General features: G+C 73.8%; 104 protein-coding genes and 5 pseudogenes (2 of these 109 cut by a window edge). 55 read left to right on the top strand and 54 right to left on the bottom strand.

Annotated elements, in window-relative coordinates; genetic code table 11:
* On the bottom strand, positions 1-6 hold the start of the coding sequence (locus tag ACH4ZX_RS01625; RefSeq protein ID WP_398265766.1) for a hypothetical protein. The gene continues 471 nt to the left of window position 1, outside the view; the window shows 6 of its 477 coding nt (coding positions 1-6); its start codon is at positions 4-6; the stop codon falls past the left edge of the window.
* Between the two features lie 227 nt (positions 7-233).
* Here ACH4ZX_RS01625 and ACH4ZX_RS01620 point away from each other — a divergent pair, with 227 nt between their 5' ends.
* A complete protein-coding gene (locus tag ACH4ZX_RS01620) occupies positions 234-941 on the top strand; it encodes a DUF5701 family protein (RefSeq protein ID WP_398265763.1) in 708 nt (235 codons plus the stop codon).
* Positions 942-947: 6 nt separating this feature from the next.
* Here ACH4ZX_RS01620 and ACH4ZX_RS01615 read toward each other — a convergent pair whose 3' ends face one another.
* From ACH4ZX_RS01615 to ACH4ZX_RS01605, 3 genes are read right to left on the bottom strand one after another with little or no spacing between them, the layout of a single operon-like run.
* Entirely contained in the window at positions 948-1,400 is a 453-nt protein-coding gene (locus ACH4ZX_RS01615; protein WP_398265760.1) for an RpiB/LacA/LacB family sugar-phosphate isomerase, read from the bottom strand.
* 22 nt (positions 1,401-1,422) lie between these two features.
* A complete protein-coding gene (locus ACH4ZX_RS01610) occupies positions 1,423-2,664 on the bottom strand; it encodes an ROK family protein (protein ID WP_398265757.1) in 1,242 nt (413 codons plus the stop codon).
* Positions 2,665-2,700: 36 nt separating this feature from the next.
* A complete protein-coding gene (locus ACH4ZX_RS01605; protein ID WP_398265754.1) occupies positions 2,701-3,342 on the bottom strand; it encodes an alpha-ketoglutarate-dependent dioxygenase AlkB family protein in 642 nt (213 codons plus the stop codon).
* A gap of 158 nt (positions 3,343-3,500) precedes the next feature.
* Between ACH4ZX_RS01605 and ACH4ZX_RS01600 the strand changes: the two genes are divergently transcribed.
* Positions 3,501-4,634: a methyltransferase gene (locus ACH4ZX_RS01600; RefSeq protein WP_398265751.1), complete on the top strand. Its 1,134-nt coding sequence runs from the start codon at positions 3,501-3,503 to the stop codon at positions 4,632-4,634.
* Here ACH4ZX_RS01600 and ACH4ZX_RS01595 read toward each other — a convergent pair whose 3' ends face one another.
* Together ACH4ZX_RS01595 and ACH4ZX_RS01590 are read right to left on the bottom strand one after the other, a co-directional pair.
* Positions 4,635-5,489, bottom strand: a complete 855-nt coding sequence (locus ACH4ZX_RS01595; protein ID WP_398265748.1) for a ketose-bisphosphate aldolase — start codon at positions 5,487-5,489, stop codon at positions 4,635-4,637.
* Between the two features lie 193 nt (positions 5,490-5,682).
* Positions 5,683-6,564 carry an SIS domain-containing protein gene (locus tag ACH4ZX_RS01590; protein WP_398265745.1) on the bottom strand — a complete coding sequence of 294 codons (882 nt, stop codon included), beginning with the start codon at positions 6,562-6,564 and terminating at the stop codon, positions 5,683-5,685.
* A 130-nt stretch (positions 6,565-6,694) separates the two neighbouring features.
* Here ACH4ZX_RS01590 and ACH4ZX_RS01585 point away from each other — a divergent pair, with 130 nt between their 5' ends.
* From ACH4ZX_RS01585 to ACH4ZX_RS01570, 4 genes are all read left to right on the top strand, one after another.
* Positions 6,695-7,474, top strand: coding sequence for a DeoR/GlpR family DNA-binding transcription regulator (locus tag ACH4ZX_RS01585; protein WP_398265742.1), 780 nt, complete (start codon positions 6,695-6,697; stop codon positions 7,472-7,474).
* Positions 7,475-7,866: 392 nt separating this feature from the next.
* Positions 7,867-9,705 (top strand): glycoside hydrolase family 15 protein, encoded by a 1,839-nt coding sequence (locus ACH4ZX_RS01580; RefSeq protein WP_398265740.1) that lies wholly within the window; start codon positions 7,867-7,869, stop codon positions 9,703-9,705.
* A 157-nt stretch (positions 9,706-9,862) separates the two neighbouring features.
* A complete protein-coding gene (locus ACH4ZX_RS01575; protein ID WP_398265737.1) occupies positions 9,863-11,425 on the top strand; it encodes an amidohydrolase in 1,563 nt (520 codons plus the stop codon).
* Between the two features lie 534 nt (positions 11,426-11,959).
* Positions 11,960-12,265, top strand: a complete 306-nt coding sequence (locus tag ACH4ZX_RS01570) for a hypothetical protein (RefSeq protein ID WP_398265734.1) — start codon at positions 11,960-11,962, stop codon at positions 12,263-12,265.
* A gap of 247 nt (positions 12,266-12,512) precedes the next feature.
* On the opposite strand, the gene ACH4ZX_RS01565 is transcribed toward ACH4ZX_RS01570, so the two are convergent.
* The gene (locus ACH4ZX_RS01565) at positions 12,513-13,325 is read right to left on the bottom strand and encodes an SAM-dependent methyltransferase (RefSeq protein WP_398265731.1); all 813 of its coding nucleotides are present in this window, start codon (positions 13,323-13,325) and stop codon (positions 12,513-12,515) included.
* Positions 13,326-13,558: 233 nt separating this feature from the next.
* Between ACH4ZX_RS01565 and ACH4ZX_RS01560 the strand changes: the two genes are divergently transcribed.
* Positions 13,559-14,812 (top strand): PP2C family protein-serine/threonine phosphatase, encoded by a 1,254-nt coding sequence (locus tag ACH4ZX_RS01560; protein WP_398265729.1) that lies wholly within the window; start codon positions 13,559-13,561, stop codon positions 14,810-14,812.
* Positions 14,813-14,836: 24 nt separating this feature from the next.
* Here the strand turns inward: ACH4ZX_RS01560 and ACH4ZX_RS01555 are convergent, their stop codons facing one another.
* Positions 14,837-15,277: an ATP-binding protein gene (locus ACH4ZX_RS01555; protein ID WP_360754879.1), complete on the bottom strand. Its 441-nt coding sequence runs from the start codon at positions 15,275-15,277 to the stop codon at positions 14,837-14,839.
* A gap of 269 nt (positions 15,278-15,546) precedes the next feature.
* Here ACH4ZX_RS01555 and ACH4ZX_RS01550 point away from each other — a divergent pair, with 269 nt between their 5' ends.
* The 3 genes from ACH4ZX_RS01550 to ACH4ZX_RS01540 all read left to right on the top strand — a co-directional run bounded on the left by ACH4ZX_RS01550 (position 15,547) and on the right by ACH4ZX_RS01540 (position 17,562).
* A complete protein-coding gene (locus ACH4ZX_RS01550; RefSeq protein WP_398265725.1) occupies positions 15,547-16,425 on the top strand; it encodes a helix-turn-helix domain-containing protein in 879 nt (292 codons plus the stop codon).
* Positions 16,422-16,673 (top strand): DUF397 domain-containing protein, encoded by a 252-nt coding sequence (locus ACH4ZX_RS01545; protein ID WP_398265722.1) that lies wholly within the window; start codon positions 16,422-16,424, stop codon positions 16,671-16,673. Before ACH4ZX_RS01550 ends, ACH4ZX_RS01545 begins: the two co-directional genes overlap by 4 nt.
* Positions 16,674-16,755: 82 nt before the next feature.
* Positions 16,756-17,562 (top strand): SAM-dependent methyltransferase, encoded by an 807-nt coding sequence (locus ACH4ZX_RS01540; RefSeq protein ID WP_398265719.1) that lies wholly within the window; start codon positions 16,756-16,758, stop codon positions 17,560-17,562.
* Here the strand turns inward: ACH4ZX_RS01540 and ACH4ZX_RS01535 are convergent.
* Genes ACH4ZX_RS01535 through ACH4ZX_RS01525 form a run of 3 tightly spaced genes read right to left on the bottom strand, consistent with a single transcriptional unit; the run spans position 17,552 to position 20,369 of the window.
* The gene (locus ACH4ZX_RS01535) at positions 17,552-18,337 is read right to left on the bottom strand and encodes a cupin (protein WP_398265716.1); all 786 of its coding nucleotides are present in this window, start codon (positions 18,335-18,337) and stop codon (positions 17,552-17,554) included. The genes ACH4ZX_RS01540 and ACH4ZX_RS01535 overlap by 11 nt on opposite strands.
* Entirely contained in the window at positions 18,331-19,257 is a 927-nt protein-coding gene (locus ACH4ZX_RS01530; protein WP_398265713.1) for a PmoA family protein, read from the bottom strand. The genes ACH4ZX_RS01535 and ACH4ZX_RS01530 overlap by 7 nt, the downstream gene beginning before the upstream one ends.
* The gene (locus ACH4ZX_RS01525; RefSeq protein ID WP_398265710.1) at positions 19,254-20,369 is read right to left on the bottom strand and encodes a Gfo/Idh/MocA family protein; all 1,116 of its coding nucleotides are present in this window, start codon (positions 20,367-20,369) and stop codon (positions 19,254-19,256) included. Before ACH4ZX_RS01525 ends, ACH4ZX_RS01530 begins: the two co-directional genes overlap by 4 nt.
* A gap of 165 nt (positions 20,370-20,534) precedes the next feature.
* On the opposite strand from ACH4ZX_RS01525, the gene ACH4ZX_RS01520 reads away from it, so the two are divergent.
* Positions 20,535-22,361, top strand: coding sequence for a protein kinase (locus tag ACH4ZX_RS01520; RefSeq protein ID WP_398265707.1), 1,827 nt, complete (start codon positions 20,535-20,537; stop codon positions 22,359-22,361).
* 16 nt (positions 22,362-22,377) lie between these two features.
* Here the strand turns inward: ACH4ZX_RS01520 and ACH4ZX_RS01515 are convergent, their stop codons facing one another.
* Positions 22,378-23,997: a cellulase family glycosylhydrolase gene (locus ACH4ZX_RS01515; RefSeq protein ID WP_398266659.1), complete on the bottom strand. Its 1,620-nt coding sequence runs from the start codon at positions 23,995-23,997 to the stop codon at positions 22,378-22,380.
* A 357-nt stretch (positions 23,998-24,354) separates the two neighbouring features.
* Between ACH4ZX_RS01515 and ACH4ZX_RS01510 the strand changes: the two genes are divergently transcribed.
* The 10 genes from ACH4ZX_RS01510 to ACH4ZX_RS01465 all read left to right on the top strand — a co-directional run bounded on the left by ACH4ZX_RS01510 (position 24,355) and on the right by ACH4ZX_RS01465 (position 33,080).
* Positions 24,355-26,040 (top strand): FAD-dependent oxidoreductase, encoded by a 1,686-nt coding sequence (locus ACH4ZX_RS01510; protein WP_398265704.1) that lies wholly within the window; start codon positions 24,355-24,357, stop codon positions 26,038-26,040.
* Positions 26,041-26,190: 150 nt separating this feature from the next.
* The gene (locus tag ACH4ZX_RS01505; RefSeq protein WP_398265701.1) at positions 26,191-26,826 is read left to right on the top strand and encodes a hypothetical protein; all 636 of its coding nucleotides are present in this window, start codon (positions 26,191-26,193) and stop codon (positions 26,824-26,826) included.
* Positions 26,827-26,941: 115 nt separating this feature from the next.
* On the top strand, positions 26,942-27,679 hold the full coding sequence (locus ACH4ZX_RS01500) for a class F sortase (protein WP_398265698.1): 738 nt from the start codon (positions 26,942-26,944) through the stop codon (positions 27,677-27,679).
* Between the two features lie 138 nt (positions 27,680-27,817).
* Positions 27,818-28,939: a SchA/CurD-like domain-containing protein gene (locus ACH4ZX_RS01495; RefSeq protein WP_398265695.1), complete on the top strand. Its 1,122-nt coding sequence runs from the start codon at positions 27,818-27,820 to the stop codon at positions 28,937-28,939.
* A gap of 68 nt (positions 28,940-29,007) precedes the next feature.
* Positions 29,008-29,445, top strand: coding sequence for a cupin domain-containing protein (locus ACH4ZX_RS01490; protein WP_398265692.1), 438 nt, complete (start codon positions 29,008-29,010; stop codon positions 29,443-29,445).
* Positions 29,442-30,710, top strand: a complete 1,269-nt coding sequence (locus tag ACH4ZX_RS01485; RefSeq protein WP_360754916.1) for a beta-ketoacyl-[acyl-carrier-protein] synthase family protein — start codon at positions 29,442-29,444, stop codon at positions 30,708-30,710. The genes ACH4ZX_RS01490 and ACH4ZX_RS01485 overlap by 4 nt, the downstream gene beginning before the upstream one ends.
* Positions 30,707-31,960: a ketosynthase chain-length factor gene (locus ACH4ZX_RS01480; protein ID WP_398265688.1), complete on the top strand. Its 1,254-nt coding sequence runs from the start codon at positions 30,707-30,709 to the stop codon at positions 31,958-31,960. Before ACH4ZX_RS01485 ends, ACH4ZX_RS01480 begins: the two co-directional genes overlap by 4 nt.
* A gap of 29 nt (positions 31,961-31,989) precedes the next feature.
* Positions 31,990-32,247, top strand: a complete 258-nt coding sequence (locus ACH4ZX_RS01475) for an acyl carrier protein (RefSeq protein ID WP_360754922.1) — start codon at positions 31,990-31,992, stop codon at positions 32,245-32,247.
* A gap of 1 nt (position 32,248) precedes the next feature.
* Positions 32,249-32,728, top strand: a complete 480-nt coding sequence (locus ACH4ZX_RS01470; protein ID WP_398265685.1) for an SRPBCC family protein — start codon at positions 32,249-32,251, stop codon at positions 32,726-32,728.
* A 19-nt stretch (positions 32,729-32,747) separates the two neighbouring features.
* Entirely contained in the window at positions 32,748-33,080 is a 333-nt protein-coding gene (locus ACH4ZX_RS01465) for a TcmI family type II polyketide cyclase (protein ID WP_398265682.1), read from the top strand.
* 82 nt (positions 33,081-33,162) lie between these two features.
* On the opposite strand, the gene ACH4ZX_RS01460 is transcribed toward ACH4ZX_RS01465, so the two are convergent.
* Together ACH4ZX_RS01460 and ACH4ZX_RS01455 are read right to left on the bottom strand one after the other, a co-directional pair.
* The gene (locus tag ACH4ZX_RS01460) at positions 33,163-34,191 is read right to left on the bottom strand and encodes a methyltransferase (RefSeq protein WP_398265679.1); all 1,029 of its coding nucleotides are present in this window, start codon (positions 34,189-34,191) and stop codon (positions 33,163-33,165) included.
* 49 nt (positions 34,192-34,240) lie between these two features.
* Positions 34,241-35,383, bottom strand: coding sequence for a nitrous oxide reductase family maturation protein NosD (locus tag ACH4ZX_RS01455; RefSeq protein WP_398265676.1), 1,143 nt, complete (start codon positions 35,381-35,383; stop codon positions 34,241-34,243).
* Between the two features lie 146 nt (positions 35,384-35,529).
* On the opposite strand from ACH4ZX_RS01455, the gene ACH4ZX_RS01450 reads away from it, so the two are divergent.
* Positions 35,530-36,264 carry a maleylpyruvate isomerase family mycothiol-dependent enzyme gene (locus tag ACH4ZX_RS01450; RefSeq protein WP_398265673.1) on the top strand — a complete coding sequence of 245 codons (735 nt, stop codon included), beginning with the start codon at positions 35,530-35,532 and terminating at the stop codon, positions 36,262-36,264.
* A gap of 98 nt (positions 36,265-36,362) precedes the next feature.
* Positions 36,363-36,647, top strand: a complete 285-nt coding sequence (locus tag ACH4ZX_RS01445) for a DUF6332 family protein (RefSeq protein ID WP_398265670.1) — start codon at positions 36,363-36,365, stop codon at positions 36,645-36,647.
* On the opposite strand, the gene ACH4ZX_RS01440 is transcribed toward ACH4ZX_RS01445, so the two are convergent.
* From ACH4ZX_RS01440 to ACH4ZX_RS01430, 3 genes are all read right to left on the bottom strand, one after another.
* Positions 36,608-37,273: a response regulator gene (locus ACH4ZX_RS01440; RefSeq protein WP_398265667.1), complete on the bottom strand. Its 666-nt coding sequence runs from the start codon at positions 37,271-37,273 to the stop codon at positions 36,608-36,610. The two genes, ACH4ZX_RS01445 and ACH4ZX_RS01440, sit on opposite strands and share 40 nt — an antisense overlap.
* Positions 37,270-38,502 (bottom strand): sensor histidine kinase, encoded by a 1,233-nt coding sequence (locus ACH4ZX_RS01435; RefSeq protein ID WP_398265664.1) that lies wholly within the window; start codon positions 38,500-38,502, stop codon positions 37,270-37,272. Before ACH4ZX_RS01435 ends, ACH4ZX_RS01440 begins: the two co-directional genes overlap by 4 nt.
* 235 nt (positions 38,503-38,737) lie before the next feature.
* Positions 38,738-39,427, bottom strand: a complete 690-nt coding sequence (locus tag ACH4ZX_RS01430) for a TetR/AcrR family transcriptional regulator (RefSeq protein WP_398265661.1) — start codon at positions 39,425-39,427, stop codon at positions 38,738-38,740.
* Between the two features lie 165 nt (positions 39,428-39,592).
* On the opposite strand from ACH4ZX_RS01430, the gene ACH4ZX_RS01425 reads away from it, so the two are divergent.
* Positions 39,593-40,042, top strand: a complete 450-nt coding sequence (locus ACH4ZX_RS01425) for a nitroreductase family deazaflavin-dependent oxidoreductase (protein WP_398265658.1) — start codon at positions 39,593-39,595, stop codon at positions 40,040-40,042.
* Here ACH4ZX_RS01425 and ACH4ZX_RS01420 read toward each other — a convergent pair.
* Positions 40,032-41,264: a geranylgeranyl reductase family protein gene (locus tag ACH4ZX_RS01420; protein WP_398265655.1), complete on the bottom strand. Its 1,233-nt coding sequence runs from the start codon at positions 41,262-41,264 to the stop codon at positions 40,032-40,034. The genes ACH4ZX_RS01425 and ACH4ZX_RS01420 overlap by 11 nt on opposite strands.
* A 132-nt stretch (positions 41,265-41,396) precedes the next feature.
* On the opposite strand from ACH4ZX_RS01420, the gene ACH4ZX_RS01415 reads away from it, so the two are divergent.
* Together ACH4ZX_RS01415 and ACH4ZX_RS01410 are read left to right on the top strand one after the other, a co-directional pair.
* Positions 41,397-42,752, top strand: coding sequence for a dipeptidase (locus ACH4ZX_RS01415; RefSeq protein WP_398265653.1), 1,356 nt, complete (start codon positions 41,397-41,399; stop codon positions 42,750-42,752).
* Positions 42,753-42,814: 62 nt separating this feature from the next.
* Positions 42,815-43,349 (top strand): annotated as a pseudogene (locus tag ACH4ZX_RS01410) (MBL fold metallo-hydrolase); the annotation flags it as partial.
* Positions 43,350-43,460: 111 nt separating this feature from the next.
* On the opposite strand, the gene ACH4ZX_RS01405 reads toward ACH4ZX_RS01410, so the two are convergent.
* The 4 genes from ACH4ZX_RS01405 to ACH4ZX_RS01390 all read right to left on the bottom strand — a co-directional run bounded on the left by ACH4ZX_RS01405 (position 43,461) and on the right by ACH4ZX_RS01390 (position 47,197).
* The gene (locus ACH4ZX_RS01405; protein ID WP_398265650.1) at positions 43,461-44,501 is read right to left on the bottom strand and encodes an NUDIX domain-containing protein; all 1,041 of its coding nucleotides are present in this window, start codon (positions 44,499-44,501) and stop codon (positions 43,461-43,463) included.
* A gap of 143 nt (positions 44,502-44,644) precedes the next feature.
* The gene (locus tag ACH4ZX_RS01400; protein WP_398265647.1) at positions 44,645-44,839 is read right to left on the bottom strand and encodes a hypothetical protein; all 195 of its coding nucleotides are present in this window, start codon (positions 44,837-44,839) and stop codon (positions 44,645-44,647) included.
* A gap of 44 nt (positions 44,840-44,883) precedes the next feature.
* Complete coding sequence (locus tag ACH4ZX_RS01395) at positions 44,884-45,333, bottom strand: DUF6098 family protein (protein ID WP_398265644.1); 450 nt, start codon at positions 45,331-45,333, stop codon at positions 44,884-44,886.
* Positions 45,334-46,249: 916 nt separating this feature from the next.
* A complete protein-coding gene (locus ACH4ZX_RS01390) occupies positions 46,250-47,197 on the bottom strand; it encodes an ROK family protein (RefSeq protein ID WP_398265641.1) in 948 nt (315 codons plus the stop codon).
* A gap of 238 nt (positions 47,198-47,435) precedes the next feature.
* On the opposite strand from ACH4ZX_RS01390, the gene ACH4ZX_RS01385 reads away from it, so the two are divergent.
* Positions 47,436-48,485 (top strand): LacI family DNA-binding transcriptional regulator, encoded by a 1,050-nt coding sequence (locus ACH4ZX_RS01385; RefSeq protein WP_398265637.1) that lies wholly within the window; start codon positions 47,436-47,438, stop codon positions 48,483-48,485.
* A 13-nt stretch (positions 48,486-48,498) separates the two neighbouring features.
* Positions 48,499-49,255: pseudogene (locus ACH4ZX_RS01380) on the top strand (hypothetical protein).
* Positions 49,256-49,304: 49 nt separating this feature from the next.
* On the opposite strand, the gene ACH4ZX_RS01375 reads toward ACH4ZX_RS01380, so the two are convergent.
* From ACH4ZX_RS01375 to ACH4ZX_RS01350, 6 genes and pseudogenes are all read right to left on the bottom strand, one after another.
* Positions 49,305-50,627, bottom strand: coding sequence for a DUF6986 family protein (locus ACH4ZX_RS01375; protein WP_398265635.1), 1,323 nt, complete (start codon positions 50,625-50,627; stop codon positions 49,305-49,307).
* A gap of 200 nt (positions 50,628-50,827) precedes the next feature.
* Positions 50,828-51,790 (bottom strand): electron transfer flavoprotein subunit alpha/FixB family protein, encoded by a 963-nt coding sequence (locus ACH4ZX_RS01370; RefSeq protein WP_398265632.1) that lies wholly within the window; start codon positions 51,788-51,790, stop codon positions 50,828-50,830.
* Between the two features lie 51 nt (positions 51,791-51,841).
* Positions 51,842-52,630, bottom strand: a complete 789-nt coding sequence (locus tag ACH4ZX_RS01365; protein WP_398265629.1) for an electron transfer flavoprotein subunit beta/FixA family protein — start codon at positions 52,628-52,630, stop codon at positions 51,842-51,844.
* Positions 52,631-52,850: 220 nt separating this feature from the next.
* The gene (locus ACH4ZX_RS01360) at positions 52,851-53,360 is read right to left on the bottom strand and encodes a flavin reductase family protein (RefSeq protein WP_398265626.1); all 510 of its coding nucleotides are present in this window, start codon (positions 53,358-53,360) and stop codon (positions 52,851-52,853) included.
* A 44-nt stretch (positions 53,361-53,404) separates the two neighbouring features.
* The gene (locus ACH4ZX_RS01355) at positions 53,405-53,485 is read right to left on the bottom strand and encodes a putative leader peptide (RefSeq protein WP_398266656.1); all 81 of its coding nucleotides are present in this window, start codon (positions 53,483-53,485) and stop codon (positions 53,405-53,407) included.
* 78 nt (positions 53,486-53,563) lie between these two features.
* Positions 53,564-53,979 (bottom strand): annotated as a pseudogene (locus ACH4ZX_RS01350) (thioredoxin family protein).
* A gap of 363 nt (positions 53,980-54,342) precedes the next feature.
* On the opposite strand from ACH4ZX_RS01350, the gene ACH4ZX_RS01345 reads away from it, so the two are divergent.
* Positions 54,343-55,071 (top strand): lysophospholipid acyltransferase family protein, encoded by a 729-nt coding sequence (locus ACH4ZX_RS01345; protein WP_398265623.1) that lies wholly within the window; start codon positions 54,343-54,345, stop codon positions 55,069-55,071.
* An 11-nt stretch (positions 55,072-55,082) separates the two neighbouring features.
* On the opposite strand, the gene ACH4ZX_RS01340 is transcribed toward ACH4ZX_RS01345, so the two are convergent.
* From ACH4ZX_RS01340 to ACH4ZX_RS01320, 5 genes are all read right to left on the bottom strand, one after another.
* Positions 55,083-55,784: a B3/4 domain-containing protein gene (locus ACH4ZX_RS01340; RefSeq protein WP_398265621.1), complete on the bottom strand. Its 702-nt coding sequence runs from the start codon at positions 55,782-55,784 to the stop codon at positions 55,083-55,085.
* A gap of 19 nt (positions 55,785-55,803) precedes the next feature.
* Positions 55,804-56,397 (bottom strand): transglutaminase domain-containing protein, encoded by a 594-nt coding sequence (locus ACH4ZX_RS01335; RefSeq protein WP_398265618.1) that lies wholly within the window; start codon positions 56,395-56,397, stop codon positions 55,804-55,806.
* 78 nt (positions 56,398-56,475) lie between these two features.
* Entirely contained in the window at positions 56,476-57,546 is a 1,071-nt protein-coding gene (locus tag ACH4ZX_RS01330) for a threonine aldolase family protein (RefSeq protein ID WP_398265615.1), read from the bottom strand.
* Positions 57,543-58,289, bottom strand: coding sequence for an SDR family NAD(P)-dependent oxidoreductase (locus ACH4ZX_RS01325; protein ID WP_398265612.1), 747 nt, complete (start codon positions 58,287-58,289; stop codon positions 57,543-57,545). The genes ACH4ZX_RS01330 and ACH4ZX_RS01325 overlap by 4 nt, the downstream gene beginning before the upstream one ends.
* A gap of 143 nt (positions 58,290-58,432) precedes the next feature.
* Positions 58,433-59,830, bottom strand: a complete 1,398-nt coding sequence (locus ACH4ZX_RS01320) for a DUF6421 family protein (protein ID WP_398265608.1) — start codon at positions 59,828-59,830, stop codon at positions 58,433-58,435.
* A gap of 304 nt (positions 59,831-60,134) precedes the next feature.
* Between ACH4ZX_RS01320 and ACH4ZX_RS01315 the strand changes: the two genes are divergently transcribed.
* A complete protein-coding gene (locus tag ACH4ZX_RS01315) occupies positions 60,135-60,818 on the top strand; it encodes a glycerophosphodiester phosphodiesterase (protein ID WP_398265605.1) in 684 nt (227 codons plus the stop codon).
* 100 nt (positions 60,819-60,918) lie between these two features.
* Here the strand turns inward: ACH4ZX_RS01315 and ACH4ZX_RS01310 are convergent, their stop codons facing one another.
* Positions 60,919-61,473 carry a GNAT family N-acetyltransferase gene (locus ACH4ZX_RS01310; protein WP_398265602.1) on the bottom strand — a complete coding sequence of 185 codons (555 nt, stop codon included), beginning with the start codon at positions 61,471-61,473 and terminating at the stop codon, positions 60,919-60,921.
* Positions 61,474-61,543: 70 nt separating this feature from the next.
* Between ACH4ZX_RS01310 and ACH4ZX_RS01305 the strand changes: the two genes are divergently transcribed.
* On the top strand, positions 61,544-61,936 hold the full coding sequence (locus tag ACH4ZX_RS01305; protein ID WP_398265599.1) for a VOC family protein: 393 nt from the start codon (positions 61,544-61,546) through the stop codon (positions 61,934-61,936).
* Positions 61,937-62,016: 80 nt separating this feature from the next.
* Here the strand turns inward: ACH4ZX_RS01305 and ACH4ZX_RS01300 are convergent, their stop codons facing one another.
* A complete protein-coding gene (locus tag ACH4ZX_RS01300; RefSeq protein WP_398265596.1) occupies positions 62,017-62,556 on the bottom strand; it encodes a MarR family winged helix-turn-helix transcriptional regulator in 540 nt (179 codons plus the stop codon).
* Positions 62,553-64,238: an FUSC family protein gene (locus ACH4ZX_RS01295; RefSeq protein ID WP_398265593.1), complete on the bottom strand. Its 1,686-nt coding sequence runs from the start codon at positions 64,236-64,238 to the stop codon at positions 62,553-62,555. The genes ACH4ZX_RS01300 and ACH4ZX_RS01295 overlap by 4 nt, the downstream gene beginning before the upstream one ends.
* 161 nt (positions 64,239-64,399) lie before the next feature.
* Between ACH4ZX_RS01295 and ACH4ZX_RS01290 the strand changes: the two genes are divergently transcribed.
* The 4 genes from ACH4ZX_RS01290 (at position 64,400) to ACH4ZX_RS01275 (ending at position 67,416) form a co-directional block, all read left to right on the top strand.
* Positions 64,400-64,942, top strand: coding sequence for a DUF5134 domain-containing protein (locus tag ACH4ZX_RS01290; protein WP_398265590.1), 543 nt, complete (start codon positions 64,400-64,402; stop codon positions 64,940-64,942).
* Between the two features lie 198 nt (positions 64,943-65,140).
* A complete protein-coding gene (locus ACH4ZX_RS01285) occupies positions 65,141-65,812 on the top strand; it encodes a phosphatase PAP2 family protein (protein ID WP_398265587.1) in 672 nt (223 codons plus the stop codon).
* 38 nt (positions 65,813-65,850) lie between these two features.
* Positions 65,851-66,540 (top strand): HAD family hydrolase, encoded by a 690-nt coding sequence (locus ACH4ZX_RS01280; protein WP_398265584.1) that lies wholly within the window; start codon positions 65,851-65,853, stop codon positions 66,538-66,540.
* Between the two features lie 156 nt (positions 66,541-66,696).
* Positions 66,697-67,416 (top strand): TetR/AcrR family transcriptional regulator, encoded by a 720-nt coding sequence (locus ACH4ZX_RS01275; protein ID WP_398265581.1) that lies wholly within the window; start codon positions 66,697-66,699, stop codon positions 67,414-67,416.
* A 37-nt stretch (positions 67,417-67,453) separates the two neighbouring features.
* On the opposite strand, the gene ACH4ZX_RS01270 is transcribed toward ACH4ZX_RS01275, so the two are convergent.
* Positions 67,454-67,924: a DUF6214 family protein gene (locus ACH4ZX_RS01270; RefSeq protein ID WP_398265578.1), complete on the bottom strand. Its 471-nt coding sequence runs from the start codon at positions 67,922-67,924 to the stop codon at positions 67,454-67,456.
* Positions 67,925-68,280: 356 nt separating this feature from the next.
* Between ACH4ZX_RS01270 and ACH4ZX_RS01265 the strand changes: the two genes are divergently transcribed.
* Positions 68,281-69,720: a nucleobase:cation symporter-2 family protein gene (locus tag ACH4ZX_RS01265; RefSeq protein ID WP_398265575.1), complete on the top strand. Its 1,440-nt coding sequence runs from the start codon at positions 68,281-68,283 to the stop codon at positions 69,718-69,720.
* 98 nt (positions 69,721-69,818) lie between these two features.
* Here ACH4ZX_RS01265 and ACH4ZX_RS01260 read toward each other — a convergent pair whose 3' ends face one another.
* On the bottom strand, positions 69,819-74,123 hold the full coding sequence (locus ACH4ZX_RS01260; RefSeq protein ID WP_398265571.1) for an HAD-IC family P-type ATPase: 4,305 nt from the start codon (positions 74,121-74,123) through the stop codon (positions 69,819-69,821).
* 8 nt (positions 74,124-74,131) lie between these two features.
* Complete coding sequence (locus tag ACH4ZX_RS01255; RefSeq protein WP_398265568.1) at positions 74,132-74,896, bottom strand: hypothetical protein; 765 nt, start codon at positions 74,894-74,896, stop codon at positions 74,132-74,134.
* Between the two features lie 427 nt (positions 74,897-75,323).
* Here ACH4ZX_RS01255 and ACH4ZX_RS01250 point away from each other — a divergent pair, with 427 nt between their 5' ends.
* Positions 75,324-76,301 carry a polysaccharide lyase family 1 protein gene (locus ACH4ZX_RS01250; RefSeq protein ID WP_398265565.1) on the top strand — a complete coding sequence of 326 codons (978 nt, stop codon included), beginning with the start codon at positions 75,324-75,326 and terminating at the stop codon, positions 76,299-76,301.
* Between the two features lie 77 nt (positions 76,302-76,378).
* Positions 76,379-77,185 carry a pectate lyase gene (locus tag ACH4ZX_RS01245; protein ID WP_398265562.1) on the top strand — a complete coding sequence of 269 codons (807 nt, stop codon included), beginning with the start codon at positions 76,379-76,381 and terminating at the stop codon, positions 77,183-77,185.
* Between the two features lie 112 nt (positions 77,186-77,297).
* Here the strand turns inward: ACH4ZX_RS01245 and ACH4ZX_RS01240 are convergent, their stop codons facing one another.
* Complete coding sequence (locus ACH4ZX_RS01240; RefSeq protein ID WP_398265559.1) at positions 77,298-78,041, bottom strand: PaaX family transcriptional regulator C-terminal domain-containing protein; 744 nt, start codon at positions 78,039-78,041, stop codon at positions 77,298-77,300.
* A gap of 70 nt (positions 78,042-78,111) precedes the next feature.
* Here ACH4ZX_RS01240 and ACH4ZX_RS01235 point away from each other — a divergent pair, with 70 nt between their 5' ends.
* Entirely contained in the window at positions 78,112-79,779 is a 1,668-nt protein-coding gene (locus tag ACH4ZX_RS01235) for an acyl-CoA dehydrogenase family protein (RefSeq protein WP_398265556.1), read from the top strand.
* A 232-nt stretch (positions 79,780-80,011) separates the two neighbouring features.
* Here the strand turns inward: ACH4ZX_RS01235 and ACH4ZX_RS01230 are convergent, their stop codons facing one another.
* Complete coding sequence (locus ACH4ZX_RS01230) at positions 80,012-80,596, bottom strand: hypothetical protein (RefSeq protein WP_398265553.1); 585 nt, start codon at positions 80,594-80,596, stop codon at positions 80,012-80,014.
* Between the two features lie 271 nt (positions 80,597-80,867).
* Here ACH4ZX_RS01230 and ACH4ZX_RS01225 point away from each other — a divergent pair, with 271 nt between their 5' ends.
* From ACH4ZX_RS01225 to ACH4ZX_RS01210, 4 genes are all read left to right on the top strand, one after another.
* Positions 80,868-81,953 carry a WD40/YVTN/BNR-like repeat-containing protein gene (locus ACH4ZX_RS01225; protein ID WP_398265550.1) on the top strand — a complete coding sequence of 362 codons (1,086 nt, stop codon included), beginning with the start codon at positions 80,868-80,870 and terminating at the stop codon, positions 81,951-81,953.
* A gap of 73 nt (positions 81,954-82,026) precedes the next feature.
* On the top strand, positions 82,027-82,704 hold the full coding sequence (locus tag ACH4ZX_RS01220; RefSeq protein WP_398265547.1) for a uracil-DNA glycosylase: 678 nt from the start codon (positions 82,027-82,029) through the stop codon (positions 82,702-82,704).
* Positions 82,701-83,684, top strand: a complete 984-nt coding sequence (locus tag ACH4ZX_RS01215; RefSeq protein WP_398265544.1) for an N-acetylglucosamine kinase — start codon at positions 82,701-82,703, stop codon at positions 83,682-83,684. The genes ACH4ZX_RS01220 and ACH4ZX_RS01215 overlap by 4 nt, the downstream gene beginning before the upstream one ends.
* Positions 83,685-83,826: 142 nt before the next feature.
* Positions 83,827-84,750 carry a sirohydrochlorin chelatase gene (locus tag ACH4ZX_RS01210; RefSeq protein WP_398265541.1) on the top strand — a complete coding sequence of 308 codons (924 nt, stop codon included), beginning with the start codon at positions 83,827-83,829 and terminating at the stop codon, positions 84,748-84,750.
* A 340-nt stretch (positions 84,751-85,090) separates the two neighbouring features.
* Here the strand turns inward: ACH4ZX_RS01210 and ACH4ZX_RS01205 are convergent, their stop codons facing one another.
* Positions 85,091-86,119, bottom strand: coding sequence for a lactonase family protein (locus ACH4ZX_RS01205; RefSeq protein ID WP_398265538.1), 1,029 nt, complete (start codon positions 86,117-86,119; stop codon positions 85,091-85,093).
* A 93-nt stretch (positions 86,120-86,212) separates the two neighbouring features.
* Between ACH4ZX_RS01205 and ACH4ZX_RS01200 the strand changes: the two genes are divergently transcribed.
* The 3 genes and pseudogenes from ACH4ZX_RS01200 to ACH4ZX_RS01190 form a co-directional block, all read left to right on the top strand.
* Positions 86,213-86,908 (top strand): HAD family hydrolase, encoded by a 696-nt coding sequence (locus ACH4ZX_RS01200; RefSeq protein WP_398265535.1) that lies wholly within the window; start codon positions 86,213-86,215, stop codon positions 86,906-86,908.
* Between the two features lie 96 nt (positions 86,909-87,004).
* Positions 87,005-87,439: a biotin carboxylase N-terminal domain-containing protein gene (locus ACH4ZX_RS01195; RefSeq protein WP_398265532.1), complete on the top strand. Its 435-nt coding sequence runs from the start codon at positions 87,005-87,007 to the stop codon at positions 87,437-87,439.
* A pseudogene (locus ACH4ZX_RS01190) lies at positions 87,439-87,576 on the top strand (hypothetical protein); the annotation flags it as partial. The gene ACH4ZX_RS01195 and the pseudogene ACH4ZX_RS01190, both read left to right, overlap by 1 nt.
* Before the next feature lie 108 nt (positions 87,577-87,684).
* On the opposite strand, the gene ACH4ZX_RS01185 reads toward ACH4ZX_RS01190, so the two are convergent.
* Complete coding sequence (locus tag ACH4ZX_RS01185) at positions 87,685-88,458, bottom strand: LysR family substrate-binding domain-containing protein (RefSeq protein WP_398265529.1); 774 nt, start codon at positions 88,456-88,458, stop codon at positions 87,685-87,687.
* 59 nt (positions 88,459-88,517) lie between these two features.
* On the opposite strand from ACH4ZX_RS01185, the gene ACH4ZX_RS01180 reads away from it, so the two are divergent.
* The 3 genes from ACH4ZX_RS01180 to ACH4ZX_RS01170 all read left to right on the top strand — a co-directional run bounded on the left by ACH4ZX_RS01180 (position 88,518) and on the right by ACH4ZX_RS01170 (position 92,225).
* A complete protein-coding gene (locus tag ACH4ZX_RS01180) occupies positions 88,518-88,907 on the top strand; it encodes a DUF5997 family protein (protein ID WP_398265526.1) in 390 nt (129 codons plus the stop codon).
* Between the two features lie 391 nt (positions 88,908-89,298).
* Positions 89,299-91,086: an NlpC/P60 family protein gene (locus ACH4ZX_RS01175; RefSeq protein WP_398265523.1), complete on the top strand. Its 1,788-nt coding sequence runs from the start codon at positions 89,299-89,301 to the stop codon at positions 91,084-91,086.
* A 365-nt stretch (positions 91,087-91,451) separates the two neighbouring features.
* Positions 91,452-92,225, top strand: coding sequence for a LuxR C-terminal-related transcriptional regulator (locus tag ACH4ZX_RS01170; RefSeq protein ID WP_398266653.1), 774 nt, complete (start codon positions 91,452-91,454; stop codon positions 92,223-92,225).
* Positions 92,226-92,326: 101 nt separating this feature from the next.
* Here ACH4ZX_RS01170 and ACH4ZX_RS01165 read toward each other — a convergent pair whose 3' ends face one another.
* The 4 genes from ACH4ZX_RS01165 to ACH4ZX_RS01150 all read right to left on the bottom strand — a co-directional run bounded on the left by ACH4ZX_RS01165 (position 92,327) and on the right by ACH4ZX_RS01150 (position 95,951).
* The gene (locus tag ACH4ZX_RS01165) at positions 92,327-93,502 is read right to left on the bottom strand and encodes a GDSL-type esterase/lipase family protein (RefSeq protein ID WP_398266650.1); all 1,176 of its coding nucleotides are present in this window, start codon (positions 93,500-93,502) and stop codon (positions 92,327-92,329) included.
* 58 nt (positions 93,503-93,560) lie between these two features.
* Positions 93,561-94,133 carry a TetR/AcrR family transcriptional regulator gene (locus tag ACH4ZX_RS01160; protein WP_398265520.1) on the bottom strand — a complete coding sequence of 191 codons (573 nt, stop codon included), beginning with the start codon at positions 94,131-94,133 and terminating at the stop codon, positions 93,561-93,563.
* A 205-nt stretch (positions 94,134-94,338) separates the two neighbouring features.
* A complete protein-coding gene (locus tag ACH4ZX_RS01155; RefSeq protein WP_398265517.1) occupies positions 94,339-95,268 on the bottom strand; it encodes a carbohydrate kinase family protein in 930 nt (309 codons plus the stop codon).
* Positions 95,265-95,951: a class II aldolase/adducin family protein gene (locus ACH4ZX_RS01150; RefSeq protein ID WP_398265514.1), complete on the bottom strand. Its 687-nt coding sequence runs from the start codon at positions 95,949-95,951 to the stop codon at positions 95,265-95,267. The genes ACH4ZX_RS01155 and ACH4ZX_RS01150 overlap by 4 nt, the downstream gene beginning before the upstream one ends.
* A 60-nt stretch (positions 95,952-96,011) precedes the next feature.
* On the opposite strand from ACH4ZX_RS01150, the gene ACH4ZX_RS01145 reads away from it, so the two are divergent.
* The gene (locus tag ACH4ZX_RS01145) at positions 96,012-96,677 is read left to right on the top strand and encodes a TetR family transcriptional regulator (protein WP_398265511.1); all 666 of its coding nucleotides are present in this window, start codon (positions 96,012-96,014) and stop codon (positions 96,675-96,677) included.
* A gap of 255 nt (positions 96,678-96,932) precedes the next feature.
* Positions 96,933-97,553: a TetR/AcrR family transcriptional regulator gene (locus tag ACH4ZX_RS01140; RefSeq protein ID WP_398265508.1), complete on the top strand. Its 621-nt coding sequence runs from the start codon at positions 96,933-96,935 to the stop codon at positions 97,551-97,553.
* A gap of 45 nt (positions 97,554-97,598) precedes the next feature.
* On the opposite strand, the gene ACH4ZX_RS01135 is transcribed toward ACH4ZX_RS01140, so the two are convergent.
* Positions 97,599-98,216, bottom strand: a complete 618-nt coding sequence (locus ACH4ZX_RS01135; RefSeq protein ID WP_398265505.1) for a DUF6629 family protein — start codon at positions 98,214-98,216, stop codon at positions 97,599-97,601.
* A 375-nt stretch (positions 98,217-98,591) separates the two neighbouring features.
* On the opposite strand from ACH4ZX_RS01135, the gene ACH4ZX_RS01130 reads away from it, so the two are divergent.
* Both ACH4ZX_RS01130 and adh read left to right on the top strand, forming a co-directional pair.
* Complete coding sequence (locus ACH4ZX_RS01130; RefSeq protein WP_398265502.1) at positions 98,592-99,857, top strand: GAF domain-containing protein; 1,266 nt, start codon at positions 98,592-98,594, stop codon at positions 99,855-99,857.
* Positions 99,858-99,964: 107 nt separating this feature from the next.
* The gene (gene adh, locus ACH4ZX_RS01125; RefSeq protein WP_398265499.1) at positions 99,965-101,482 is read left to right on the top strand and encodes an aldehyde dehydrogenase; all 1,518 of its coding nucleotides are present in this window, start codon (positions 99,965-99,967) and stop codon (positions 101,480-101,482) included.
* A gap of 223 nt (positions 101,483-101,705) precedes the next feature.
* Here the strand turns inward: adh and ACH4ZX_RS01120 are convergent, their stop codons facing one another.
* Genes ACH4ZX_RS01120 through ACH4ZX_RS01100 form a run of 5 tightly spaced genes read right to left on the bottom strand, consistent with a single transcriptional unit; the run spans position 101,706 to position 106,006 of the window.
* Entirely contained in the window at positions 101,706-102,584 is an 879-nt protein-coding gene (locus ACH4ZX_RS01120; protein WP_398265496.1) for an amidohydrolase family protein, read from the bottom strand.
* On the bottom strand, positions 102,581-102,892 hold the full coding sequence (locus tag ACH4ZX_RS01115; protein WP_398265493.1) for an L-rhamnose mutarotase: 312 nt from the start codon (positions 102,890-102,892) through the stop codon (positions 102,581-102,583). Before ACH4ZX_RS01115 ends, ACH4ZX_RS01120 begins: the two co-directional genes overlap by 4 nt.
* A complete protein-coding gene (locus tag ACH4ZX_RS01110) occupies positions 102,889-103,917 on the bottom strand; it encodes an aldo/keto reductase (protein WP_398265490.1) in 1,029 nt (342 codons plus the stop codon). Before ACH4ZX_RS01110 ends, ACH4ZX_RS01115 begins: the two co-directional genes overlap by 4 nt.
* Positions 103,914-104,672, bottom strand: coding sequence for an SDR family NAD(P)-dependent oxidoreductase (locus ACH4ZX_RS01105; protein ID WP_398265487.1), 759 nt, complete (start codon positions 104,670-104,672; stop codon positions 103,914-103,916). Before ACH4ZX_RS01105 ends, ACH4ZX_RS01110 begins: the two co-directional genes overlap by 4 nt.
* Positions 104,669-106,006 (bottom strand): L-fuconate dehydratase, encoded by a 1,338-nt coding sequence (locus tag ACH4ZX_RS01100; RefSeq protein WP_398265484.1) that lies wholly within the window; start codon positions 106,004-106,006, stop codon positions 104,669-104,671. The genes ACH4ZX_RS01105 and ACH4ZX_RS01100 overlap by 4 nt, the downstream gene beginning before the upstream one ends.
* A gap of 367 nt (positions 106,007-106,373) precedes the next feature.
* Between ACH4ZX_RS01100 and ACH4ZX_RS01095 the strand changes: the two are divergent.
* Both ACH4ZX_RS01095 and ACH4ZX_RS01090 read left to right on the top strand, forming a co-directional pair.
* Positions 106,374-107,081, top strand: a pseudogene (locus ACH4ZX_RS01095) (ATP-binding cassette domain-containing protein); the annotation flags it as partial.
* 2 nt (positions 107,082-107,083) lie between these two features.
* A complete protein-coding gene (locus tag ACH4ZX_RS01090; protein ID WP_398265481.1) occupies positions 107,084-108,124 on the top strand; it encodes an ABC transporter permease in 1,041 nt (346 codons plus the stop codon).
* Between the two features lie 184 nt (positions 108,125-108,308).
* Here the strand turns inward: ACH4ZX_RS01090 and ACH4ZX_RS01085 are convergent, their stop codons facing one another.
* On the bottom strand, positions 108,309-109,276 hold the 3' portion of the coding sequence (locus tag ACH4ZX_RS01085; RefSeq protein WP_398265478.1) for a carbohydrate-binding module family 20 domain-containing protein. 733 nt of this gene lie beyond the right edge of the window; the window shows 968 of its 1,701 coding nt (coding positions 734-1,701); its start codon lies beyond the right edge, outside the window; its stop codon occupies positions 108,309-108,311.

Here is a 109,276-nt window from a genome sequence, read left to right as displayed (position 1 = left end):
CGTCATGTCGGCCTCCCTCACTGAAGGGGACACGCGGGCGGCGACCGGCGGTTGCGGACCGTTCGGCCCTGGACGCGGCGGCCCCGTGGACGTTACCTGTCAGTATGTACGGTTGTGCACCTGAGGGCCTGCGCTGAGTCACCGTCGCCGCACAGGGCGGAGGACACGCGGGAACGATCCGGCGGGCCGTTTCGTTGCCCGGACCCATCGACGTCGCGATCCCTGGGAGCATCGTGCCCGAAAACACGTCAGCCACGTCCGCCACGCCGGCCACGTCCGCCGCTTCCCCCGTTCTCCCGGCCCTCCCGGCCCTGAGCGCGCAGGCCGAACGACTGATCGAACTGGGGGTGCACCAGACGGCGGGGCTGTCCGCCGCCCGGCTCCGCGCCTTCGCCGCGGCGGCCGAGGCCGTCGCGGGCGCGGAGGGCGCCCTGCTCACCGTGCACCCGGACCGGGCCCCCGCCTCCGCCCTCGCGCCGCTGCTCCGCCATGACGGCAAACCGGGCTTCGTCGTGACGGACATGACGGATGTCGACCTCTTCGCCCCGCTCGACAGCGTCGTGCTGCCGGACTCCCCGCTCCACGTCCTCACCGGCCTGGACCGCGGCGACCACATGGCCGGCTGGAGTCCGGACGAGGCGCTGCCCGCCCTCACGAACAAGGCCCGCACCCCGTTACTGCTCACCGAGGGCATCCACTGGGTGCTGCAGCAGCCCGCCGTCCTGGAGCGCAACCACTGCTTCATGACCATCGGCTCCCGGCTGCGCAAGGCGGGCGGCGTCCTGGACGCCCGTACCCCGGCGATCTGGATCAGCAACGGCACCGGGCGGGACGGCCGCGAGCGCCGCGACGCGCCCAAGGTCGGCTGGTGCTGGGCGGGCAACCGGCACACCTGGCTGGGCTTCGCCTCGGCGGCGGACCGCCGGGGCGGGGACCGGTAGGTCGGCTCACCGCGGGCGGGACGAGGGGTCGGTGTCGAGGAGGGCCACGTTCGCGCGGTCCTCGGGGTCCTCGCTGGGCTCGGCGGCGAACCAGGCGTCGAGGATCTCCTTCAGCAGCGGCCCGGACGTCAGCCGCAGGCTCAGCGCCAGCACGTTCGCGTCGTTCCAGCGGCGGGCGCCGTCGGCCGTGCCGGCGTCCGTGCACAGGGCGGCCCGCACCCCCGGCACCTTGTTCGCGGCGATGGACGCGCCGGTGCCGGTCCAGCAGCACACGACCGCCTGGTCCGACGCCCCGGCGGCGACCTCGCGGGCCGCGGCCCGGGAGCACACGGCCCACTGCGGGTCGTCGCCGGCCTTCAGCGCCCCGTGGGTCACCACCTCGTGGCCGCGTTCGCGCAGCACGTCGACGAGGAGGCGGGCCACCGGCTCGTCCATGTCCGAGGAAACGGAGATGCGCATGGTGGGTCTGGCTCCTTCGGGCTCAGGCCGCCAGCGCGGCCAGGGGGTCGTCCAGGACCGGCTGCCACGCCAGCTCCGCGGCGCCGACCAGGCTGTTGTGGTCCAGGCCGCAGGCCAGGATCGGCACACCGCCGCTCTGGCCCCACAGGCTGCGTCCGGCGACCACCGCGCGCAGCCGGTCGGGGTCGGCGTCGAGGAGGGTGCGGTGCAGGCCGCCGAGGATGATGCGGTCCGGGTTGAGGATGTTGACCAGGCCCGCCAGGCCGAGGCCGAGGCGGTCGATGAGGGTCTCGGCGGCCGCGCGGACGGACGGGGTGTCGTAGTGGCCGCGGATCAGGTCGTGGGCCTGCTGCAGCAGGGACACCTCCGGGCCGGGGTCGAGGCCGGCGGCGGTGAGGAAGGCCAGCGGGTCGGCCTCGACGTCGAGACAGCCGCGGCTGCCGCAGTGGCAGGGGCGGCCCTCGGGGTTGACGGTGAGGTGGCCGACCTCCAGCGCCAGGCCCGAACTCCCGGTGTGCAGGCGGCCGTCCAGCACCAGCGCGCCGCCCACGCCGCGGTGCCCGGTGGCCACGCACAGCAGGTCCCGCGCGCCGCGGCCCGCCCCGTGCCGGTGCTCGGCGAGCGCGGCGAGGTTGACGTCGTTGCCCGCGAAGGCGGGTCCGGTGATCCCGGCCTCGCGCACCCGCTCCGCGAAGATCCGCCGCACCGGCGCGCCCACCGGCCAGGCGAGATGCAGCGGGTTCAGGGCGAGGCCCTCCGGCTCGGCGACCGCGGACGGCACGGCCAGTCCGGCGCCGACGCAGCGCAGACCGGTCTCCCGCAGCAGCCGCGCGCCGGCGTCGACGACCGAGCCGAGCACCTTCGCCGGGTCGGCGTCGACGGTCTCGCAGCCCGGCGCGGTGGCGACGATCCGGCCGCCGAGGCCGACCAGCGCGGCCCGGAACCCGTCGGCGTGCACCTGCGCGGCGAGGGCGACCGGCCCCTCCTCGGCGATCTCCAGCCGGTGCGAGGGCCTGCCCTGCGAACCGGCCGCCGCGCCGGGCCGGGCGTCGACCCGGATCAGCCCGAGCGCCTCCAGCTCGGCGGCGACCGCGCCGGCCGTCGCCCGCGTCACCCCGAGTTCGGCGGTGAGCACGGCCCGGGTGGGCGCCCGTCCGGTGTGCACGAGCTCCAACGCGGGGCCGAGCGCGCCGCGCCCCCGGTCCAGACGCGTCCTCGAGGTGGTCCCTTCCCCCGCCGGCCGGGGGTCCGCCTTGCCGCTCATGAGGGCGAGTCTCCCATGATCCGCGGGCGCGCCGGGCTACGGGCCGCCGACCCGGAGCGTGACGTTCAGCCGTCCGGTCAGCCCCAACTCCGGTGGCGCGGTGCCCGGATGGACCCGGGGCACGCCGTGATGGGCGAGCCGGGACGGGCCGCCGAAGACGAACAGGTCGCCGCTGCGCAGTTCGACGTCCGTCCAGGGCCTGGTGCGGGTCTCGGCGTTGCCGAAACGGAAGACGCAACTGTCGCCCAGGCTGAGGGAGACGACCGGCGCGTCGGACCTCTCGTCGCTGTCGCGGTGCATGCCCATGCGGGCGTCGGCGTCGTAGTAGTTGATCAGCGCGATGTCGTAGGGGGGCGCCGTCGTCCCCAGCGTGTCCGCGACGGCCCGGCGGGCCAGGTCGCCGAGCCAGGCCGGGAACGGCTTCACCGGGGCGCCGTCGCCGTCGACGGCCGTGGCGGCGTAGCCGTACGGGTACCAGTGCCGGCCGAGACAGACCTGGCGGGCGGACATCGTGCCGCCGCCGGGGGTGCGGACGGTGCGCAGGCCGGCGGGCGGGCGGGCCCACGCGCGGCACGCCCGCAGCAGCTCCCGCTGACCCTCCGCGTCCAGCCAGTCCGGCACGTGCACCGCGCCGGGCGCTACCTCGGTGCGGAACCGGGGGAACAGTCCGGCATCCATGTCTTCCATCGTGCCGCGTCCCGCCGCGTGAGCTCGCCGGCCGGGGCTGGGGCCGGGGCGGACCGGGGCCGGGCGGTCCGCGGGGACGCGGTGCCTCCCGGGCGACGCCGGACGACCCGCGCGGCAGGCCTTAGCCTTGGGGCACGATGAACGACCGGATGACCACGCCCTGGGGCGAGCTCGCGCTGACCCGTTTCCCGCACGACCCGCGCGAGAGGCTGCGTGCCTGGGACGCCGCCGACGCCTACCTGCTCCGGCATCTGGCCGCCGAGGAGGTGCCGCTGTCGGGCACCGTGGTGGTGGTCGGGGACCGGTGGGGCGCCCTGGTCACCGCCCTCGCGGCGCACCGGCCCGTGCAGATCACCGACTCCTTCCTGTCGCAGGAGGCGACCCGGGCGAACCTGGCCCGGGCCGGGGCCGAACCGGGGACCGTGGGGCTGCTGACCACCCAGGACCCGCCGCCCGAGCGGGTCGACGTGCTGCTGGTGCGGGTGCCCAAGAGCCTGGCGCTGCTCGAGGACCAGCTGCTGCGGCTGGCGCCCGCCGTGCACGCGGGCACGGTCGTCGTCGGCGCCGGGATGGTGAAGGAGATCCACACCTCGACGCTGCGGCTGTTCGAGCGGATCCTCGGCCCGACCCGCACCTCGCTCGCGGAGCAGAAGGCCCGCCTGATCTTCTGCGCGCCGGACCCGGCGCTTCCCCGGCCCGTCAACCCGTGGCCGTACAGCTACGCCCTGCCCGACGGAATCGGCCCGCTGTCGGGGCGCACCGTGGTCAACCACGCGGGGGTGTTCTGCGCCGACCGGCTCGACATCGGCACCCGTTTCTTCCTGCGGCACCTGCCGGCCGGGCACGGTGCCCGGCGGGTGGTGGACCTGGGCTGCGGCAACGGTGTCGTCGGCGCGGCGGTGGCGGCCGCCGATCCGGCGGCCGAGGTGCTGTTCGTGGACGAGTCGTTCCAGGCCGTCGCCTCGGCGGAGGCCACGTGGAAGGCCGGCGGGCTGCCGGGACACGCCGAGTTCCGGGTCGGGGACGGGCTGGCGGGGGTGCCGGACGGCAGCGTCGACCTGGTGCTCAACAACCCGCCGTTCCACTCGCACCAGGCGACGACCGACGCCACCGCGTGGCGGATGTTCACCGGCGCCCGGCGTGCGCTGCGGCCCGGTGGCGAGCTGTGGGTGGTCGGCAACCGGCACCTCGGGTACCACGTCAAGCTGCGGCGGCTGTTCGGCAACAGCGAACTCGTCGCCGGCGACCGGAAGTTCGTGGTGCTGAAGGCCGTGAAGAGGTGATCAGGCGCGGGCCAGCACGCCGGTGATCCGCTCCACCGTACGGGCCATCGCCTCGCGTCCCACGCTCAGGTAGGCGCGGGAGTCCGCCGCCTCGGGATGGGCGGCCAGGAACGTGCGGATGGCGCCCGTCATGGCGAGGTTGAGGGCGGTGCCGACGTTCACCTTGGCGATGCCGCCCGCGACGGCGGCGACGAGTTCGCCGTCCGGGAGCCCGGAGGAGCCGTGCAGCACGAGGGGCACGTCCAGGGTGGCTGACAGGCGTTCGAGGAGGTCGTGGTCGAGGGTGGCGGTACGCGTGGTCATCGCGTGCACGCTGCCGACCGCGACGGCGAGGGCGTCCACGCCGGAGCCGGCGACGAAGGCGCGGGCCTGGTCGGGGTCGGTGCGGGCGCCGGGGGCGTGGGCGTCCAGCGGCGGCCGGTCGTCCTTGCCCGCGACCTGCCCCAACTCGGCCTCGATCCACAGCCCTTGGGCGTGCGCCCAGCTCGCTGCCGCGCTGGTCGCGGCGAGGTTGTCCGGGTAGGGCAGGTGGGACGCGTCGTACATCACCGAGCTGAAGCCGGCGTCCGGCGCCTGCCGCAGCAGGCCGTCGCTCTGGACGTGGTCGAGGTGCAGGGCGACCGGGACGGCGGCGCGTTCGGCGGCGGCGACGGCGGCGCGGGCGAGCGGCAGCAGCCGCCCGTAGCGGAACTTTACGGCGTTCTCGCTGACCTGGAGGACGACGGGGGCCCGCGCGGACTCGGCGCCGGCGATGACGGCCTCGACGTGTTCCAGCGTGATGACGTTGAAGGAGGGGACGGCGGAGCGGGCCGCCGCGGCGCGGGCGACGAGCTCACCGGTGGTCACGAGGGGCACGGCCGGTCCTTTCCGGGACTCCGGGACCCCGGGACTCCGGGACTCCGGGACTCCGGGACTCCGGGACTCCGGGACTTCAGGGCTTCAGGGCTTCAGGGCTTCAGGGCTCAGGGCTCAGGGCTCAGGGCTCAGGGCACAGGGGGGTCAGTGCTCTGCGGCTCAGGGGGCGCAGGGGCTCAGGGGGCAAAGGGGCTCAGGGCGTGAGGATCACGGAGCGGGTGAGGTGGCGTGGGTTGTCCGGGTCGAGGCCGCGGGCGGCGGCCACGGCGACGGCGAGGCGCTGGACGCGGACCAGCCCGGCGAGCGGGTCGAGGCCGTCCGCCACCCACGTGCCGCCGGTGGCGCGGACCTGTCCGGCCAGCCCCTCGGGCGGGTCGCCGAGCATCCAGGTGGCGGTGGAGCGGGTGGTGATGCTGATGGGGCCGTGCCGGTACTCCATCGCCGGGTAGGCCTCGGTCCAGGCGAGCGCGGCCTCGCGCATCTTCAGCCCGGCCTCGTGGGCCAGGCCGACCGTCCAGCCCCGGCCCAGGAAGGTGAACTGCGCGCAGTCGACGAGCCCTTCGGGCAGCGGGGTGGCGAGCGCGGTGCGGGCGTCGGCGACGACGGCGTCGGTGTGCAGGCCGAGGTGGGCACGCAGCAGGGTCAGCGCGCTGGTCGCGAACCGGGTCTGGACGACGGAGCGTTCGTCGGCGAAGCCGAGCACGACGGTGTCGTCGGCGGCGTCCACGACGGGCGTGTCCGGGTCGGCGGTGACGGCGACGGTCCGGGTGCGCCCCTTCAGCCTGCCGAGCAGCTCCAGCACTTCGGTGGTGGTGCCGGAGCGGGTGAGGGCGACGACGCGGTCGTAGGACCGCCCGTGGGGGAACTCGGAGGCGGCGAAGGCGTCCGTCTCGCCCTGGCCTGCGGCCTCGCGCAGGGCCGCGGCCGCCTGCGCCATGAAGTACGAGGTGCCGCATCCGGTGAGCGCGACCCGCTCCCCCGGCGCCGGAAGCACGCCGGTGTGCCGTCCGGCCTCCGCGGCCGCGCGCGTCCAGCACTCGGGCTGGCTGGTCAGTTCGTCCTCGACGTACGTCATGGCGTCCCCTCCTCGTCACCGCGCTGTGATTTTTCCTGCAAGATACCCAGCCGTTTCGAGCAACTTCAAGCATATCGACGCGATCTCGTTGCGCTAGGGTCGCCGGGAGGCCGAGGGACGGAGGGTGCGGATGTCGCGGGACGCCCGCTGGAAGACGCTGCTGGAACTGCTCGTCGAACGCGGCCGGCTCGACGTGGAGGAGGCGGCCGCCGATCTGCGGGTGTCGGCCGCGACGATCCGGCGCGACTTCGACCAGCTCGCCGAGCAGCAGATGCTGGTGCGGACCCGGGGCGGCGCGGTCGTGCACGGGGTGTCGTACGAGCTGCCGCTGCGGTACAAGACGGCCCGGCACGCCTCCGAGAAGCAGCGCATCGCGAAGGCCGTCGCCGCTGTGGTCTCCCCCGGCGAGGCGGTGGGCCTCACCGGCGGCACGACCACCACCGAGGTGGCGCGCGCCCTGGCGGTGCGCGGCGATCTCGCCTCCGGTTCGCCCGCGCTCACCGTCGTCACGAACGCGCTGAACATCGCCAACGAGCTGGCGGTGCGCCCCCAGTTCAAGATCGTGGTGACCGGCGGGGTCGCGCGCCCGCAGTCGTACGAACTCGTCGGGCCGCTCGCCGACGGGGTGCTGGGGCAGATCACCCTCGATGTGGCGGTGCTCGGCGTGGTCGCCTTCGACGTCACCCACGGCGCCGCCGCGCACGACGAGGCGGAGGCCGCGGTCAACCGGCTGCTGTGCGAACGGGCCGAGCGGGTGGTGGTCGCGGCCGACTCCAGCAAGCTGGGCCGGCGCGCGTTCGCCCGCATCTGCGCGGCCGACGCGGTGGACACGCTGGTCACGGACACGGCGGCGAGCCCGGACGCGGTGCGGCGGTTCGAGGAGGCCGGAGTGCGGGTCGTCGCCGTCTGACCCGAGGCCGACCGGGCCTCGACGCACTCCGCGGTCGCGCCCGGGCGATCCCCACGGCCGCGCCTTCGCGAACCCCGCGCCCCCGCCTCCGCGAACCCACCGCCCTCGCCTCCGCGGACCCCGCGTCCTCGCCTCCGCGAACCCACCGCCCCCGCCTCCGCGAACCCACCGCCCCCGCCTCCGCGAACCCCGCGTCCTCGCCTCCGCAAACCCACCGCCCCCGCCTCCGCGAACCCCGCGTCCTCGCCTCCGCGAACCCACCGCCCCCGCCTCCGCGAACCCCGCGTCCTCGCCTCCGCGAACCCACCGCCCTCGCCTTCATGAACCCCGCGCTCGGGGCGGCGATCCGCCCTAAGCTGGAGCGGGGATCCGGTCGGGGCAGGGAGGCTGCGATGGGCGGTAGCGCGACCGACGAGGAGAGGCCGGGGTCCGCCCCGCGCTATCTGCCGATCGCGGAGCACGGTCTCATCGGTGATCTGCGCAGCGTGGCCCTGGTGGGCACGGACGGCACCATCGACTGGTACTGCTGTCCGTCCTTCGACGCGCCGAGCGTCTTCGCGTCGATCCTCGACGCCGAGCGCGGCGGCTGCTTCGAGCTGGCGGCGGCCGTGCCCGCGACGACGAAGCAGTTCTACTTCCCCGACACCAATGTCCTGATCACCCGCTTCTTCACCGAGGACGGTGTCGGCGAGGTGCAGGATTTCATGCCCATCAGCGGCGAGAAGGTCGAGGCCGACCGGCACCGGCTGATCCGGCGCGTGGTGTGCGTGCGCGGCTCGATCCCGTTCAGCGTCCGGGTCGCCCCGCGGTTCGAGTACGGCGCCCGGCCGCACACCCTGCGCATGATCAGCGGGGTGGCGCTGTTCCAGACCGACGCGCTGTCGCTCGCGCTGACCGCGACCGTGCCGATGGAGGCCGACGGCCCCGACGCGCGGGCCGACTTCAAGCTCGCCGAGGGCGAGTCGGCGGTGTTCGCGCTCGACCAGGTCGGCGGGGACGTGCAGCCGCGCGGGTGCGCGCGGCTCGAGGCCGAGGAGCAGTTCACCACCACGGTGGCGTACTGGCGGCGCTGGCTGTCCGCCTCCAAGTACCGGGGCCGCTGGCGGGAGATGGTGCACCGCTCCGCGCTCACCTTGAAGCTGCTCACCTACGCGCCCACCGGCGCGATGGTCGCCGCGCCGACCACGAGCCTGCCCGAGGAACTGGGCGGCGAGCGCAACTGGGACTACCGGTACATGTGGGTGCGCGACGCGGCGTTCTGCGTCTACGCGCTGCTGCGGCTCGGCTTCACCGGCGAGGCCGAGGCGTTCATGGACTTCGTGACCCGGCACGTCAGTCCCGGCGACGGCAAGCCGTCGGGCCCGCTGCAGATCATGTACGGCATCGACGGCCGCACCGACCTGCCCGAGGTCGAGCTCGACCACCTGGAGGGGCATCACGGGTCGGCGCCGGTGCGGGTCGGCAACGGCGCCGCCGAGCAGTTGCAGCTCGACATCTACGGCGCGCTCATCGACTCGATCTACCTCTACGACAAGTGGGCCAAGCCGGTCTCCAGCGACCAGTGGGACGACGTGTGCGCGCTGGTGGACTGGGTGTGCGAGCACTGGGACCAGCCCGACGAGGGGATCTGGGAGACCCGCGGCGGCCGGAAGAACTTCCTGTACTCGCGGCTGATGTGCTGGGTGGCGATCGAACGGGCCATCCGCATGGCCAACCGGCGCGGCCTGCCCGCCGACCTGCCGCGCTGGCGGCAGTGCCGGGACACCATCTACCGGCGGATCATGAGCCGGGGCTGGTCGGAGTCCCGGCAGGCCTTCGTGCAGCACGAGGACGGCGACGTGCTGGACGCGGCCGTGCTGATGATGCCGCTGACGAAGTTCATCGCCCCCACCGATCCCAAGTGGCTGTCCACGCTCGACGCCCTCACCCAAGACCTGGTGTCCGACTCGCTGGTCTACCGCTACGACCCGACGGCCAGCCCCGACGGGCTGCGCGGCGACGAGGGCACCTTCTCCATCTGCTCGTTCTGGTACGTCGAGGCCATGGTGCACGCCGGACGGATCGACGAGGCCCGCCTCGCCTTCGAGAAGATGCTGACCTACGCCAACCACCTCGGCCTGTACGCCGAGGAGATCAGCCACACCGGGGAGCAGCAGGGCAACTTCCCGCAGGCGTTCACCCATCTCTCGCTCATCAGCGCCGCCTTCAACCTGGACCGGGCCCTCGGCTGAGACCGGCGGCCGCCTGCGGCGGGGGCCGTGTCACCGGCCGGTCACCGGCGCGTAGCCTCGGAACCGGATCAGCCGGATCAGCCGGATCAGCCGGTGGGCAGGGCGGCATGTCGCGCGTCCCCGCCCGTGGCATGTCGCGCCGACGACGGGAGCCCTCATGACGAGCCTCGACGGGATGCCCGGTCTCCGGGCCGGTGAACCGGGCGACCCGCCCGCGGTGACGCTCGCCCGCGTGCGGATCGGGCCGGGCGGGCCGCTGGGCAGCGTGCGGGTCGCCGGCGGGAGGATCGTCGCCGTGGTGGCGGAGGACGGGCGCGGTGACGTCACGGAGGAGGCCGCGGGGAACTCCGCGGGGAAGGCCGCGGGGGACGTGGTGGTCGACCTGGGCGGGCGGACCGTCCTGCCCGGTCTGTGGGACGCCCACGTGCACATGGCCCAGTGGGCCGGCAACCGGCACCGGCTCGACCTGTCCGGCATCGGCTCGGCGCGGGCGGTGGCCGAGGCCGTACGGCGGCACGCGACCGGCCTGCCCGCCGGGGAGATGCTGACGGGCCACAGCTTCCGGGACGGGCTGTGGTCCGACACGCCGCACCGGTCGCTGCTCGACGCCGTGTGCCCGGACCGGCCGGTCGCGCTGGTCGGCGCGGACCTGCACGCCGCGTGGCTGAACTCGGCGGCACTGGCGCGGGTCGGACGGGGCGGCCATCCGACGGGCCTGCTGCGGGAGCACGAGTGCTTCGAGGTGCTCGACGCGCTGACCGAGGCGCCCGCGGAGGTGCTCGACCGGTGGGTGGCCGAGGCGTGCCGGGACGCGGCCGCGCGGGGCGTCACGGGCATCGTCGACTTCCACTTCGCCGACAACGTCACCGACTGGAGCCGGCGCGCCGCGGCGGCGCCGCTCGCGGTGCGGGTGCGGGCCGCCGTGTATCCGGCGCAATTGGAGGAGGTGATCGAGCGCGGGCTCCGCACCGGCGACGTCCTGCCGGGGACCGGCGGCATGGTCCGGGTCGGCCCGCTCAAGGTGTTCACGGACGGTTCCCTCAACACGCGCACCGCGCTGTGCCGCGACCCCTACCCGGGTCTCGAGGGCACTCCGGAGGCGTACGGGGTGCAGGAGACGCCGCGGGAGGAACTGGTCCGGCTGATGCGGCGGGCCGCCGCGCACGGCCTGGAACCCGCCGTCCACGCGATCGGCGACCGCGCCAACACGCTCGCCCTCGACGCGTTCGAGGCCGTCGGCTGCCGGGGCCGCGTCGAGCACGCCCAGTTGCTGACAGCGGCGGACGTGCCGCGATTCGCGGAGCTGGGCATCACGGCGAGCGTGCAGCCCGCGCACGCCCCCGACGACCGCGACGTCGCCGACCGGCACTGGGCCGGACGCACCGGGCGGGCCTTCGCCTACGCCGACCTGCTGGCGGCCGGCGTGCGGCTGGAGTTCGGCTCCGACGCCCCCGTCTCCCCCCTCGACCCGTGGCTGGGCATCGCGTCGGCCGTCAGCCGGACGGCCGACGAGCGGCCCGCCTGGCACCCGGAACAACGCCTGCCGGTTGGGGCGGCGCTCGCGGCGTCGGCGCTGGGCCGTTCCCGCCCCCGCGCCGGCGCCCCGGCCGACCTGGTGATCGTCGACGCGGACCCGCTGGAGGCGGACGCCCCCACGCTGCGCGAGATGCCGGTACACGCCACAATGGCCGCCGGCCGCTGGACACGCGGCCCCTTCTGAGAACACCCGCGAGGCACCCCGCGCGCGGGTGAGTACCACGTGCGCGTGTGAGACTCACGTGCGCGTGTGAGCACCACGTGCGCGTGAGCACCGCGTATGACGCGGCGCGAGACGCAACCCAACCCGACCGGTTCCCCCCGCTCGCGCCGGACCGCCACCCGCGCCCCGCCCCGCCCCGGTGCCGGGCCACCCCGATCCAGAACTCCGGCGCCAGGCTCCGCGGGCAACGGCCCGGTCGCGGCGCAGGTCGGTGGGGCACAGTGCCGCACGTTGTCAGGAGCACCCCGTCGGCATCAGGTCCGGGGAGCGGGCGCCGCGTCGGTCACGGCCGGCGGTGCCGGCCGGCGCGCGGCGCCGTAGCCACCGGCCGGCCCGACCGCCAGGGCCGGACGGCCCCCGCCTCACCCGGGTGGCCCCTCCGCGCACGGCACCGCCCGCGTTGCACTGGGAACGGAAGCGGCGCCGGCGACCGGGAGGCGGGGACATGGCAGGGACAACGCCGAAGACCGCCACCGCACGCTCGGAGTCAGTGTCATGATCGCCATAGCCGTTCTGCTGCAACTGCTCATCGTCGCCGGTGCGTTGTACGACACCGCCCGCCTGCTGAGCCCGGCCGCGGGCCACCACGCCGTGCGGGTACGACGGCACCGCGCCGCCCTGGAGGCGGCCGAGGGACGACTGGTGGGACAGCGGCTGCGCGGCCGGATCGACGCGGCCGCCTACCGGGAGAGGATGCGGTCCCTCGCCGAGGACCGGCCCCGCCCGGCCGTTGCGTGGCATCGGAGCCGGGAAGCGGGGCCCGGGTCCGGCGGCAAGGCGACAGAGACGTCCGGTCCCTGACTGCCACCCGCCGCGCGGGGTGTGCCCGCCCGCTGCCGGAGCGGCGCCTGCCCCAGGGAACAGCCGCCCGGAGGGAGACACGGTCACACGTGGGTCGTCCCCCGCGCCCTGACCGGCCCGGCCGCCCGCCGGTCCGCGCGCAGCCTGGTCCTCCGGCCCGGAGCCGGCGCCCCCTGCCCGGGCCCGGGACGCCGGCTCCGGTCGGCCACGCCGCCCCCGCCGTCGGCCCCCGTCCCGACCGCCCCCGTCAGCCGCTCTTGCGGCCCACCCCCGCGTACACCCAGTACTCCGACGGGTTGTCGGGGACGCGGTCGTGCGGGTCCGGGCGCCACACAGGGACGTGGACCAGGCCCGGGTCCACCAGGTCGAAGCCCGTGAAGAGGCCGAGGATCTCCTCGTGGGAGCGGGCGGTCACCGGCGACGTGGCCCTGGACCGGTACAGCCGGCCCACCGCGGCGGCCGTGTCCGGGCGGTCCTGGTTCGTGGCGTGGGACAGGGCCAGCCAGCTGTCGCCGGGCAGGGCGTCCCGGAAGCCGGCGACGATGCCGGCCGGGTCCTCCTCCGGCGTGATGAAGTGCAGGATCGCGACCATCAGCACCGCGACCGGCTGCTCGAAGTCGATCAGTTTGTGCAGCTGCGGGGAGGACAGGACCTCGTCCGGGCGCCGGATGTCGGCGTCGACGATGTCCGCGTCCGGATTGTCCGCGAGCAGCGACGCGCTGTGGGCGACGGCGACGGGGTCCTTGTCGACGTAGACCACCCGGGCGCCGGGGCTGGCCGCCTGCGCCACCTCGTGCACGTTGCCCTGGGTGGGGATGCCCGAGCCGAGGTCGATGAACTGCCGCACCCCGTTGCCTATCAGGAAGCGCACGGCCCGTCCGAGGAAGGCGCGGTTGGCCCGGGCGAGCATGCGGACCTGGGGGTCGATGGCCGTGAACGCCGCCACCGCCTCCCGGTCGATGGCGAAGTTGTGCTCTCCGCCGAGCATCGCGTCGTACATCCGGGCGACGCTCGCCTTGTCGGGATCGGCTCCCGGCGGCAGAGGTCCACTGTCGGTCACCAGAACATCCTTTCGGCACAAGGCACTTGACACCTCATCATATAGTTACCGACGACCCGCGGCGATATCGTTGTCGTCGCCGCGCGCCCCGGTCCCCCACCCGGAAAGGCACCACGACCCTGCGGAACGAACCGCGCAGCCGCACCGAGGACACCCCCACCGCACTGCCCTCTCCCCGTCGTTCGGCCTTCTCCCCCGCGGCCGACGTCATCGGCTCGGAACTCGACCTGCGGATGACCGGCAGCCACGTCGTGCACGCGCTGGCGCCGGGCTTCTGCGACGCCGCCTCCGTCTACCTGCTGGAGCGCTGGCGCCGCGAGGAGACCGCGTACGTCACCGCGGACCCGCCCCAGATAGAGGCGCGCCGCCTGGCCCTGCGGGTGGGCACGGACGCGCCGGAGGCGTGGGAGGGCGTGCTGCCGGTCGGCGAAGTGATCGTCTTCCCCCGCGAGACGCCGTACACCCGCGCGCTCGCCGACGGACAGGCCCAGCTGCACGACTCCGTCGACGCGCACACGGCCGAACGGCTCACCGCCTCCGGCCCCGGCGACATCCGGATCGACATGCTGCTGCAGGCGGCGTCCTTCCTGGTGGTGCCGCTGCGGCTGCGGAACACCGCGATCGGCTTCATCGCCTGCACGCGCGGGCCGGACCGGGGGCCGTTCGTGACCGCGGAGGTGGCCGCGGTGGAGTCGCTGGCCGCGCGGGCCTCCATCGCGCTGGACAACGCGCGCCGCTACGAACGCGAGCGGCGCACCGCCCTGGCCATCCGCAACAGTCTGCTTCCCGGCACCGTCCGGGAGGCCGAGGGCTGCCGCATCGCCCACGGCTGCCTGCCGGCCGGGCAGGGCACGGTCATCGGCGGCGACTGGTTCGACGTGCTCAACAGGCCGGGCGGCCGGGTCAGCCTGATCGTCGGGGACGCCATGGGGCACGGTCCGGAGTCCGCGGTCGCGATGATCCAGCTGCGTACCGCGGTCCGTACCCTGGCGGGACTGGACATGCCCGCCGTGGAGCTCGTACGGCGGCTGGACGCGCTCGCCAGCGACACCCCGGACGCGTCCTTCGCGACCTGCATCTACGCCGAGTGGGATCCGCGGCAGGGCACCTGCACCCTGGTCGGGGCGGGGCACCCGCCCCCGCTGCTGCGCGGCCCGGACGGCCGGACCGCGCCGGTGGCGCTCGCCGGGGCCGGCCTGCCCCTCGGTCTGGGCACGGGCGGCTACGAGGCGACCGTGCTGAAGGTGCCGGAACCGGCCCTGCTCGTGCTCTACAGCGACGGACTCGTCGAGTCCCGCGAACACGACATCGACCAGGAGATCGCCCGCCTCGCCCGCACGCTGGACGAGGCCGCCGCCGACCACCCCGACGCGGACGCCGGCGGCCCGGACCCGCTGCCGGCGCTGTGCCGGCGGCTGCTGCACAGCACGGCTGTCGCCGACGACCGCACCGTGCTGCTCGCCCGGCTGACGCCGGCGCGGGACTGAGCCCACCGCCGTCCCGCCCGGAGCTCAGGCCGTCAGGGTCGCCCACACGGCGTTGCCGCCGGTGAGCCGCGAGCGGTCCACGCCCCAGGCCTGGGCCAGTTGCTCCACCAGCAGCAGCCCGCGTCCGCCCTCGTCGTCGGGGCCCGGGTCGCACCGGGGCAGGTCGCGGCCCGTGTAGTCGTGGTCGTGCACCTCCAGGCGCACGCATCCGTCGGCGACCAGTCCGATGCCGCACAGGATCCGCGCGCTGAGCGTGTGGCGCACGGCGTTGGTGGCCAGTTCGGACAGCAGCAGCACCGCGTCCGCGCACACCTCCCCGGGCACCCGCCAGCCGGTCAGCCGCGCGCCGATGGAGCGGCGGGCGACCCGGACGCTGGAGCGGTGCGCGGGCAGTTCGAGCCAGTGCGCGCGATCCGGGTCAGGGACGTCTAACAGCTGGGAGTACGAGGTCGTCTGGGAGAACACGGTGTTGGCCTTCCGTGGGGGCGGAGCACAGCCGGGGGGCGGGGGACGTACACCGAACGACTGAGCACGCCAACTCCATTGGGAATATGGATCGTTGGCAGAAAAGCGCTCGCGTTCTGGCGGCACGGATCACACAAGTAACTATGCTCGCACCCGAGTTCAGGCTGCAACCGGCTCCCTGATAATTTCACACAGCCGGTGTCGGTCTGGCGGCGTCATCAAGTGCCTGTCAGACTCGGGTGGGTGACGGACCCTCAGGAGGTAAGGGCGTGAGCGAAGGCCGTTCGGGTGCGGGCAGCGGCGCCAGCGCACCCACCGTGCTCCGCATGATCCTCGGCCGACGGCTGCAGGAGCGGCGGCAGAACGCCGGCGCCTCGCTGGAGGACGCGGCGCGGGCGCTGCGGGTGAAGACCCTGACCATCCGGCGCCTGGAGAAGGCGGAGGTCGGTCTCAAGCCGCTCTACGTGGAGAAGCTGCTGGAGACCTACGGGGCGGACCGGCAGGAGATCGACGAGTTCGTCGCCCTCGCCGAGCGGGCCAACGAGCCCGGCTGGTGGCACACGTACCGGGACGTGCTGCCCACCTGGTTCAGCGCCTACGTCAGCCTGGAGACCGGCGCCAAGACCCTGCGCACCTACGAGCCCCATTACGTCACGGGCCTGCTGCAGACCCCCGCGTACGCGCGCGGCGTCCTCGGCGGCGGCTTCCCCAACGACAGCGACGAGGACCTCGAGCGGCGCGTGGACCTGCGGCTGCGCCGCGCCGGCCTGCTGGACAGAGCCGACGCGCCCACGCTGTGGGTGGTGATGGAAGAGGCCGTGCTGCACCGGGTGGTCGGCGGTCCCGAGGTCATGCGGGAACAGATCGAACGGCTCCTGGAGGTCTCGGAGCTGGAGCACGTCAGCATCGACGTCGTGCCGTTCACGGCAGGCGCCCACGTCGGCGCCTGCGCGCCGTTCACGTACTTCCGCTTCGAGGAGCCGGAGCTGCCCGACATCGTCTACAGCGAGATCCTCTCCGGCGCGATGTACCTGGACCAGCGTTCGGACGTGGTGGCTCATCTCGAGGCGCACAACCGCATGTCCCTGCTGACCTCGGACGCGGAGAGCAGGGCGCTCCTGAACCGCATGCGCAAGGAGTACTCATGACCACCATCGACGGTGACGTCTACAACGGGATGCCCGCGTCGGACCTCGGCGAACACGGCTGGGAGTCTCCGTGGAGCGGCCCGAACGGGGGCCAGTGCGTGCAGACGAAGCAGCTCGCCGACGGCCGGGTGGCCCTGCGGCAGTCGACGGATCCCGCCGGTCCGGCGCTGATCTACACCCCCGAGGAGATCGCCGCGTTCGTCGCGGGGGTCAAACGGGGCCTCGCCGACCACCTGGCGGCCGGCTGAGCCGCCCACCGAGCCCGAGCGGGAGCCGGCCCCGGCCCGCGACCTGCCCGAAACCCCCACGAAAACCATTGAGAGGGACAGGATGACCAACTCGCACGCCGCGCGGGACATCGACACCAGCAGGCCCCACTCCGCGCGGATGTACGACTACTACCTCGGCGGCAAGGACCACTTCGACGTCGACTCGAAGGCGGCGGAGACCGTGGCGGCGGCCTACCCGGGCATCTTCACCTGTGCCCGCGAGAACCGCGCCTTCATGCACCGGGCCACCCGGGTGCTCGCCCGGGAGCACGGCATCCGCCAGTGGCTGGACATCGGCACCGGTATCCCGACCGAGCCCAACCTGCACCAGGTGGCGCAGTCGGTGGTCCCGGAGGCACGCGTCGTCTACGCCGACAACGACCCCCTCGTCCTGAAGTACGCCGAGCGTCTGATGCGCAGCACGCGGCAGGGCCGCACCACCTACATAGAGGCCGACGTCAACGACCCGGACACGCTGCTGAACGCGCCGGAACTGGCCGAGGTCCTGGACCTCACCCGGCCCGTGGCGCTGTCCCTCAACGCCCTGATGCACTTCGTCACGGACGCGCAGGACCCGTACGGCATCGTCAGCCGTCTGCTGGCGGTGCTCCCGTCGGGCAGCGCGCTGGCGCTGAGCCACTGCACGCCCGACTTCGACCCGGCCACCTGGCAGAAGGTGACCGACATCTACACCGGCGCCGGCACGCCGGTGCAGTTCCGCTCCAAGGACGCGGTGGCCCGCTTCTTCGACGGACTGGAACTGCTCGAACCGGGCATCGCCGTCGGCCACCGCTGGCGCCCGGACGGAGAGCCCGCCGCGTCGGACGCCGAGGTCAGCCTGTGGACCGGGGTGGGCATCAAGCCGTAGCGCCGCCGGGGGCGTCCTCGCCGCCCCGCGGCACGGTCGCCCCGGGCAGCGTGTACTCGTCGCGCCGGCCGCACATGCCGTAGCCGCCGAGCCGGGTGGGCGTCGCCGCGTACGCGGTCGCCCCGGCCAGGTACGCCGGCTCGCCGGCGGCCAGCGCGTCGAGCTGGGCGCCGGTGCGTTCGGCGGCGGCCAGGGCGCCGGCCCGCCACAGCTCGCGCCAGGCCGGGACGTTCCGGCGCACCAGCCGGGCGGCGGCGCGCTGGAACTCCCGGAACGGGCCGTCGTCGCCGGCGGCGAGGGCCTCCCGCAGCGGCAGGTAGCCCCGCACGGCCAGGTCCCGGCGGCGCCGGGCGGCCGCCTCCGTGCCGGGTCCGGTGCCCGGCGGGAGGGTCGCCGCGGCCCGGTACCTCTCGGGGTCGGCGAGCACCTCGGGCGGGAAGGTGAAGACGGCGTCCCCGGCCTCGGGCAGCCCGCTGTTCTGCATCAGGACCGTGACGCGCAGGCCGTCGCGCTGCACCATGCGGTGCACGGTGCCCGGCGTGAACCAGGCGACGGACCCGGGCTGCAGCGGGATGTCCCGGCAGCCGTCGGGGCTCAGGGTCTGCACCGCGCCCCGGCCGCCGGTGACCACGTACGCCTCCGTGCACACCAGGTGCAGATGCGGGCTGCCGCCGCACACGCCGTCGGCGGCCGGCCAGTCGTAGGCGCTGAGGTGGGACAGGCCGACGGCGCCGGGCAGCGGGTGCGGCAGGGCGGGGCCGGCCGGGGTCACCACGGCAGGCCCTTCAGATGCCCGGCGACGCGGTCGCGGTCCCAGGCTCCGTCGGCGACGACGACCCGGTAGCGGTAGGCGAAGGACGCGCCGGGCGGCAGCTCGAACGTCTCGAAGAACGCCCAGGAGAACGCGACCGTGGGGATCGGCTCGGCGCGCACGAACCAGTGCGACGGGTGGATCGCCGTCGTCTCGTCGAGGTTCTCCGGCGCGTGGGCGAAGACGACCGTGGAGTGCGCGTCGACCTCGTCGTGCTCGGCGGTGTACGCGAGCCACGGACCCCGGGTGCCCATCAGTGCCCCGGCGTCGGCGGCGCCTTCCGGCCCGAAGACGGTGCCGCCGGTGAAGTCGCGGGGACCGCGCCACTGCAGGCCGGTGTATCCGGCCATTTCGCGGCCCTCGGTGGTCGGGGAGCCGAAGACCAGGGGCTCGGCGCGGGCGTTGGTGAGCCGGATCGACCAGTCCAGCGCCCAGGCGCCGGCCTCCTCGTCGACCGAGTGCACGGTCAGCCCGCGGGTCTCGCCCGCCCACTCCTCGCCGCCGTGCGCGACCCAGGTGAGCCGCTCGGTGAGGGCGAGGCGGCCGTCCTCGACGGTGAGGGCGGTGAAGCCGTCGTGCCGCATGGAGCCGACGCGTCCGGGCAGGACCTGGTAGCCCTGGCCGCGGACGTAGGAGTTGCCGCCCCAGAAGTTCTGCCCGGACAGGTGACTCGCCGTCATCTGCAGGCCCTTGTGCCAGCGGTGGTCGCTGGGGCGGTAGCCGGTGACCGTGCGCCCGGCGAGGGTGCGCACCGGGTGGGCGTAGGGCTTGCGCGACTCGTACGCCTGCGGGTCGGGCCGGTAGACGTAGCGCAGGATCTCGGTGCCCGCGGCCGTCGCGACCGCGATGTGCTCGCCGTGGACGTGACTGACGCGGATGCTCATGCGCGCTCCTCGGGGGCCCACCGCGGGTGGTTGCCGTGCATCGCCGCGTAGTACGGGTCGCCGGGGCCGATCTCGCCCGCGTGCACCGGGCGGCCGGTGAAGGCCGACTTGTAGAGGGCGGCGGCGAATTCCAGGGTGGCGCGGGCGCCGGGGCCGCTGCCCGGCGGCCGGGTGCCGCTGTCCCAGGCGTCCAGCAGGGCGCCCAGTTGCGCGGAGTGCGAGCTGGGCACGTCCGTCGCGGGGGTGCGCCAGGCGGCGGCGCGCCCGGCGTCGACGTGCGGCGCCGGGGTGTAGACCCAGTCCTCGTTGCGGTACCCGTACAGGTGGGTGAGTTCGACGGTGGCGTCCGCGCAGTCGACGCGGATCCGGCTGACCTCCTGCGGGGACAGCACGCTGTTGACGACCGTGGCGACGGCGCCGTTCGCGAAGCGCACCAGGGCCGTGGAGACGTCCTCGCTCTCAGTGTCGTGGACCAGGCGCGCCGCCATGCCGCGCACCTCCTCCCACGGGCCGAGCAGGTGCAGCAGCAGGTCGTACTGGTGGATCCCGTGGCCCATCGTGGGCCCGCCGCCCTCGCTGGCCCAGGTGCCGCGCCACGGCACGGCGTAGTAGGCGGCGTCGCGGTACCAGGTGGTCTGGCAGTGGGCCACCAGGGGGGCGCCCAGCTCCCCGCTCGCGATCAGCTCCCGGGCGTGCGCGGCCCCGGAGCCGTAACGGTGCTGGAAGATCACGGACGCGTACGCCCCCGACGCCTCCTCGGCCGCCGCGATCTCGTCGTACTCGGCCAGCGACAGGCACAGCGGCTTCTCGCACAGCACCCACGCGCCCGCCTTCAGCGCGGCCACCGTCTGCTCGCGGTGCAGCGAGGGCGGCGTGCCGATCAGGACGAGGTCGGGCCGTACGGCGTCCAGCATGGCGCTCGTCGACGTGTACCCGGCGACGTGCTCCCCGGCGAGTTCCCGGAAGGCGTCGAGCCTGCCGCGGTCCACGTCGACGGCGGCGACCAGTTCCACCCGGCCGGCCTGGGCGCGCAGCGCGGGCAGATGGCTGCCGGCGACGATCGCGCCGGTGCCGACGACGGCGACGCGGCGGGGAGCGGGGCGTGGGGACATTCGGGTCCTCCTCGGGGTGCCGACGACCGATGGCAGGCAGAAAGCGCTTGCCCTGCGGGATGACCCTAGGCGCCGGGAGATTGTCAGGACAACCCCTCGCACCGTGACGGAGCCCGCGTCTCAGGGGCCGGAACAAGCCATCCCGCGCTACGCACGGCAGCGGAAGTGGGAGAAACCCTCGACACGCACCGCGGCTGGGCTAGCCTCGTCTTCCCCTCCCTGGACAGCGAACTGACATACGTCGAAGAGAATTTCGGGGGACCCGTGTCACAACAGCGGCCGGTACCGGACCCGGCGGCGGACGAGGTCGCCGTGCTGCGGCAGGCCGGCGCCTCTCCCCTGCGCGCCGGCGATCCGGACGGCATCGGTCCGTACGTGCCGCTGGCGCTGCTCGGCAGCGGCGGCATGGGGCGGGTCTTCCTCGCCCGCCCCGCGGACGGCAGTCCCGTCCTGGCCGCGGTGAAGGTGATCAGGCCCGAATATGCCGACGACCCCGGCTTCCGGCTCCGGTTCGAGCGCGAGGCGGCGGTGCACCACCGCGTCCGCACCCCGCACACGCCGAGGCTGTGCGGCACGGGCTTCGGGGACGAGCTGCTGTGGATGGCCACCGAGTACGTGCCGGGGCTCGACCTGGCGGCGGCCGTGCGGGAAGGCGGCGCCCTGGAGACCGCGGCCGTCTGGCGGCTCGTGGCGGACGTCGGACAGGCGCTCGCGGCGCTCGCCGCCGCGGAGATCGTGCACCGCGATCTGAAACCGTCCAACGTCCTGCTCTCCCCCTGGGGCGCGTACGTGATCGACTTCGGCCTGTCGAAGGCGGTGGACTCCAGCGCGCTCACCGGCACCGGCAACCGGGTCGGCACCCCGGCCTACATGTCGCCGGAGCACCTGAGGACCGGTCGCTGCGACACCGCGTCGGACGTGTTCTCGCTGGCCGGGACGCTGGCCTACGCGGCCACGGGCCGCGCCCCGTTCGGCGACGGGACCGGTGTCGACGTGATGCACCGGGTGGCGTTCGAGGAGCCGGACCAGGACCTGCTCGACGAGATCCGCGCCCGCGACGCGGACCTCGCCTCGCTGCTGTCCGTGTGCCTGGTGAAGGAACCCGGGCTGCGGCCCGCTCCGCACGAGCTGATCGAGGCGGCCGAGGAGCACATCGGCACGTCGTCCGTGTGGCCCGGGTCGCTGGAGAGCCGGGTGCTGGCCCGGCAGCGGGCGTACGAGGCGCTGCGCCGCCTCCCGGCCGGGCGGCCGGCCCGCTCGGAGCCGTCGAAGGCTCGGGCGGGGGCGGTGGATTCGCGGGCGGGTACGGCGGAGGCGGGGCCCGGGGCGGCGGAGGCGCCGGCTCCGCCGCCGGCGGAAGCCCGCTCCCGGGCGCGGCGCAAGCCGGTGCCGGCCATCGCGGCCGGCCTGGCCCTCTGCGCCGCCGCGGGCGGCTTCGTCATCGCCCATCACCAGGCCCCCGCGACCGCCACCGCCCCCTGGACCCGTGCCACGGCGGGCGCGGGCGGCGGCTCGGGCGGATCCGGCCTGCTGCCGCTGCCCGGCGGCTCGGACCGCGCGCCGGGCATGTCCGGCAAGAGCGCCGACGGCGCCGCGCTCGCCCGCGACGCCGGCCGGCCCCGGGCGTCGGGCTCGGTGGCGGCCACCCGCACGAACGCCGCCCCGGCCGCCGAGACATCGGCCGCCGGGACGCCGTCGCCGGGCGGCTCGCCCACCGCCTCGCCCTCGGAGTCCGCGAACGCGCCGGGGCCCTCGGAGTGCACGTACTACGCCGGCAGCGGCCGCACCCGCCGGGGGGACAGCGGCCGGCGGGTCCTGGAGGTCCAGTGCCTGCTGGCCGAACGCGGCTACACCGGGGCGGGTTCGGACGCCGAGGGCGAGTTCGGCGCCGGTACGGAGTCCGCCGTGCGCGGCTTCCAGAGCGACCAGGGGCTCCGGCCCGACGGCGAGGTGGGACGCGAGACCTGGGCCGCCCTGCGCGGCACCGGGTGACGCCGCGCGGACCGGGTCAGCCGGCGGAGCAGGCGGCGCCGTTCAGCGTGAACGCCGTCGGGGCCGTGTTGGCGGTGCCCTTGGCGGCGGTGAAGCCGACGGTGACCTTGCCGCCGGCGGGGACGTTGCTGGTGTAGGAGGCGGCCGCGACGCTGACCGTGCCGCCGCTCTGGGTGGGCGTGCCGCCCCACATGTTGGAGATCGTCTGGCCGTCGGCGAAGGCGAAGCCGAGCGTCCAGCCGTCGATGGCGGTGGCGCCGGTGTTGCCGATCGTGATCTCGCCCTGGAAGCCGCCCGGCCACTCCCCCACCACGCGGTAGCCGACGGAGCACGACGTCTTGACGCCCTCGGCCGTGGTGACGTCCACCGTCGCCGAGCGGGGCGAGCGGTTCCCGGCCGCGTCGCGGGCGCGGACGGCGAAGGTGTACGCGGTGGCGGCGGTCAGGCCGGTCACGGTGGCGGTCCCGGTGGTGGAGGTGGCGACCCTGGTCTCGGTGCCGTCGCCGCCGACGCGCACCACGTCGTAGCCGGCGACGCCGACGTCGTCGGTGGCGGCACCCCAGGTGAGGGTGACCGACGTGGCCGTCGCCGAGGACGCGCTCGGGGTGCCGGGGGCGGTCGGCGCCTGGGTGTCGCCGGAGCTCTGTCCGGCGTAGACGGTGGCCTCCTTCGCGGTCCGCGCGATGCCGTCGGCGCCGTTGAAGACGCGCACGCCCCAGGAACTGAGCCGGGTGGCGTCGAAGCCGGTCGCCAGATCCAGGATCGGGTCGGTGTTGCCGCTCCAGGACCAGGCCAGGTAGCCGAGGTTCAGCTGCTCGGCGGTGGCCATCATCGTGTCCTCGTCCGGATCGCCCCACTGGTCGGCGGGGCCGCCGAACTCGCCGATGAGGATGGGCAGTTCGGCGTCCACGAAGGCGTTCAGGTAGTCGGTGATCTCCTGGGCGGTGTCGAAGACGCTGTACATGTGGATCGAGAAGATCAGGTTGCCGGTGGAGTCGGCGTCGTAGACCGACCGGGCCTGGGCGCGCATGACGCCCTGCCAGTCCTGCCCCCAGTTGGGCGCGTCCACCATGAGGGTGTGCGCGAGTCCGGCGGCGCGCAGCTTCTTGACGGCGGCGATGGTCGGCGCGGTCCAGCCGGCGGGGTCGGTGTTGCCCCAGGGCTCGTTGCCGATGTTGACGACGATGTAGTCCTCCTGGCCGGCGAGCACGTCCTTCAGGCCGATCCAGTAGTCCGCGGCCTCGTCCAGCGTGCCGGCCGCGCTGTCCTCACCGTAGCCGGTGGTGTCGTGCACCTCCAGGACGCAGATGAGGCGGTTGGCCTTGCACTGCGCGACGACGTCGGCCACGTCCGCGGGGCTGTTCGCGCTCCAGCGGTGGCCGTCGGCCAGGACGACGCGCACCGTGTTGGCGCCCAGCGCCTTGATGTCGGCCAGCGACTGCCGCGTCCGGCCCAGGTACCAGGTGTGGGCGTGGTTGACGCCCCGCATGACGAAGTCGTTGCCATTGCCCTCGACCAGGCGGCCGTCGCTGATGTGCAGGCCGGCCGCGCGGACACCGGGCGGCTCGGCGTGCGCGACGGCGGGGAAGGCCGCGGTGACGAGGACGAGCCCGAGCAGGCCGGCCAGTGCGGTCAGCAGACCCTCCAGAGGGCGCTTTCGTGCCGTGCTCCTCGGTGCGGTCGTGGTTGTCGCTGTTCTCGCTGTGGTCGCTTTTGTCGCTGTGGTCGCTGTTCTCGCTGTTCTCACTGCGGCTCCAGGGAGTGAGTGCCGGATGGCCCAGGCGTCGGAAGGGAACGGGGCTGAACGTGGGAGCGCTCCCATGAAGCCATCTTTGCCAAGTACACGTCAACCCTGCGGGACGGTTCCGGGCCCGGGCGGACCCGTGTCACGTAAGCGGGTGAAGCCTGAGCCGCCCTCCGCGCCACGGGGCATTGATGAAGATCCCCGCCGTATCCGGCCGGGACGGCGGACACGACACGCTGGAGGCACGTGATGAACGCAAGAGCCGAACGGGCGGACGGGGCGGATCAGCGCGTCCCGGTCCTCATCGTCGGCGGTTCCCTGGTCGGCCTGTCGACCTCGTTGTTCCTCGGCAGGCTGGGGGTGCGGCACACGCTCGTCGAGCGGCACGCCGGCACCTCCATCCACCCCCGCGGTCGGGGCAACAACGTGCGCACGATGGAGCTGTACCGGGTGGCCGGCGTCGAACCCGCGATCCACGCGGCCGCGGTCACCCTCGCCGACAACCACGGCATTCTGCAGACCCCCGCCCTCGTCGGCGAGGCGGGCGAATGGCTGTTCAGGGAGATCGACCCGGGCGGCGGGCTGGCCCGCTTCAGCCCGACCTCCTGGTGCCTGTGCAGCCAGAACGACCTGGAACCGGTCCTGCTCGACCACGCCGCGGAGCTCGGCGGCGATCTGCGCTACTCCACCGAACTGATGTCGTTCGACGCCGACTCCGCGGGTGTCACCGCGGTGGTCAAGAGCCGGCGCACGGGCGAGCACACCACGATCCGCGCCGACTACCTCGTCGCCGCCGACGGCCCGCGCAGCCCCGTCCGGGAGCAGCTGGGCATCGGCCACAGCGGACCGGGCGACCTGTTCCACAACGTCAGCGTCACCTTCCGCTCCCGCCGCCTCGCCGAGGTCGTCGGCGACCGGCGGTTCATCGTCTGCTACCTCACCCGTCCGGACGCCGACGGTGCGCTGCTGCCGGTGGACAACCGCGAGAACTGGGTCTTCCACGCCCCCTGGCACCCCGAACACGGCGAGACGCTGGAGGAGTTCACCGACGAGCGCTGCGCCGGCCACATCCGCCGGGCGGTCGGCGACCCGGACCTCGACGTGGAGATCACCGGCCGGGCCCCCTGGCACGCCGCTCAGCGCGTGGCCCGCAGCTACCGGACCGGACGCGTGTTCCTGGCCGGCGACTCGGCCCACGAGATGTCCCCCACGGGCGCCTTCGGTTCCAACACCGGGATCCAGGACGCGCACAACCTCGCCTGGAAGCTGGCCGCGGTGCTCGACGGCTGGGCGGGTGAAGGGCTGCTGGACTCCTACGACGCCGAGCGGCGTCCGGTGGCGGAGGCGACCAGCGCCCGGGCGGCCGCCCGGTCCGCCGAGCACAGCCACCCCGGCTTCGCCCCGCCGCCCGGCACCGGCGGCGGGCCCCAGCGCGGACTGCTGAACGTCGCCCTCGGCTACCGCTATCCGCGCGGCGCCGTCGTCGGCGCCGACCCCGCGACCCCGGTCGTGCCGGAGCGACTGGAGCTGACGGGGGAACCCGGCAGCCGGGCGCCCCACCTGTGGATGGCGCACCGGGGCCGCCGGATCTCCACCCTCGACCTCTACGAGCGCTCGCTCGTCCTGCTCAGCGACGCCGACGTGCCCAACGGATGGCACGAGGCCGCCCTCCGGCTCGCCGGGCGGCTGTCCGTCCCGCTGGCCTCCTACCAGGTGGGGACCGGGCCGGACGCCGAGCTGGTGCCCGAGGACGGCGCGGGCTGGACGGAGCGCCACGGCACGGCGGCCGGGGGCGCCGTGCTCGTCCGCCCCGACGGGTTCGTGGCCTGGCGGTCGGCGGGTCCGGCGGCGGATGCCGAAGCGGCGCTGCGCGAGGTGCTGACCACGCTGCTGGCGCTGCCGCGGTCCGGCCCGGACGCTGGGCCGGCCCGGTGAACGCGGAGCCGGAGACGTGCCGGCCGTCACCCGGCTGAGCGCCCCGAGTGGTGGGCGGCGGCCGACTGCCTGACGGTGGTTCATATCGGGGCCGGGTCATTCCAGCTGACGAAGCACCAGCTGCCCGGCCCGCGACGGAAGGAACATCAGATGCGTTCTGCTCGCATGCTCCTGGCCACCGGGGCGGCCTCGGCCGTCCTCGCCCTCGGCGCCCCGGGCGCTTATGCCTACGCCTACGGAGGTGACAGCGGCCACGAGGACTCCGGCTACAGCAAGGACGACGGCGGCTACGACAAGAAGGAGGACGGCAAGAAGGAGGACGGCTACGGCAAGAAGGAGCACGACAAGGACGGGTACGGCAAGCCGCACGGCGGGATGCACACCGGTGGCGGCGCGCTGACCGCGATCAGCGGCGACTGGGGCGGCAAGGACGACTCCGGCTACGGCAAGAAGGAGGACGGCAAGAAGGAGGACGGCGGCTACGACAAGAAGGAGGACGGCTACGGCAAGCCGCACGGCGGGATGCACACCGGTGGCGGCGCGCTGACCGCGGTCAACGGCGACTGGGGCGGCAAGGACGACTCCGGCTACGGCAAGAAGGAGAAGGACTGGGACGGCGAGAAGTCGTGGGGCGGCGAGTACAAGAAGCCGAAGGGCGGGATGCACACCGGTGGCGGCGCCCTCGCCAACCCGGGTGTGACGGCGGGCGGCCTGGCCGTCCTGGCGGTCGCCGGTGCCGGTCTGTACGCGGCGCGGCGTAAGAAGAGCGCCGCAGGCCTGGCCTGATCCATGCCGGATGCGATAGCCGCCGTGGCCGCCACCCGCGTGCCCGGTGGCGGCCCGGCCGGCCCTTTCGTACCCTCGCGCCCCGCTGCCGCGTCCAAGTGAGGTGGTCTCTTCCATGGCAGCCCCCGCTCCGCCCGCCCCCCACGACGAGCCGGCTTCCACCGGAGCCCCCGGTGCCTCCGGTGCTCCCGGACCGAAGTCCGCATCGAATCTGACCATGCTGTGCGCCGCCGGCCTCCTGGTCCTCGCGGTCAGCCTGCTCGGCAGTCAGGAGAAGACGTCCGAGGCGCCCCGTGTGCCGGTCGCCGCCTCCTCGCAGGCCGTCCCGCAGGCCGCTCCGGAGGTCCCTTCGGAGGAGACCGCGCCGGCCTCGTCCGGCGCGCAGGGGGCGGACAGACACCTGCCCCGGTCCCGGCCGGTGCGCCTGCTGATTCCCAAGATCTCGGTCGACGCCCCCTTCACGGACCTCGACATCGGTCCCACCGGTCAGCTCGAACCCCCGCCCGCACACGACACCAACCTCGTCGGCTGGTACGCCAAGGGCGCCTCCCCCGGCGAAGCGGGCACCGCGATCATCGCGGGCCACGTCGACACGACGACGTCCGCGGCCGTGTTCGCCGGACTCAGTGAACTGAGGAAGGGTGACCAGTTCTCCGTCGTGCGCGCCGACGGGCGCAAGGCGACCTTCGTCGTCGACGACACGGAGACCTTCCGCAAGGACAACTTCCCCAGCGAGCGCGTCTACGCCGACACGCCCCAGGCCCAGGTCCGGCTGATCACCTGCGCGGGCGACTACGACCGCACGGTCCGGGACTACACCGACAACCTGGTGGTCTTCGCCCATCTCGTGTGAACCCCGGCGGGCCGGGAGCGGGTCACCCGCATAGTTCATCCGAGTCGCGGCCTTCCAGGGACGGGCACAGGATCGAGGCACGCTGACGTCGCGTCACCGCGGCCGACGCCCCACAGCCCCCGAAGGAGATTTGCGCACATGACCACCACGTCCACGACTGCCGCAGAATCACTGGCACGTCAGATGTCGAACCGGGTCTCCCAGTCCGTGTTCGACGGCTCCAGGCTCCGTGTCGTCCTGCTGGTGGACGTCTACGACGGAGCCCAGCAGCAGTTCCTGGAGGCCTACGAGCAGTTGTGCAACCAGGTGGCGTCCGTACCCGGACACGTCAGCGACCAGTTGTGCCAGTCGGTCGAGAACCCCTCCCAGTGGCTGATCACCAGCGAGTGGGAGAGCGCCCCGCCGTTTCTCACCTGGGTCAACAGCGAAGAGCACGTCCGGATGGTGGAGCCGCTGCACAGCTGCGTCCGGGACACCAGGTCGCTGCGCTTCCACATCGTCCGCGAGACCGGTGGTCCGTCGCAGGCCGACCCCGGCGAGCGCCGGCTGCAGGCCTCGCCGCGGATCGGTGACGGTCTCATCCGGCACGCGCTGACCTTCACCGTCAAGCCGGGCAGCGAGGCGGCGGTGGCGGCGATCCTGTCCGACTACGACCCGCCCGAGGCGCGGGTCGACGACACCACCCGGCTGTGCCGTACTTCGCTGTTCATGCACGGCAACCGCGTGTTCCGGGCCATCGAGGTGCGGGGCGACCTGATGGCGGCGCTGCGTCACGTGGCCCGGCAGCCGGAGGTGCGGGCCGTCGAGGAGGCCATCAACCCGTACCTGGAGCAGGACCGCGACCTCGACGACCCCGAGTCCGCGCGGGTCTTCTTCACCCGGGCGGCGCTGCCCGCCGTGCACCACGTGACGGCGGGAGAGCCGGACCCGGCGACGGAGCGGCACGCGCTGTACTACCCGGCCCGGCCCGGCTGCGGCCTGCGGCTGGCCGAGCTGCTGGCCCGGCAGGACGAGGCGGTGGCGGACGACCCGCGCAGCCCCGTGGTACGCAGCACCCTCTTCGAACGCGACCAGGTCGTGGTGCGGCTCATCGACGTGCGCGGCGGGCTCGACGCCGCCGACCCCGCACTGGTCCTCGGCATCCCGGACCCCGGCCCGCTGGCCGAGCTGACGGCGCTGCCCGGCGACGGCGACCTCACGCGCCTGCTGAAGCTCGCCCGCATGCAGCTCGTCACCGACCGCCGCTCCGCCGAGGCCTGAACCGTCCGGCCCAGGGATCGCGGCAGCCACGGCCACCTGTCGAAACAGCACATGATCGGAGCAACGTCGTGACCAAACCCCGCCCAAGAATCGTGAATCTCGGCGACGTCGAGCCCAACACCCGGCGCGGCGGCGACCTGCGCGCCATGCTCACCCCCACCACGGTCGGCTCCACCAGCGGTTTCATGGGAGTGGCCATCGTGCAGCCCGGGGACAGCGTCGCCGAGCACTACCACCCGTACTCCGAGGAGTTCATCTACGTCGTGTGCGGGCGGCTGGAGGTGGACCTGGACGGCGAGCCCCAGCCGCTGCGGGCCGAGCAGGGACTCATGATCCCGGCCCACATGCGGCACCGCTTCCGCAACGTCGGCGACGTGGAGGCCCGTGTCGTCTTCCACCTCGGCCCGCTGGCGCCGCGTCCGGACCTCGGTCACGTGGACACGGAGAAGCCCGCGGCCGTCGCGGCGGAGGGCCGGAAGTCCGAGCGACGCCAGGTCCCGTCATGAGCAGGCGCGTGGCGGTCACCGGCATAGGCGTCGTCGCACCCGGCGGTATCGGCGTGCCGGCGTTCTGGGACCTGCTGTCCCACGGTCGCACCGCGACCCGGGGCATCACGTTCTTCGACCCGGCCGGCCTGCGTTCGCGCATCGCCGCCGAGTGCGACTTCGACCCGGCGGCCCACGGGCTCGGCCCGGAGGAGATCGCGCGCAGCGACCGGTACATCCAGTTCGCCCTGGTGGCGGGCCGGGAGGCGGTGCTGGACGCGGGCCTCGACCTCGAACGGGAGAACCCCTGGCGGGTCGGGGTGTCACTGGGCACGGCGGTCGGCGGCACCACCAGGCTGGAGCACGACTACGTCCTGGTCTCGCACCGCGGACAGCGGTGGGACGCGGACCACCACCGGGCCGAACCGCACCTGCACCGCGCGTTCTCGCCCAGCACCCTCGCCTCGGCGGTGGCCGAGCGGTTCGGGGCGCACGGTCCGGTGCAGACCGTCTCCACGGGCTGCACCTCGGGCCTGGACGCGGTCGGCTACGCGTTCCACACGATCGAGGAGGGCCGGGCCGACGTCTGTCTGGCCGGCGCCTCGGACTCCCCGATCTCCCCGATCACGATGGCCTGCTTCGACGCGATCAAGGCCACCTCCCCGAACAACGACGACGCCGCCCACGCCTCGCGTCCCTTCGACGCCGACCGGGACGGCTTCGTCATGGGCGAGGGCGGCGCCGTCCTGGTCCTGGAGGAGCTGGAGCACGCCCTGGCCCGCGGCGCGCCGGTCTACTGCGAAGTCGGCGGCTACGCCAGCTTCGGCAACGCCTACCACATGACCGGTCTGACCCGGGAGGGCGTGGAGATGGCCCGGGCGATCGAGACGGCCCTGGACCACGCCCGGCTCGGCCCCACGGCGATCGACTACGTCAACGCCCACGGGTCGGGCACCCAGCAGAACGACCGGCACGAGACCGCGGCGGTGAAACGGGCCCTGGGACAGCACGCCTACGACACGCCCATGAGCTCCATCAAGTCCATGGTGGGCCACTCCCTCGGCGCGATCGGCGCCATCGAGGTCGTCGCCTGCGTGCTGGCCCTGGCCCACCAGGTGGTGCCGCCCACCGCGAACTACGAGACGCCGGACCCGGAGTGCGACCTGGACTACGTCCCCCGCGTCGCCCGTGAGCGGAAGCTGGACAGCGTCCTGTCCGTGGGCAGCGGGTTCGGCGGATTCCAGTCGGCGGTGGTCCTGACCCGGCCGAGGGAGAGGGCACGATGAGCCAACCGCGACCACGGCGCGCCGCCGTCACCGGCATCGGTGTGATGGCGCCGAACGGAACCAGCACCGGAACCTTCTGGAAGGCCACCCAGGAGGGCCTGAGCGTCCTGGACCGCGTCAGCCGCGAGGGCTGCACGCACCTGCCGCTGCGGGTGGCCGGCGAGATCCGGGGCTTCGAGGCGTCCTCGGCGGTCGAGGAGCGCTTCCTCGTCCAGACCGACCGGTTCACGCACTTCGCGATGGCCGCGGCCGACCGCGCGCTGGACGACGCCGGCCTCGGCCCGGCGGAGGCGGGCGAGGCGTCGTTCTCCGTCGGGGTGGTCACCGCGGCGGGCTCCGGCGGCGGCGAGTTCGGGCAGCGCGAGCTGCAGGCGCTGTGGGGGAAGGGCAGCAAGTTCGTCGGCCCGTACCAGTCCATCGCCTGGTTCTACGCCGCCAGCACCGGCCAGATCTCCATCCGCAACGGTTTCCGGGGACCGTGCTCGGTGGTGGCCGCCGACGAGGCCGGCGGCCTGGACGCGCTGGCGCACGCGGCACGGGTGGTGCGCAACGGCACCGACACGGTCGTCGTCGGTTCGACCGAGGCGCCGTTGGCCCCGTGCTCGATCGTGTGTCAGCTCGGCTATCCGGAGCTGAGCACCGCGGAGGACCCGGAGCGGGCCTACCGTCCGTTCACCGCGGGAGCCTGCGGTTTCGTGCCCGCCGAGGGCGGCGCCATGCTCGTCGTGGAGGACGAGGACGCGGCCCGCGGCCGGGGGGCGTCCGTGCGGGCGCTGATCGCGGGGCACGCGGCGACGTTCACCGGTTCCTCCCGCTGGGAGGAGTCCCGGCAGGGGCTCGCCCACGCCGTCCGCGGCGCGCTGGCCGAGGCCGGCTGCGTCCCGGAGGAGATCGACGTCGTCTTCGCCGACGCGCTCGGCGTGCCGGAGGCCGACCGGGCCGAGGCCCTGGCGATCGCGGACGCGCTCGGGGCGCACGGCACCCGGGTGCCCGTGACCGCGCCCAAGACCGGCATCGGCCGCAGTTACTGCGCGGCGCCGGTGCTGGACACCGCCGCGGCGGTGCTCGCGATGGAGCACGGCCTGATCCCGCCCACCCCGAACGTCTTCGACGTCTGCCACGACCTCGACCTCGTGACCGGGCGGGCCCGTCCCGCCGAGTTGCGCACGGCGCTGGTCCTGAGCCGGGGACTGATGGGGTCGAACTCGGCGCTCGTGCTGCGGCGCGGCGCCGCCGACGCCTCCCAGTGAGGCACCGACAAGCCAAGGAGAACAACCACATGAGTGACCGCATCACGGTGGAGGAGCTGGCCGAGCTGATGAAGAAGGCCGCCGGCGTCACCGTCGCTCCGGAGGAACTGCAGCAGCGCTACGACACCGGGTTCGACGCCATCGGCATCGACTCGCTCGGACTGCTGGGCGTCGTGGGCGAGCTGGAGAACCGTTACGGCGCGCCACTGCCCCCCGACGCGGAGCGCTGCAAGACGCCCCGGGAGTTCCTCGACCTCGTCAACAGCGCCCTCGTGGCAGGAGCCTGACATGGCCGGACACACGCAGAACGAGATCGTCATCGCCGCACCGCTGGACCTGGTGTGGGAGATGACCAACGACCTGGAGAGCTGGCCCCGGCTGTTCAGCGAGTACGCCTCCGTGGAGATCCTGTCCCGGGACGGCGACCGGACCCGGTTCCGGCTGACCATGCACCCGGACGAGAACGGCACCGTGTGGAGCTGGGTCTCGGAGCGGGAGCCGGACCGCGAGTCGCTGACCGTGCGCGCCCGCCGGGTCGAGACCGGCCCCTTCTCCTACATGAACATCCTCTGGGAGTACGAGGAGATGCCCGGGGGCGTGCGGATGGTGTGGACGCAGGACTTCGAGATGAAGCCGGACGCGCCCGTCGACGACGCCTGGATGACGGACAACATCAACCGCAACTCGCAGGTGCAGATGGCGTTGATCCGGGACCGCATCGAGAAGACCGCCGCCGAGCGCGGGGCCGCGCCGGGCCTGGACCACTGAACCGAACGGAGACAGCCCCATGCACCAGACAGTGATCGTCGCCCGGATGAAGCCGGGCTCGGCCCCGGACATCGCCAAGCTGTTCGAGGAGTCCGACCGGGGGGAACTGCCGCACCTGGTCGGCGTCTCCCGGCGCAGCCTCTTCCAGTTCAACGACGTGTACCTGCACATCATCGAGACCGAGCACGACCCGCGGCCCGTCATCGCCGAGGTGGCCGGTCACCCCGAGTTCCGGGACCTCAGCGAGCGGCTCCAGGCGCACGTCTCCGCCTACGACCCGGCGACCTGGCGCAAGCCGGAGGACGCCATGGCGCGCCGCTTCTACCTCTGGGAGCGCGACTCGGTCCGGTGACCCCGGCCCCGCACGACCGGCCGCCGGGTCCGTGGCGCTGCGGACCCGGCGGCCGGTGGTCTGTGCGGTCGGGTCTGCCCGGTCAGGCGGGGACGTGGCAGTCGAACGCGTGCAGGTAGGGGTTGACCGGGCGGATGTCGTCGATGACGAGGCCCGCGTCGGTCAGCCGGCCGGCCATGCTCTCGGTGGTGTGCTTGGCCCCACCGACGTTGAGGAGCAGCAGCAGGTCCATGCCGGTGCTGAACCGCATCGAGGGGGTGTCGTCCACCAGGTTCTCGATGACGACGACCCGGGTGCCGGGGCCGCCCGTCTCGATGACGTTGCGCAGGGTGCGGGCGGTGCTGTCGTCGTCCCACTCCAGGATGTTCTTGATGATGTACACGTCGGCCCGGACGGGGACGGCCTCACGGCAGTCGCCGGGGACGATGTTCACCCGGCCGGCGAGGTCTCCCGAGCCGCGCAGCCGCGGATCGGCCCTCTCCACCACCTGCGGCAGGTCGAGCAGGGTGCCGTGCATCGAGGGGTACTTGTCGAGCAGGCTCGCCACGACATGGCCCTGGCCGCCGCCGATGTCCACGACCGAGGTGCTCCCCGACAGGTCGAGGACCGCGGCGACCTCCTGGGCGGACTGCATGCTGGACGTCGTCATGGCGCGGTTGAAGACCTCGGCCGACTCGGGGGCGTCCTCGTTGAGGTAGACGAAGAACTCCTTGCCGTACAGGTCCTCCACGACGTTGCGGCCGGTGCGCACCGCCTCGTCCAGCTTGGGCCAGGCGTCCCAGGTCCACGGTTCGGTGCACCACAGCGAGATGTAGCGCAGGCTGTGCGGGTCGTTCTCCCGCAGCAGCCGGGACATCTCCGTGTGCTCGAACGTCCCGTCCTGCCGCTCGGCGAAGACGCCGTAGCAGGACAGGGCGCGCAACAGCCGTCGCAACGGCCGGGGTTCGGCCTTCACCGCGGCCGCCAGGTCCTCCACGCTCGTGGGGCCGTCGCCGAGGGCGTCGGCCACGCCGAGCCGGGCCGCCGCGCGCAGGGCGGCGGCGCACGCCGCCCCGAATGCGAGCTCCCTGAGCCGCATGGACGGCGGTGGTGCGGTCTGTTCGGTCGTCATGTGCCGCCTTTCTTCCTTGGGTGGTCCACGGCCGGCCGCGGGCGGCCGGTCAGCACAGTCCCGCGGGCTTGGACACCCGGCAGGTGTTGTCGGTGAAGGTGTTGTCCTTGCCGGTGTCCGCGTTGACGAGGTCGGCCGGCGAGTTGCGCCGCAGCACGTTGTCGCTGATGCGGTTGTGGTCGTTGGTGGCGCCGACGAAGCTCTTGAACAGCACGATGCCGCCCGACAGCGGGGAGGTGCCGGCGTGGTCCGTGATCCAGTTGTCCCGCACCGCGTTCTGCTCGGCGCCGGTGAGGACGACACCGGAGCCCTGCAGGGCGGGCAGCCGCGCGGTCTTCGGGCAGGACTTGTTGTTGCGGACGATGCGGTTGTAGGCGATGACCAGGTCGCCGGCCTTCGGCTTGTTCTCGTCGCCGACGACGAAGGCGCCCACGCAGTTGCCGGTGATGTCGTTGCGCACCACGTCGACGTCGCGCAGGCGCCGGACGGTGACGCCGGTGCGGTTGCCCTGCAGCCGGTTGTACTCCACCACCGTGCCGCGGGTGTCCACGGCCCCTTCCTCGGCCTTGACGGTGTTGGCGATGAACAGGCCCGCGTCGCCGTTGTCCCGCACGGTGTTGCCCTGGAACACGCCGTGGATCGACCGCTCCTGGGCGATGCCCCACACGGTGTTCCGGACCGCGGACACGTCGCGGACGGTGAGGTCGGTGGTGTACGTGCTGTACACGCCGGCCCTGGCGAAGCCGGTCACCGTCAGGGAGGCGACGGTGACGCCCTTCACCTCGTGGCCCTTGGTGCCCACCACGCAGATGCCGTTGCCGCCGGCGGCGCAGCTGTCGGCGGACTTCTCGGCGCCCTCGCGCCTGCCCTCGGCCGGGCCCGCCTCCTTGCCATGGGCCTCGGGCGGGCCGTCGGCCGTGCCCTTCCCCGCGTTCGCGCCCGGCTCGAGCACGGTCCTGGGGCCGCTGCCGCGCAGGGTGAGCCTGGGCGTGGTCACCTCGACGCTCTCGTGGTAGACGCCCGGTGCCAGGAGGACGGTGTCTCCGGGCGCGGCGGCGTCCACCGCCTTCTGGATCGACTGTCCCGGACGGACCGTGTGGACCTTGTGACCGGCGCCCGGCGGGGCCGCGCCGAGCGCGGTCGCGAAGACCGCCGCGGTACACGCCAGGCAGGTGATACGGATTTTCGCCATGCCGAGCAAGATATGACCTGTTTATCCCGTTTCTGGGCTGTTGAGCCGTTCAGTGGCGTGTCCGTCGGCGACCGGCGTCGCGTCACGGCGTAAGGGCCACGGAACCGGCTTGCGTTCGACCGCGCCCCGTCCGGCACACTCCCCCCATGGAGACAACCGAGTTCGTACGGATCCTCGACCGGGAGGGCCGCCTGCTGGCCGCGGCGGCGGAGGCGGCGGGAAGCGACGCCGAGATCCCCACCTGCCCGGGCTGGCAGGTGCGGGACCTGCTGCGGCACACGGGGGTGGTGCACCGGTGGGCGGCGGCGTTCGTCGCCGAGCGGCACACCTCCTTCCGGCCCATGCCGGACGAGCCCGGCGAGGACGGCGCCGAACTGGTGGCCTGGTACCGCGACGCGCACCGGCACCTGGTCGGCACGCTGGCCTCCGCCGCGCCCGGCGTCGAGTGCTGGCACCTCCTGCCCGCCCCGTCACCGCTCGCCTTCTGGGCGCGCCGCCAGGCGCACGAGACGACCGTGCACCGCGTCGACGCGGAGACGGCGAGCGGCGGCACGCCCACCGGGATCTCCCCCGCCTTCGCGGCGGACGGCGTCGACGAGCTGCTGCGCGGCTTCCACGCCCGCGCCACGAGCCGGGTCCGCAGTACGGAGCCCCGGGTGCTGCGGGTGCGGGCGACGGACGTGGACGGCGCCGTGTGGACGGTACGGCTGTCGCCGGAGGCGCCGGTGACCGAACTGGGCGGCGAGGAGCCCGCCGACTGCGAAGTGGCCGGGTCCGCCGCGCGGTTGTACCTCGCGCTGTGGAACCGGGCGCCGTTCCCGGACGTGAGCGGCGACGCGTCGGTCGCCGAGCTGTGGCGGGAGCGGTCCGCCGTGGGCTGAGCAGGAGCGCGGCACGGTACGCGGCTGGGGGCCCGCCTCCCCGCGGGCGTCCGGCGGAACCGGTTGCTTCGCCGGGCGTCCGGCTGTTGACTCGTCCCATGGAGCATCACGGGGGACGACGCGGTCAGGCCGAGCGGGACGCGGTGACCGTCGAGATCGGGTACGCGCTGTGCAGTGCGGCGTTCGCGGCGGCGGTGGTCTTCGGGGCGGTGGCGGGTCCGGCGCTGGCCTTCGACCTGCCCGCGGCCTTCTCGGTGTTGCTGGTGCGCGCGGGGCTCGTGATCGCGGCCGTGCTGTTCGCCGTCCGGGTGGTGAGCGTGCTGCTGCGTTTCCAGCGGTCGGGTCAGCCCAGCCAGCCGGGGCGCACCAGGCCCGACTCGTAAGCGAGGACGACCAGTTGCGCCCGGTCACGGGCGCCGAGCTTGACCATCGTGCGGCTGACGTGGGTCTTGGCGGTGAGCGGGCTGACGACCAGGCGGCGGGCGATCTCGTCGTTGGACAGGCCGAGGCCGACCAGGGCCATCACCTCCCGCTCCCGCTCGGTGAGTCCGGCGAGGGCGCTCTCGGCCGCGGGCTCCTTGGAGCGGGCCGCGAACTCGGCGATCAGACGGCGGGTGACGCCGGGCGACAGCAGCGCGTCGCCGGCGACCACCGCCCGCACGGCGCGCAGGAGTTCGTCCGGCTCGGTGTCCTTGACCAGGAAGCCGGACGCGCCGGCGCGGATCGCCTCGAAGACGTACTCGTCGAGTTCGAACGTGGTCAGCATGACCACCCTGACGTCCCGCGAGCAGGCGTCCCCGGTGATGCGGCGGGTGGCGGCCAGACCGTCCAGCAAGGGCATGCGGATGTCCATCAGGACGACGTCCGGGCGCAGTTCGCGCACCGCGCGCAGTGCCTCCGCGCCGTCGGCGGCCTCGCCCGCGACCTCGATGTCCGGCTGGGCGTCGAGCAGCGCCCGGAACCCGGCGCGCACCAGGGACTGGTCGTCGGCGAGCAGTACGCGGATCACCGGTCGTCCTCCTCGGCCTTCCCCCGCAACGGCAGTACGGCGAGCACCCGGAACCCCCCGTCGGGGCGCGGCCCCGCCTCGATCGTGCCACCCAGCGCGGCCGCCCGCTCCCGCATCCCCGCCAGCCCGTTGCCGCTGCCGCCCGCGTCGGCGCCGGTCGCCGGCCCGTCGTCGTCGACGCGCAGCCGCAGCGCCCGGCCGTCGCGCTGAACGCGCACGCGCGCCTCGCGCGAGCCCGAGTGCCGTACGACATTGGTGAGCGCCTCCTGGACGATGCGGAAGGCGGCGAGGTCCGTGCCGGGCGCGAGCCGGGGAGGCTCGCCCTCGACGGTCACGGTGAGTCCGGCGCTCGCCGCCTGCCGTACCAGTTCGGGCAGCCGCGCCAGGCCGGGCGCCGGAGCGCGCGGCGCGTCGCCCGGCGTGCGGAGCGTGTCGAGCACCTGACGCACCTCGCCGAGCGCCTCCTTGCTCGCGGTCTTGATGGTGGTGAGCGCGGTGCGGGCCTGCTCCGGGTCGGTGTCGAGGAGGGCCAGTCCGACACCCGCCTGGACATGGATCACGGAGATGCTGTGGGCGAGGACGTCGTGCAGTTCGCGGGCGATCCGCAGCCGCTCCTCGTCGGCCCGGCGCCGCGCCGCCTGCGCCCGCTCGGCCTGTTGCCGCGCCCACTGCTCGTGTCGCGTCCGGGCCAGTTCGGCCACCGCGACGATCGCGGCCACCCATGCGGCGATCACGGCCTCCTGTCCCCAGGAGGCCGGCGCGTCCCCGGCCGGCGGCAGCCACCGGTAGAGCAGATGGGCGACCAGCACGTGACCGGCCCACAGCATCCCCACCGCGGTCCAGGCGGCCCGGCGGTGCCCGGAGACCACGGCACCGAAGCAGGCCACGACGACGGTGAGGAAGACCGGGCCGTAGGGATACCCGGCGCCCAGGTAGAGCACGGCGGCCCCGGCCGTGCCGAACACGACGGCCACCGGGTGCCGTCGCCGCCACAGCAGCAGGCCCGAGCCCGCCAGCAGCAGTACCCGCGCGAACACGTCGAGCGGGGCCCGCTCGGGCTGCTGGCGGGCCGCGTAGGCGGAGCCGACCAGCACGAACGCGGTGAGCAGCAGGGTCGAGCGCCACGGCCACCGGTCCGCCCGCTCCCCCTCGCCCCGGCGGTCCGGCCACGGCGGCCCGTGCCGCCACCACGGCGGCGGCCCGGCGCCGGGCCCACGCTGCTTCGCCATGACCGCCACGCTAGACGGCGCGGGGCGCGGCGGGCGTCGGCCGGACGAGGTGATCACGCGTACTCCCCCGGAAGTACACCCGCTCCCCCCGGAAGTACACCCGTGCGCCGACGGGCTCCCCGGAGGACGCCCGTCGGCGCGGCGGGGCCTCGGAGGACACCCACCGGCGCACGGGCCCACGGAGGACACCCGGCGGCGCACGGGCCCACGGAGGACACCCGGCGGCGCACGGGGCCTATGCCAGGCCCACCGCGCGGCCCAGCCTCTCCACGGCGTACCGGAAGAACGGCTCCCGGTCCTCGACGACCCGGTTGAACTGGCCGAACAGTTCGAACCCGACGAGCCCGTACAGCTCGGCCCAGGCCGCGACCAGGGCCGCCGCCACGGCCGGCGGGAGGTCCGGGGCGACGTCGGCGGTCATCCGCTCGGCCTCGGTGCGCAGTTCGGCGGGCAGTGGGGGCTCGTTCAGGCCGGCGTCCCGGTGCGCGTCGCGCACGACGCCGATCAGCAGGAGGGGGACGCGGGCGGCGGCCGGGACGGTGGTGTCGGGGGCGGCGTAGCCGGGCACCGGCGTGCCGTAGATCAGCGCGTACTCGTGCGGGTTGGCGAGTGCCCAATCGCGTACCGCCCCGCACACGACGGTCCAGCGGTGCAGGGGGCCGGCGTCGTCGGCGAGTGTCCGGTGCGCCGCCTCGGCGGCCTCACCGAGGGAGTCGTAGGCGTCGATGATGAGGGCGGTCAGCAGGTCGTCGCGGCTGGGGAAGTACCGGTAGAGCGCCGAGGAGACCATACCGAGCTCGCGGGCCACGGCGCGCAGCGAGAGCTTGGCGGCGCCGTCGGCCGCGAGTTGTCTGCGGGCCTCGTCCTTGATGGCCGCGGTGACCTCGATCCGGGCGCGGGCGCGGGCGCTGTGTGCGGTGCTCATGGGAGCAGTCTCGCACGGAACGAGAGCAGTGCACACAGAAAAGAGCGGTGAACACAAAAGAGAGCACTGCTCTTGCCATGGGTCGCCGACGCATGCAGACTGTCCTACGAGCGAGAGCAGTGCTCACAAAAGAGAGCGACGCTCTGAAAACAGATGGGGATCACCATGTCCACGCACGTCCAGAAGCCCGGCTGGTTCACCGTCAACGTCATGAACCGTTTCGTCGCGTGGATGACCCGCCGGGGTGTCAGCGTCTGGGGCTCCAGGGTGCTGGCGGTCCGCGGCCGCAAGAGCGGACAGTGGCGGACCACCCCGGTGAACCTGCTGACCGTGGACGGGCAGCAGTACCTGCTCGCCCCGCGCGGCCACGTGCAGTGGACCCACAACATGCGCGCGGCCGGCGGGGGCGAGCTGCATCTCGGCAAGCGCGTGGACGTGTTCACCGCCGTCGAGGTCGCCGACGACGACAAGGTCCCGCTGCTGCGCGCCTACCTCAAGCGCTGGAAGGCCGAGGTCGGGGTGTTCTTCAACGGCGTCGGCCCCGACTCCCCCGACGCCGATCTGCGCCGCATCGCCCCCGACCACCCCGTCTTCCGCATCACCTTCACGGGGTGACCTCGCCCTCGGCGGGACGGCGGTCCAGCACGCCCAGGGCCCGCTGCGCCATGGGATGGCCGCGGACCAGCTCACCGAGCGAGGTCGAGCCCTGGGTGATGTCCTTGAACGCGTTCCACGCGGGACGGAAGCCGGTCAGCGCCGCGTGGAACAGCCCCGGACGGCGCTCGAAGGCCGCCAGCATCCGCTTGCCGACGCTCATCTCGACGCCGAGGCCCGCCTTGATCGCGAACGCGTAGTTCAGGGCCTGGCGCCGGGCGTCCACCGCGTCGTGCGCCTCGGCGATCCGCACCGCCCACTCCCCCGCGAGCCGCCCGGAGCGCAGCGCGAAGGAGATCCCCTCCCGGGTCCACGGCTCCAGCAGCCCCGCCGCGTCGCCGCACACCAGCACCCGCCCCCGCGACAGCGGCGAGTCGTCGGCCCGGCAGCGCGTCAGATGGCCGGAGGAGATGCTCGGTTCGAAGCCGGCGAGGCCGAGCCGGCCGATGAACTCCTCCAGGTACCGCTTGGTGGCGGCACCCTCGCCGCGCCGGGAGATCACACCGACCGTCAGCGTGTCCCCCTTGGGGAACACCCAGCCGTAACTGCCGGGCATCGGGCCCCAGTCGATGAGCACCCGCCCCTTCCAGTCCTCCGCGACGGTCTCCGGCACCGGGATCTCGGCCTCCAGACCGAGGTCCACCTGGTCCAGCTTGACGCCGACGTGCGCCCCTATCCGGCTGGCGCTGCCGTCCGCGCCGACGACCGCCCGCGCCAGCAGCGTCTCACCGCCCTGGAGGACCACGGCGACCGTGCGCCGGTCGGGCACCGCCGAGCCGTGCTGCTCGACGCGCAGCACGGTGACGCCGGTCCGCAGTTCGGCGCCCGCCTTCTGGGCGTGCTCGACCAACTGCGCGTCGAACTCGGGCCGGTTGATCAGCCCGAACAGCATCTGCTTGGAGCGGCGGGTACGGGTGAACCGGCCGTTGTTGGAGAACGTCACCGCGTGCACCCGGTCGCGCAGCGGCAGTTCGAACCCGGGCGGCAGGCAGTCGCGGGAGGGGCCGATGATGCCTCCGCCGCACGTCTTGTAGCGCGGCAGTTCGGCCTTCTCCAGCAACAGCACGCGCCGCCCCGCGACCGCCGCCGCGTAGGCGGCCGAGGCCCCCGCGGGTCCCGCGCCCACCACGACGACGTCCCACACCCGCTGCACGTCGTCCGCCGAAGAGTTCTCGCCGCTCACGATGGTCTACTGCTCCGATCAAGCCGCTGCCGCACCTGTCCCGTGCATCCTACGGCGGACGTCGTCGCAGGCCGCTGTGGGAGGATCGCAGCACTTCACTCGTACAACGTCGCACCCACAAGGAGCGTGCCCATGTCGTCGAATCCGGTCGCCGAGACCGTCGCCTCGCTGATGCCGAGGGCGAGGACGGAGCTCGCCGAACTGGTGGCCTTCAAGTCGGTGGCGGACTTCGACCAGTTCCCCAGGAGCGAGAGCGAGGGCGCCGCCCGCTGGGTCGCCGACGCGCTCGCCGCCGAGGGCTTCCAGGACGTCGCCCTGCTCGACACGCCGGACGGCACCCAGTCGGTCTACGGCTTCCTGCCCGGCCCCGAAGGCGCCAGGACCGTACTGCTGTACGCCCACTACGACGTGCAGCCCCCGCTGGACGAGTCCGCCTGGGCCACCCCGCCCTTCGAGCTGACCGAACGCGACGGCCGCTGGTACGGGCGCGGCGCCGCCGACTGCAAGGGCGGGGTGATCATGCACCTGCTCGCGCTGCGCGCCCTCAAGGCCGACGGCGGCATACCCGTGCACGTGAAGTTCATCGCCGAGGGCTCGGAGGAGCAGGGCACGGGCGGCCTGGAACGGTACGCCGAGGAGCACCCGGACCTCCTCGCGGCCGACACCATCGTCATCGGCGACGCGGGCAACTTCCGGGTGGGCCTGCCGACGGTCACCTCGACCCTGCGCGGCATGACCATGGTCCGCGTGCAGGTCGACACTCTCGAAGGCAACCTGCACTCCGGGCAGTTCGGCGGCGCCGCGCCGGACGCGCTGGCCGCGCTGATCCGCGTCCTCGACTCGCTGCGCGCCGAGGACGGCTCGACGACGGTCGACGGTCTGGCCCCCGCCACGCCGTGGGAGGGGCTGAGTTACGACGAGGAGCAGTTCCGCCAGGACGCCAAGGTGCTCGACGGCGTGCGGCTGATCGGCTCCGGCTCGGTCGCCGACCGGATCTGGGCGCGTCCGGCCGTCACGGTGCTCGGCATCGACTGCCCGCCGGTGGTCGGCGCCACCCCGTCCGTACAGGCGAGCGCCCGCGCGCTGATCAGCCTGCGGGTGCCGCCGGGCGTGGACGCGGCCGAGGCCACCAAGCTGCTGCAGGCCCACCTCCAGGCGCACACGCCGTGGGGCGCGCGGGTGAGCACCGAGCAGATCGGCCAGGGCCAGCCCTTCCGCGCGGACACCTCCAGCCCGGCGTACCAGGCCATGGCGGACGCGATGGCGGTCGCGTACCCCGGCCAGGAGATGCAGTACGCCGGCCAGGGCGGCTCCATCCCGCTGTGCAACACCCTCGCGTCCCTCTACCCCCGGGCGGAGATCCTGCTGATCGGGCTGAGCGAGCCGGAGGCCCAGATCCACGCCGTGAACGAGAGCGTGTCGCCCGCGGAACTGGAGCGTCTGTCGGTGGCCGAGGCACTGTTCCTGCGCAACTACGCGGCGAGCTGACCGCTCTGCCGACAGCAGAGGGCGCCCTGCCGCGCGCGGTGGGGCGCCCTTACGTTCCTGCCATGGACGTCATCGGGATCCTCCCCCGGCTGCGCCTGCTGCGCTTCGCCGTCGGCCAGGCGTACCTGTGGCGGGACGGCGACGCCGTGACGCTCGTCGACGCGGGCCCGCCCGGCGCCGCGGCGCGGATCGCCGCCGCGGCCCGGTCCTTCGGGACCCTGCGCCGGGTCGTGCTCACCCACTTCCCCGTCGACCACGCGGGCGGGGCGGGCGAACTGTCCGCGCTCACAGGCGCGGAGGTGCTGGCCCACCGCCTGGACGCCGCCGCGGTCCGGGGCGGAACGCCGGGCCCGCCCCCGGTGTTCGAGGACCGGGAGCGCCCGCTGCACGCGAAGGTCGCCGGTCTCCTGCCGGACGGGGACTTCGCGCGCCCCGAGCGGCTGACCGAGCTGTCCGACGGCGACGTCCTCGACTTCGGCGGCGGGGCCCGGGTCGTCCACGCCCCCCCGTCACACGGACGGCAGCATCGCCCTCCATCTCCCCCGGCACGGCGTGCTGTTCACCGGGGACACGGTCGCGGCGTCACCGGTGGACGGCGGACCGGCAGACGGACGCCCGCTGAACCCACGCCCGCCGACCTCACGCCCGCTGCACCCACCGGGCCCCACGCCCGCCGAACCGCACGCCGGGGCGGCCGGCGCCGTCGGCTCAGCCGCAGGGGACGCCCGCCTCCAGGTACAGCGCCGCTCCGCGCTCCCGCGCCCGCAGGGCCCAGCGCAGCCGCTCGTAGCGGACCGGCGGGAGCATGTCGGCGGCCTCCTGCTCGGTGACGAAGCGCCAGTCGCGCAGTTCGGGACCGGGCAGCAGGAGCCGGGCCGCCTCCGCGGAGTCGAGGAGGCCGCCGTCGAAGAGCAGGCGCAGCCCGCCGTAGCCGGGCGGCGCGGGCGCCTCCCAGTCGACGACGAGCAGGCGCGGTACGTCGTCGAGCTGGATGCCGGTCTCCTCGGCGACCTCGCGCATACCGGCCCGTGCGGGGGCCTCGCCCGGCTCGACGACGCCGCCGGGGAACTCCCAGCCGGCCTTGTAGGTGGGGTCGACCAGCAGCACACGGTCCTGCTCGTCGAAGAGGAGGACGCCGGCGGCGAGGGTCTCGGCGGTGGGCTCGGGCGTCTGCACGATGTCGCACACCGGCGCGTCGCCGCTGCTCACGGCGCCCGCTATGCGCACCGCCGTCTCGTAGGGGCTCAGGCCGCTGGTGTCGACGAGGTGGGCGTCGGCCGTGAGCCAGGAGGCGAGGGCGGCCCGGTAGGGATCGATGTGGTCGTACGCCCACTGCCGTCCCCGGATGTCCGCGTCGGGGAGGCCGTCGGGGACCTCCCGGTTGGCTATGCGCGCACGCAGGATCGTTTCGGCCGGGGCGAGCAGGACGTGCCGCACGGCGATGCGGCGTGCGGCCAGGCCGCCGAACATCTCGTCGCGGTACTCCTGGCGCAGCAGGGTCATGGGCACCACGAGGGTCCCGCCGAGCTCGGCGAGCATCGCGGCCGCGGTGTCGATCACGAGCCGCCGCCAGATCGGCAGGTCCTGGAAGTCACCGACCTCGGCGAGGTGTTTGGGCGGCAGCAGGTGCGTGAGCGCCGCGCCGATGACCTCGGGGTCGAAGAGCGTGCTGTTCGGGATCAGTTCGATCAGTTCCCGTGCGGTGGTGGTCTTCCCCGCACCGAACGCTCCGTTGATCCACACGATCACGGACGGGTCCCCCTCTTCTGTTGGCCCCCTGTGGCTTGCCCGCTCCACCCTGCCACGGAAACCAGCCCCAGTTGAGGGCGCACAGAACGGCGCCGGCGTCCCCGTCCCAGGACACCGGCGCCGGTCGCGGCCGTCCGGCCGCGTCAGCCGTCCTTCCCCGCGGCCGCGTCGTCGGGGGCCGGGCCGTCGAGGGCGACGGTGTGGTCGACGCTGCCGACGGTGTCCGGCGCGTTCAGGTCCGTGAGGCCGTGGGCCGCGTCGGCGTGGGACGGGGTGACGGCCGCGACGACGAATCCGGTGGCGAGGGAGGCGATGGCGAGCATGCTGCGCTTCTTCATGACCGTTCCAACTGCGCGGACGGCGTCCGGGTCACGCTCCGTGCTCAGCCCGCGTCGCGTCGCATGGGACCCCACGGCCCCCGCTGGTCGACGACCGCGGCCGCCGCTTCGCGGATGACCGTCTCGTCGACCCAGCCGACCGGTTCGACGTTCGTGACCAGCGGCTCGTTGTCGGGGCCCCGCCCTTCGACCCGGCCCCGCAGGACCCACGGCCGCACTCCCTCGCCCTTCTCCCGCGGCAGGTGGGAGTAGTCGTAGAGCCGGCGGGCCACCCACAGCTCGACCGGCCGGTCCTCCCACCACGGCTCGACGTCGAGCGGGTTGGCGGACAGCCCGGACATGCGCACCCCCGTCAGGGCGTCCCGGCTCTCCCGGTGGTTCTCGTCGGCCTCGGGACCGTGCGACCAGCGCACATAGAGGTGGGGGGTGCTGTCCACCAGGCGGGCCAGCTCACGGAGGTCCCGCAGAACGGGCAGCTCGTCGGAGGTGCTCATGGGGTCGCTGCTCCTTCCCGGCGCTGCGACGGGCCGTCGTCCGGTCGATCGGGTCGCCCCCCGCCCGGCCGCGGGCGTCGGCCTCCGCGGCGGACGGCTCGGCCAGCGCCTCGGGGGCGGCGGCGAGCCGGGGCACTCGGCCGGTCTCGGTGCGGGTGCGGACGTAGCAGGGCGTGCGCCCGGTGCTGAACCGGAGAGGGGAAGCCGGACCTGGCGGTCCCGTGCGGGAGCAGAGGTCCGGCGATCTCGCACGACCACCTTGCCCGTGCCCGGCCCGTAAGGAGTGCGGGCACCCCGGGGATCGGCGATGCGGTCATCCGGCGTCTTCACCACGGCACCTCCACGACCGGCGGCCCCAGAAGCCGACGGGTACCCGGTCGACAGGGGGCGGGAACTCCCGCGTGATCGCCCGCCGACGCCACAGCGGTCGCTTCACCGGCCGAGCCGGAACAGGCCGCCGCGCCCTGGGCCTTCCTGCTCGACCACGTCACCGACGAGTGCGCCGCAGAACGCCACCGCCGCGGCGGTCGCCGCCCCCACGAGCGGCGACCTCGTCCAGGCGGGGCTACGACGACTCGGCCCACGGTGTCCGGCGTACGCGCCGGCGCCCCACCGAGCCCGTACACCGGGCCGGGCGACTGGCACCCCGGACCCGGCCCGGGCCCAGGGCGCCTGGGCATGGGGCCGGGGCACAGAACTCGGCACCGGACCCAGGACGCTCAGCCACGGGGCACGGGACCGGGGCGGGGGCCAGAGCCGAAGCTCAGCATCCGGCAGACAGGGCCCGGCACCAGCGCCCCGACGCCCAGGCACCGGGCCGGGAGCCGGGGCCCAGGGCTCAGCGCGCGCGGCGGGGCAGCACGGCGCGGCGTGCGGCGCGCGGGGGAACCGTTACGGCCCGTCTGCCGGGCTCCGGTCAGACCGGGGCCGTGTCCGGGCGTCCGGCGAGGGCGGCCGCGGCCGCTCCCACCAGGCCCGCGTCCGTGCCCATCTGGGCCGGCGCGATGGTCAGGTGCCGCACGAAGGACAGGGTGGCGTAGTCGCCGAGGGCCTTGCGCAGCGGCGTGAACAGCACCTCGCCCGCCTTGCCCACCCCGCCGCCGATCACGGCGATGTCGATCTCGACCAGGGTCGCGGTGGCCGCGATGCCGGCGGCCAGCGCCTGGGCGGCACGTTCGAAGGAGGCGAGGGCGACCGGGTCGCCGGAGCGGGCGGCCGCGGCCACCGCGGCGGCGGAGGCGTCGCCGTCGGGGCCGGGCCGCCAGCCGTCGGCCAGGGCGCGGCGGGCGATGTTGGGCCCGCTCGCGATGCGCTCGACGCAGCCCCGCGAGCCGCACGGACAGGCGTCCCCGTCGAGGTCGACGCTGATGTGGCCGATGTGGCCCGCGTTGCCGGTCGGGCCCGGGTGCAGCCGGCCGCCCAGCACCAGACCGCCCCCGACGCCCGTGGAGACCACCATGCACAGCGCGTTGTCGTGTCCGCGTGCGGCGCCCTGCCAGTGCTCGGCGGCCGTGATCGCCACGCCGTCGCCTATCAGCGCCACGGGCAGTCCGCCGGCCGCCTCCCGTACCCGCCGCACCAGCGGGTAGGCGCGCCAGCCCGGCACGTTCACCGGGCTCACCGTGCCCGCGGAGGCGTCCACCGGCCCGGCGCTGCCGATGCCGATGGCCGTGGCCCTCGGCCACAGGGGCGAGCCGGTCAGTTCGCGGAGCACCTCCTCCACCGCTCCCATGACGGTCTCGCCGTCCTCCTGAGCGGGCGTCGCGCGCTGCGCTCGCACCAGTATCCGGCCGAGGCCGTCCACCAGGGCGCCGGCGATCTTGGTGCCGCCGATGTCGAGCGCGGCCACGAGGTCGGTGTGCATCAGTGTCTGATCTCCCCGTCAACCATCGAATCTCCCGTCAGCCAGGGGAAAGTTCCCCCGTCAACCATCGATGTACAGTGAACCGGTCTCGCGGTGGGGGCGCGGGCCCGAAGTTTGCGGTGGACAGTCTCTCGCGCGCATGACAACGTTGTCCAGGCTCTATGCTCGACGCCACATCCTCATACAAGCCCATGCTTCGAGGCAGCCCCGTGGGCGAGACAGGACAGGACAGCGCATCGTGCCCGAGACCGCACGCCGAACAGACCGTCACACCGGGACGCGTTACGGCAACCGCCCGACCATGAAGGACGTCGCCGCGCGCGCCGGTGTCGGCCTGAAGACCGTCTCCCGCGTGGTCAACGGCGAGCCCGGCGTCACCCCGGAGACGGAGCGCCGCGTCCAGGATGCCATCGACGCCCTCGGCTTCCGGCGCAACGACAGCGCGCGCGTGCTGCGCAAGGGCCGCACGGCGAGCATCGGCCTGATACTCGAGGACCTCGCCGACCCGTTCTACGGCCCGCTCAGCCGCGCGGTCGAGGAGGTGGCCCGCGCGCACGGGGCGCTGCTGATCAACGGCTCCAGCGCGGAGGACCCGGACCGTGAGCAGGAACTGGCCCTCGCGCTGTGCGCGCGGCGGGTCGACGGGCTGGTAGTGATCCCGGCCGGCGACGACCACCGCTACCTGGAGCCCGAGATCAAGGCGGGCGTCGCCGTGGTCTTCGTGGACCGTCCGGCCGGGAAGATCGACGCCGACGTGGTCCTGTCGGACAACTACGGCGGTGCCCGCGACGGCGTCGCCCACCTGATCGCCCACGGCCACCGCCGGATCGGGTTCATCGGCGACATGCCCCGCATCCACACGGCCGCCGAGCGGCTGCGCGGCTACCGGGCCGCGATGGAGGACGCCGGCATACCGGTGGCCGACTCCTGGATGTCCCTGGGCGTCACCGACCCGCAGCGGGTGCGCCTGGCGGCCGAGCAGATGCTCTCCGGCCCTGACGCGGTCACGGCGATCTTCACCGGCAACAACCGGGTGACGGTCACCGTGGTCCGCGTCCTCGCCGAGCAGTCCCGTCCGGTCGCCCTCGTGGGCTTCGACGACATCGAGCTCGCCGACCTGTTGCGGCCCGGCGTCACCGTGATCGCCCAGGACCCGGCGGCCATCGGCCGTACCGCGGCCGAGCGCCTGTTCCGCCAGCTCGACGGCACCCTGGTCGTCCCGGAGCGCATCGAGGTGCCGACCCGGCTGATCGCCCGCGGCTCGGGCGAGCTGCCGCCGGCCGACTGAGCGGACCGTGCCCGTGCGGGATCGCACTCTCGAGGCGCTCGGCCTGGCCGAGGCGCCGCGCGACGACCCGCTGCGCTGTCCCGGCGCCTGGCCCGCGGAGTCCGGCCTCCTCGACGGCGGCCGGCTGCTGCCGCTGGACCGGCCGGTGCACGACGACCGCGCGCCCGTCCTCGCGATCGGCTCCAACGCCTGCCCCGGTCAGCTGCGCCGCATGATGGCCGGGGCCGGCATCGCCTCCCCTGCGCCGATGGTGCGGTCGACGGTCACGGGCATCGACGTCGGCGTCTCCGCGCACGTCAGCCGGATGGGCCACGTGGCCGTCGCCGGTCGGATCCCCGGGGACGGTACGGGAGTTGTTCGTCCTCTGGCTGGATGCCGAGCAGCTGGCGGTGATCGACGCGAGCGAGGGCGTGCCGTTGCCGTACGGCAGCTACCGGCGCGCGTGGCTGCCCTCGCCCGCCGTCCGGATCGAGCCGGCCCACGGCACCGTGCTGCCCGGCGCGTTCGCCTACGTCAACCGTCGCGGGGTGCTGCACGACCGCGCCGGCCTGCCGCGCGCGCATCCGGGCCGGCGCCCGCTGCTGACCGAACTCCTGCTGCGCTCGCGCCGGTTGAGGGAGCTGTTCGGGTTCACGCCCGAGGAGTTCTGCAGCCGGGTGCGGGCCGACCGGCGGCTGTGCGCGCGGGGCACGGCGGTGTTCGCGGAGGAGGGACTGGTCGCCTCGTCCGGGCTGGAGCGGTACGTACGGGTTCGGCGGGCGGCCGGCTGATCACCGACGCCGCCGGTGCCGGAACCGGTGCCGGAGCCCGTGCCGGTGCCTATGCCGGAACCGGTGCCGGCCCGGTGCCGGGTCCCTGCGGCGGCCTGCGCGGGGCCACGAAGGCTTCCAGGTCGGCCCGGGTCAGACCGGTCGCCGCGGCGACCTCGGCGTCGTCGAGCGCGCCGCAGTGCAGTCCGCGCAGCAGGTAGCCGCTGAGGGCCTTGGCGGTGGCGGGCTCGTCCAGCACATCGCCGCCGGTCCGGGCGACGTAGCGGGCGAGGCGGTCGGCGGCCTGCCGGAAGCCCGCGCGGTAGAAGGCGAAGACGGCGGCGTACCGGGTCGGCAGGTGGCCGGGGTGCATGTCCCAGCCCTGGTAGAAGGCGCGGGCCAGGGCGCGGCGGGTGAGGCGGTAGTGCAGCCGCCAGGCCTCGTGGACCTGCTCGGTGGGGCCGACGGGCAGCACGTTGGTCGACCCGTCCGACACCCTCACGCCGGTGCCCGCGGCCGCGACCTGCATGACCGCCTTGGCGTGGTCGGCGACCGGATGGTCGGGGGCCTGGTGGGCGGCGGACACACCGAGGGCCGCGCTGTAGTCGAAGGTGCCGTAGTGCAGGCCGGTGGCGCGGCCCTCGGACGCCTGGATCAGGCGGGCGACCGTCGCGGTGCCGTCGGCGGCGAGGACGGCCTGGCCGGTCTCGATCTGGATCTCGAAGCCGATCCGGCCGGGCGGCAGTCCCCGCGCCCGCTCGAACGCCTCCAGGAGCCGGACCATGGCGGCGACCTGCTGGGGGTAGGTCACCTTCGGCAGCGTCAGCAGCAGCCCGTCGGGCAGGCCTCCGGCCTCCGTCAGACCGGTGAGGAAGACGTCGAGGGTGCGGATGCCCCGGTCGCGCACCGGCGCCTCCAGACACTTCATGCGGATGCCCGTCCAGGGGGCCGCGGTGCCCGTCGCGTAGGCCCGCGCGACCAGCCGGGCCGCCCGGGCCGCCGCCTCGTCCTCCTCGGCGTCCGGGCGCGGGCCGTAGCCGTCCTCGAAGTCGATGCGCAGGTCTTCCACCGGCTCACGCTCGAGCTTGGCGCGCACGCGCGCGTGGACGGCCTCGGCGAGATCGCCGGACAGGCCGAGTACGGCGGCGAAGGAGGCGGCGTCCGGAGCGTGCTCGTCGAGGGCGGCGAGGGCCTGGTCCCCCCAGGAGCGGACGGTGTCGGCGGCGAACACGTCAGCGGGGACGTAGACCGTGTGGACGGGCTGACGGGTGCCCGGGTCGCCGGGGTAGCGGCGCTCCAGTTCGGCGTCGACCGGCGCGAGGAAGGCGCCGATCTCCTCACTGACGGCGCCCGAGAGGCTGGTCGGCACCTCCGACCGCCGGACCTGTCTCATGCCACGTCTCCCGCCTGCCGCCTGCCGCTTTCCGCCGAGCGGAATCAACAATCCGTTGAATGACGGTATCCGCGCCTCTTCCCGCCGGTCAACAGCCGCCTCGCCGCGGTCCGCCGTCGCCGTCCGCTCCGGGTGAACGGGCCGAGGCCCCCGCGACCGTTCGCGCGGTCGCGGGGGCCTCGGGCCGTGATCGGAGGCGATCAGCCCTTGCGGGCGTTGATCTCCTCGGTGAGCTGGGGGACGACGTCGAAGAGGTCGCCGACGACGCCGTAGTCGACCAGATCGAAGATCGGGGCCTCGGGGTCCTTGTTGACGGCCACGATGGTCTTCGAGGTCTGCATGCCGGCCCGGTGCTGGATGGCGCCGGAGATGCCGTTGGCGATGTACAGCTGCGGGGAGACGGACTTGCCGGTCTGGCCGACCTGGTTGGTGTGCGGGTACCAGCCCGCGTCGACCGCGGCGCGGGAGGCGCCGACGGCCGCGCCGAGGGAGTCGGCGAGCGCCTCGACGAGCGCGAAGTTCTCCGCGCCGTTCACGCCGCGGCCGCCGGAGACCACGATCGCCGCCTCGGTCAGCTCCGGACGCCCGGTCGACTCCCGCGGCGTGCGGCCGGTCACCTTCGTACCGGTCGCCAGTGCGGAGAAGGACACCTCCAGCGCCTCCACGCTGCCGGCGGCCGGGGCGGCCTCGACGGCGGCACTGTTGGGCTTGACGGTGATGACCGGGATGCCCTTGGAGACACGGGAGGTGGTGGTGAACGACGCGGCGAACACCGACTGGGTGGCCACCGGGCCGTCCTCGCCGGCCTCCAGGTCCACGGCGTCGGTGATGATGCCGGAGCCGGTGCGCAGCGCCAGACGCGCGGCGATCTCCTTGCCCTCCGCGGAGGACGGCACGAGTACGGCGGCCGGGGAGACGGCGGCGACGGCGGCCTGGAGGGCGTCCACCTTCGGCACGACGAGGTAGTCGGTGTACTCGGACGCCTCGTGCGTCAGCACGCGGGTCGCGCCGTGCTCGCCGAGCACGGCGGCGGTGCCGGCGGCACCGTTGCCGAGGGCGACGGCGACCGGCTCGCCGATCCGGCGGGCCAGCGTCAACAGCTCCAGCGTGGGCTTGCGGACGGCACCGTCCACGTGGTCGACGTAGACGAGAACTTCAGCCATGGGAATGCTCTCCTGCGATAACGAAGATTGAGGGTGGTCAGCGAGCCGGGCTCAGATGAACTTCTGGCCCGCGAGGAACTCGGCCAGCTGCTTGCCGCCCTCGCCCTCGTCCTTGACGATCGTGCCCGCGCTGCGGGCCGGACGCTGCGCGGCCGACTCGACCTTGGTCCAGGCGCCCTCCAGGCCGACCTCCTCGGCCTCGATGTCCAGGTCGGACAGGTCCCACGACTGAACCGGCTTCTTCTTGGCCGCCATGATGCCCTTGAAGGAGGGGTAACGGGCCTCGCCGGACTGGTCGGTCACCGACACCACCGCCGGCAGCGATGCCTGAAGCTGCTCCGAGGCCGTGTCACCGTCCCGGCGGCCCTTCACCACGCCGTCCTCGACCGACACCTCCGACAGCAGGGTGACCTGCGGCACGCCCAGCCGCTCCGCCACCAGCGCCGGGACGACGCCCATGGTGCCGTCGGTGGAGGCCATGCCGGAGACCACCAGGTCGTAGCCGGCCTTCTCGATCGCCTTCGCCAGCACCAGCGAGGTGCCGATCGCGTCCGTGCCGTGCAGATCGTCGTCCTCGACGTGGACGGCCTTGTCCGCACCCATCGACAGCGCCTTGCGCAGCGCGTCCTTCGCGTCCTCCGGACCCACCGTCAGGACGGTGACCTCCACGTCGTCGTCGGAGTTCTCCTTGATCTGCAGCGCCTGCTCGACCGCGTACTCGTCCAGCTCGGAGAGCAGACCGTCCACGTCGTCCCGGTCGACGGTCAGGTCATCGGCGAAGTGCCGGTCGCCAGTGGCGTCGGGCACGTACTTCACAGTGACAACGATCCTCAAGCTCACGCCGGCTCTCCTACTGCATCGTCTTTTCAGTGCTGCCTGCTTGCAAGGCAGCATAGGCGCCACAAGCGGCCGATCCCGATCGGGGCGACCCGCGCTCCGAGCGAAATATTACTCGCCAGTACACCCAGTTGATTCCCGCTAAGCAAGCGCTTTGAACTGTGACCTGTGCAACGCAGCGTAATCGGAACCGCGGAGCCCTGCGAGACGAGGGAGCGGCCGGTCAGTCGCGCAGGCCGCTGAAGCGACCCTGGTGGTAGAGGAGAGGCCGTCCGGGGCCCGTGGGATCGCCGAGGACGACCTCGGCCACGACGATGCGGTGGTCGCCCGCGGGCACCCGCGCGACGACCCGGCACACCAGCCAGGCGAGGACGTCGTCGAGGACGGGGACGCCCTCGGGCCCGTCACGCCAGGCGGTGGACGGGCCGAAGCGGTCGGCTCCGCTGCGGGCGAAGGTGGCCGCCAGCTCCTGCTGGTGCTCGCCGAGTACGTGGACCCCGAGATGCTCGGTCTCGGATATCGCCGGCCAGCTCGACGCGCCGGTGCTGATGCCGAAGGACAGCAGCGGGGGCTCCGCGGAGACGGAGGTGAGGGAGGTCGCGGTGAAGCCGACCGGGCCCGCGGCACCGCGTGCGGTGATCACCGCCACTCCGGCCGCGTGCCGCCGGAAGACGGAGCGCAGCAGGTCGGGAGAGGCGAGCTGGGGGGCGCTGAGATCGGGTGTGGCCGTCAAGGGGCTGTCCTTCTGCGGGAAGTGGCGTCGGGGTCCGCGGCTGCTCAACAGCATGGACAGCACGCGCTCGCGGTGCGGGCGAGGTCGACGTGGATCCGCCCGTGGAGAAGGAGTTCTGACGGCATACAGTCAGGCTGACGATAGGTGGTGCACACAGTCAAGTACGTCCCGTCATGTGGGAGCCTCACTCGCGGCCGCACCCGTCACACCGCCTCGCCCAGCGCGGCGATGACGTCGGCCTTGCGGGGCCGGCCGGTGGCGCGCCGGACGACGTGGCCGTCGGCGTCGAGGACCAGCACGGTCGGCGTCTTGATGATGTCGAGCTCGCGGACGAGGCCGAGGTGGGCCTCGGCGTCGATCTCGACGTGGGTCACGCCCGGGACCAGGCCGGCCACCTCGCCGAGGATCCGCCGGGTGGCCCGGCAGGGCGCGCAGAAGGCGCTGGAGAAATGCACCAGGGTGGCGCGCTCCCCGAGTCGCTCGCCCAGTTCGGATCGGCCGAGCCGCCTGCCGTCGTCGCGTCCTCGCACGCGTACCCCTCCCGCTCCGCCGCCGATGCGGCACTCCGTGGCCGCGCGCCGCCGCGAGCACCGGCCACGCACACGACCAGTCCGGTCACGACCTGCACAAGCGTTCACGAGACTGCGGAGATTCCCGTCTCCGTCATTTTTCCCGCTGCGGAACGCTTGATCCATGACCTGGAACACGCCGGCGTTCGCGCCGGGCGCGCCGGGCGGAGTGGGGCGTTCGCCGTACGGCCGGCTGCTGCGGCGGGTGACGGTGCGCGCGGAGTGAGGGCGGGAAGGACCGCTGGGTGGACCACCGGGGCGGGCGTGACGAGGATCTCGCCGCGCCCCGGCACTTAGGCTGGCCCCCGGGCCGTTCTTCGGGCACGATCTGCCACAGGCCGTAAACCTACGGCAGCGTAACTTTCCGCCGGGACATCCCTTGCCCGGCAGAGAAGGAAGGGCTCACCCCGTCCATGGCAGAGCTTGTCTACCGTCCCGTCATCGGCCTCGCGCTCACCCTGTTCAAGGCGTGGGACCTGAAGATCGACTGCAAGGGGTCGGAGAACATCCCGCGTTCGGGCGGCGCTGTCCTGGTGAGCAATCACATCAGCTACCTCGACTTCATCTTCGACGGACTGGCGGCGCTCCCGCAGAAGCGCCTGGTCCGCTTCATGGCCAAGGAGTCCGTCTTCCGCCACCGGATCTCCGGCCCGCTGATGCGCGGGATGAGGCACATCCCGGTGGACCGCAAGCAGGGCGAGGCGGCCTACGAGCACGCGCTGAACTCGCTGCGGTCCGGTGAGGTGGTGGGGGTCTTCCCCGAGGCCACGATCTCGCAGTCGTTCACACTCAAGAGCTTCAAGTCGGGAGCCGCCCGGCTCGCACAGGACGCGGGCGTGCCGCTGATCCCGATGGCGCTGTGGGGCACCCAGCGGCTGTGGACCAAGGGCCACCCGCGCAACTTCAAGCGCAGCCACACCCCGATCACGATCCGGGTGGGCGAGCCGGTGGAGGCCCCGCGCGACCAGTACGCCGGGGCGATCACCCGCCGCCTGCGCGAACGCGTCCAGGAGCTGCTGGAGGCCGCCCAGCGCGCTTACCCGGTGCGCCCCAAGGACGCCGACGACACCTGGTGGATGCCGGCGCATCTGGGCGGCACGGCCCCGACCCCGGAGCAGGTGCGGGAGTCGGAGTCGCACTGAGGCGCGCCGGTTCAGCCCGCGGACCGCGGCGCGCGCACCTCGATCCGCGCGCCCGGACTGAACTTCTCGAGCAGTTCGGCGAGTTCGTGCGCCGCCGCCTCGACGTCGGCGACCGGCACCGGGGGCAGGCTCTCCAGGAGGAAGATCGCCGAGGTGGTGGTCTCGGTCAGCCGGGTGCGCGGGCCCTGGCGCCAGTTCCAGCGGCGGCAGGTCACGCCCGCGTCGTCGCGCCAGACCACCTCCCCCGCGTCCGGGTGCTCGACGACCTCCTCGCCGCCCGCCGTGGTCACGAAGTCCTCGTCGCCCGCGGCCCGGACGAGGCGCATGCCGCCCTCGATGCGGTCGACGTCCTCGCCGCCGACGGGGATCAGGTGGGTGACGCTGACGGCGTTGTAGAGGTCGACGAGCAGGTTGATGCGGGGCAGGCCGGCCTCGGTCAGGGCCCTCTTCGCCAGCGCCTCCGCGGAGTTGCGGGTGCGTGACGGCTTGGAGCCGAACGCCGTGTAGACGGCGCGCCAGGCGGCCATGTGCGGGTCCTCGTGCGGCGGGCGTCCGTCCAGGCGCGCGGCGAGACGCCGGGCCGCGTCGTCCAGGAGGGCCGCGCCGGCCTCCGTGCTCGGGCCGTTGACCAGGCCGTGCGCCTCGATCGCGACGTGGGTGAAGCCGGGTGCGACGGCGCGCACCTCGTCGGACACGGTGAGCGTGAGGGTCATGGTCCTGGTCCGCCTTGCCTCAGAGTTCGGTGGGGAGGTTCCGCCACAGCGAGGGCCGGTCCGGCGCGGCTTGGAGCGCGCCGAGCACAGCAGGGTGCGGTTCAGCATACAGAACCGGATAGTCCACCTCGCTGCACTTCGGATCGGGGACCCAGGCCAGGCGTTCCCCCTCCAGGGAGAACCGGGCGTCCACGCCCGGCTTGTTGCCGCGCGGGTCCTGCCGGTGCCAGGCGCCGTTGAAGCGGACGGCGACCAGGCCGTGGACGGCGTACCCGCCGCCGTCGTCATGCCGCAGCCGTTGGCAGCACAGCGCGGTGGGGATGTCCTCGGCCCGCAGCAGGGCGGCCAGGGCGTGGGCCTTGGCGTGGCAGATGCCGGTGCGCAGCTCCAGGACGTCGGAGGCGCGCCAGGTGACGCGCGGATCGCCGCTGTCGCCGGAGTGCGGGACGCCGTCGCGTACGAATTCGTAGGCGGCGCATGCATAGGCATACGAATCCTCGACGCCTCCGGCGAGCCGTGCGGCCGCGTTCCGCACCACCGGGTGATGGTGGTCGATGACCTCGTCAGCGGCGAGATACGCGGACAGGTCAGGGGTGTTCTGGATCAGCTCCATGTCCGCAGAGCATAGGAATGCGATCACCCGAGAGTCAATGATTTTCCAGGTGACCGCATATCTATGCATACAGGGGCGCTAGCCTGCCATCTCCTCCTTGAGAGCCGACAGGAACGCGTCCACGTCCTCCTCGGTGGTGTCGAACGCGCACATCCAGCGCACCACGCTTGCCGCCTCGTCCCAGAAGTAGAAGCGGAACCGCTGCTGCAGGCGCTCGGCCACGTCGTGCGGGAGCCGGGCGAAGACGCCGTTGGCCTGCACGGGATGAAGGATCTCCACGCCGTGCACCGCGCGCACGCCCTCGGCCAGCCGCTGGGCCATCTCGTTGGCGTGGCGGGCGTTGCGCAGCCACAGGTCCTTGGCGAACAGGGCCTCCAACTGCACCGACACGAAACGCATCTTGGACGCCAACTGCATCGACATCTTGCGCAGGTGCTTCATCCGCCGCACCGCGTCCTGCTCGATGACGACGACCGCCTCTCCGAACAGCGCGCCGTTCTTCGTGCCGCCGAGGGAGAGGATGTCGACGCCGACCGCGTTGGTGAAGGTCCGCAACGGCACGTCCAGGCTGGCGGCGGCGTTGGCGATCCGGGAACCGTCCAGGTGCACCCGCATGCCGCGGGCGTGGGCGTGCTCGCAGATCGCGCGGATCTCCTGCGGCGTGTACAGGGTGCCGAGTTCGGTGCTCTGGGTGATCGAGACGACCTGCGGCATGGCGCGGTGCTCGTCCTCCCAGCCGTACGCCTGCCGGTCGATCAGGTCGGGCGTGAGCTTGCCGTCGGGCGTGGGCACGGTGAGCAGCTTCAGGCCGCCCATGCGCTCGGGGGCGCCGCCCTCGTCGACGTTGATGTGCGCGCTCTCGGCGCAGATCACCGCGCCCCAGCGGTCGGTGACCGCCTGGAGCGCGACGACGTTGGCGCCGGTGCCGTTGAAGACCGGGAACGCCTCGGCGGTGGCGCCGAAGTGGCTGCGGATGATCCGCTGGAGGTTGTCGGTGTAGACGTCCTCGCCGTACGCCACCTGGTGCCCGCCGTTGGCCAGGGCCAGGGCGGCGAGCACCTCGGGGTGGGCGCCGGCGTAGTTGTCACTGGCGAAACCGCGGACCTCCGGGTCGTGCCGGCGGCGCGCGTCGGTCTTCGGGGGGTTCACGGCTGCTCGGTCAGCCACAGACGCTTTCCGTTCACTTCCGCGGCGGGCTTGCTCCAGACGTCGACGATGGCCTCGGCCAGGTCCTTGACGTCCGTGAAGCCCGCGAACTTCGCGTTGGGGCGCTCGGCGCGCATCGCGTCGTGCACCAACGCCTTCACCACCAGGATCGCAGCCGCCGACGTCGGGCCCTCGGCGCCCGCGGCCTTGCGGAAGGCGTCGGCCAGCGCCAGCGTCCATGCCTCGGCGGCGGCCTTCGCGGCGGCGTAGGACGCGTTGCCCGCGGTCGGCTTGGAAGCACCGGCGGCGCTGATCAGCAGGTACCGCCCGCGGTCGCTGCGCTGGAGGCCGTCGTAGAAGGCCAGGGAGGTGTGCTGCACCGTGCGGATGAGCAGCAGTTCGAGGAAGTCCCAGTCGTCGAGGCTGGTCTTGATGAAGGTCTCGCTGCCGCGCCAGCCGCCGACGAGGTGGACCAGGCCGTCGACGCGTCCGAAGTCCTTCTCGATGTGCGCGGCCCATTCCCGGGTCGACTCCAGATCCAGCAGATCGACCGGCTCACCGGTGACGGTGGCGCCGCCGGAGGCGTACCGGGCGGCGTCCACGGCCTCCGCCAGCCGCTCGGGGTCGTTGTCCGCGCCGACGACGGTCGCGCCCGCCTCGGCCAGCCGCAGCAGCGTCGCACGCCCCGCGGGTCCGCCCGCACCGGCGACCGCGATCACCGCGCCGCCAAGAGCCCCGTTCCCCATGTTCTTCGCCTCCTGAGCAGTGTTCCGCTGTTGCTTGCCCGCTCGCCGGAGGGGCGCCGCAGTCGGCGGCGAGGGCGCGAGTGTGCTCCCGCCCCGGCCGCTGCTGACGCGCCCCTCCGGCTCACTCCGGACGGCGCGATCGCTCACGCGGCGATCCGCTCGGCACTCTCCGCCGTGATGCCCTTGGTCGAGGAGATCACATTCTTCAGCTTCTTGGAGAGGGCCTCATAGAACATGCTCAGCGGAAACTCGTCCGGAAGCACGTCGTCGACGAGTTTCCGCGGCGGCTGGTTCAGGTCCAGGGCCTGCGGACCCTTGGCCCAGCGGGAGGCGGGGTGCGGGGCGAGGTAGGTGGAGACCAGCTCGTACCCGGCGAACCAGTGCACGAGCTTGGGGCGGTCGATGCCGTCGCGGTACAGCTTCTCGATCTCGGCGCACAGCTGGTTGGTGACCTGCGGAGCGCGTTCCCAGTCGATCGACAGCTTGTTGTCGGTCCAGCGGACGACGTCGTGCCGGTGCAGGTAGGCGAAGAGCAGCTGGCCGCCGAGGCCGTCGTAGTTGCGCACGCGCTCGCCGGTGACCGGGAAGCGGAACATGCGGTCGAACAGCACCGCGTACTGCACGTCACGGGCCTGCGGGACGCCCTCGGCCTGGAGCTCGACGGCCTCCTTGAAGGAGGTGAGGTCGCAGCGCAGCTCCTCCAGGCCGTACATCCAGAACGGCTGGCGCTGCTTGATCATGAACGGGTCGAAGGGCAGGTCGCCGTGGCTGTGGGTGCGGTCGTGGATCATGTCCCACAGCACGAACGCCTCTTCGCAGCGCTTCTGGTCGTGGACCATCGCGGCGACGTCCTCGGGCAGCTCGACACCGAGGATGTCGACGGCGGCCGCGGTGACGCGGCGGAAGCGGGCGGCCTCGCGGTCGCAGAAGATCGCGCCCCAGGTGAAGCGCTCCGGCGCCTCACGCACGGCTATGGTCTCCGGGAAGAGCACGGCGGAGTTGGTGTCGTAGCCGGAGGTGAAGTCCTCGAACGTGATGCCGCAGAACAGCGGGTTGTCGTAGCGGGTGCGCTCCAGCTCGGCCAGCCAGTCCGGCCACACCATGCGCAGCACGACCGCCTCCAGGTTGCGGTCGGGGTTGCCGTTCTGCGTGTACATCGGGAAGACGACCAGGTGCTGCAGGCCGTCGACCCGGTTGGCGGCGGGCTGGAAGGCCAGCAGCGAGTCGAGGAAGTCGGGCACCTGGAAGCCGTCGACGATCCACCGCTCCAGGTCCTTGACCAGCGCCTCGTGGTAGGCGCGGTCGTGCGGGAGCAGCGCGGAGAGCTCCTCCACCGCCGCGGCGACACGCCGTACGGCGGCCTCGGCGTCCGCACGGCCGGGGGCGCCCTCGGCCTCGAAGTCGATCGACCCGTCCTTGGACTGCCATGGCCGGATCAGCTCCACGGCATCCTTGAGCACAGGCCACGCCGGGTGCTCGACCACCCTGGTCGCGGGAGGAACCTGCTCCTCCACAGCCGCCTGCACAAGAATTTCCGTCATGTCTCATCCTCCACGGGAGAACCTCGCGTACGAAGACGGTATACACATGAGGTTTCCCTCAGCAAGGGGGACCTCAGTAAATTATCCTGCCCAACCCCCGCCGTCACCGAACTTTTTCCTGTCAGTCACGGTGAACGCGACGATTCCGGGTATCCGAACCCCTCGGCCGGGACGGGACGGCAATCCGCTCGCCGACCGGGGTTCAACGCGGGGCGGGGCGGCTAGGCTGCGGATCTGCCCGCGCGGTCGCCCGCTCCGGTCCGGGCGGGCTCCGAGCCGCCGTCGACGGGAAGCGAGTCGAACGTTGAACTTCCTCACCATCGGTCACCGCGGAGTGATGGGCGTCGAACCCGAGAACACCCTCCGGTCCTTCGTCGCCGCCGAGCAGGCCGGCCTCGACGTCATCGAACTCGACCTCCACCTGAGCAAGGACGGCGCGCTCGTCGTCATGCACGACACCGACGTGGACCGCACGACCGACGCGAGCGGCCCGATCGCCGGGAAGACCCTCGCCGAGCTGCGCCTGCTGGACGCGGGGCGCGGGGAGCGCGTCCCGGTCCTGGAGGAGGTCCTGGACGCGGTGGCGGCGCCGCTGCAGGCCGAGATCAAGGACGTGCGGGCGGCACGGGCGCTGGCGCAGGTCATGCTCGACCGGGACCTGGTCCCACGGGTGGAGGTGTCCTCTTTCCACGACGAGGCGGTCGCCGAGATCGCCCGGCTGGTGCCCGGCGTGCGGACCGCTCTCATCGGCAGCCGCTACCACACCGACATCGTGGACCGCGCCGTCGAGGCCGGCGCCTCGACCGTCTGCCTCAACATCCGCCGGCTGACGCTGGAGATCGTGGAGGCGGCCCGCAAGGCGGACCTGCGGATCATCGGCTGGGTGGTGAACACCCAGGACCACCTGCGGCTCGCCCGGGCCCTGGGGCTGGACGGCGTGACCACCGACTTCCCGGAGATCAAACGCACCGGCCGCTTCACGGCCTGAGAGTCGGCTTCACCACAGCCCCGGGGCCGATGCCTCGGGGCCGACTTCACGGCCTCGGGGCCGATTTCACGGCCTCGGGGCCGCCTTCACGGCCCGGGGGTCAGCCGAGTTCCTTGACCAGCAGCTCGAACTCCAGGTCGTCCCGCTGCGGGATGCCGAAGCGCTCGTCGCCGTACGGGAAAGGGCTCGTCCTCCCCGTACGGCGGTAGCCGCGCCGCTCGTACCAGGCGATCAGGTCCTCCCGTACGGAGATCACGGTCATGTGCATCTCCTTCACGCCCCAGGTCTCGCGGGCCGTGCGCTCCGCCTCCGCGATGATCACCTTGCCGAGGCCCGCGCCCTGCAGCCGCGGGCTGACCGCGAACATCCCGAAGTAGGCGTGGTCCCCGCGGTGTTCGAGCTGGCAGCAGGCGACGACGCGGCCGTCCCGTTCCACCGTCAGGAGCCGGCTGTCGGGCGACTTGATGACCTCGAGCACGCCCTCCGGGTCGGTCCGCTGCCCCTGGAGGATGTCCGCCTCGGTGGTCCACCCGGCCCGGCTGGCGTCCCCGCGGTACGCCGACTCGATCAGCGCGACGAGCACGTCCACGTCGGCGTCGGTGGCGTCACGGAAGGTCAGTCCGGCGGCGGACGCGGCGGTCTCAGCGGTCTCCATGGGTGCTTTCTCCACTCTCGGGCACGGCTGGGCAGGAATGAGAGTAACCCTGCCGCTAGGCTCCCGGTGCATGGTGCACGTACTGAGCAGCCGGGTCCTCCTGCGCCCCACCGACCCCGAGCGGTCCCGCGCCTTCTACGGCGATCAGCTGGGCCTCGCCGTCTACCGCGAGTTCGGCACCGGCCCGGACCGCGGCACGGTCTACTTCCTCGGCGGCGGCTTCCTGGAGGTCTCGGGCCGTGCCGAGACCCCGCCGTCCCCGCCCCTGCGGCTGTGGCTCCAGGTCGAGGACATGACCGCGGCCCACGAGGAGTTGCGCGGCGAGGGCGTGCAGATCGTGCGGCGGCCGGTGAAGGAGCCGTGGGGGCTGATCGAGATGTGGATCGCGGACCCGGACGGGACGCGCATCGTCCTGGTGGAGGTGCCGGCCGACCACCCGATCCGCTACCGGCCGGGCATCTGATCCGACTACTGCGACGAGGAACACTCCCGGCAAGGGTGAGGCTACGGCTACGGCTACGGCTACGGCGGAACAGTGGCGGCTCAGGCGCGCAGGGCGTCCAGGCGGCCCTCCAGGCGGCCGAGCAGTTCGCCGAGGAGGCCGGCGAGTTCCCCTCTGCCCTGCGGGTCGAGCACGGACAGCACGGCGGTCTCGTAGGCGAGCTGCTCGGGGAGGATGCCGTCGACCAGCTCGCGGCCGGCGTCCGTGAGGCGCACGTGGGCGACGCGGCGGTCGCGGGTGTCGCCGCGGCGCTCGACCAGTCCGCGCTCGGTCAGCTGCTTGAGGCGCTTGGTGACGGCGGCGCCGGAGGAGAAGGTCTCGCGGGCCAGCTCGCTGGGGGTCAGTTCGTGGCCGGTGCGGCGCAGCGCGCCCAGCAGGTCGAACTCGGCCCGGCTGAGCCCGGCCCGGCGCAGTGGGGCGTCCTCGGCCTGCTGCAGGAGGGCGGAGCAGCGGTTGATGCGGCCGATGATCTCCATCGGCCCGGTGTCGAGCTCCGGGTGGACGGCCCGCCACTGCCGGACCACCGCCGAGACGGTGTCGCCCCCGGTCGTGTTCCGTGCGCCCGCTGCGGTCCCCGTCATGGCCGAATGCCCTCCGTGCTCGTTGCCTTGTCCCCGTCCAGGTGCAGTCCCTGGCGTCGTACCGTCGCGGCGAGCGTACGGTGTCCGGCCTGTTCGGCGCGCATCACCCTCTCCTGGGGCAGCGCGCGCTGCCACCACTCGCCGGACGCGGCGTCGACCGTGGCGCGCAGGTCGGTCAGCGCGGCGGCGAGGCCGCGGCGGGCGGCCTCCAGGGCCGCGGGGGCGGGCGCCGGTTCCGCGAGGAGGCGGGCCGTGCGCTCGCGGGAGCGTTCGACGGCGGTCAGGGCCGGCTCGACGCGGTCGGCCACGCGCCGGTTGGTGACGGCCACCCCGGCGAGGAGCCCGACCAGCGCGCCGACGACGGTGTCCGCCACCCGCTCGGTGATCAGCCGCCCCGGCTGCTGGAAGCCGGCGAACTCGGTGATGAGCAGCGCCATCGGTGTCACGCAGACGTTGCCGAGCCAGTAGTTGCGGCCGATCAGCGCCTCGGCGCCGAAGTTGAAGGCGAGGCAGCACAGCACCAGGGCCGCCTGCCCCAGGTGGGCCAGCGGTACGACGGCGGCGAAGAGGAGGACGCCGGCCAGGTTGCCGACGACGCGCTGGACGGCCCTGCCGAAGGTGAGGGCGAGGTTGGCCTGGTAGAGCGAGGCGGCGGTGACCAGGGCCCAGTACGGGCGGCCGACGCCCAGGGCGAGGGAGGCGTAGCCGGCGAGGGCGCAGCCCAGGGCGGTGCGCGCGGCGATCGGGGCGAGCGGGCCGAGGTGGTGCCACCAGGCGCGGTGCGGCGCGGCCGGCTCGGCGTCCGTGCCGAGGAGTTCGTCGGCTTCGGTCTGCGGCGCTCCGGGCTGCGGCTGCGGGATGCGGCCGGTGCCGCGCAGGCCGCGGGCCCAGTCGCGCAGCCGCCGCGGGTCGGTGTCGGCGGGCGCGGCGAGGGCGACCTCGGCGCGGACGACGAGCCGTTCGAGGGCGTGCCGGGTGCCGGTGGAGCGCGTGCCGAGGCTGAGGAGGGTGTGCCGGGCGGCCTGGACCGCGGCGGCCGCGGCGGCGCGGGCCCGGCCGTGCGGGTCCTCGCGGTGGCTCTCGGCGTAGGAGGCGGCGGCGTTCAGGGCGTGGGCGGTGGCCCGGCGCTCCGGGCCGTGCGGACGCACCGGGGCGGGCGCCATGCCGACGATCCAGGCCCAGGCACCCGCCGCGAGGGCCAGCGCGAGGTGGCCGGGGACCTGGCCGAGGGTCTGCGGGGCGAAGAGGGAGGCGGAGGTGATGAAGGTGAGGACCACGTTGCCGGGCGGGCCGATGCGGGTCGCGTCGCACAGCGCCTTCTGCGCCGCGGCCAGCAGCGCGCCGACGGCCACGGGGACGACGGCGCCGGTCGTGACGGAGGCGGTGACCAGGGCGACGGCGAGGCCGCCGACCATGCCGAGGACCACCCAGGCGAGCGCCCGGGCCCGGGCCGCGTACGGGCGGTTGTGCCCGTAGAGCGCGCACAGCGATCCGGCCATCGTGTACATCGCCAGGTCGAGCCGGCCCAGCGCCAGCAGGAGCAGGTTGGGCGGCGCGACGGAGACGATCACGCTCAGGGCGGGCTTGAACCAGATGTCCGAGGGCCGGCCCACACGCAGCACGCCGGCGAGCGGGAGGCGGCGGACGCGCGGGGTCGCGGGGGCAGGAGGCGCACTGATCATACGTACAAGATTAGCAGGTGTTTTACTCGTAAAACGCATACGGTGACCTGCCGTGCTCCGTCCGGCGCTCCCCGTGTACACCCTTGCGCTCGCGTGCGCGCCGCGTCGCGAGGGCATCGACGCACTGTCCGGCACCGACACCGTCGAGCGGGGAGGCGCGAGTGCACGGAGCGGCTTCGTACGGCTGGCTGCTGGTCGCGCTGTGTGCGGCGACCGGCGCCTACTGCCTGCTGCGGATGCGCAGCACCGTCGAGGAGCAGCGCCGGGCCGCGGGCGGCGAGGCGCTGATGGGCTTCGGCATGGCGGCGATGGCCGTGCCGGCGGCCGCGTTCAGCCCGCCGGCGTGGACGTGGCCGGTCTACGCGGGCGTGTTCGGCGTGGCCTCGCTGCGCGCCCTGTGGGCGGCGCGGACCAGCGTGCACCATCTGCACCACCTGGTCGGCACCTCGGCCATGGTCTACATGGCGGTCGTGATGGCCGGCTCCCCCGGGCACCACACGGAACACGGCGCCGCCTCGGGGGTCCCGCTCGTGACGGGCGCCCTGCTGCTGTACTTCACGGGCTACGTCCTGCGCTCCGGTGTCCGGCTGGTACCCGCCGGCGCGGGCAGCGCGGCGGCGGGGTGGGGCGACCGGCCGGAGCTGTCGCGGGCGTGCCGGCTGTCGATGGGGATCGCGATGCTGGCGATGCTGGTCGCCCTGTGATCCGGTGCCGGCCGGCCGTGGCATGTCCGCGCTTCGCGGCCGTCGCCGGCGCCGCTCCGGCCGCTTCGGGGCAGAGCGGTGCGGTGCCGCCCGCGGCGCCGGTGCGCGTGGCGTCCGGGCCTGTATCGCGGGCCTCGGGGTAGCCGGGATCCCAGGCGGCATTCGCCTCCCGCCCCGGACGTCGACGAGGATCAGCCCATGCACACCCAGTCCGTCGACTCCCCGCCCCGTCCCGCGGCCCCGCGTACCGCCCTTCGCGCCGCGACCGTCCTCGCGCTGTGCTCGGCGCTGCTGCTGATCCTGGTCGCGGCCCGCTGGCGTCCGCTGACCGGGTTCGACGGTGACGTCTCCCGCACCACCCACCGCTGGGCGGTCGACGATCCCGGCCTGACCCATGTCTGCCGCGTCCTGACGGACTGGGTCTGGGACCCGACGACGATGCGCCTGCTGTGCGCGGCCGTCGCGGTGTGGCTGGTGTGGCGGCGCTCGGCGTGGTGGACGGCCGGCTGGCTGGTGGCCGTGAGCGCGGTGGGCACCGTGCTGCAGCAGTCCCTCAAGGCCGCGGTGGACCGCCCGCGGCCGGTGTGGCGGGACCCCGTCGACTCCGCCCACTACGCGGCCTTCCCCTCGGGCCACGCCCTGACCGCCACCGTCGTCTGCGGCCTCCTGCTGTGGCTGCTCCACCACTACGGCGTGGGCCGCGCCCTGTGGCGTACGGCGGTGACCGTCGTCGTGGTGTCGGTGGCCGGGGTGGGCCTGACCCGGGTGTGGCTGGGGGTGCACTGGCCGTCGGACGTGCTGGGCGGCTGGCTGCTGGGTGCGATGGTCGTGGCGCTGGCGGTGGCGGCTCACCAGCGGTGGCGTCCGTGAGGCCCGGCGGTGGGCCCGGCGCGCCGTAGGATCCGCTCATGACCGCCGTGCTGTTCGACTTCTCCGGCACCCTGTTCCGTATCGAGTCCGCCGAGTCCTGGCTGCGTGCGGTCCTGGACGAGGCCGGGATCGCGCCGGCGGAGGCGGAGGTGACGCGGACGGCGCGGGCCCTGGAGGCGGCGGGGGCGCTGCCGGGCGGGTCGGCGCCGGAGCGGGTGCCCGCCGAGGCGGCCGGACTGTGGACGGTGCGCGACCGCAGCGCCGGGGAACACCGCGCCGCCTACACCGCGCTCGCCCGGCAGGTCCCGCTCCCCGAGCCGGGGCTCTACGACGCCCTCTACGACCGGCACATGACGCCGCAGGCGTGGACCTGCTACCCCGACGCCCCCGAGGTGCTGCGCACGCTGCGCGAGCGCGGGATCGCCGTGGGCGTGGTCGGCAACATCGGCTGGGACCTGCGCCCGGTCTTCCGCGAGCACGGCCTCGACCGGTACGTGGACGCCTACGTCCTGTCGTACGAGCACGGCGTCCAGAAGCCCGACCCCCGGCTGTTCGCGACCGCCTGCGAGGCACTGGGCGCCGAGCCGGCCGCGACGCTGATGGTCGGCGACGACCGGCGGGCGGACGGCGGAGCGGCGGCGCTCGGGTGCCGGGTGCACTTCGTCGACCACCTGCCCGCCGGGCAGCGGCCGGACGGACTGCGGCCGGTGCTGGACCTCGTGGGCTGACCCCGGGGCCCGGCCGCTGGAAATGAAACAGCCGCCCGCCTGAGACGATCCCCCGCGTCGCCCCAGACGGACGGCAGCCCTGAACAGCCCTCTGGGGGCCGGTGCGGACCAGCTGAGTATAGTTGGCTGGCAGCCAGTCAACGCAGGAGTTACAGCATGTCCCCGCGCAGCGCCTCGGTCAATGAAGAGTTGCGGAGACGTTCCCGGGAGCGGCTCCTGCAGGCGGCCGTCGAGCTGGTCGGAGAGCGCGGCTACGAGGCCACGACGCTCGCCGACATCGCGGACCGGGCGGGCTCGGCGCGCGGCCTGGTGTCGTACTACTTCCCGGGAAAACGCCAGCTCGTGCAGTCCGCCGTGCACCGGCTGATGCACCGCACGCTGGAGGAGGGGCTGGAGCGGGAGCCGCGCACCGAGGACGGCCGCGAGCGGATGGCGCGGGCCATCGACGCGATCCTCGGCCTGGCCCGGGACCGGCCGGTGCTGATGCGCCAGCACATGGCGGGACTGCTGCAGGCGGAGGGCTTCGTGCAGTGCCCGGAGCAGCAACGCCTGGCGGAACTGCTGCGGGACACGGCGGCCCGGCACGGATCGCGGGACGTCGACGCGGACTATCCGATGCTGCGCTCGCTGCTCATGGGCGCCGTCTACACGATGGTGCTGCCGAACGTGCCGATGCCGGCGGTGACCCTGCGCGCCGAGCTGTTCAAGCGCTACCGGCTCGACTGGGAGTTGGGCTTCCCGCCGGATGCCGGGGCGGCGTCCGGCGGCACGCCGTGCGAGACGGACCTGTCACGGTACTTCGCCACCGGCGGGCAGCCGGACGGCGGGCAGTCCGACGGCGGGCAGTCCGACAGGGAGCCGGATCCGCAGAAGTAGCCCGACCGCGCCCGGACAGTGGGACTGGGCCGACGCTTCAGTTTCGCATGTGGCGCGGCGTCAGCAGGCCCGCGTCGCGGGCCCGGCCGATCAGCCGGAGCGAGGTGCGGCGGCTGTGGCCGGTCGCGCACATCACCGCCAGGACCGGATCGGCGCCCCGTTCCTGGGCCGCCCGGTACTCCCGTGCCACCAGCCACCGCTCCTCGATCCCGCGCGGCGCCGGGCCGGCCCGGTGTGCTCCGGAGGGTTCGCCCGGGGCGCAGAGCGGCTCGCCGTCCGCGCCGCACGACTCGGCCAGCGGCTCCTCCAGCCAGTCGGCGAGCACCGCGAGGTCGTCCAGGGACAGCGCGGGCTGCGCCTTCACGTCCTCGATGCACACGCCTCCGTCCCGGACCACGGCGAGGGCGTCGACCCGGGCGCCGTCGTCGAACGCCAGCCGGACGTCGAACCAGGCCGTCGTCACCGGTCCCTGGCTCTCCCGGACCCTCCAGGCGGGCCGCACGGACACCGTGCCGTCCGTGGGGCGACGAGCGGAGAGATCAAGAAATGATGCGTTCAGCACATACGCAACGTAACCGCATGATCACTTAACGCACGAACGAACACGCGCTGCCGCACCCCGCACGGCACCCTCCCGGCGGAGCGCCGACGGACCGGGGGCGAGCCGGAGCGGACCGGCGAATGGACCGGCGGGCGGACCGGAGGCGGGCCGGCGGGCGGGCCGGTGGCGGGCCGGATGCGGGCCGGAGGCGGGCCGGTGGCCGGGACACAGACCGGCAACAGGCCGGAAATCAACAAACTGTTCAAGCCACATACGGTCTCGTGCTGTCCGGATTCCCTCCCCGCCGCCGCTCTGGAGTGCCCATGACGACGACCGCTCCCCTCCATCCCGCCGACCCCGTCGACGAAGTCCCGCCCGCACGGCAGTTGGCCGCCTTCGGCCTGCAGCACGTGCTCGCGATGTACGCGGGCGCCGTCGCGGTTCCGCTGATCGTGGGCAGCGCGATGAAGCTGTCGCCCGCCGACCTGGCGTATCTGATCACCGCCGACCTGCTGGTGTGCGGCATCGCCACGCTCATCCAGTGTGTGGGCTTCTGGCGGTTCGGCGTGCGGCTGCCGATCATGCAGGGCTGTACGTTCGCGGCGGTGTCGCCGATGGTGCTCATCGGCACGACGGGCGGCGGACTGCCCGCGATCTACGGCTCCGTGATCGTCGCGGGGCTGGCGATCATGCTGCTGGCGCCGGTCTTCGGCAGGCTGTTGCGCTTCTTCCCGCCGCTGGTCACCGGCACCGTCATCCTGATCATCGGCATCTCGCTGCTGCCGGTCGCGGGCAACTGGACCGCGGGCGGAGTCGGCTCGAAGGACTTCGGGGAGCCGAAGAACCTCGCCCTGGCCCTCTTCGTACTGCTGGTGGTGCTGGGCGTGCAGCGGTTCGCGCCGGCGTTCCTGAGCCGGATCGCGGTGCTGACCGGCATCGCGGTGGGTCTGGTGGTGGCCGTGCCCTTCGGGTTCACGGACTTCGGCGCGGTCGCGGACGCCGACTGGGTCGGCATCAGCACGCCGTTCCACTTCGGCACGCCCGCGTTCGAGGCGTCGGCGATCGTCTCCATGCTGGTGGTGGCGCTGGTGACGATGACCGAGACGACCGGTGACCTCATCGCGGTCGGCGAGCTGACGGGGCGTAAGGTGCAGCCGCGTTCGCTGTCCGACGGGCTGCGCGCCGACGGCCTGTCCACGGTCCTCGGCGGCGTCTTCAACACCTTCCCGTACACGGCGTACGCCCAGAACGTGGGCCTCGTCGGCATGACCCGGGTGCGCAGCCGCTGGGTCGTCGCCACCGCGGGCGGCATCCTGGTCCTGCTCGGCCTGCTGCCCAAGCTCGGCGCGGTGGTCGCGGCGATCCCGGCGCCGGTGCTCGGCGGCGCGGGCCTGGTGATGTTCGGCACGGTGGCGGCGAGCGGCCTGCGGACGCTGTCCCAGGTGGACTTCAAGGGCAACAGCAACCTGACGGTGGTGGCCGTCTCGGTGGCGATGGGCGTCCTGCCGGTCGGCGTGCCGACGGCCTACGAGAAGTTCCCGGACTGGTTCCAGACGGTCATGAACAGCGGGATCAGCGCCGGCTGCCTCACCGCGATCGTCCTGAACCTGCTCTTCAACCACCTCCCCGCGAAGGCCGGTCCGGCCCTCCCCGAGTCCGTCGGCCTGCCGGTCGGCGGCGGCGAGGAACCGGTCCGGACGTCGCCGGAGGAGATCGTCGGGGCGGAGGCGCCGCGGACGGCCGAGGCGCCACGGACGGCCTGACCTCCGCTCGGACCGCAGGACCGTAGGACCGCAGCCGGGGTGCCGGCCGTCGGACGTGAGGACGTCCGACGGCCTGCGGCCTGCGGCCGGCACCGGTGTCACCGGGCGGCGGCGGGCGCCGTGGCGGCGGAGCGTCCGGCCAGCCGCAGGACCGTCTCCTCCAGCCGCGGCAGGGCGCGTTGGCCGGTGACGGCGAGCGCGATCGCCGCGAGCACACCGGCCCAGGCGAACGGGCCCAGGGGCGTGCAGCCGAACAGCCGGCTCGCTCCCGGGACCTGCACCAGCGCGACCAGGGCGGCGGCGGAGCCGAGGGAGGTGACGCGCACCAGCGGACTGTCGCGGCGGTCGGCGAGGGTCTGGGCGAGCTGGGTGCCCACCAGCGCGCACAGCGCCATCGTCGTGGAGCGCCGCGCGGTGCCCGGCGTGAAGCGGCCGAACAGCCAGGCGGCCGTGGCCCCGAGACCGGTCGTCAGGGCGCGGTGCCGGATCTGTTCCATCAGCGGGGTGCCGAGCATGGCGGTGCCGAGCGGATGCTCGGGGTCCTCGTGGTCCTCGCGCGGGGTGACCGCCACGGCCATCGCCGGGAACAGGTCCGTGAACAGGTTCACCAGCAGCATCTGCCGGGTGGACAGCGGGGCGGAACGGCCGAGGACGGTGCCGAGGATGCCGAAGCCGACCTCGCCGGCGTTGCCGCCGATCAGGATCGCGATCGCGTCGGCGACGCTGTGCCACAGGGCGCGCCCCTCACGGACGGCCTCGATGAGCACCGTGAGGTCGTCCTCGGTCAGGACGATGTCGGCGGCGTTGCGGGCGGCGGCGGAGCCACGGGTGTTTAGGCCGACGCCGATGTCGGCGGTGCGGATGGCGGCCGCGTCGTTCGCCCCGTCGCCGACCATGCCGACCACCCGGCCGCCGTCCCGCAGGGCCTCCACGACCTGGAGCTTCTGCTCGGGCGCCACCCGGGCCACGACGCCGGTGTCGCGCAGCATCCGGGCCCGCTCGGACCGGTCGGCGGCGGCCAGTTCGTCGCCGGTGACCACCTCGATGTCCTCCGGCCAGCCCAGATGGACGGCGATGGCCCGCGCGGTCTGCGGATGGTCGCCGGTCAGCATCACCGGCCGCACGTCCGCCTCGCGCAGCCCGCGCACGAGTTCGGTGGCCGTGGCCCGCGGCACGTCGGCCAGCGCCACCAGCCCGGTGAACCGTAGCCGCTCCAGCGGCTGTCCGAGCACGTCCGGGTCCTTCTCGGCGCCGTCGAGGACGCGTTCGGCGACCGCCAGCACGCGCAGCCCGTCGCGGGCCAGCGCGTGGGCGGTCTCGGAGGCCGTGCCGGCCAGGTCCGCGCACAGCGGCAGGACCGTCTCCGGGGCGCCCTTGACCACCAGCCGGCGCGCGTCGTCCGCGGCGTACCCCACCGCGGCGGCGTAGCCCCGGCCGGCCTCGAACGCCAGGCCCTCGGTCTGCGTCCACTCCGGGTCCTCGCCGGCCGCGTCCAGGACCGCCTCGTCGGTGGCGTGCACGGGCCGGCCGGAGCCGCCGTTGAGGCGGGGGCAGGCCCGTGCCGCGGTCCGCAGCACCGTGTTGTCGGCCGCCTCCCGCGGGGATCGGACGGTGCCGTCGGCGTCGGCCACCCGGACCAGGCGCAGTTGGTTCTCGGTGAGGGTGCCCGTCTTGTCGAAGCAGAAGGTGTCCATCCGGCCCAGCGCCTCCAGCGTGCGCGGGGCCCGCACCAGCACGCCGCGCCGGCTGAGCCTGCGGGCGGCGGCCAGCTGCGCCACGGTGGCCACCAGCGGCAGCCCCTCGGGGACGGCGGCCACGGCCACCGCGACACCGCCGCTCACGGCCCGGCGGATGGGCGTGCCGCGCAGCAGCGACAGCCCGGTCACCGCGGCTCCGCCGGCCAGGGTCAGCGGCAGTGCCTTGCGGGTGATCTCCTGCAGGCGCGCCTGGACCCCGGCCGCCGGCGGGGTGCGGGCGGCGAGGTGGACGGCGCGGGCCGCCTCGGTGCGCTCGCCGGTCTCCACCACGACGGCCCGGGCGTGCCCGGCGACGACGGTGGTGCCCTCGAAGACCATGCACCGCCGGTCGGCCACCGCGGCGCGCGGGGTCGGCTCGGTCTGCTTGTCGACGGGCAGGGACTCACCGGTGAGGGCCGACTCGTCGACCTCCAGGGCGTCCGCCCACAGCAGCCGCGCGTCGGCGGGCACGACGTCGTCCGCCTGCAGCGCGATCACGTCGCCGGGGTGGAGCTTGGCGGCGTCCACGGTGCGCGTCGCCCTTTCCTCGTCCTCCGGGGCGATGCGGGCCTTCTGTTTGTGTTCCGCGAGCAGTCCGGCCAGCGCGCGCTCGGCGCGCAGCCGCTGGACGCCGCCGACCACGGCGTTCAGGTCGAGTGCGCCGACGACCAGCAGGGCGTCCGCGACGGAGCCGAGGATCGCCTCGGCCGCCGAGCCGACGGCGAGGACGGGGGTGAGCGGGTCGTGGAGTTCGCTGCGTACCGCGCGGGCGAGCTGGAACGTCCACCGCGCCGGCGCCAGCACGGGGACGCGGCCCGCGGCCGCGGCCGCGCGGCGCACCCGGGAGGCCGCGTTCTCGAAGGTGCCCGGCGGTTCCTCGTGGGTGTCCGCCAGCCTGCTCTCCACGTCCCCCGGGGCCAGGGCGTGCCAGGCCACCCGGGGCCGGGGATGGGGGGTGCGGGCCACCGCCACGCCGAGGGCGGCCCGGGCGCCGCTGAGCAGGGCCACGGCGGCGCTCGCGTCGACGGGGATGTGCCGCAGCCCGGGGATGACGCGGCCACGGCGACCGCGGCGGGCCTCGCCGATGGCCACCAGCAGCCCGGACAGGGCCGCGCCGGACTTGGCCAGGGTCTGCGACCTGTGGCCGACGGCGCGGGCGGCCGGCACCGCGGTCAGCAGCCGCCACACGTCCGGCAGGCCGCCGGGGGCGACCACGTCGGCGCCCCACACCACCGGGGCGTCCCCGTCCGCGAGCGCGACGGCCACGTCGCCGGCCAGCAGCCCCGCCAGCACGTCGGCGGCTTCCGCCGGCTCCGGCCGGGCGACGGTCAGCACGCCGCCGCGCCGGCGCAGGACGTCCACCGCCTCGCCCAGCGGACGGTCGGCCGGTATCAGGTGGTCCGCGAGGGTGGTGAAGTCCGCCAGCGCCGGGTCGTCCACCACCACGACGCGCAGCCCGGCGGTGCGGGCCGCGTCGAGGACCGCCTCGACCCACGGGTCGGCGCCCGCGCCCGGGCCGCGCAGGGCGCTGGGGTGCAGCAGCACCGACTCGGTCGTCTCCAGCTGCCCCAGCCGCTCGGTGTCCCGTACGAGGATGCCCGCGCGGGCGAGCATGCCGCCCAGGACGGCGTTGAAGGCGGAGGGGCCGTAGCGCGCGGCCTTGGGCGAACCCGCGAGCACCGCCTCGGCGGTCTCCGTCACGTCGTGCTTGACCAGCAGCGTCGCCGCGGCGCCCAGCAGGCTGCCGGTGCCCGCGTGGGTGGCGTACTCCTGGGCCGGGGAGCCGCGCAGCGGCGGGCGTGGGCAGGCGCCCGCCGGCACGCCGGGGCGTTCGGGGACGCACAGCCGGTCGTGCAGCGCGTCGAACGCGGCGGCCCGCGCCACGGTCTCGCCCAGCTGGCAGGCGCGCAGGGCGCCGTCCAGCGCCAGCGCGGTGGACGTCTGGCCCGCTCCGTGGACGACAGCGTTCACGAAGGCCAGCATCAGGTCCATGCGGGAACGGCCGTAATGTTCCCGCAGCAGGCGACGGAAGCGCGGGTTCTCGCGCAGCAGCGTCACCAGTGCCGTCACCAGGCGGGGCGAGGCAGGCAGGCGCAGGGCGTATCCGGCCAGCCCGGCGCTCATGCCGGCGGCGTCGGCCAGCAGGGCGGCCGCGGCGGTGCGGACTCCGGCCGGGTCGCCCGGGTGCGGGAACTCCTCCACCGCCTCGTCGTCCGCGCCCAGGCCGTGCTGTTCCGCGAGGTCGGTGGCCCGCTCCAGGACCCGGTCGGTCACGGCGTCCTCGCCCGCGGCCACCACCAGGCGGGCCAGTCCGCCGTCCCAGTAGGCGTAGGCGACGTCCGGCCGTTCGGCCAGCGCCTTCGCCACCCGCCGCGCCACCTGTGCCGTCCCGCCCGCGCGCCGTACGACGTCCGGCTCGGCGGGCCGCAGCGCGAGGTGGGCACGCCGCCCGGAGCGCCAGTGGCGATGGCCGCCCGGCAGGGCGTTGCGGGCCACCCGCGTGACCCTGACGGTGGCGTCCGCGCCGCGCACGCCCGCCCTGGCCGTCCCGGCCGCTGCCGCTGCCACCGCCCCGGCGGCCGGCGCGGTGCCCCGCGCCAGCAGCCGGGGGCCCGCCAGCGCCAGGCCGGCCGCGGCCGAGGACACCCTCAGCAGTCCGGACGCCATGGCGGACCTCAGTCCTTGCCGCGGCCGCGCCGCGCGGTCGGGGCGGTCTCGGCGGCGGCCGTCTTGACCTTGGTCTTGGTCTTGGTGCCGCCCGCCCGCTTGGCGCGGGCCTTCGCGGCCGGCGTCTGGGACGGCTTCGGGGCCGATGTCTCGGCGGGCAGCGTGGGCAGCTTGTCGGACGGCGTGGACGCCATCGGGGCCGCCTTGGGGTGCCCGGAGGACTGGGCCGCCAGCACCGCGGGGGTCGGCGCGTGCGTCTCCGCGGCCTCGGCGGCCTCGGCGGCCTCGGCGGTCTCCGGCGCCTTTTCGGTCTCCTCTGCCTCGCCGGTCTCCTCTGCCTCGCCGGTCTCCTCTGCCTTGCCGGTCTCCTCTGCCTCTGAGGGCTCGGAGACCTCGGCCGCCTCCGGCGCCTCGGAAGTCGTGGACGGCTCGGACGGCTCGGACGGCACGGCCGTTGCGGCCGGTTCGGACGGTTCGGACGTCTGGGCCGCCCCCTCCTCAGGGCCGTGTTCTTCCTCGGGGCGCGGCTGGGTCAGCCAGGCCACGGCCGCTCCGGTGATCGCCACGGGCCACTCCACCACGCCCGCGACGCCGAGGACTCCGGCTCCGGTGTACACCGCCAGCCGCCGGCCCCGGGGTGTGATCGCCTCGACCTTGTCGAGCGTTCCTTGGGCCGCCCTTTCCAGCAGCCCGACGCCGGGCACCCTGCGCAGTGCCGAGACGGTGGTGCGCAGTGGCTCCGGCAGGTCACTCGTCGACTTCTCCCCTGCCATGACGTCGTCGCCTCCCGAGCTGATCCGGATCGTGGGTCAGCCGAGTTCCCGGGATGCGCGGCCCCATCCGCCCTGGTCGGAATTCCCTTGGCGACCGTGAAGCCGCGGCCGTCGGCCGCTCGTCCGGACGGCGTCGGCGGGAGCACTCGCAGCGCCGGACCGCCCAGGACCGGGGGAGCGCTCCCACACGTCCGCCCCGGAGGTGACTCCGCACCTCCCGCCCCGCTGCCGCCCCGACCAGGGTCGGCCGAATGTGTTCCGCGCGAAGCGTTGACCAGAAAGCGCTTACCCCTTACGGTCCGTTCAACAGAGTGACCGACAGGCGCCCTACAGGGCCCGAATGGCCGCTCTGCTCGCGCGCGGCGTTCAACATGGCGTACATCGTTCACGTACACGTCGATCAAGTCCCCTGAAAGGACGCACCCGCATGCGTACTCGCCCCCCACGTACACACGCGCAAAGGGCCTCACTGGTGACGGCCGCCGCGGCCGCCCTCGCGACGGCGGCCGTCCTCGCCCTGCCGCAGTCGGCCGGCGCGGCCGAGTCGTCGCCGATCGGTTACGGCGCCGGGACGACCGGCGGCGGCAGCGCCACCGCGGTCACCGTCTCGACACTGGACGCCTTCAAGTCGGCCGTGAGCGGCAGCACGGCGAAGGTCGTGAAGGTCAACGGCACGATCTCGCTGAGCGGTCAGGTCGACGTCGGGTCCAACACCACGGTCCTGGGCGTCGGTTCGTCGTCCGGGTTCACCGGCGGCGGGCTGCGGCTGAAGAAGGCGACCAACGTCGTCGTCCGCAACCTGAACATCAGCAAGGCGGTCGGCACCGACGCCATCACCGTCCAGCAGTCGACCAAGGTGTGGATCGACCACAACACCCTGTCCTCCGACCTGGACCACGGCAAGGACTACTACGACGGCCTGCTCGACATCACGCACGCCTCGGACAACGTCACCGTGTCCTGGAACACCTTCAAGGACCACTACAAGGGCTCGCTCGTCGGCCACAGCGACAGCAACGCGAGCGAGGACACCGGGCATCTGCACGTGACGTACCACCACAACTGGTTCAACAACGTCAACTCGCGCATCCCCAGCCTGCGCTTCGGCACCGGGCACTTCTACGACAACTACGTCGTCGGGGCCTCGACCGCCTGCCACTCGCACATGGGCGCCCAGATGCTGGTCGAGAACAACGTCTTCCGCTCGACGCAGGTCGCGGTCACCACGAACCGGGACAGCGACCAGGACGGGTACGCCAACCTGCGCGGCAACGACCTCGGCGGAGCCGCCACCGAGATCTCGCAGGTCGGCACCTTCACCAGCCCGCCCTACAGCTACACCGCCGAGCCCGCCTCGAGCGTGGTGGCCTCGGTGACGGCCGGCGCGGGCACCGGGAAGATCTGACCCGCGCCCACCAACCCCCCACCGCTCCACCCCACCCCCCACTTGTCCACCCCCCAACTGGAAGAAGGCATCGGGACATGGCTTCACCAGCACGTGTACGCGCCCGTCGGCGCGCCCTGACCGGGGCACTGACCGCCGTCGGCCTTTCTGCTGTCATGATCATGACAGAGGGGGCGCTGACCCCGGCCGCCGCGGCCACCTGGCCCGCCGCCAACGGCAGTCAGGCGGTCACCGCCACCATCTCGGTCTCCGGCACCAAGGACTACGGGATGAAGCGCCTCTACGGCAGCGGCGATCTCGGCACCGGCGGCCAGAGCGAGAGCCAGGACCCGATCCTGGACCTGGCTCCCGGCACCGTCCTGAAGAACGTCATCATCGGCGCGCCCGCCGCCGACGGCATCCACTGCGAGGGCAGCTGCACGCTGCAGAACGTGTGGTGGGAGGACGTCGGTGAGGACGCGGCGACGTTCCTGGGCTCCTCGTCCTCCAACGTGTACACCGTCTCCGGCGGCGGCGCGAAGGAGGCCAGCGACAAGGTGTTCCAGTTCAACGGCGCCGGGACGCTCAACGTCTCCAACTTCGCCGTGCAGAACTTCGGCAAGCTGGTCCGCTCGTGCGGCAACTGCTCCAAGCAGTACAAGCGGACCATCAACCTCAACACCATCGAGGCGACCTACAAGGGCAGCGCGCTCGTCGGAATCAACACCAACTACGGCGACAGCGCGACCCTGAAGAAGATCACGATCGTCGGGGACAGCAGCAAGAAGATCGTGCCCTGCCAGAAGTACATCGGCAACAACACGGGCGCGGAGCCGACCAAGAACGGCAGCGACGCCGACGGCACGTACTGCAAGTACTCGTCCTCGGACATCACCTACAAGTAGCCCCACCGCTCCCCCACGGTGATCCCGGCCGTACGAAGCGCCCCCGCACGGCGCTTCGTACGGCCGTCCTGTCGTCACCCACGCCCCGCGTGACCGGGTCCCGCGGAGGGCCTCACCGTCCCAGCGAGCCGGCGATCTCGCGCCGGTACTCCGCGTAGGCGGCGCGCAGGGCCGCGCCCGGCCACTCCGCGGGGAGGAGTTCGGCGGGCAGGACGGGGTCGGCGAGCAGATGGCGTACCACCGCCGCGAAGGCGGTGAAGCGGTCGGCCGGGTCGTGCGCGCCGGCCAGGTGCGCGAGCAGGGCGCGGGCGGTGGCCGCCCAGGCGTCGAGTGGCCACAGCCGGGCCGCGAGTGCGGCCGCGGACCCTTCGGGGCGGGCGGTGAAGCGCTGGGCCACCGGCTCCAGATCGTCCGGCACGGGCCGGCTCAGGTTGGCGGGTCGCAGCCACACCCCCTCCCGCAGCTCGGCCAGGCGCAGCTCGGCCAGGTGGGCGCGCAGGCCGGCGCGTTCGGCGGCGCCGCGGCCCGTGGCGGTGACGACCACCGTCTCCCAGTCGCCGTCCCACGCGCGCGTGCGCGGCCGCACCGCCTCGTCCTGGCGCCGTCGCCGCTCCAGCAGACGCTCACTGAGCCGGTAGACGCCATCGGTGCGGCGCAGGTCGCCGGCCGCCGCCATCCGGCTGAGCGCGGCCCGGAGCGTGGAACCGCCGATCCCGAACGGCTCCACCGCGCGGACGAGGTCCTTGACCGCGAGCTGAGGAGGGTGCGCGCCCAGCAGCAGGCTGAGCACGACCGAGCGCGCGGACAGCGGCCGCAGTTCCACCTCGCCGGGCGGCACCGGCACGTTCATCCGCATGGGCACGTACTGTACGTGCCGGTGTTGTTGCGTCATTGCTACAGTCGCAGGAAAGGTGCAACATGGCGGCATGGTCTCGATGCCCGCGCCACCGCAGCCGCAGCCGCCGTACGCCACCCACGACGTCACCAACCAGCCGCCGCCCCTGACCCCGTACGACGCCGCCGAGGACGCCGCCCTGCTGGAGGGACTGCGCCGGGAGGGGGCGGGCTGGGCCGAGGAGGGCATCAGGCGGCTGGGGCTGCGCGCCGGCAGCGCCGAGGTGCAGGAGTGGGCCGAGCTGGCCAACGTCCACGAGCCGGTGCTGCGCACGCACGACCGGTACGGCAACCGCGTCGACGAGGTCGACTTCCATCCGAGCTGGCACCACCTGATGCGGGCCGCGGTGGCCGAGGGCCTGGCGGGCACGCCGTGGGCCGAGGACCGGCCCGGCGCCCATGTCGCCCGGACCGCCGGGGGCCTGGTGTGGGGACACACCGACGCCGGGCACGGCTGTCCGACGTCGATGACGTACGCGGCCGTGCCCGCGCTGCGGGCGCAGCCGGACCTGGCGAAGGTCTACGAACCCCTGCTGACCGGCCGCGAGTACGAGCCCGGCCTGAAGGTGCCGACCGAGAAGCGGGGCCTGCTCGCTGGCATGGGGATGACGGAGAAGCAGGGCGGCTCCGACGTCCGTACGAACACCACCACGGCGACGCCGACCGCCGAGGAGGGCGTGTACACGCTGCGCGGGCACAAGTGGTTCACGTCGGCGCCGATGTGTGACGTCTTCCTGGTGCTGGCGCAGGCCCCGCAGGGGCTGTCCTGCTTCCTGGTGCCGCGCATCCTGCCCGACGGCAGCCGCAACACCTTCCGCATCCAGCGGTTGAAGGACAAGCTGGGCAACCGGTCCAACGCCTCCTCCGAGCCCGAGTTCGACGGGACCGTCGCCTGGCTGGTCGGGCCCGAGGGCCGCGGCGTCAAGACGATCATCGAGATGGTCAACTGCACCCGCCTGGACTGCGTGATGATGTCGGCCGCGCTGATGCGCAAGACCCTGGTCGAGGCCGGCCACCACGCGCGTCACCGCAGCGCTTTCGGGGCGCGGCTGATCGACCAGCCGCTGATGCGCAACGTGCTGGCCGATCTGGCGCTGGAGTCGGAGGCGGCCACCACGCTCGCGCTGCGACTGGCCGGCGCGGCCGACCGCGCGGTGCGCGGGGACGCGGAGGAGACGGCGTTCCGCAGGATCGCCACGGCCGTCGGCAAGTACTGGGTCACCAAGCGGGGTCCGGCCTTCACGGCGGAGGCCCTGGAGTGCCTGGGCGGCAACGGCTACGTGGAGGAGTCGGGCATGCCCCGTCACTACCGCGAGGCGCCGCTGCTGTCGATCTGGGAGGGTTCGGGCAACGTCAACGCCCTCGACGTGCTGCGGGCGCTCCGGCGCGAACCGGCCACCGCCCAGGCCCTGTTCGGCGAACTGGCCCTGGCGCGGGGAGCGGACGCCCGGCTGGACGCCGCCGTCGCCCGGCTCGAAGGTCTGCTGGCCACGGGCTCCGAGGCCGGCGCGCGCCGGCTGGTGGAGCTGATGGCCCTGACGCTGCAGGCCGCCCTTCTGGTCCGGCACGCCCCGCCCGCCGTCGCCGACGCCTTCTGCGCGACCCGGCTGGGCGGCGACTGGGGACACGCCTTCGGCACGCTGCCCGACGGGGCCGCCCTGAACGCGATCCTGGAACGCTCGCTGCCGCAGGGCTTCTGACGCATTGTTGCTTCTGAGCCTCCGGGCCGGCGGGCCTCCGGGCCTCCGGGCCTCCGGGTCGGCGGACCTCCGGGCCTCCGGGCCTCCGGGTCGGCGGACCTCCGGGTCGGCGGACCTCCGGGTCGGCGGACCTCCGGGTCGGCGGTGCCGCAGGACGTGCTGCGGCACCGCCGACCCGGCCCGCGGGGCGCCGTCGACCGGCACCGCGCCGCGTGCGGCCGGCGGGCCGCGGTCAGCTCGTCTTGCGTCCCCACAGGGGGCCGAAGCGCGCCCACTCGGCGTCCCACTGGTCCATCCGGCGGCGTTCCAGGCGGCCCCGCAGGACGCGGCCGCAGGCCAGGGGCGCCATGGCGGCGCTCACCCCCACGAGGGCGCCGATCAGCGAGGCCCGCAGCCTGGCCTGCGAGACGGTGGCGGGCTCGGCCACCAGGCGGCCCTGCGCGTCGGTCCACACGCTGACGGTGCTGCCGGCGGCGCTGCCGGGCCGCACCCGGACCCGGCCCGTGTGCGCCGAGCCGTCCGGTGCCGTCCAGCGCACCTTCCCCCACACCTGCTCGGGGTTCGCCGCGCCGGGGTGCGCGGGTGCCGCTCCGGGCGCCTTCTCCGCCAGCCGTGCCACGACCGGACGCCACTCCGCGCGCTCCCGGGCCAGCCCGTCCTCGACGGACCCGGTCGCCGTCAGACCGGCCAGCACCCCCGCCAGGACGGTGAGCACCCAGGTGCCGAGCACCACCCAGGCCTCCACCGCGTCGGCGCGGCGCCTGAGCGGGTTGCGCCGCCAGCGCCACAGCCACACCTTCGGACCACGCAACGCCATCGAAGGCACCCTCCTCATGAGCGCACGACCCTCCCCCGACCGCCTTCCCATACGGGCGAGGTTCCCCGGATGCTCAGGCCGAGTCCCCCGGCTCGCGGGCCGCACACGCCCGCCGCCCGCCCGAGCGCCGTCACCGAAGCGCCCCGCCGCCAGTCGCTTCACGCCGGAATCACCGCCCCCACCTGCGGTGACGCCGTTCGGCGGGGTGACTGTCAGTGGCGGGGTGCAGACTGATCGCGATGGAGACGAAGACGTCCCGGAGGTGATCGGCATGACCGAGGTACTGCTCGCTGTGGGCACACGAAAAGGCCTGTTCATCGCGCGCAGGCGGGGAGGCGCCTGGGCGTTCGACGACAGCCCGTACTTCAACGCGCAGGCCGTGTACTCGGTGGCCATCGACACGCGCGGCGACCGTCCGCGGCTGCTGGCCGGCGGCGACAGCTCGCACTGGGGTCCGTCGGTGTTCCGCTCCGACGACCTCGGCCGCACCTGGACCGAGCCGTCCCGGCCGGCCGTCAAGTTCCCCCAGGACACCGGCGCATCGCTGGAGCGGGTCTGGCAGTTGCATCCGGCCGCCGCGGAGCCGGACGTGGTGTACGCGGGCACGGAACCGGCCGCGCTGTACCGCTCGGAGGACCGCGGGGAGAGCTTCGAACTGGTCCGTCCGCTGTGGGAGCACCCCACGCGGTCGCAGTGGGTGCCCGGCGGGGGCGGCGAGGGCCTGCACACCGTGCTCACCGACCCGCGCGACCCGCGGTCGGTGACGGTCGCCGTCTCGACGGCCGGCGTGTTCCGCACCAGCGACGGCGGCGCGAGCTGGTCTCCGTCCAACTCCGGGGTGTCGGCGGTGTTCCTGCCGGATCCGAACCCGGAGTTCGGCCAGTGCGTGCACAAGGTCGCCCGGGACGCGACGGCCCCGGACCGCCTGTATCTGCAGAACCACTGGGGTGTGTACCGAAGCGACGACGCGGGCGGGCAGTGGACGGACATCGGCGAGGGCCTGCCGTCCACCTTCGGTTTCGCGGTCGCCGCCCACCCGAGCCGCGGCGACACGGCGTACGTGTTCCCGATCAACGCGGACTCCGACCGGGTGCCCGCCGGCCACCGGTGCCGGGTCTTCCGCACCGCGGACGCGGGCCGGAGCTGGGAGCCCCTGTCGGCGGGCCTGCCGCAGGAGGACCACTACGGCACCGTGCTGCGCGACGCGATGTGCACCGACGACGCCGACCCGGCGGGCGTGTACTTCGGCAACCGCAACGGCGAGGTGTTCGCGTCCGCCGACGACGGCGACAGCTGGCGGCAGTTGGCGTCCCACCTGCCGGACGTGCTGTGCGTGCGGGCCGCGGTGGTGGGATGAGCCGCACGGGGGGACCACACGCTCTCGGCCAAGGGTTGATCACCGCTGCCCGTACGGCAGTAGGGTGACGCCCGTGGCATCACGACCGTTGCACGAAATCGTCGAACCGGGCTGGGCGAAGGCCCTCGAACCCGTCGCCGGACGGATCGCCGAGATGGGCGACTTCCTGCGCGCGGAGATCGCCGCCGGACGCACCTATCTCCCGGCCGGACCGAACGTCCTGCGGGCCTTCCAGCAGCCGTTCGACGAGGTCCGGGTCCTGATCGTCGGACAGGACCCTTATCCGACACCGGGACACGCGGTGGGGCTGTCGTTCTCCGTGGCGCCGGAGGTGCGTCCGCTGCCCGGCAGTCTCCTCAACATCTACCGCGAGCTGACCACGGACCTGGGAGTGCCCCAGCCCTCCAACGGCGATCTGACGCCCTGGACGCGGCAGGGAGTGCTGTTGCTCAACAGGGCGCTCACCACCGCCCCGCGCAAGCCGGGCGCGCACCGCGGCAAGGGCTGGGAGGAGGTCACCGAGCAGGCGATACGCGCCCTGGCGGCGCGCGGCAAGCCGCTGGTGTCGATCCTGTGGGGCCGCGACGCCCGCAACCTGCGTCCGCTGCTCGGAAGTCTCCCGTCGGTGGAGTCCGCCCATCCCTCCCCCATGTCGGCCGACCGCGGCTTCTTCGGCTCCCGGCCCTTCAGCCGGGCGAACGATCTGCTGATCAGACAGGGCGGACAGCCGGTGGACTGGCGCCTGCCGTGAGCGGTCGCGGTCCGGCCGGCTTCCTCGCCGTCGACTCCGGGGGTTCGGGACTGCGGGTCGTCGTGGGGACGGTGGACCGCGGGGAGCTCGGACGGCGGGAGTCGCGCGCGCCGGTGCGCACCGGCGCCCGGGGCATCGAACCGGGGCACCTGATGGAGCAACTGGTGCCCATGGTGCGGGACTTGACCGCCGAGGCCGGGATCGCCGCCCCGGCCACGGCAGTCGTCGGCGCCGCCGGGTTCGCCACCCTGGGCGCCGCGCTGCGCGCGGAGCTGCCCGCCGCGCTGGGGCGGGAGTTCGGCGTGCGGACGGTCGCACTGGCCGCCGACGCGGTCACCGCGTACGTCGGCGCCCTCGGACCCCGGCCCGGTGCCGTGATCGCCGCCGGCACGGGGCTGATCGCCATCGGCACCGACCTGACGCGCTGGCGGCGCGCGGACGGCTGGGGGCATCTGCTGGGCGACTGCGGCAGCGGCGCCTGGATCGGGCGGGCCGGACTGGAGGCGGCGCTGCGCGCGTACGACGGCCGGCCCGGCGGGTCCGCCCGGCTGCTGGCCCGCGCCGAGGAGTCGTTCGGACCCGTGCCGGAACTGCCGGGCAAGCTCTATCCGCGCCCGGACCGCCCCGCCGTCCTGGCCTCCTTCGCACCCCAGGTGGCTGCCTGCGCGGACGGCGACCCGGTCGCCGCGGACGTGCTGCGCACGGCGGCCCGGCACATGGCGGACTCGGCCGCCGCCGTGTGCCCGGCCGACGGCGAGCCCCAAGTCGCCCTCACCGGCGGCCTGTTCAAGATCGGAGACGCTCTCCTCGTACCGCTGCGGGAGGAGTTGTCGACGCTGCTGCCGCACGCACGCCAGGTGCCCGCCGCCGGCGATCCGCTGCGGGGCTGCGTGCGGATGGCGACGGACCTGGCGGCCGGCGCGCTCCCACTGCCGAGCGACGAGGCACTGTTGTCCGTAGTGACCGCAATGGGAGACTGATCCTTGTGGTGCGCAAACCGCCTGGTTCGCACGGGGATCAGCGGTGATCCGCACGTAAGTCATCAGACAAAACCGGACGGATACCGCTCACCTGCACCCTCCCCGAACAGAGGAACCCAGGAAGCCAGTAACATGCGGCGCCATGAGCTCCCCCACTGGGCCCGCGTCCGGCCTGCCAGTACGAATGCCGCGCCCCCGCCAGCCCGGGCGGCACCGTCGCCCCGAACCCGTGGCGGCTCCCGAGGGCGCGCCCGCGCTCGTCCTCGCGGTGCCGGGCGCGCCCGGCACCGCCACCCGCGGCCTCGCCGAGGAGGTCGTGAGCATCGCCCGCTCCGAACTGCCCGGCCTGGACGCCAGGATCGGCTACCTGGACGGGGACGACGCGGACTTCCCGACGCTCCAGGCCGTGCTCGCGCACGCCGGCGAGGAGCGCACGGCCCGTTACGAGCAGGCCAAGGCCGCCGGTGAGGACGTCAAGGAGCCCGACGGCCCCGTCGCCGTCGTCGTGCCGCTGCTCGCCGGACCGGACAGCGCGCTGCTGCGCCGGATCCGCCAGGCCGTGATGGACAGCCGCGTCGCGGCCGACCTGACCGACGTGCTGGGCCCGCACCCGCTGCTGGCCGAAGGACTGCACGTGCGCCTGTCCGAGGCCGGTCTGGCACGCGCCGACCGCGCTCGCCTGTTCACCGTGGCGACCGCGGCGGACGGCATCATCCTGGCGTCCGTGGGCGGCGACGAGGCCGTGCAGGCGGCCGGGATCACCGGCATGCTGCTCGCCGCGCGCCTGGCCGTGCCGGTGATGGCGGCGGCCCTGGACCAGGACGGCTCCATCGCCGACGTCGCCGAGCAGCTGCGGTCCTCCGGCTCGCAGCAGCTGGCGCTCGCGCCGTACCTGATCGGGCCGGAGATCGACGCGGGCCTGATCGAGGAGGCGGCCAAGGAGGTGGGCTGTTCCGCCGCCGAGGCGCTCGGCCCGTACCCGGCGATCGGCAAGCTGGCCCTCGCCAAGTACACGTCCGCGCTGGGCATCGCCCCGCAGCAGCCGCAGGGCGCGCCGGTCCGCTGACCCGCACGCCCCACGGCCGGAAAGACCGAAAGGGCCTGCTCCGCGCCAGGAGCGGGCCCTTCGGCGTCGGCGGCCCGCACCGGACGGAAGCGGCAGCGGCAGGCCGCAGCCTCCGACGGACGGCCGAGGCCCGGCGGACGGCGGAAGCCCGGCGGACGGCGGAAGCCCCGCGATCGACCGGATCCTGACGGTCAGCCGAGGCTCGGCGGACGAACAGGGCCCGACGGTCGGCTGACGCCCCACGGACGCCCCGCGCCCGACGAACGGCCGGCGCCCCACGGACGCCCCGCGCCCAACGAACGGCCGGCGCCCCACGGACGTCCCACGCCCCGCCGGCGGCTCAGCCGAAGACGACGCAGGACGCGGCCGGTACCTCAAGTGAGCCCCGGCGGTGTGGCAGTCCGGTGGCCGGGTCGACGGCGAACCAGACGACCCGCCCGGAGTGCTCGTTGGCGGCGTACAGGTATCCGGCGTGCTCGGTGAGCGCCCGCGGCCAGCGGCCGCCGCAGGGCACCGTCCCGAGCAGCCGCAGCCGTTCCCCGTCGACGGCGAACGCGGACAGCACGTCCTCGCCGCGCGTGGCGGTCCACAGGAAGCGGCCGTCGGGAGAGACGGCGATGCCCGACGGGTAGGCGTCCCCGGCGGGCGCGGCGGGCAGCACCTGCGTCTCGGTCAGCGGCTGGAGCGAGCCGGCGGCGGCGTCCCAGCGGCAGGCGGTGACGGTGGGCGTGAGCTCGTTGACAACGTAGGCGTGCTCGCCGTCCGGGTGGAAGGCCAGGTGGCGCGGTCCCGAGCCGGGGCGCAGGGCGATCTCCCGGTGCACTTCGAGGCGGCCGTCGCGCAGGGCGCACACGCGGACGGAGTCCGTGCCGAGGTCGACACTGACGGCCCACCGCCCGCTCGGGTCGGGCTGCACCTGGTGGGCGTGCGGGCTCTGCTGACGGTGGACGTGCGGGCCCGAGCCGGTGTGCCGGAGCACCCCGGACGCGGCCGGCGCGAGGGTGCCGTCGGCGCGCACGGGAACGGCGGTGACGCTGCCGGAACCGTAGTTGGCGGTCAGGACGTGACCGGCGAAGAGGCTGAGGTGCGTCGGCCCGCTCCCGTCGACGGGCACCGGCGGCCCGGCCTGTTCGAGCCGGTCGCCCCTCACCCGGTACGCGGCCACCGCGCCGCGGGTGGTCTCGCTCACGGCGTACAGCGCCTCCCCGCCGGGCGCCACCGCCAGATACGAGGGGTCGGGCAGGCCGGCCGTACTGCTCAGGCAGGTCAGCGCGCCGGTGTCCGGGGCCACGGCCGCCGTCACGATCCCGGGACCGCCGGCCGCCGTGAACGACCCGATGAACGCCCGCCGCGTGCTGCCGTCCGCCACCGCTGTGTCCCCTCTCGGTCCTGTGCCGTCCGGGGGTGACGGTAGCAGCCGGCCGGTCCAGGTCTAGACCAGACGTTCTGACATCCTGGCCCCATGAGCGGCCTGGGCGGCGTATCGGTCATCTTCGACCTCGACGGAACGCTGGTGGACAGCGAGCCGAACTACTACGAGGCGTCGCGCCGGCTGCTCGCCGCGCACGGCGTCCCCGGCTTCACCTGGCCGGACCACGAGCGGTACGTCGGTCTCAGCACGTGGGAGACGCTCGGGCTGCTGCGGACGCGCTACGGCATCCGCGCGCCCCGCGCCGAACTGCTCGACGAGCTGAACGACCGTTACCTGGAGCTGGCCCGTCTCTGCACGCCCGCCTACCCGGAGATGCGCACGTTCGTGAAGCTGCTGGCCGGCGAGGGTGTGCCGATGGCCGTGGCCTCGGGGTCCTCGCCCGGCGCGATCGAGGCGGTGCTGGCCGGCACCGGGCTGGACGCCTGGCTGCGCACCGTCGTGTCGGCCGACGAGGTCGCCCGCGGCAAGCCCGCGCCGGACGTGTTCCTGGAGGCGGCCCGACGGCTCGGCACGCCCCCGGCCGACTGCGTGGTGGTGGAGGACGCGGCGCCCGGTGTCGCCGCCGCGCACGCCGCCGGGATGCGCTGCATCGCGGTGCCCTACCTCGCCGAGCAGGCCGACGCCCCCGAGTTCGCCACCGCGGGACTGCTGCTGCGGGGCGGCCAGTCGGAGTTCACGGCCCAGGGGGCGTACGAGTGGCTGGCACGGTCCGTTTTGTCCCCGTGACCTGGTACTCGGGCTCCGGGACCGCATTGACGTGGGCATCCGGGTCACTGAGCATGGCGGGGCCGGTCGATGATCTCCGCGTCCTGGAGGACGCTCATGGGTTCTGCCGCCTTGCTCGTCGCCAACCGCGGGGAGGTCGCCGTGCGCGTCCTCAGGGCCGCGGCGGAGGCCGGGCTGCGTACCGTCGCGGTCTACGCCGACGGCGACGACGCGCACACGCTCTCGGCCGACGAGGCGGTGCGGACGAGCGGTTACCTCGACGCGGACGCGCTGCTCACCGCCGCGCGGGAGACGGGCTGCGACCATCTGCACCCGGACTACGGGTTCCTGAGCGAGGACGCCGGTTTCGCGCGGCGGCGCGCCGAGGCCGGGATCACCTTCGTCGGGCCCTCCCCCGAGGTGCTGGAGGTCTTCGGGGACAAGGTGCGGGCGCGGGCGCTCGCCGTGGAGGCGGGCGTGCCGGCCTGCCGGGCAGCGGGGGTGCGACGGGCCCCGAGGAGGCGCGTGAGCTGCTGGCGGGCGGGCCCGTGATGATCAAGGCGGTCGGCGGGGGCGGCGGTCGCGGCATGCGCGTCGTGCGGCGGCCCGAGGAACTGGACGAGGCCTGGGAGCGGTGCCGTTCGGAGGCCCGGCAGGGTTTCGGGCGCGCGGAGCTGTACGTGGAGCGGCTGCTGGATGGCACCCGGCATATGGAGGTGCAGGTCGTCGGCGACGGTCTGGGCGCCGTCACCCGGGGCGGGGCGGCCGGTGCGCAGGCCGGGGCCCCTCGCGCGGGGTCACGAGCGGCGGCGGGGCTTTCCGCGCTTCGGGGTCTTCGCGCCGCCTGTGCCCGTCCTCGGGTTGCGGCCCGCCGTCCTGCCCGTGGCCTTCGCCGGCGCGGGCTTGCGGCGGGCCGCGGGCTTGTCGGCGCGCTTGTCCTTCGGGGACTCCTCGGCGGTCCTGCGGCCCCGGGAGCTGTTGACCGTACGGCCGCGGACGATGCCGATGAAGTCCTCGACCAGGTCCGTGGTGGCCTCCTCCGGCCAGGACAGGGCGACCTCCGAGCGGGGCGCGTCGACGACCGGCCGGTAGGTGAGGTCCCTGCGGTGGTGCAGGCGGGCCAGCGACTGGGGGACGACGAGCAGGCCCACGCCCGCGGCGACCAGCTCGACGGCGTCGGCGGTGGTGGCCGGGCGCTCGAACGCGGGCTCCCCCGGCGGCCGCTCCCAGCCGAGGACGTCGTCGAGCGGGTGGAAGACCACCTCCTCGGCGAGGTCGTCGAGGGTGACCTCGTCGGCCGCCGTGATCACATGGTCCTTGGGGACCACGACCACCGTCGTCTCGGCGTAGAGCGGGATCGCGCTGAAGTACGTCCGGTCGACCGGAAGTCGGACGAATCCCGCGTCGGCCTCACCGGCGCGCAGGACACCGGCCGCCTCGGTGGCCGCCACGGCGACGAGGGTGAGCGGGATGCCGGGCAGGCGCTCGTTCCAGATCCGCACCCACTTGGCGGGCGTCACCCCCGGGACGTACGCAAGCCGGAACTCAGGGGATGCCTCGGTGCCTGTCACGCCAGCCAGGTTACCGGCCGTGGTCGGAGGTCCCGCACCCGATCGATACCCTGGGCGTCATGAAGTCGCACCAGACCGCCCAGACCATGAAGCCCGCCACCGCGGCGAAGAAGCTGGGTGTGTACCTCGAGGCCACCCCTGCCGAGTTCCGGGAGGGGCCCGTCTCGCGCGCCCGCCTCGACGAGTTGCAGGCCGATCCGCCCGAGTGGCTGCGCGAGCTGCGGGCCAAGGGCCCGCACCCCCGTCCGGTGGTCGCGGCGAAGCTGGGGGTGTCCATCGCCGGGCTGGCCCGCGGCGGCGTCACCGAGCCCCTCACCACCGAGCAGATCGAGGAACTCAAGCGGGAACGCCCGGAGTGGCTGGAAAAGGAGCGGGCGACCCAGGCCGAGGTCCGCAAGGAGGCGGCCCGCATCAGGAAGCGGAACGCCGAGCGCGCCGCCGGTTCCTGACACCGCCCGCCACCACGTTCCGTCACCGTCGAGGCACCTCCCGTGCACCTGACGGTCCGTCAACGGAAAGGTCACAAAAGCGTATCGGACATTCCGCACTCCAATCTTCACACGAGGCGCACAAGTTGGCTAAGTTGACGCCCAGGCTGCTCGACTGCCTCCGGCGAACCGCGCCGGGTCGGGCGGCCTCCGCCGAGTCCGGTGCGCCGCGTGGCAGCCGGAGCCGGGAACCCGACCGAACGACTGGGGTTGATCGGCCCGACCGCCCGTAGGGGCAGGGCCGTAGGGCAAGCCTTCCGAATCGACCGCCCGAACCCTCTCCCAGGGCCTGACGGCCCGGGAACCCCCGCCGCTGACCCGGTAGGCGGAGTACGGAAGGAGTACGGCTCCCATGGCGCCGGAACGCACCCCGCGCGCGGGCGGCCTCGGCCTCCCCGGTATGCGCGACTCCGCTGTCGCAACGGCCGACTCGACCTCGGTGGCCCTGTTCTCGCAGGCCGCCGACGCCGCGCTCGGAGCCGACGGTGACGGCCCGAGCCGCGAAGAGGTCCAGCAGCGGGTACGCATGCTGTACGACCGGGCCGAGAGTGACACCGGAACCTTCAACGCGACGCGCGCGATGACGGCGCGGACGCGCGGGCGTGCCGCCTCGGCGGGCGGCGAGGGGCGCAGGCGTACCGATCCCGCCCTGGACGAGGTGGCGCGGAAGTGGTTCGACGTGGTGCGTGCGTCACTGGGTCCGACGGTGCCGGCGGCGCTGCCGGCCGGGCGGGCGCCGGCCCGCCCGGTGCAGTCGAGGCCCGCGCGTCCGGCGGCGGCCGCCCTGGAGCGCGGGCGTGAGCAGCGGCCCGTCGCGGAACTCCCGGCCGGACCGGCCTCCCGCCCGGCGGCGGAACTGACCGCGCGGCCCGCGGCCGCGCTTCCACCTCTGCCCGGGCCCCGGACGCAGGCCGCCCCCGACCTGCCCGCGACCCGGCCCTCGACGGGCGGCACGCAACAGCAGTGGCCGGACCCGACGGCGACCGGTTCGCTGACGATCTCACCGGACCCGACGGCGACCGGTTCCCTGGGGATCTCACCGGACCCGACGGCCAACGGTTCGCTCCAGACCTGGACCGACACCACCACGACCGGCACGCAGCAGACCTGGGCCGGCGCCCTGACAACCGGCACGCAGCAGAGCTGGCCGGCCGCCACCCCGGCCGGCGCACAGCAGCCCTGGACGGACACCACCGCAACCGGAACACAGCAGAGCCGGCCGGACACCGCCCCGGCCAGCGCACAGCAGGCTCTGGCCGGCACCCCGACGACCGGCACACAGCAAAGCTGGCCGGCCACCGCCCCGGCCGGCACACAACAGCCCCTGGCCGGCACCCCGGCAACCGGCACACAGCAAAGCTGGCTGGGCACCCCGTCGGCCGCGTCACCGCAGGCCATGGCTGGGGTCGCGTCGGCCGCGTCGCCGCAGGCCGGGGCGGGAGTCGCGTTGCCCGCGTCACCGCAGGCCGGGGCGGGAGTCGCGTTGCCCGCGTCACCGCAGGCCGGGGCGGGCGCCGGGTCGGCCGGGGTGCGGCAGGCCGGGCTGGGCGTGGCCAAGGAGCGGAACCGGCGCAAGCTCGCCGCGGCCCGCGAGTCGCTGGCCCGGTACGCGGTCCCGCAGGCCGCGCCCGTCGCGGCGATCACCTCCGAACCCGCCGCGGCCCCGTGGACCGACCCGGCGCAGCAGGCCCGCCACGCGGAGGAGGAGCGGCGGCTGCTTCAGCCGAGCGTCCTCGACACGGGCGTCCTGCCCGTCGCCGCCGCCCCGGAGACCGGCCCCGTCACCAAGGCCGAGCGGGCGGTCGCCTTCGCCCGCGCGCAGATCGGCAGGCCGTGCCTGTGGGGAGCGGCAGGCCCGGGGTCGTACGACGACGCCGGCCTCACCCAGGCCGCGTGGAAGGCCGCCGGGGTGGCTCTGCCGCGTACCGCGTCCGAGCAGGCGAACGCGGGCACGGTGGTCCCGCTCGCCGAGGCCCGGCCCGGTGACCTGATCTTCTTCAACGACCAATTCACCCACGTCGGCCTCTGCACCGGCGGCGGCACGATGATCCACGCGCCGGGCCCGGGCACCTACGTGCGCGAGGAATCGGTCTTCTACGCGGGGGAGTCGGCGATCCGCATCGCGGTGCGCCCGGCGTAACACCCTCCTGTGCCGCGCGGGCCGCCGGTCCCCCGTGCCGGCGGCCCGCGCGGGGTCCGCGCAGCCGCGCGCGGACGGCAATCGCCCACGCCGCAGCCGTGTCCACGAGGCGTGATGACACGTTCCGGATGTCGCCCACCGGCCGTCGGGTCCGGGGGCGGAGGCCGGGCCCCCTCCCGCCCGGCCTCCCCCGCCGTGGCCGCCGCAGCGCCGATGTGCTGGAGTTCATCCGAGAACGTCGCTGTTGCTCGGTTGAAGTCTGAGCAATGCTTGACGACGCCGGTATGGGTACAACTGCGTACGCGGCGGACGAGCGGAGAGGGAACGTGGCACAGGGGCTGGGCGAGGCCAGGGCCTACGAGCGCATGCTGTCGGTGGCGGTCGCCGCGCTGCACGAGCGGCAGCCGGAGCGGCTGTGGCCGTTGCTGACGGCCGCGCTGCCCGGCCTGTGCGGCGGCGAGACTCTGGTCTACAAGCTGGACGACTGGAGCGAGCGCGCGGGCACGGTCGGCACGTCGCCCGGGGTCGCCGCCGAGTTCGACCGGCTCGGCGAGGAGGACATGGGCGTCCTGCGGGCGGGGTTCCCGTTCGCGCGCCATTACGAGAGCGGTCCCGACCGGTCGCCGCTCACCGCCCGCCGCGCGGCCGGCCGCGCCTGGTCGTCGAGCCGGACCGCGCGTCTGATCGGCGACGTCATGGACATGGACCACGTCCTGGCGATCCCGCTGCCCGGGACGTCGGACCCGATCACCGGGTGCATGGTCTACCGCTCCGGCACGGACTTCACCGACGACCACCTGCGCATCGCCGGTCAGATGCAGCCGCTGCTGTCGGCCGTCGAGCAGCAGCGGCAGCTGCTGGAACACTGGCAGCGGTCGGCCGGTCCGGGCGGCGCCGCGGGCTCGCCGCGCGAGGCGGCCGAGTCCTGTGCCCTGACACCCCGCGAGACGACCGTCCTGCTGCTGCTCGCGGACGCCCTGACCGCCGCCGCGATCGGCCGACGGCTCGGCATCTCGGACCGGACCGTGCACAAGCACGTGGAGAACATCTACCGCAAGCTCGGCACCCGCGACCGCATCAGCACGGTGCTGCGCGCCCAGCGGCTCGGCCTGATCCCGGCGCCGTCGCTGCCCGGCTAGGACGGCTGTCACGGAAAGCCGTCCGCCGCTGCCCGAAGGGCGGCCGACCGGTGGGCGGGCCCGGGCGGCCGGTGGGCGGGCCCGGCGGCCGATGGGCGGGCTCAGGCGTCGGGGGCTGCGAAGGGGCCGTCGGCGGTGAAGGCCAGGGCGGCGAAGCGTTCGCCGATCAGGCGGTGGGTGGCGGCGTCCGGGTGGAGCTGGTCGGGCAGCGGGAGTTCGGCTGCGTCGGCCTCGCCGTAGAGCGCGCGGCCGTCGAGGTGGTGCAGGTTGGGGTCATCCGCCGTCCGCTGCGCGACGATCCTGGCCAGTTCCTCGCGGATGACGTTCAGGGTCAGCTTCCCGCTCGCGCGCTCCGCCGGGTCGCCCATGGCCACGAACCGCAGCCGGCCGTCGGCGAGGTCGGGCGCGGCGGGACCGGGGGTGTCCTCGTGCATGGGGCACAGGATCGGCGAGACGACCAGCAGCGGGGTGGCGGGGTGGCCCTCCCGGATGGTGTCGAGGAAGCCGTGGACGGCCGGGGCGAAGGCGCGCAGGCGCATCAGGTCGAGGTTGACCAGGTTGATCCCCAGCTTGACGCTGATCAGGTCGGCGGGGGTGTCACGCATGGCGCGGGCGGTGAAGGGGTCGAGCACCGCGCTGCCGCCCAGGCCCAGGTTGATCAGCTCCACGCCGGCCAGCCGGGCGGCGTGCGCGGGCCAGATGCCGGTGGGACCGGCGGCGTCGGAGCCGTGGCTGATCGAGCTGCCGTGGTGCAGCCACACCCGACGGCCGCGGTCCGGTACGGGTTCGACGGGCGCGTCGGTGCGCAGGGCGACGAGTTCGGTGGTCTCGTTGTGCGGCAGCCAGATCTCGACGTCCTTGTCGTGACCGGGCAGGCCGGTGAAGACCAGGGTGGCCGGCGTTCCGGGCCGGTGCTCGGTCGTGCCGGTCACCATGTCGACGGTGAGGGTGTTGCCGCCCGTCGACTCGGCGCGGCCGGCCGGCCGTCCGTCGACGAGCAGTTCGTACACGCCGTCGGGGCGGGGCGGGGCGCCGACGTAGACGCGTTTGGTGCGCAGGGCGTCGAGTTCGACGGCGGTGGCCCGGGTGCGGAAGGCCAGCCGGACGCCGGAAGGCTGGGACTCGGCCATGGCGAGCTGTGCGTCGGTGTTCTGGGCGCGGGCCCGGGCGGGCAGCCGGTGGGGCAGCAGGCCTTGCTCGGTGCGCTCCACGTCGAGGGCGCCGCGCAGGAGGTCCGCCGTGATGGGCGTGGTGGTCCAGTTGTCAGTGGTGTGCATCGCCATTGCCTCAGCCTGTGGGTCGCGTCGGGAAAAGGGGTGCCGGGTCCTGGCCCGGTCAGGTGGCGGGCGGCCAGTTGCGCAGCACGGTGTCGAGGGCGTCGAGGATCCGGGTCCAGGTCTCCTGGGTGTCGGGGGCGCTGTGGCTGAACCCGCCGCCCAGTTCGAGGCTGACGTAGCCGTGGAAGACGCTGCCCAGGAGGCGGACCGCGTGGGTCTGGTCCGGTTCGGCGAGGTCGTAGCCGCGCAGGATGGCCCGCGTCATCTGCGCGTGCCGCACGCCCGCGCTCGCCGCCGCCGTCGCCGGGTCGAGTCTGAGCTGGGCCGCCGCGTAGCGGCCCGGGTGTTCCCGGGCGTAGTCGCGGTAGACGTCGGCGAGGGCGGTCAGGGCGTCCTTGCCGGCCCGTCCGGCGAGCGCGTCGGCCGCGCGGTCGGCCATCTCCTCCAGCGCGAGCAGGGCGATCCGGGTCCTGAGGTCCTGGGAGTTGCGCACGTGCGAATACAGGCTGGCGACCTTGACGTCGAACCGGCGGGCGAGCGCCGAGACGGTCACCTGCTCGAACCCGACCTCGTCGGCCAGTTCGGCACCGGCCTGCGTCAGGCGTTCCGCGGACAGCCCCGCGCGGGCCATGGGCATCCCTTCGGTCGACGGCAGTCTGCCTAATATTTTTAGGCAGACTAGCACGTCCTTTAGGGAAGTCGGTGGTTCGCGGCCAGGAGCGGGCGGACGCGGCATCGCCCCATGCCGCGTCCGCCCACCCCGCGTCTGCCCGCGCGGCGTCGGATCACGCGCGGCGTCGGATCACGAGCGGCGTCGGATCACGAGCGGCGTCGGATCACGAGCGGCGCTTGTGGGTGGCGGCGAACGCGTCGGCGGCGGCGAGGTCGAAGTCGCCGTGATCGCTGCCGAGTCCCCGCGCGACGAGGGCCGCGGCGGCGCTGCCGAGGACGGCTGCCTCGCTCAGGGGGCGTCCCAGGCTCACCCCACGCAGGTAGCCGGCCGAGAACGCGTCGCCGCAGCCGGTGGTGTCGACGACGTCGATGTCGAAGGCCGGCACGGACCGCGTGCCCTGCGCCGTCACCAGCAGCGCGCCGTCCGCGCCGCACGTCACCGCGACGGCGCCCGCGCCCGCGTCGAGGAACTTCTTCGCGCCGGTCACGACGTCGGTCTCCTCGCTGAAGCCGAGGACCTGGTCGTCGTTGGGCAGCAGGTGGTCGACGTACGGCAGCACCGCCTCGATCTGGTCGAAGGTGCCGAGTTCGCCGGGCGCGAGGAGGTCGACGGAGGTGACCACGCCGTGCTCCTTGGCGTGCGCCAGGACGCGCGCGGCGACGTCGGCGCCGATCAGCTCGGGGCCGCCCAGGTGGAGGTGGCCGGCCCCGGCGACCGCGTCCCAGGGCACGTCGTCGAGGCCGTAGGTGATGTTGGCGCCGAGGAGGTGCAGGGAGGGGCGGTCGCCGTTGGGGCGGATGGGCAGCACGCTCGCGGAGGTGGAGGTGTCGGGGCGGCGGACCAGGAGCCCGGTGTCCACGCCGGCCCGCTCCAGCAGCAGCAACAGCAGGTCGCCGGTGGGGTCGGCGCCGATCGCCCCGGCCGTGCGCACCGAGGCGCCCAGCTTGGCGAGGGTGAGCGCGGTCCCGGCGGCCGTCCCGGCGGCGGTCAGCCTGATGTCCTCGACGAGGGTCGCGCCCTGCCCCTGGGGTATCTCCTCCACCGGCCGCACCAGCACGTCCAGTACGTGCACGCCCATCGTGACGACGTTCATCGCTGTCCCTCCTGCGCGGGTGGTACGGGGTGGGTGGTGCCGTAGTCACGGGCGAGCGCGGCCTCGATCACCGCGAGCTGCTGCCCTTCGTCCAGGACGCGGGGCCGGCCGAGCGCGGCCGCGCGCTGGTAGACCCCGCACGCCCACTCCAGCAGCAGGGCGTGCTCGACCGCCTTGTCGAGGCTCGGCGCGTGGGTGAGCGCGCCGTGGTTGGCCATGAGGGCGGCGCTGCGGCCCTCCAGCGCGGCGACCACGGACGCGGCCAGCTCCGGGGTGCCGAAGGTGCCGTACGGCGCGACCCGCACCGAACCGCCGAGGGCGAGCAACTGATAGTGGAAACAGGGCAGTTCGTCGAGGACGCAGGCCAGGGCGGTGGCCATCGGGGCGTGGGTGTGGACGACGGCACCGGTGCCGTAGCGCCGGTAGACACCGAGGTGCAGGTCCAGCTCCGAGGTCGGCTCCAGGGTCCCGGCCACGACCCTGCCGTCCAGGTCGACCACGGTCACCTGGTCCGGGGTGAGGCCGGCCAGCACCGCTCCGGTCGCGCTGACCGCGACCCGCTCCCCCACCCTTACGCTGACATTCCCGGCCGTGCCTATGAGCAGACCCTCGGCCCCGAGGCGGCGGCAGGCGGCCGCCACGGCGGCCCGCTCCCGGTCGGGGGCCGCGCTTGAGTCGGTCATGAGCGCGACCGTAGCCTAAACCTGAAACAAAGTCACGTTCACATTCGGGAGGTTGTTCTCGTGGGAGAGCCCACCGCGGGTCTCGACGGAGTCGACGGACTCGAAGGGGGCGCTCCGCTGCGCCGCAGACCCCAGCAGGCGCGCAGCAGGGCGCGGTTGGCCCGGGTGCTGCAGGCCGCGGAACGCGTCCTGGTCGAGGAGGGCGTCGAGGCGCTCACCACGACCAGGGTGGCCGCGGAGGCGAAGGTGTCCATCGGGTCGCTGTACCAGTACCTGCCCGACCGTGACGCGATCATCGACGCCCTCGCGGCCGGGTACTTCACCAAGCTCGAGTCGGTCATGGACGGCTTCGCCGAGTCCGCGGCCGCGCAGCGGTGGGAGGACCCGGTGGGGGTGCTGGTGGACGCCTTCGCCGCGCTCTACCGCTCGGAGCACGGGTTCCGGGCGCTGTGGTTCGGCAGCGGCCTGACCGAGCGGACCCGGGCGGCGGACCGCGAGCACAAACGCCGCATGGCCGACGGGCTCCGCCGGGTGCTGCTCGCGCTGGGCGTCGCCGACGGCGAGGCCCTCGCCCGCGCCTGCCACGCCGCGGTGCTCGCCGCCGACGCGCTCTCCCAGGAGGCCTTCCGCCGGGACGCCGAGGGCGACGCGGGCCTGCTGGAGGAGGCGAAGGTCATGCTGCGCGGGTACCTCGCCGCTGTCGTCGAGCGCGGCCCGGGCCGGTAGACGGCTCTCCGCCGCACCCCCGGCCCCCGCCGCACCCCGGCCTCCACCGCACCCCGGCCTCCACCGCACCCCGGTCTCCACCGAACCCGGGACCGGGACTGCCTTGACGACATGTCAATAAAACGTTCGAAGCCTACGCGGAACAATCACCCCGCGAGGTCTCTTGTCCACCGGGCTAGGATCTCGGTATGACGCACCGACCGGCCCCCTCACACCCCGCCGCACCGTCCTCCTCCGGGCAGGGGGTGGCCTGAGATGGCCGGTCTGCGCGAAGCCCAGAAGCAGATGACGCGGAAGCTCCTGCTGAGCACGGCACTGGAACTGTTCCGCACGAAGGGGTACGCGGCCACCACGGTCGACGACATCGCGGCCGCGGCGGGCACCACACGGGTGACGTTCTACGCGTACTTCCCGTCCCGCAGCGACCTGATGCGGGCGCTGATCGGCGAGCTGAACGAACTGCTGGAACGCATCGCCTCCCCCACCCACGGCTCCACCGCGCGCGATCTGGTCGCGGTCGTCGCCGACGGCAGCCGTCAGTCGATCACCCGGTGGCTGCTGGACATCTCCAGCCGCTGGGACACGGCCCGCCCCTACCTCAACGCCGCGTTCGAGGCGGCGGCCGCCGACCCGGAGCTGCGCGGGCTGGTGGACGCGTGGATCGAGGAGGCCATCGGCGACGTAGAGGACGGCCTCGACCAGGCCGGACGCTTCGCGCCGGAGAGCCGCCACACGCGGGGCGTGCTCGCGATCGCCCAGCTCGACCACGCGGCACGCAACTGGACGCGGGAGCGCTGGGGCACGGAGCGCGAGCAGCTGATCGAGGTGCTCGCCGACAGCTGGGTCGGGCTGCTGGGCAGCGACACCGAGGGCTGACAAAGACCCGCCGGGTCCCCGGCTGCCGCGGCGGCGGACCGTCGGTCAGCGCGCCGGCCGCCGCCCGCCTGCCCATCCCCACAGGACCACCGAGCACAGCGCCGCGAACGCGCACCAGGTCGAGACGAACTCCAGACGCCACAGCGCCCAGCAGACGGCCGCGCCGGCGCCCGCGAGGACGCCGAGGACGCGCAGGCGGCGGTCGCCGGACAGCAGCAGCGCGCCCACGGTCGCGACGAGGTACCCCGCGACGAGCAGCTGCGCGTGCGGCAGGCCGAGGGCGTAGCCGACGGTGTGCCCGCGGATCTCGGCCCGGACGGGACGGGTCGCGAGGGCGTACGCCAGGGCCGCGGCGGTCACGGCGCCGATCACGGCCGGGACGACCAGCCGGCGCGGAGCCCGGCGCGGCGCGGCGCACAGCACGCCGGCCGGCACCCACACCGCCAGCAGGGGCAGGGCGATCACCGCCCAGGCGACGGTGGCGGGGCCGGAGCCCCCGCCCGCGTGCCAGACCGCCGCCTGGACGAGCTGGTGGGCGCCCAGCAGCAACGGCAGCGCGGCCAGCGGCAGGTCGCCGGCCCGGCGCGTGCGCGCCACCGAGGCCACCCCCACGGCGGCGATCCCGGTCCCCGCCACGAGGTCGGCCGTCGCACTCCAGCACATCGCGCCACCCAGGGTCGGACCGTCACGGGCTCTGGCCCCGCATCATGCCCCGCCGGCCGGACCCGACAGCATGTTTCCGGCCGGACCGCCGTCCGGGCCGCCGTCCGGGCCGCCCTCCGGACCGCCGCCCGGCCCCGCCGGTACCGTTGCCGGTGAACGCGAGAAGGGCGCAATCCGCGCGAAACCTTGATTTCGCCGCCCGATTGTTCGATAAAGCTCTCGTCGGCCCGAGGCTCGGGGCAGGGGCAGGGGCACCGGCCGCGGGCGCGCTGCCCGTCCGTCCCGAGGAGGGTTCCCCGTCCGGCCGGACAGGTACGCTCCTCGCGATCGTGACGGACAGTGGGCGATCGTCCCCGTACGACGGCAGGGGAAGGCATGTCACAGCGCAGTGACCTCCGGCGGCGCAGGGCCACGCTGGAGGACGAGTGGTCCCGTTGGGTGCCGCGGCTGAAGCAGCCCGCGCCCGCGCGCCGGTCCGCCGCCGACGGCCCGCTGCGGCCCGAGGTCACCGAGTCGTGGCTGCGCTCGCTCGGCAGTGTGGACCCGTGCCGGGACAGCGCCCCGGTCGCCGACACCCGCTCGGTCGCGGAGCGCTGGGCCGCCTCGCCGCTGCGCAGGCCGGTCGACGACCTGTCCGACGAGCTGCACAGCATCGCCGACGACGCCGGGTTCGTCACCGCGGTGACCGACGCCTCCGGCACCATCCTGTTCACGCGGGGCGGGCAGACCATGCGGCGGCGCGCGGAGCGGGTCAACTTCGCGCCGGGCGGCCGCTGGGACGAGCCGGACATGGGCACCAACGCGCTGTCCCTCGCACTGCGCACCGGACGCCCCAGCACCGTGTTCTCCGCCGAGCACCTGGTGTCGGCCCTGCACGGCTGGGTCTGCTACTGCGCGCCGGTGCACGGCCCGGACGGCCGGGTGCTGGGCGTGCTGGACCTCTCCACCACCTGGGACCGCTCGCACCCGCTGGCGATGTCGACGGTGCGCTCGCTGGTGTCCGCCATCGAGGGCAGGCTGCGCACGGAGGCGCCGGCGCCGGGCGCCGCGCAGGCCGCCACGAGCGCCGCGCCGGCCGCCCCGGTGCGGCTGCGCTGCCTGGGCGCGGAGCGGGCCGACCGGGCGGGCGCGCCGCTGCCGCTGCGTCCGCGCCAGCTGGAGATCCTGACCCTGCTCGCGCTGGAACCGGACGGCTTCACGCCGGAGCGGCTGCGCGAGGCGCTGTACGGGGACCGGGCGGTGACCGCGTCCACGTTCAAGGCGGAGATCTCCCACCTGCGGCGCGCCCTCGGGGGCGGCGTCGCGGCCCGCCGCTACGCGCTCACCGCGCCCGTCACCTGCGACGCGGTCGACGTGCTGCGTGCCCTGGAGCGCGGCGACACCGGCACCGCCCTCACCCACTACCGGGGCCCGCTGCTGCCCCGCTCCGAGGCGCCCGGCATCGTGGAGTATCGGGCCCAGCTGGAGGTCGCCGTGCGGGAGGCGGTGCTCTCCAGCACCGGTCCCGAGCACGCACTGCGCTACGGCGAGCGCGCCCCGTACGACGCCGAGGTGCACGAGCACGCGCTGCGCCTGCTCGGCCCGCACGACAGGCGGCGTCCGATCGCGGTGGGCCGGCTCAGCACCGCCCTGCGCGACTGACGTCTCCGCGCCAACCTCGCGCCAACCTCCCGGGGTCACAGTGAGCGGCGTCACGGCGGCACGGGCCGCCTTACCACCGCCCTCACCATCCTCCGAGGAGAGCCGCAATGGTGTACGCGCAGCCAGGATCCGAAGGCAGCATCGTCGACTTCGCCCGCCGCTACGACAACTTCATCGGCGGTGACTGGGTCGCCCCGGTCGACGGCCGCTACTTCGACAACACCTCACCGGTGACCGGCAAGGTGTTCTGCGAGGTCGCCCGCTCCTCCGCCGCCGACGTCGAGCTCGCGCTGGACGCCGCGCACGCCGCGGCGGACCGCTGGGGCCGCACCTCGACCGCGGAGCGCGCCAGGCTCCTCAACCGGATCGCCGACCGGATCGAGGAGAACCTCGAGCGGATCGCCGTCGCCGAGACCTGGGAGAACGGCAAGCCGGTCCGGGAGACGCTGAACGTCGACATCCCGCTCGCCGTGGACCACTTCCGCTACTTCGCGGGCGTGGTGCGCAGCCAGGAGGGCACCATCGGCGAGATCGACGAGGACACGATCGCCTACCACTTCCACGAGCCGCTCGGCGTGGTCGGCCAGATCATCCCGTGGAACTTCCCGATCCTGATGGCCGCCTGGAAGCTCGCCCCGGCGCTCGCGGCGGGCAACTGCGTGGTCATCAAGCCGGCCGAGCAGACCCCGGTCAGCCTGCTGAAGGTCGTCGAGCTGATCGCCGACCTGCTGCCGCCGGGCGTCCTCAACGTGGTCAACGGCTTCGGCGTCGAGGCGGGCAAGCCGCTGGCCTCCAGCCCGCGCATCGCCAAGATCGCCTTCACCGGCGAGACCACCACCGGCCGCCTGATCATGCAGTACGCGTCCGAGAACATCATCCCGGTGACGCTGGAGCTGGGCGGCAAGAGCCCCAACATCTTCCTGGACGACGTCCTGGCCGCCGACGACGCCTACCTGGACAAGGCCGTCGAGGGCTTCGTGATGTTCGCGGTCAACCAGGGCGAGGTGTGCACCTGCCCCTCCCGCGCCCTGATCGCCTCCTCGATCTACGACGAGTTCATGGCCCGTGCCCTGGCGCGCACCAAGGCCATCAAGGGCGGCGACCCGCTCGACCCCGAGACCATGATCGGCGCGCAGGCCAGCAACGACCAGTTCGAGAAGATCCTTTCCTACATCGACATCGGCAAGCAGGAGGGCGCCGAGCTGCTCACCGGCGGCGGGGCGCGCACGGTGCCCGGTCTGGAGGGCGGCTTCTACGTCGAGCCGACCGTCTTCAAGGGCACCAACGACATGCGGATCTTCCAGGAGGAGATCTTCGGCCCGGTCGTCTCGGTCACCACCTTCGACTCCCCCGAGGAAGCCGCGAAGATCGCCAACGACACCCTCTACGGCCTCGGCGCGGGCGTGTGGTCCCGCAACGGCAACCTCGCCTACCGGCTCGGTCGCGAGATCAAGGCCGGACGCGTGTGGACCAACTGCTACCACGCCTACCCCGCCCACGCGGCGTTCGGCGGCTACAAGGGCTCAGGCATCGGCCGCGAGACCCACAAGATGATGCTCGACCACTACCAGCAGACGAAGAACCTGCTGGTCAGCTACTCGGAGCAGAAGCTCGGCTTCTTCTAGGACGCAGACGGAGGGGGCGCCTGACCGGCCGACTGCCGGACAGGCGCCCTTTCCGGCGTGCCGGGTTCGCGTCGACTCCTGGCAGGCGACTGGCCCCCGTTGGCGCCGCAAGGCTTCCGGCAGCCAGCGATGGGCGACAAGCTGAGCGGCGGCACCGCCGTGCCATGACAGGGCCGGTCCCGCCGCTCCCCCGGCGGGACCGGCCCTCGCGCAGGACCGTCGTCTACAGCGGACCGGGCGGGAGCCCGTAGGTGCGGGCGGCGGTGCCCGCCAGGATGTCCCCCTGTTCGGCCGGGGTGAGACCGGCGATCAGGGCGCGGGCCGCCCCGAGGACGTCGGCGTAGCCGGCGGCGAGCCGGCACACCGGCCAGTCGGAGCCGAACATCACCCGCTCGGGACCGAAGGCGTTCAGGACGGTGTCCGCGTACGGCGCGAGGTCGTCGACGGTCCAGGACGCCCAGTCGGCCTCCGTGACCATGCCGGAGAGTTTGCACACGGTGTTGGGCAGGGCCGCGGGCCGGTGCACCTCCTCTGCCCAGGGGTGGAGCCCGCCGGAGGCGATGGGGGGCTTGGCCAGGTGGTCCAGGACGAAGGTGAGGCCCGGCAGACGCCGCGCCGCCTCGACGGCCGCGGGGAGCTGGTGCGGCTTGACCAGCAGGTCGTAGACGAGTCCGGCGTCGGCGACGGCGGACAGTCCGCGCAGGACGTCGGGGCGCAGCAGCCAGCGGGGGTCGGGCTCGCCCTGCACCAGGTGGCGGATTCCCACCAGGTGTTCGCCGCCGGGCGATTCGCGCAGCGCGGCCAGGGCGTCGGCGATGTCCGGGGCGGTCAGGTCGGTCCAGCCGACGACCCCGGCGACCAGGTCGCTGCCGGCCGCCAGGACCAGGAACTCCGGGGTCTCCTCCGCGACGGCGACCGTCTGGACGAGCACGGTGGCGGTGACGCCGGCGGCACGGGCCTCGGGTTCGAGGTGGGCGAGGGTGAAGTCCCGGCGCAGTGGGGCCAGTTCCGCTTCGCCGAGCCAGTCCTGGTCGCGGACGGCGAGGTCCCAGACGTGGTGGTGCGAATCGATGACGGCCGGCCCGTCCGGCACGGTGCTCACAACTCCCACACCACGGGGAGCGAGGCGTCGGCGCCCGCGGCGGAGTAGTCGTGGACGACCTCCAGCAGGTCGGCCGTCCGGGCCTGCCGGGCGATGTTGACGGGCAGCTTCTCCAGTTCGGCGATCATCGCGGAGTAGTCCTCGGTCTCCAGGAGGTGGAAGAGGTGGGTGCCGCCGCGCCAGATGGTCCAGGCGGTGACGCCGGCCGCGCGGATGGCGGCGGTCAGTTCCGCGGGGACCTCCCGGTGGGCGGCCTCGTACTCCTCGACGCGGTCGGCGCGGACCTCGGTGTGCAGGGCGATCCTCACCTCGGCTCCTTCGGCGGCGGGGCTTGTCCGGCGGCCGGTCCGAGCGTGGGGACCGGCGTGTCGTGGTCCAGCAGACCTTCCGCGCGCAGGTCGTCCCAGACGGCGTCCGGAACGGCGCACCGCAGCAGGTCCACGGCGTCGCGCACCTCGTCGGCGGAGCGGGCGCCGGTCAGCACCGCGGCCACGGCCGGATGGCCGAAGGGGAAGCGCAGGGCGGCGGCGCGCAGCGGCACACCATGACGTTCGGTGACCGCCTTCAGCCGCAGCGCCCGGTCGAGCACGGCCTCGGGCGCGGGCGCGTAGTCGTATGCGGCGCCCGGTCTCGGGTCGGCCAGCAGACCGGAGTTGAAGACGCCGCCGATGAGGACGCCGCGGCCGCGGGCGGCGGCCGCGGGCAGCACGTCGGCGAGGCCCTCCTGTTCGAGGAGGGTGTAGCGGCCGGCCAGCAGGACGACGTCGATGTCGGTCTCGCGCAGGAACCGGGCGGGGACGGCGCACTGGTTCATGCCGATGCCGATCGCGCCGACGACGCCTTCGCCGCGCCGTCGTTCCAGGGCCGGGTACGCCTCGCGCAGTGCCTGGTCGGCGTGGTCGTCGGGGTCGTGCAGCAGGACCATGTCCACCCGGTCCAGGCCGAGCCGGGCGAGGCTGGCCTCCAGTGAGCGCAGGACGCCGTCGGCGCTGAAGTCCCAGACGCGGCGGTGGGTCGCCGGTACGGCGAAGCCGTTCGCCAGGTCGTCGCCGCCGCCGCCGTCGTCCGGCACCAGCAGGCGTCCCACCTTCGTCGAGACGGTGTAGGCCTCCCGGGGCCGGCCGCGCAGGGCTGCGCCCAGGCGGCGTTCGGACAGGCCGAGTCCGTAGTGGGGCGCGGTGTCGAAGGCCCGGATGCCCGCGTCCCAGGCGGCCTCCAGGGTCGCGGCGGCCGCCTCGTCGGTGACGGGGCGGTAGAGGTTGCCGATGCCGGCGGCCCCGAACGCCAGCCCGGTCACCCGGACTCCGGAGCCGCCCAGCGCCGTCGTCCTCACGAGCCGGCCGCCGGACGCAGCCGGAGCCCCTGCATCCCGCCGTCCACCGCGAGGGCCGTGCCGGTGACGGACGCGGCGGCGGGACTCGCCAGATAGACGACGGCCGCCGCCACCTCTTCCGCGGTGACCAGGCGCCCCATCGGCTGACGCGCGTTCAGGGCGGCGCGCTCGGCCTCGGGGTCGTCGGCGGCGTCGAGCAGCCGTGCGATCCAGGGGGTGTCGGCGGTTCCGGGGTTGACGCAGTTGACCCGGATTCCCTCGCGGACGTGGTCCGCGGCCATGGCCAGGGTCAGCGCGAGGACCGCGCCCTTGCTGGCGGAGTACAGGGCACGCTGCGGGAGCCCGGCGGTGGCCGCGATCGAGCAGGTGTTGACGATCGCCGCGTGCGGCGAGCGCCGCAGATGCGGCAGGGCGGCCCGGCTGGTGCGCACCATGCCGAGGAGGTTCACGTCCAGGACGCGGTGCCACTGCTCGTCGGGGTTGTCCTCGACGGTGCCCTGCGCGCCGATCCCGGCGTTGTTGACGAGGATGTCGAGGCCGCCGAGCCGCTCGGCCGCGTCGGCGACGGCCCCGCGCACCGCGGCGTCGTCGGTGACGTCGGCCTTCAGGGCGAGCAACGGGGCGGGCACGCCGGAGGGGTCCAGGTCGAGCACGGCCACCGCGGCGCCCTGGCCGGCGAGCATCCGGGCCGCGGCGAGACCGATGCCGGAGGCGCCGCCCGTGACGATCGCCTTCAGGCCTGTCAGACCGGTCATGCGCGCTCCTCCTGCTCCGCGAGGTCGGCTGCCCAGAACGTGCCGTCCGGGTAACGGTATGCGGTGACGGATTCGGGGCGCATGGTGGCGGAGAAGCCAGGGGCGAGCGGCGCGGTGTAATGGCCTTCGCGCATGACGACCGGTGCGGTGAAGTGCTCGTGGAGGTGGTCGACGTACTCGATGACCCGGTCCTCGGTGGTGCCGGACAGCGTCAGGTAGTCGAACATGGACAGGTGCTGCACGAGTTCGCACAGGCCCACCCCGCCGGCGTGCGGGCAGACCGGGACTCCGAACTTCGCGGCGAGGAGCAGGATGGCCAGGTTCTCGTTGACCCCGCCGACCCGCGCCGCGTCGATCTGGAGCACGTCGACGGCACCGGCCTGCAGCAGCTGCTTGAAGACGACGCGGTTCTGCACGTGCTCCCCGGTGGCGACCTTGACCGGCGCGACCGCCGCCCGGACCGTGGCGTGTCCGAGGACGTCGTCGGGGCTGGTGGGTTCCTCGATCCAGTACGGGTCGAATCCGGCGAGCGCGGTGGTCCATTCGACCGCCTCGGCGACGTTCCAGCGCTGGTTCGCGTCGATCGCGATGCGCACGCCGTCGCCGACGGCGGCCCGGGCGGTGCGCAGGCGCCTGATGTCGTCGTCCAGGTCGGCGCCGACCTTCAGCTTGATCTGGGTGAAGCCGTCGGCGACGGCCTGCTTGGCCAGCCGGGTGAGCTTCTCGTCCGGGTAGCCGAGCCAGCCCGGTGACGTGGTGTAGCCGGGGTAGCCGTGTTCCAGCAGGACGGATTCCCGGTCCGCCAGTCCGGCGCGGCCCTCGCGCAGCAGGGCGAGGGCCTCCTCGGGGGTGAGGGCGTCGGCGATGTAGCGGAAGTCGACCTGCGAGACCAGCCATTCCGGATCGGCATGGGCCAGCAGGCGCCACAACGGCTGTCCGGCCCGCTTCGCGGCGAGGTCCCAGGCGGCGTTGACGACCGCCCCGATCGCCATGTGCATCACCCCCTTCTCGGGTCCCAGCCAACGCAGTTGGCTGTCTCCGATCAGGTCCCGGCTCAGCGTCCCGGGGTCGGCGCACAGTTCGTCCACCGAACGGCCGAGGAGATGGGGGCGGAGGGCCCCGATCGCGGCGACCTGCACGTCGTTGCCGCGTCCGATGGTGAAGGTGAAGCCGTGCCCTTCGAGGCCGTCGCCGGCGTCGGTGCGCAGGACCACGTACGCGGCCGAGTAGTCGGGGTCCGGATTCATCGCGTCGGAGCCGTCCAGTTCCCGGGAGGTGGGGAAACGGACGTCGAAGGTGTCGACCGCGGTGATCCGGGCGATGGTTGCAGTCACAGAGGTGCCTTTCGCGCAGGCGTGATGGGCTCACGGGCTGGGGGGTCCAGAGCGCGCTCGAACGTCTCACCATGGATTCATCGGAGGAATGACAGCAACGTGACTGTAGACGCACTACGGCCGCCTGGCAACGGACCCCTCGGGCGTGTGCGCCCTGCGAGCCGGCCCGCACACGGGTGACGGCTCGTCATAGTCGTTATTTTTCGGGCTCATTGCGCGCACGAAACCCTGGCATGGAAGAAGCCCCGGCCATCGGCGGCAAATCGTCGCGACGCTCCCCTTGCCAGCATCCGCAAGGCGGCCGTAACGTCCTCGACATCCCGAGATACATCGGAGGAATCACTGCGCCATCCGCCCGGACACCGGGGTCTCGCTGTCCGTCGGCGCGGGCGAGGTGGTCGGGCTCGCCGGCGCGACGGCGAGCGGCAACGTCCGGGTCGGCGAGGCCATCGCCGGTCTGCACCGCGCCGCGGCCGGCACGATCTCGGTCGCCGGCCGGTCCGTCCGCACCGGCAGCATTCCGTCGGCGCTCGCCGCGGGGGTCGGTCTGGTCCCCGAGGACCGGCATCTGCAGGGCCTGGTCAACGGCCGCAGCGTGGCGGAGAACGCCACCTTGACGGTCACCGGCCGACTGGGCCCCTACGGCACGGTCCTTCCCGCCCGCACCCGTTCGTTCGCCCAGCGGATGATCCGCGACCTCGGCATCAAGACGCCGAGCGCGGCCACCCCGGTGTCGGCGCTCTCGGGCGGCAACCAGCAGAAGGTCGTGGTCGCCCGGGCCCTGGCCACCGACCCGCACGTACTGGTGGCCGTCCGCCCCACCAACGGAGTGGACGTCAGGTCCAAGGAGTTCCTGCTGAACCGGATCCGGCAGGTGGCGGACGGCGGCAAGGCCGCGCTGATCGTCTCCGACGAACTGGACGACCTCAGGGCGTGCGACCGGGTCGTCGTCATGTTCCACGGCCGGACGGTCGCCGAGTTCGAGCACGGCTGGAGGGACGAGGAACTGGTCGCCGCCATGGAGGGCGTGGCCGGCAGGCACGGAGCATCCGACACCGAGGAGCACGAAGGGTAGTCATGTCCGCCACCACAGATGTCACCGACTCCACGGCGACCACCTCACAGGCCGTCGCCGGGGACGCCCGGCGCGGGCTCCGCCTCGGCCGCTTCCGTGAACTGTCCCTGATCCCGGCCATCCTCGCCTTGATGGTGATCGGTTTCATCGTCTCGCCGGCCTTCCTCACCGCCGACAATCTCATCGGGGTCGCCCAGCAGTCCACGGAGCTGAGCCTGCTGGTCCTCGCCACCGCGCTGATCCTCGTCTGCGGGCGGATGGACCTCTCCCTGGAGTCCACCATCGGCGTGGCGCCCGTCATCGCGGTCTGGCTGGTGCTGCCGGCCCATGGCGGCCGGTTCAGCGGGCTCGGACTGCTGCCCGAGTGGACTGCCGTACCGCTCTGCCTGCTGGTCGGCGTCGTGATCGGCGCGGTGAACGGCTTCCTGATCCTGAAGCTGCGCCTCAACGGGTTCATCGTCACCCTCGGCATGCTGACCATGCTGCGCGGCCTCCAGGTGGCCCTCTCCCAGGGCCAGTCCATCGTCGAACTGCCCTCCTCCTTCACCTACCTGGGCAGAGCGTCCTGGCTGGGTGCGCCGGCCGCGATCTGGATCTGTGCGGTGCTGTTCGCCCTCGGCGGCAGCGCGCTGGCCTGGCTGCGCCACGGCCGGGCGCTGTACGCGATCGGCGGCAACACGGAAGCGGCTCGCACGGCCGGCATCGAGGTCGACCGGATCGTGTGGGCGGTGCTGGTCCTCGGCAGCCTGCTGGCCGCGTTCGCCGGTGTCCTGTACAGCGGCCACTACGGGTCCATCTCCGCCACCCAGGGCAGCGGCTGGATCTTCCAGGTCTTCGCCGCGACCGTGATCGGCGGGGTCAGCCTCAACGGCGGCAAGGGATCCGTCTTCGGCGCGCTCACCGGCGTACTGACGCTGCAGCTCGTCGTCAACGTCATGACGCTGGCGGGCGTGCCCCCGCTGTGGAACCAGTTCCTCAACGGGGCGATCATCATCGTCGCCCTGGTCATCTCGCGGTTCGCCTCGGGCGAGAAGCAGGAGTGACGGCGGGCCCGGGAGGCATGCTCGTGGTGCTGACGGACGAGGCGCTGAAGCGACGGAACGAACCTGCGGAGAAGCCGGACCGCCCGGCCGCGGTGAGGCGGCCGGACGGTCCGGTGCGGGGGCCGGGGCGGTCCGGTGCGGGGGCCGGGGCGGTCCGGCGCGGGTGTGCCGGGGGAAGCGGCGGTCAGCCGCGCCAGGTGTCGTTCAGCGTGATCACGCCGCTGGACGGGACCGTGGCCGTGCGATTGGAGCCGCTCTCCCAGGTGACCGCGCCGCCGGCGTCCTTGCGGATGTACTTGTACTCGAAGGACGTTCCCGCGGGCATCGACACGTCGAGCTTCCAGACGGGGTAGCTCGCCGGGTCCAGCTTGAGGGCGGCGGAGGTGTCCCAGTTGCCGAGGGCCGAGGTGTTGCCGACGACGTAGATGTTCTCGCCCCACTGGGTGGTGGCGTTGACGTTGAAGGAGGCGCCGGCGGTGGGCGCCGGGTCGGGCGGGGTGGTGGTGTCGCAGTTCTTCGCCCCCACGTGCAGGGCCAGCGCGGTGTTGGCGCCCAGCGTCGCGGTGAACTGCCCGGAGGAGTCGACCGTGACGCCCTTGCCGCTCTGCACGTCGCAGTAGCTGCCGGAGGGCAGGGAGGTCTGGAAGGTACGGGTGAGCGAGGAGCCCTCGTGGTTGATGGCGACGTACGCCTTGTCGCCGCGGCCGAACGCGATCTGGTTGCCGCCGTTGTCCCACCAGTTGGTCACCGAGGTGCCGGCGGCGGTGTTGCGGAACTTGACCATGCTCGCGATCTCGCGCCAGGCGTGCTGGCACTTCCAGCCGTCGGTGTAGCAGGCGTTCACCTGGCCGTTGTTCGGCCCGCCGGCGTCGGTGTTGGTGAACTCGTATCCGGAGTGCACGTCGGGCGAGCCGTAGGGCCAGGCCAGCATGAACACGTGGGCCAGGGTGTAGTTGGCGCCGTCCTTGTAGGTGAGGGTGCCGCCGTTGCGTTCGGTGTCGTGGTTGGTGACGAAGACGGACGCCTTGCCGCTGGGGACGTAGCCCCAGGCCTCGCCGAAGTTCTTCAGCTCGGCGAGCTTCTCGTTGTTGAAGACCCGCTTGAGGTCGTAGCCGTAGTGGAACTCCTGGACGTCGCCGGTGTTGTAGTACT

This window comes from Streptomyces sp. NPDC020490 (assembly GCF_044335305.1).
Classification (GTDB): Bacteria; Actinomycetota; Actinomycetes; order Streptomycetales; family Streptomycetaceae; genus Streptomyces.
This window is presented reverse-complemented; position numbering and strand designations above follow the sequence as displayed.

What these genes read in the sequence shown, in the direction of transcription:
- ACH4ZX_RS01475 (WP_360754922.1), top strand. Translation starts at nt 31,990, where the DNA reads ATGAGTGACCGCATCACGGTGGAGGAGCTGGCCGAGCTGATGAAGAAG.
- ACH4ZX_RS01500 (WP_398265698.1), top strand. Translation starts at nt 26,942, where the DNA reads ATGGCAGCCCCCGCTCCGCCCGCCCCCCACGACGAGCCGGCTTCCACC.
- ACH4ZX_RS01160 (WP_398265520.1), bottom strand. Translation starts at nt 94,133, where the DNA reads ATGGCCCGCGCGGGGCTGTCCGCGGAACGCCTGACGCAGGCCGGTGCC.
- ACH4ZX_RS01325 (WP_398265612.1), bottom strand. Translation starts at nt 58,289, where the DNA reads ATGGGGAACGGGGCTCTTGGCGGCGCGGTGATCGCGGTCGCCGGTGCG.
- ACH4ZX_RS01525 (WP_398265710.1), bottom strand. Translation starts at nt 20,369, where the DNA reads ATGTCCCCACGCCCCGCTCCCCGCCGCGTCGCCGTCGTCGGCACCGGC.
- ACH4ZX_RS01540 (WP_398265719.1), top strand. Translation starts at nt 16,756, where the DNA reads ATGACCAACTCGCACGCCGCGCGGGACATCGACACCAGCAGGCCCCAC.
- ACH4ZX_RS01610 (WP_398265757.1), bottom strand. Translation starts at nt 2,664, where the DNA reads ATGAGCGGCAAGGCGGACCCCCGGCCGGCGGGGGAAGGGACCACCTCG.
- ACH4ZX_RS01585 (WP_398265742.1), top strand. Translation starts at nt 6,695, where the DNA reads ATGTCGCGGGACGCCCGCTGGAAGACGCTGCTGGAACTGCTCGTCGAA.
- ACH4ZX_RS01310 (WP_398265602.1), bottom strand. Translation starts at nt 61,473, where the DNA reads ATGGAGACCGCTGAGACCGCCGCGTCCGCCGCCGGACTGACCTTCCGT.
- ACH4ZX_RS01590 (WP_398265745.1), bottom strand. Translation starts at nt 6,564, where the DNA reads ATGACGTACGTCGAGGACGAACTGACCAGCCAGCCCGAGTGCTGGACG.
- ACH4ZX_RS01510 (WP_398265704.1), top strand. Translation starts at nt 24,355, where the DNA reads ATGAACGCAAGAGCCGAACGGGCGGACGGGGCGGATCAGCGCGTCCCG.
- ACH4ZX_RS01390 (WP_398265641.1), bottom strand. Translation starts at nt 47,197, where the DNA reads ATGCACACCGACCTCGTGGCCGCGCTCGACATCGGCGGCACCAAGATC.
- ACH4ZX_RS01280 (WP_398265584.1), top strand. Translation starts at nt 65,851, where the DNA reads ATGACCGCCGTGCTGTTCGACTTCTCCGGCACCCTGTTCCGTATCGAG.
- ACH4ZX_RS01265 (WP_398265575.1), top strand. Translation starts at nt 68,281, where the DNA reads ATGACGACGACCGCTCCCCTCCATCCCGCCGACCCCGTCGACGAAGTC.
- ACH4ZX_RS01165 (WP_398266650.1), bottom strand. Translation starts at nt 93,502, where the DNA reads ATGCACACCACTGACAACTGGACCACCACGCCCATCACGGCGGACCTC.
- ACH4ZX_RS01235 (WP_398265556.1), top strand. Translation starts at nt 78,112, where the DNA reads ATGGTCTCGATGCCCGCGCCACCGCAGCCGCAGCCGCCGTACGCCACC.
- ACH4ZX_RS01200 (WP_398265535.1), top strand. Translation starts at nt 86,213, where the DNA reads ATGAGCGGCCTGGGCGGCGTATCGGTCATCTTCGACCTCGACGGAACG.
- ACH4ZX_RS01210 (WP_398265541.1), top strand. Translation starts at nt 83,827, where the DNA reads ATGAGCTCCCCCACTGGGCCCGCGTCCGGCCTGCCAGTACGAATGCCG.
- ACH4ZX_RS01155 (WP_398265517.1), bottom strand. Translation starts at nt 95,268, where the DNA reads ATGAACGTCGTCACGATGGGCGTGCACGTACTGGACGTGCTGGTGCGG.
- ACH4ZX_RS01395 (WP_398265644.1), bottom strand. Translation starts at nt 45,333, where the DNA reads ATGAGCACCTCCGACGAGCTGCCCGTTCTGCGGGACCTCCGTGAGCTG.
- ACH4ZX_RS01230 (WP_398265553.1), bottom strand. Translation starts at nt 80,596, where the DNA reads ATGGCGTTGCGTGGTCCGAAGGTGTGGCTGTGGCGCTGGCGGCGCAAC.
- ACH4ZX_RS01355 (WP_398266656.1), bottom strand. Translation starts at nt 53,485, where the DNA reads ATGCCGTCAGAACTCCTTCTCCACGGGCGGATCCACGTCGACCTCGCC.
- ACH4ZX_RS01170 (WP_398266653.1), top strand. Translation starts at nt 91,452, where the DNA reads ATGCTGTCGGTGGCGGTCGCCGCGCTGCACGAGCGGCAGCCGGAGCGG.
- ACH4ZX_RS01275 (WP_398265581.1), top strand. Translation starts at nt 66,697, where the DNA reads ATGTCCCCGCGCAGCGCCTCGGTCAATGAAGAGTTGCGGAGACGTTCC.
- ACH4ZX_RS01465 (WP_398265682.1), top strand. Translation starts at nt 32,748, where the DNA reads ATGCACCAGACAGTGATCGTCGCCCGGATGAAGCCGGGCTCGGCCCCG.
- ACH4ZX_RS01495 (WP_398265695.1), top strand. Translation starts at nt 27,818, where the DNA reads ATGACCACCACGTCCACGACTGCCGCAGAATCACTGGCACGTCAGATG.
- ACH4ZX_RS01260 (WP_398265571.1), bottom strand. Translation starts at nt 74,123, where the DNA reads ATGGCGTCCGGACTGCTGAGGGTGTCCTCGGCCGCGGCCGGCCTGGCG.
- ACH4ZX_RS01255 (WP_398265568.1), bottom strand. Translation starts at nt 74,896, where the DNA reads ATGGCAGGGGAGAAGTCGACGAGTGACCTGCCGGAGCCACTGCGCACC.
- ACH4ZX_RS01090 (WP_398265481.1), top strand. Translation starts at nt 107,084, where the DNA reads ATGTCCGCCACCACAGATGTCACCGACTCCACGGCGACCACCTCACAG.
- ACH4ZX_RS01225 (WP_398265550.1), top strand. Translation starts at nt 80,868, where the DNA reads ATGACCGAGGTACTGCTCGCTGTGGGCACACGAAAAGGCCTGTTCATC.
- adh (WP_398265499.1), top strand. Translation starts at nt 99,965, where the DNA reads ATGGTGTACGCGCAGCCAGGATCCGAAGGCAGCATCGTCGACTTCGCC.
- ACH4ZX_RS01340 (WP_398265621.1), bottom strand. Translation starts at nt 55,784, where the DNA reads ATGACCCTCACGCTCACCGTGTCCGACGAGGTGCGCGCCGTCGCACCC.
- ACH4ZX_RS01180 (WP_398265526.1), top strand. Translation starts at nt 88,518, where the DNA reads ATGAAGTCGCACCAGACCGCCCAGACCATGAAGCCCGCCACCGCGGCG.
- ACH4ZX_RS01335 (WP_398265618.1), bottom strand. Translation starts at nt 56,397, where the DNA reads ATGGAGCTGATCCAGAACACCCCTGACCTGTCCGCGTATCTCGCCGCT.
- ACH4ZX_RS01470 (WP_398265685.1), top strand. Translation starts at nt 32,249, where the DNA reads ATGGCCGGACACACGCAGAACGAGATCGTCATCGCCGCACCGCTGGAC.
- ACH4ZX_RS01415 (WP_398265653.1), top strand. Translation starts at nt 41,397, where the DNA reads ATGTCGTCGAATCCGGTCGCCGAGACCGTCGCCTCGCTGATGCCGAGG.
- ACH4ZX_RS01250 (WP_398265565.1), top strand. Translation starts at nt 75,324, where the DNA reads ATGCGTACTCGCCCCCCACGTACACACGCGCAAAGGGCCTCACTGGTG.
- ACH4ZX_RS01460 (WP_398265679.1), bottom strand. Translation starts at nt 34,191, where the DNA reads ATGACGACCGAACAGACCGCACCACCGCCGTCCATGCGGCTCAGGGAG.
- ACH4ZX_RS01240 (WP_398265559.1), bottom strand. Translation starts at nt 78,041, where the DNA reads ATGCGGATGAACGTGCCGGTGCCGCCCGGCGAGGTGGAACTGCGGCCG.
- ACH4ZX_RS01175 (WP_398265523.1), top strand. Translation starts at nt 89,299, where the DNA reads ATGGCGCCGGAACGCACCCCGCGCGCGGGCGGCCTCGGCCTCCCCGGT.
- ACH4ZX_RS01305 (WP_398265599.1), top strand. Translation starts at nt 61,544, where the DNA reads ATGGTGCACGTACTGAGCAGCCGGGTCCTCCTGCGCCCCACCGACCCC.
- ACH4ZX_RS01450 (WP_398265673.1), top strand. Translation starts at nt 35,530, where the DNA reads ATGGAGACAACCGAGTTCGTACGGATCCTCGACCGGGAGGGCCGCCTG.
- ACH4ZX_RS01430 (WP_398265661.1), bottom strand. Translation starts at nt 39,427, where the DNA reads ATGAGCACCGCACACAGCGCCCGCGCCCGCGCCCGGATCGAGGTCACC.
- ACH4ZX_RS01445 (WP_398265670.1), top strand. Translation starts at nt 36,363, where the DNA reads ATGGAGCATCACGGGGGACGACGCGGTCAGGCCGAGCGGGACGCGGTG.
- ACH4ZX_RS01545 (WP_398265722.1), top strand. Translation starts at nt 16,422, where the DNA reads ATGACCACCATCGACGGTGACGTCTACAACGGGATGCCCGCGTCGGAC.
- ACH4ZX_RS01370 (WP_398265632.1), bottom strand. Translation starts at nt 51,790, where the DNA reads ATGGCTGAAGTTCTCGTCTACGTCGACCACGTGGACGGTGCCGTCCGC.
- ACH4ZX_RS01505 (WP_398265701.1), top strand. Translation starts at nt 26,191, where the DNA reads ATGCGTTCTGCTCGCATGCTCCTGGCCACCGGGGCGGCCTCGGCCGTC.
- ACH4ZX_RS01400 (WP_398265647.1), bottom strand. Translation starts at nt 44,839, where the DNA reads ATGAAGAAGCGCAGCATGCTCGCCATCGCCTCCCTCGCCACCGGATTC.
- ACH4ZX_RS01480 (WP_398265688.1), top strand. Translation starts at nt 30,707, where the DNA reads ATGAGCCAACCGCGACCACGGCGCGCCGCCGTCACCGGCATCGGTGTG.
- ACH4ZX_RS01570 (WP_398265734.1), top strand. Translation starts at nt 11,960, where the DNA reads ATGATCGCCATAGCCGTTCTGCTGCAACTGCTCATCGTCGCCGGTGCG.
- ACH4ZX_RS01530 (WP_398265713.1), bottom strand. Translation starts at nt 19,257, where the DNA reads ATGAGCATCCGCGTCAGTCACGTCCACGGCGAGCACATCGCGGTCGCG.
- ACH4ZX_RS01455 (WP_398265676.1), bottom strand. Translation starts at nt 35,383, where the DNA reads ATGGCGAAAATCCGTATCACCTGCCTGGCGTGTACCGCGGCGGTCTTC.
- ACH4ZX_RS01195 (WP_398265532.1), top strand. Translation starts at nt 87,005, where the DNA reads ATGGGTTCTGCCGCCTTGCTCGTCGCCAACCGCGGGGAGGTCGCCGTG.
- ACH4ZX_RS01600 (WP_398265751.1), top strand. Translation starts at nt 3,501, where the DNA reads ATGACCACGCCCTGGGGCGAGCTCGCGCTGACCCGTTTCCCGCACGAC.
- ACH4ZX_RS01300 (WP_398265596.1), bottom strand. Translation starts at nt 62,556, where the DNA reads ATGACGGGGACCGCAGCGGGCGCACGGAACACGACCGGGGGCGACACC.
- ACH4ZX_RS01245 (WP_398265562.1), top strand. Translation starts at nt 76,379, where the DNA reads ATGGCTTCACCAGCACGTGTACGCGCCCGTCGGCGCGCCCTGACCGGG.
- ACH4ZX_RS01345 (WP_398265623.1), top strand. Translation starts at nt 54,343, where the DNA reads ATGGCAGAGCTTGTCTACCGTCCCGTCATCGGCCTCGCGCTCACCCTG.
- ACH4ZX_RS01150 (WP_398265514.1), bottom strand. Translation starts at nt 95,951, where the DNA reads ATGACCGACTCAAGCGCGGCCCCCGACCGGGAGCGGGCCGCCGTGGCG.
- ACH4ZX_RS01105 (WP_398265487.1), bottom strand. Translation starts at nt 104,672, where the DNA reads ATGACCGGTCTGACAGGCCTGAAGGCGATCGTCACGGGCGGCGCCTCC.
- ACH4ZX_RS01425 (WP_398265658.1), top strand. Translation starts at nt 39,593, where the DNA reads ATGTCCACGCACGTCCAGAAGCCCGGCTGGTTCACCGTCAACGTCATG.
- ACH4ZX_RS01615 (WP_398265760.1), bottom strand. Translation starts at nt 1,400, where the DNA reads ATGCGCATCTCCGTTTCCTCGGACATGGACGAGCCGGTGGCCCGCCTC.
- ACH4ZX_RS01560 (WP_398265729.1), top strand. Translation starts at nt 13,559, where the DNA reads ATGACCGGCAGCCACGTCGTGCACGCGCTGGCGCCGGGCTTCTGCGAC.
- ACH4ZX_RS01140 (WP_398265508.1), top strand. Translation starts at nt 96,933, where the DNA reads ATGGCCGGTCTGCGCGAAGCCCAGAAGCAGATGACGCGGAAGCTCCTG.
- ACH4ZX_RS01295 (WP_398265593.1), bottom strand. Translation starts at nt 64,238, where the DNA reads ATGATCAGTGCGCCTCCTGCCCCCGCGACCCCGCGCGTCCGCCGCCTC.
- ACH4ZX_RS01485 (WP_360754916.1), top strand. Translation starts at nt 29,442, where the DNA reads ATGAGCAGGCGCGTGGCGGTCACCGGCATAGGCGTCGTCGCACCCGGC.
- ACH4ZX_RS01435 (WP_398265664.1), bottom strand. Translation starts at nt 38,502, where the DNA reads ATGGCGAAGCAGCGTGGGCCCGGCGCCGGGCCGCCGCCGTGGTGGCGG.
- ACH4ZX_RS01320 (WP_398265608.1), bottom strand. Translation starts at nt 59,830, where the DNA reads ATGACGGAAATTCTTGTGCAGGCGGCTGTGGAGGAGCAGGTTCCTCCC.
- ACH4ZX_RS01285 (WP_398265587.1), top strand. Translation starts at nt 65,141, where the DNA reads ATGCACACCCAGTCCGTCGACTCCCCGCCCCGTCCCGCGGCCCCGCGT.
- ACH4ZX_RS01130 (WP_398265502.1), top strand. Translation starts at nt 98,592, where the DNA reads ATGTCACAGCGCAGTGACCTCCGGCGGCGCAGGGCCACGCTGGAGGAC.
- ACH4ZX_RS01605 (WP_398265754.1), bottom strand. Translation starts at nt 3,342, where the DNA reads ATGGATGCCGGACTGTTCCCCCGGTTCCGCACCGAGGTAGCGCCCGGC.
- ACH4ZX_RS01580 (WP_398265740.1), top strand. Translation starts at nt 7,867, where the DNA reads ATGGGCGGTAGCGCGACCGACGAGGAGAGGCCGGGGTCCGCCCCGCGC.
- ACH4ZX_RS01135 (WP_398265505.1), bottom strand. Translation starts at nt 98,216, where the DNA reads ATGTGCTGGAGTGCGACGGCCGACCTCGTGGCGGGGACCGGGATCGCC.
- ACH4ZX_RS01575 (WP_398265737.1), top strand. Translation starts at nt 9,863, where the DNA reads ATGACGAGCCTCGACGGGATGCCCGGTCTCCGGGCCGGTGAACCGGGC.
- ACH4ZX_RS01375 (WP_398265635.1), bottom strand. Translation starts at nt 50,627, where the DNA reads ATGAGACAGGTCCGGCGGTCGGAGGTGCCGACCAGCCTCTCGGGCGCC.